Below are 82,939 nucleotides of genomic sequence, written 5' to 3'. Positions count from 1 at the left end.
GGGCGGCACCGCCGGCGCCGGCGCCGCGGAAGCCGCCGCGACCGGGGTCCGCACCGCGGGCGGGCCGGACGCGCCCGGAACACCGTGAGCGTCGCCTACCTGCTGAGCCTGCTCGTCTCGCTCGGCGCCATGGTGCTGCTCGACCGCAGGTTCCGGCTGTTCTTCTGGCTCGACGGCCGCAAGGCCGCCGCCGTGCTCGCCATCGGCGTGGCCTTCCTGCTGGCCTGGGACGCGGGCGGCATCACTGCGGGGATCTTCTACCGGGGCGAGACGGACCTGATGACCGGCATCCAGCTCGCGCCGGAGCTCCCGCTCGAGGAGCTCTTCTTCCTCACCTTCCTCTGCTATCTGACCATGAACGCCGTGCGCGGGGCCGAGCTGCTTCTCGAGCGCGGTGCGCGTCGAAAGCGGCGCACGTGACCTACCTGCTGCTCGACCTCGTCTTCGTCGTCGCTGCGGCCCTCGGAGCGGTCGTTGCCGGACTGCGGCGACGTCCTTCCCGGCGCAGGGTCGCGGCGATCGCGTGCGCAGTGCTCGCGGTGCTCGTGCTGAGCGCGATCTTCGACAACGTCATGATCGGCGTCGGGCTCGTCGCCTATGACCCCGCCCACACCTCTGGCCTCCGCCTCGGCCTGGCCCCGGTCGAGGATTTCGCCTACCCGCTCGCCACCGCCCTCCTGTTGCCGGCACTCTGGACGCTCCTGCCTGGGCGCCGGGCTCCGGGCGGACGGGCCGCCCCGGTCAGCCCCGGGTCGGACGACGGGTCGGTCGCCGGGACCGGAACCGTGCGAGAATCCAGTCAGGGAAGGGATCAGGGGCGGGATCACGGTCCCGCACAGGATCACGACAACAGCGCCAGCAGCCGATCGGCCACGCGCGGGGGGAACCGATGAGCAGCATCCGTACGACGACACTCTGGAAGACGCGGCAGGTGCTGCTGTCCTCGCGGCCCCTGAGCTGGATCAACACGGCCTACCCGTTCGCGGCCGGCTACATCGTGACGACCGGGCGCGTCGACGCGCTCCTCGTGGTCGGCACACTGTTCTTCCTGATCCCGTACAACCTGCTGATGTACGGCATCAACGACGTGTTCGACTACGAGTCCGACCTGCGCAACCCGCGGAAGGGCGGCGTCGAAGGCGCGATGCTCGACCCTGCCCTGCACCGCACGGTGCTGGTGTCCGGGATCGTGACGGCGGTGCCCGTGCTCGGCGCGATGCTCGTGCTGGCCGGCACCGGGCATCCGGTGTCGTGGGTCGTGCTCGCGGTGAGCCTCTTCGCCGTTGCCGCGTACTCGGTGCCCGGGCTGCGGTTCAAGGAGCGCCCTGTCGTCGACTCCGTGACGTCGAGCACGCACTTCGTCAGCCCGGCGGTCTACGGGCTCGCGGTCGCCGGGGCGCAGTGGACACCGGGCCTGGTGGCCCTGCTCGCCGCGTTCTTCCTCTGGGGTATGGCCAGCCACGCCTTCGGGGCCGTGCAGGACGTCGTGCCCGACCGGGAGGGCGGGATCGCCTCGATTGCGACCGCGCTCGGCGCCGGCCGGACGGTGCGGCTCGCGATCGGCTGCTGGGCTGCTGCCGGGCTGCTGATGCTCGCGACCGGGTGGCCCGGCCTTCTCGCCGCCGTGCTCGCGGTTCCGTACATTGTGGCCGCGTGGCCGTTCCGGTCGGTGAGCGACGCGCGCGCCGAGACCGCCAATGCCGGCTGGAAGCGCTTCCTCTGGCTGAACTTCGTGTCCGGGTTCTGCGTGACCATGCTGTTGATCGTGTCCTCGCTGCTCTGAGGCGGGTGCCGACGCGCGGATGTGGCGAGGCCGGCATCCGCACGCCCGCGCCTGGTCGTAGAGTCGAGGGATGGACCCCCTGACGACGGCACGCGTGGACAGCTGGGCGTGGGCCGTGCGGATGTTCAAGACCCGGTCGCTCGCGACGGCCGCGTGCCGGGCCGGTCACGTCAAGGTGAACGGCGAACGGGCGAAGTCGGCTCAGCCGGTGCACATCGGCGACGAGGTCCGGGTGCGGTCGAGCGGTTTCGACCGGGTGCTCGTGGTCTCGAAGATCGTGAACAAGCGCGTCGGCGCACTCGTCGCCGCCGAGTGCTTCGTGGACAAGACCCCGCCGCCCCCGCCGCGGGAGGAGGTCGCGCTCGTGCCCATGCGGGACCGCGGCGCCGGGCGTCCGACCAAGCGGGAACGCCGCGACATCGACAAGCTGCGCGCCACGGAGCGGCAGGGCCCCGAGGACTGGCCGGAGAACGACTGAGGCTCCCCCGGCATCCGCTCGCCCCGTCGAATCCGTCAGGGGGCGAGGTCGGGAAGGGTGTGGATTCCGAAGTGCTCGCGCAGGGCGAGCGCGGCGGCGAAGCATCCGTTCATGCCGTGCACGGCGGGACCTGGCGGCGTCGACGCCGAGCAGAGGTAGAGCCCGGGAACGGGCGTGCGCCAGGGGTGGGTGGACACCACCGGTCGCTTGACGAGCTGGCGCAGGGAGACGGCCCCGCCGAGGATGTCGCCGCCGATGAGGTTCGGATTCCCTGCGGCGAGCTCTGCGGGCGTGTGGCTCGCGGCGGCGAGGATCGTGTCGCGGAATCCGGGCGCGTAGCGTTCGATCGCGCGCACGATCGCGAGGGCCGGGTCGCCGTTCCAGCCGGCCGGAACGTGGGTGTACGCCCAGAGCACGGCCTTCCCGGCCGGCGCCCGCCTCGCGTCGAGCACACTCGGCTGGGCGAGCAGCACGAACGGATGCCGCGGCGAGCGTCCCCCGGACACCAGCCGTTCGGCACGTTCGACCTCGACCCGACTGCCGCCGAGGTGCACGGTCGGCGCGAGGGCGAGCCGCGGGTTCGTCCACGGCACCGGGCCGGACAGCGCGAAGTCGACCTTGGCGACCCCGGTGCCGTAGCGGTACCGGCGGAGCGCACGCCGGTAGCCGTCGGGAAGCGCCGGGCCCGCGAAACGGTCGAGGAAGACCGCCGAGGTGTCGAGCAGGGTCACCCTGGCCGGGTCGAGGTCGCCGGGCCCGCGCACCTCGGTGTTCAGCCGCAGCGTGCCGCCGTGGGCGAGCAGGTCGGCGACGAGAGCGTCGGCGATCGCCTGCGCTCCGCCGACGGGGTAGCCCCAGCCCTCGGCGTGCGCCTCCGCCGCGAGGAGCAGCCCGGCCCCAGCCTGCGCGAGTGCGGGCTGGCGGCCGGGAGCGTGTGCGGCCACGCCGGAGAGGAGGGCCGGCGCGGCCGGGCCGTGGAACAGCATCCGCCCGGCGGGGGTGCCGAGGGCGAGCACGCGGAGGCCGTAGTCGAGGGCGGCGCGCGGGTCATCCGGCCAGCGCAGCAGTTGGTGGCCGGTGAAGGAGACGAGGCCGTCGATCCGGTCGACGAGGGGCCTGAGCAGCCGGGTCCAGGCCGGGCCGTCGCGGCCGAGCTCCGCGGCGGTGCGGTCGAGGTCGCGGTAGGCGATGGCGGTGCGGTGCGCATCGAGCGGATGCGCATAGGACACCTCGGGGATCACGAACGGCACCCGCTCGCTGAGCCCGAAGGCGCGGAAGAACGGGGAGGCGAGCGCTGCGGGGTGCACCGCGGAGCCGAGGTCATGCCGGAAGCCGGGCAGGGTGAGCTCGCTCGTGCGGAGTCCGCCGCCTGCCGTTCCGGCGCGCTCACTGACGGTCACGGACAAGCCGGCCCGCGCGCAGACGACCGCGGCGGCGAGACCGTTCGGCCCGGCCCCGACCACGTTCACGTCAGGCACGGGGGCCACCCGGGAGCGCGACCGGGCGCACGTAGAAACCAGCAGGCGTGCGCACCCACCAGTCCCGGGTGGCGCTCCGCTCGGCGCGCGTCGCAAACCGATAGCGGAACAGCCGCGCGCGCACGTAGCGGGGCGGAGCGTCGGGGAACGGGTTGACCCGCAGCATCCGCAGGGTCGGCCGGTCGCCCTCGAGCAAGCGCACCAGGAACATCTCGAACCACCGGGTGTCGCGCACGCCGAGGGCGAGGAACCACATCAGCCAGTCGAGCCGCAGGTGATACGGGGCGAACTGGCGGGGCAGGCGGGCGGGGTCCCCCGGTTTGCCGTGGAATTCGTAGGCGCGCCAGGCCGTCTCATCGCCGGGGTCTTCGGCGGAACTGCCCTCGACGACGATCTCATAGCGCTCCTTCGTCACGGTGCCGAATGCCCCGTAGGCGTTCACGAGGTGATACCGGTTGAAGCTCGCGTTCATCAGCTGCCTGCGCGCGACCAGGTTGCGGGCCGGCCAGAAGCTCAGCACCACGAGCAGGAGGGTGACTGCGAGCACGAGCACGACGAACCACGGCGGGGCGCCGGGGAGGGCTGTCGAGGGCTCGCCCGCGGCGCCGGGGAGGAACGGGAAGACCGTCCGGAATGCGCGGTCGTCGACCGCGGCGAAGACGAGCACGATCGTGATCCAGTTCAGCCAGGCGAAGTTTCCGGTGACCACGAGCCACAGCTGGGTCAGGGCGAGCACGGCGGCGGCGACGGATGCGACGGGCTGGGGTGCGAAGAGGAAGAACGGCACCACGAGTTGCGCGACATGATTGCCGAGCACCTCGCCGCGGTGGAACCAGGCCGGCAGCCGGTGCACGAAGGTGCTCACGGGATTCGGCATCGGCTGCGTCTCGTGATGGTAGAACATCGCGGTCAGGTCCCACCATTCCGGGCCGCCGCGCATCTTGATCATTCCGGCGCCGAATTCCAGCCGGAAGACCAGCCAGCGCACGAAGAGAATGATCGTGAGCGGCGGGGCCACCTCGTTCGACCCGAGGAAGGCGACGACGAACCCGGCCTCGAGCAGCAGGCTCTCCCAGCCGAAGGAGTAGAAGGTCTGCCCCACGTTGACGATCGACAGGTACCCGGCCCAGAGCAGCAGGAAGGCGAGCATCGGAAGCCAGGGCGGGCCGAGTTGCGGCAGGCCGGCGACGAGGGTTGCGGCCAGCAGGACGCCGCCCCAGGCCAGCACCCGCAGCATCCGGTCGGAGTAACGCCAGTGGAAGAGGCTCGGCGCGTCGCGAAACCGCACGCGGGACACCCAGTCGCGCACCGGCAGCAGGCCGTGATCCCCAAGCAGCGCCGGGAACTGGTTGGCGGTGGACAGGAACGCCACGACGAAGATCGCGGCTACTCCGCGCTGCAGGACCTGCCGCGCTATCGAGTAGTCGCCGGCCTCGAAGAAGGCACCGAGGAGATCCATCGTGCAGTCACCCTAGCCCCGCCTGGCCCGGCAGGGCAGGGTCAGGAAGGGCAGGGTCAGGGAGGGCAGGGTCACGGTGCGCGGCGCAGGTGCTCGGCGGTGAGGGCGGCCATCTGCTCGTCGGAGAGCTCGTCGAGTTGCTTCGCCTCGTGCCGGTCGGTGCGGTTCCAGCGCAGGAACAGGATGATCAGCACCGGGATGTCCGCGACCTCCGCGATGAACCAGAGGAAGTCGCCGGACAGGTGCTGGTCCCAGAGCGGCGAGGGGAACCAGGCCGGGAACGACCCGACCAGGGCAGGGGCCCCGTCGAGCACCGTCTCGTTGAGGCGCAGCAGGATGCCGGGGATGGCATCCATCACGAGTTCGACGAAGGCGAGCATGAACTCGGCCGTGATGAAAAGGCTCGTGCGGACGAGGGCGTGGTCGGTGATCGGCAGCACCATCAGCAGTCCGACCAGCGGCACGAGCAGCGTCAGGCTCGCCTCCGCTGCGGGATTGCTCCGCAGCACGTAGGCGAGGGGGGTCAGGAAGACCAGGAAGGCGGCGATCGCGAAGAGCGGGGCGAAGACGGCGTTGCCGACGAGACGCACGAACCAGGACCCGAGCACGGCGTTGAACCCGCGCAGGACCCGACCCTGGAGCGCGGCCCGCGCCAGCTCGACGGGGCGGCCGAGGCTCAGCAGCGCCGGGACCACGAAGAGCAGGAGGGCGATCCGGGTCGTGAACGCCCAGCGCAGGTCGGGGCTCCAGGCTCCGAGGAACCCGAACGACACCCACGCCCAGGACCCGAGCCCGAGCAGGAAGAAGCCGAGGGTCGGGAGGAGCGGCCAGGCGGTCCCCCTGCGGCCGGCGGCACGGATACCCAGGAGATACAGCGCGGCGGCGACAAGGATGCCCGAACCCGCCACCGGATCGAACCGGGCGGTGCCGAGGAAGTCGAGGAAGGAAGGCGTGAGCGGCCGTTCTGGCTGATGCGTGCCGGGAAGTCCGGCGCCCGTCCCATTATGCGTCTCCCCCGCAGGAATGTGCTCCGCGAGTGGTTGACGTGGGGGACTAAACCGGTATAGGTTTGCCTAAACCGGTTCAGAAGACTCGAGCAGGTGCTATCGATGAGGAGGCGCGATGAGTGAGCCCAAGGTGACCATCGCTGATGTGGCCCGCGAGGCCGGCGTCAGCAAAGGCCTCGTCTCCTTCGCCCTCAACGACCGGCCCGGTGTCTCCGCCGAGAGCCGCGTCCGTATCCTCGAGATCGCCGAGCGACTCGGCTGGACCCCCTCCCTGCGAGCCAGGTCGCTGTCCACCCGGCGTTCCTTCGCGCTCGGCCTCGTGATCGCCCGCGACCCGGAGGTCCTCGGCTCCGACCCGTTCTTCCCGTCGTTCATCGCCGGCGTCGAGACCGTCCTCGCCCCGCAGGGCCTCGCCCTCGTGCTGAGCGTCGTGCCCGACGAGAAGACCGAAATGCGCACCTACCGGTCGCTCGTCTCCGACGGCCGCGTCGACGGGGTCTTCCTGAGCGACCTCCGGCATAACGACCCCCGCATCCCGCTGCTGCAGGAACTCGGCCTTCCCGCCGTCACCCTCGGCCGGCCGGACACCGAGAGCCCCTTCCCGTGCATCTCGGTCGACGACACCCCTGGCGTGGCCGAAACCGTGCGCTACCTCGTCTCCCTCGGCCACCGGCGCATCGCCCACGTCGCCGGCAGCCCTGCGCTCCTGCACGGCAGCCGCCGCCGGGCCGCCTTCGACACGGCCCTCAGGGAGGCCGGTCTCCCGGCCGGCCAGTCCATCGAGACCGACTTCTCCGTCGCAGCGGGGGCGGATGCCGCCCGCAGGCTCCTGACTCAGGACTCGCCGCCCACGGCGATCGTTTTCGCCAACGACCCGATGGCCATCGCCGGCCTCGGCGTCGCCCACGAACTCGGCCTGCGCGTACCGGACGACGTCTCGATCACGGGCTTCGACGACATCGACTTCACCCGGTACGTCTACCCGGCGCTCACCACGGTGCGCACCGCCCCGAGCGACTGGGGCCGGGCCGCCGGCCGGACCCTGCTCGACCTCATGGCGCTCGGCACGGCACCCGACGTCGATCTTCCGGCAGGCCGTCTCGTCATCCGCGGCTCCGCCGGTACCCCGCTGCGGCCCTAGCTGCCGCACTGTCCCCCACTCCTCACCTCCGATCCGCCACCGAACCCTTCGCACACCGCACCGACCCCGCGTCGGCTGCGGTCCTCCCGCACGCCCTTCCCCGCGTGCCGCACCACCCGAAACACACCCGAGGCAGAGCTGCCGCGGGGACTGAATGGAGAAACCATGCACAGCACAGCACGAACCCGGCGAGTCCTCGCCGCGACCGCGGCATCGGCCGCCGTCATCCTCGCCCTCGGCGCCTGCTCATCGGGCGGCGGCGCGGCGGGAGCGGCGACCACAGCCCACGGCCCCATCACGATCTGGTACTCGAACAACGCGACCGAGATCGCCTGGGGCAAGCAGATGGTGACCGCCTGGAACGCCGACCACCCGAACGAAACCGTCACCGCGCAGGAGATCCCGGCCGGCAAGAGCAGCGAGGAAGTGATCGGCGCCGCCATCACGGCGGGAAACGCACCATGCCTCGTGTACAACACTGCCCCGGTCGCAGTTCCCCAGTTCCAGAAGCAGGGCGGCCTCGTCGACCTGAGCAGCTTCTCCGACGGTGACTCCTACATCAAGGCCCGCTCGGGCGATACCGCGACCCAGTACGAGTCGACAGACGGCAAGTTCTACCAGATGCCGTGGAAGTCCAACCCTGTGATGATCTTCTACAACAAGGACATGTTCGCCAAGGCCGGGCTCGACCCGGAGAACCCGAAGCTCGCCACCTATGACGAGTTCCTGACCGCCTCCCGCGCCCTGGTCTCCAGTGGGGCCGCGGCGAACGCGATCTACCCGTCCCCGACGAGTGAGTTCTACCAGAGCTGGTTCGACTTCTACCCGCTGTACGCCGCCGAGACCGGGGGCAAGCAGCTCGTCGAAGACGGCAAGGCCACGTTCACCGGGGACGAGGGCGCCAAGGTCGCCGAGTTCTGGAAGACCATGTACACCGAGGGACTCGCGAACAAAGAGCTCTACCAGGGCGACTCGTTCGCCGACGGCAAGGCCGCGATGTCGATCGTGGGACCGTGGGCTGTTCCGGTGTACAAGGACAAGGTGAACTGGGGCGCCGTTCCGGTGCCGACGAGCGCCGGGACATCCGCTGACAAGACCTACACCTTCAGCGACGCCAAGAACGTCGGCATGTACACCGCGTGCAAGAACCAGGGCACCGCCTGGGACGTGCTGAAGTTCTCGACGAGCGAGGCGCAGGACGGCCAGCTCCTCAGCCTGACCGGCCAGATGCCGATCCGCTCCGACCTGACCACCACGTACCCGGACTACTTCGCCGCGAACCCGGCCTACGTCGCATTCGGCGACCAGGCCGCGCGCACCGTCGAGGTTCCGAACGTGTCGAACTCGGTCGAGGTGTGGCAGACGTTCCGGGACGCCTACTCCAAGTCGGTCATCTTCGGGCAGGGCGACATCGCCTCCACCCTGGGCGGCGCGGCAGACAAGATCAACACCCTGGTCTCGAGCAAGTAGCACCTCGTGACCGTCACCGAATCGCGGACCTCGTCCGCCGGGAGCCCCATCCGGGCTCCCGGCGGGCGGGCCACCCGGCGCCGCCCGTGGCTGGGCCGGAACCCGATCGGGCTCCTGCTCAGCGCCCCCTACCTCGTCTTCGTGATCGCCGTCTTCGCGTACCCGCTCGTCTTCGCGGTGTACATGGCCTTCCACGACTACTTCTTCGCCGCCCCCGGCGCCCAGGTCGACCGGCCGTTCGTGGGCCTCGACAACTTCCAGGAGGTGCTCTCCGACCCGGCCGTGATCCGCTCCTTCGGGAACGTCGGCATCTTCCTGCTGATCAACGTGCCGCTGACCGTCGTGCTCTCGCTCGTGCTCGCGACGGCACTCAACAAGGCCGTGCGCGGCCGCACCTTCCTGCGGGTCGCGTACTACGTGCCCTACGTCACCGCGAGCGTCGCGGTCGTCGGCGTCTGGCTCTTCCTCTTCAGCGGCGGCGGCCTCGTCAACCAGATCCTCGGCCCGCTCGCCCCCGACCCGTCCTGGCTGATCAGCCCGACCTGGGCGATGCCCACGATCGCCCTGTTCGTGACCTGGAAGCAGCTCGGCTTCTACATTCTGCTGTACCTCGCCGCGCTGCAGAGCGTGTCGACGGAGCTCTACGAGGCCGCTTCGACAGACGGCGCCGGTGCGATCCGCAAGTTCTTCTCCGTCACGATCCCCGGCGTGCGCCCGGCGACGGTGCTCGTGCTGCTGCTCTCCACAGTGACGGGAGCGAACCTCTTCACCGAGCCGTACCTCCTCACCGGCGGCGGCGGCCCGAACGGGGCATCGACCTCTCCCGTGCTGCTGATGTACCAGAAGGGTATCGAGCAGGGCAACCCGGACACCGCGTCCGCGATCGGAATCATCCTGGTGATCGGCGTGCTCATCATCGCCTTCATCCAGCGCAAGATCGCCGGAGGTGACGAATCATGAGCAAGCGCACACCAGACACGGGTACGGGCACAATCAGCACGCGCGCACCGGGAAGGCGCACGACCAGCGGCATGAGCCGCGGACAGAACATCCTCCGCGGCGTCGTGCTCACCATCGGAGCCGTGGCGTTCCTGTTCCCGTTCTACTACATGATCGTCGGCTCACTCCAGAAGTCGCCGGACACCTCCATCGCGGGAGCATTCCCGAACCCGGCCAACCTCACCCTCGAGAACTACGCGGACATCAACAGCCGCGTCAACCTGATGCAGACCCTGCTCAACTCCGGCATCTTCACCGGCGGTGTGATCGTCGGCACCCTCGTCTTCGGGGTCCTCGTCGGCTACGCGCTCGCCCAGCTGCAGTGGCGCGGCCGCGGGATCACCTTCGCGCTCGTTCTGCTCGTGCAGGTCGTTCCGTTCCAGCTGCTGATGATCCCGCTCTACGTGATGATCGCGAGGGACTACGGCCTTGCCGACAACTACCTCGGCATGATCCTGCCGTTCGCGATCAACTCGACGGCCGTGATCATCTTCCGGCAGTACTTCCTGCAGGTCCCCCGCGAGCTCTTCGACGCGGCCAGGATCGACGGTGCCGGCGAGGTCGTGCTGCTCTGGCGGATCGCCCTCCCGCTGGTGCGCCCCGCCCTGCTCACCGTCGTGCTGCTGACCTTCATCGGCCCGTGGAACGAATTCCTCTGGCCGTTCCTGGTCACCAAGCAGGCCTCGATGCAGCCGCTCGCTGTCGCCCTCGCCAACTACATCAGCACCGTCGCGGCCTCCGCGGCGAACCCCTTCGGAGCGGTCCTCGCCGGCGCCTGCGTGCTGGCCGGACCCGCCGTCATCCTCTTCATCCTCTTCCAACGACACTTCGTCTCGACCGACATCGGTTCAGGCGTGAAAGGCTAGTCATGCGCGAATCCACTGCAGCATCCCCCGTCCCTTCGTCCGCCCCCTCCCCGGCGAACGTGCCGCACGCCTCCGCCCCGAAACGGATGCCCGGCGCGGCATTCCCCTACCGCCTCACCCGGATGGGCGTCGTCATGACGCCGGAACCGGGCAACGCCCTCGAGGCTGAGGGCGTGCTCAACCCCGGCTCCGGGCACACGCCAGACGGCACCCTGTACCTGCTTCCCCGCCTCGTCGCGACCGGGAACGTCTCCAGGGTCGGACTCGCCCGCGTGATCATCACCGACGGCGTGCCGACGGGCGTCGAGCGCGAGGGCGTCGTCCTCGAGCCCGACCAGGGCTGGGAACGCGGCGCCCACAACGCCGGCGTCGAAGACCCGCGCGTCACCTTCGTCCCGCGGCTCGGCCTGCACGTGATGACCTATGTCGCATACGGCCCGCTCGGCCCGCGCACGGCCCTCGCGGTCTCCGCCGACCTCCGCAGCTGGCGCAGGCTCGGCCCGGTGCTCTTCGCCTTCGACGAAGCACTGGACATGGACCTGAACCTGTTCCACAACAAGGACACCGTCTTCTTCCCGGAGCCCGTCACTGGTCCGAACGGCGTGGAGTCCTTCGCGGTGCTGCACCGGCCGATGTGGGACCTCGGCGAGGTCAAGCCGGGTGAAGGCATCCGGGTGCCCGCCGGGGTCACCGACACCAGGCAGAGCATCTGGATCAGCTACGTGCCGGTCGCGGATGTGCTCGCCGACGTGACGAAGCTCGCGTTCTGGAGCGGCCACCGATTCCTCGCCGGGCCGGAGTTCGCGTTCGAAGAACTCAAGATCGGCGGCGGACCCGCCCCGCTGCGGGTGCCGGAGGGCTGGCTGCTCCTGCACCACGGCGTCACGGGCGTGATCGACGGCGCGTTCTCGCAGCAGCAGAAGGTGAACTACGCGGCGGGGGCCATGATCCTCGACGCGGACGACCCGACGATCATCCTGCAGCGCACGACCGAACCGCTCCTGAAGGCCGAGACGCCCGACGAGCTCAGCGGCATCGTGCCGAACGTGGTCTTCCCGACCGCGATCGAGGAGATCGAGGGCCAGACCTACGTCTTCTACGGCATGGCCGACTCGAAGATCGGCGTCGCCCGCCTGGACCGCACCACCCTGGACCCGACTGACGGATAGTTCCGGAACCCCCCGTTCGGAACATCCGCCCAGTTGCGGAAAGAGCACCTTCGTCGACTCGACGAAGGTGCTTTTTCCGTGGTTCAGGGCCGGATGCCGCGAACCGGGCTCCCGATGGACCTGCCCGGCCGCTCAGGTCGCGAGCTCGTCCAGGAGTCCGACGATGGCGACCAGGGCCGCGGACTCATCGCTTCCGTCGGCGAGGATCTCGATCTCTGCACCCCGCTCGACGCCGAGTGCGAGAATCGCGATGATGCTGCCGAGGCTCGCCGTCCGGGCGCCGTGCTTCAGGAAGAGGCTGCTCTGGAATCGGCCTGCCTCCCGGTGCAACCGGTGTGCGATCGCCGCGTGGATCCCCTGCGGGATGCACACCGTCGCCCTCTCTGTCCTCATGACCGTCTGGTCCTAGTCCTCGATGGTGATGACGCTGCCGACGCTCAGCTTCGGCGGCGTGGCGGTCTCCACGTAGACCGACCCGTGCATTTTCGCGTTCGTCGCCCCGTTGAAGACGACCGTGATGTGGCCGAGCCCGTCGAGGTTCTGCCTGGCGACCTCCCCGACGGCGGTGATCAGGTAGGACGCGTCGTCGAGGCGGAGCGACTGGCCGGCGACGATGGCGCCCGTCGACGCTGTGACGTCGACGATGTAGCAGTAGTCCTTGAGCGCGTCCGGCGCGCCCTGCCCGAACAGGATGAACATTCCCTCGTCGAGGAAGGAGTCCACGGCATCACCGATTTCCCCGACGACGGTGTGGTAGATGACTGGCATGACGACTTCTTTCGGTTGTGCGAACGGATGCTGTTTCGTGAGCCGGCGGGGCCCCGCCGGTGCGGGACCCCGCTGCGATGATTCCTAGACGTAGAGTCCGATGCTGGCCAGCCAGGCCAGGGCGACCCGCGGAGCCCCCGTGAAGAAGCGGGAGTACAACACGGACGGGACGCCGACCTCCACGGTTTCGGGTTCCGCTTCGGCCAGTCCGAGGCCGACCGGGATGAAGTCGCAGGCGTTCTGGGTGTTGATGGCGAAGAGCGCGGGGAGGGCGAGGCTCGGGGAAATGTTGCCCTTGCCGATCTCGACGCCGATCAGGGTGCCGATGACCTGCCCGATGACCCCGCCGGGTCCGAGCAACGGCGACAGGAACGGCAGCGAGCAGATGAAGCCGAGCAGGATCAGGCCCAGGCCGCTGCCGGCGAGGGGAGCGAGAAAGCCGGAGAACCAGTTTCCGAATCCTGAGCCCTGGATGATCCCGATCAGCATCGCGACGAAGGCCATGAAGGGAATGATCGTGTTGATCATGGTCTGCACCGAGTCGCGTGCGGCCTGGTAGAAAGTGTTGACCACCTTGCCCGCGCCGAGGCCGATCTTCTGCACGAACGACTGGTTCGGTCGCTGGGCGAGGGTTTCCGAGATCTTCTTGTCCGTCGAGTACGTATAGGTGCGCGCCGCGGGCTCAGCGCCCACTGGTGGCGCGGCTTCGTTTGTCGCCGAGAGGCTTCGCACCTGCGCCAGGCCGACCGCAGAGACGTAGATGTCTTCCTTGATGTACTGCATCAGGGGGCCGGAGCGTCCGGTCGGCATGATGTTGATCGTGGGAATCTGCTTCTTCGGGTAGATCCCGCAGCGCAGCGTCCCGCCGCAGTCGATGACGACCGCGCAGGTCTCATCGTCCGGCACCGAGGTCTTGAAACCGTTGACGGGGATGGCCCCGGTGAGTTCCGCGATCTTGTCGACGATGTCCGGCTTGGCCCCGCCGCCCGTGATGTAGACGAGCTTGTTCCTGGTGTCGGTGGGGGTGATCGTGAGCGGGCCGCCGAAACCGCCGCTGCCCTTGCTAATCACAACTCCGTGATACTGAACCATGATCCTGCTTCCTAACCCATCGCCATGGCGGCGTCTTGCATGCGGACCGTTTTACTGAGGGTGACGCCCTGCTGCTTCATCACGATCGTCGTGGTGAGGTCGGTGACCCAGCCGCTCAGGAAATTGAGCACGAGGCCGACGAGCAGGTAGCGGATCGCGAGCGGTCCGGCGTCCAGGCCGAGCTTCTGCACGCCCGCCGCGACGCCGAGCCAGATGAACAGTTCACCGGGGTTGATGTGCGGGAAGATGCCGTTGCTGGTGTGGCAGAAGAAGGCGGCACTCGCGAAATAGCTGGGCTTGTAGCGCTCGGGCATGAAGCGACCGAGCGAGTGCACCATCGGGTTCGCCAGAAGGAACGACCCGACGAAGGGAAGCACCATGTACCGCATCAGCGGGTTGCCGCCTGCCTTGCTGGCAAACCGGTTGACCCGGTCCTCTCCGATCAAACGGATCAGCGAGTTCATTGCGATGAGCAGTAGCAGCACCACCGGAACGATCGTCTGCATCCAGCTGATGAACGTGTCCGCGCCGGTTTGGAACAGCCCGATGAAAAGCTGTGCGCCCTGCACGAGGAATCCAAGAATATCCACAGCTCACTCCTTTCTTTTCGTGAAGAGGGATGTGACGCGGGTCGCCAGGTGCCCCAACGGGCTTTCCGGTTCCGCGACTGTCCCCCCTGCCATGATCGTGATGTAGTTCTCACGTGCGTTTTCGGTGGCCTTGCGAACGCTCTTCGGCAGGTGCCGGCAGTCGTTCGCGGAGGTCGACCGAATGTTCTTGCCCTCGAAGCCCGGGAGGTCCCGGAACTTCGAGAAGACGGTGACGCCGGAGATTCTCCGGCTGTCCAGGATGTCGCCGGCGTCGTCGACACAATGCATCACGATGGCACCGGAGGAGAATGCCCCCTTCTTGATGCCGATCGCGACCTTTCCCTTGCGCCGCAGCTCGCCGTACGCGGAGGTGAAGCTCTTCATCTGTACCCAGGCGAACGCCATCTGCAGTACGTAGGCGGCGGCAAGCGCCACCAGGATCGGCCAGAAATTCATCGCGGCTCTCCGTCCGGTTTGTGACTCAGGGATGGCGTTCTCGCCATGTGGAAGAAGAACTCTTCGTAGCTCGCGAGCTGCGAGATCAGGTCGAGTTCGGCGTGATCGCCGGCGAGGCGGATGACCTCGTCATAGATCCTGACGAGCAGGGTGTCGTCGTAGTCGGTCTTGGCCGGCAGGGCCAGCAGGAAGATGACCCGCTCCCCCGGCTCACCGCTCGCGCGGGGAACGACGCCCATCGCAAAGACGACCCGGTTACCGAGCGCGTTCCCCAGGTGCGGAAACCCCACGTAGTCGTCGAGCAGCATCGTCGATTGCGCCTCGCGCTCGTCGAGTCGGTCCTGGAATCCCGCGTCCACGACGCCCTCGGCGAGGAGCCGACCGACCATGAACGCGGTGTTCTCCCGATAGCTCTGCTCCGGTGGGAGGCGGAAGAAGCGGGTGCGGTCGAGGAGGGAGACCAGGATGCTGTCGGCACCGGCGGCGAGGGAAACGTCGACGTCCTTGTCGTAGCGGAGCCGGGTGAGCCTGCCGAGGATTTCCCGGTTGTCGAAGAATTCGCTGAGTTCGATGATGGGGGTGCTCGTCACGAGTTCCGACCAGGCCGTGGTCACGACGAGGTCGAAGCCGTCGAGGACGGCAGGGACGGCCGCGTCGAGTGCCAGGATCTGATACTCGGTCTTCCCGGACATGACCTTCTGGAGCTGGACCTGGATCAGCCGGGCCGGGACGATGCCGGAGGTCGTGACGATGGCGACGCGGTAACGCGGCTCCCGGTGGACCTGCTGTTCTTCGAGGAAGACCTGGAAGTAGGAGGCGATGAATCCGAGTTCGTCGTCGACGACTCTCAGGCTGGTCTCCTGTTCGATGACCCGCCGGGCGATCCTGGCCATCAGGAATGCGACCGGGTACTCGCGCTCGATGTCGCCGAGGGCGACGTCTTTCACGTACACCTGGTATTTCATCCGGTTCTGCATGAAGGTGATGTGGTGCACGAACTCCTTCAGGAGCGCGTTCGCCGGCACGTGGAGGTCCATCTCGGCGTCGATCCGGTCCAGGATCTTCTGGACGAGCACCTCGTTCTCGGTGCCGGAGGGAAACTGTTCGAGGGCGCGCGCGTCCGTGGGGGTGCGCATGCCGGCGATCGGGAGTGCGAGGAAGATCGATTCGCCGGACGGTATGGACATCTGGATCCTCCGGCCGACGGCGTTGACGACCCCGTCGGCGAGGGTGAACGCCGGCGTGGCCGTGAGTGCCAGGTATCGTCCGGGCAGTGCGGTCAGCCCGTGCTCGGTGAGCACGCGGTCGATCATCACGGTGAACCAGCGCGTGAGCGATTCGGTCGTCGCGCCGTCCAGATGGTAGTCCGCCGCGGCATCCTCGATGATCTCGACGAACTCGTCATCGAGGGGGTAGTCGGCGTAGACGGCTTCGAACATGTTCTCGAGCACGAAGAGCCTCACCTGCAGTTCGTCGCCGACCAGCTCGATCCCGACGTTGGGGATCCCGGTGATCCGCAGCGCGTACGGCGCCAGGTGTGCCTTGAGCCTGCCGAGATCTCCGGTGACCGTGCTCCTCCCGATACTCATCTCTTCGACGAGGTCGTCGATGAGGAGCGGACCGGTCTGCTGGACGAGCCGGCGGAAGATGTAGCCGTGCCGGTTGGACGGCAGGTTGAACGAATCGATCCGCTCGAAAAGCTCCTCGCGGATGCGGGAGAACCCGTCCCTGTCGATGATGAAGAGGCGATACCGGCCGCTGTCCAGTTCGATCGCCGCCGTGCCGGTGAGGGTGCGGTTGAGGTCTCTGATGTCGTTCATGATCGTCTTCGCGCCGACGCCGAAACGGCGGGCGAGAGAATCGTTCGACGCCGAGAGGCGGGTTTCCAGATACCGGATGATATGCGCCGGCCTGCTGAGTGTGCGACGGTTGTCCACGTTGACCTTCCGTCCAGGGGGAATTCAGCCCCTGGACTTTCCTCCGCTGATGTTGACGGTGGTGCCGGTGATGTAGGAGGCCCGGTCAGAGACCAGGTAGACAACGAGATTGGCGATATCGCTGAGTTTCCCGGGTCGTCCCAGCGGGATGACCTTCGAGTAGTCGGTCGTGAGTTGTTCGGGTTTGACGCCGCGCGTATAGGCGAGTGCCTCGTTGTAGGCCGGCGACGTCAGCCCGGTCGGTTCGTTGATGCCGGGGGCGACGCCCACGACCCGGATGTTCTGCGCACCCAGTTCTTTCGCCCACGACCTGGTGAAGCCGTTGAGTGCGCTCTTGGTGGCCGAGTAGCAGCTCTGGCCGGTCGATCCCTCCATCCCTGCCTCGGAGGTGATGTTCACGATCGTACCTCCGCCGTTCCTCAGCAGGGCCTTGGTCGCGGCCTGGGTCGCGAGGTAGGCGCCTTTGACGTTGACGCCGAACATCAGGTCGAAGTCGTGTTCGTTGAGCTCGTACTCCGGGCGTTCCTGCTTGCCGTCGACCAGCATCCGGGGCATGTTGATGCCCGCGTTGTTGACGAGCGCGTCGAGGTGGCCGAATTCAGCGACGACCGTTGCGACCATGTCGCTGACGCTCGCCGCGTTCGTCACGTCGCACGCGACGTTCAGGATTCCGGTCGCGGGGTCGATTCCGGTCGTGACGCTGAGGTCGCTCACGGCGACCTGCGCGCCCACCCGGACGAGTTCCGCGCTGATGTCCCTGCCGATTCCGGAGGCGCCGCCCGTGACGATGACGACTCTTCCTTCGAGTCCGAGCCAGGTGTTCGGCATGTGTGTCTCCCTTGATCGCGTATCTGCGGTGCTGCGTTCGTGGGTTGAACACTATGGCGGCCTGTGCCACAAATTAATACGGCCTTTTTCCGGCAGGAGGAAAGCCGCCGCCCGCCGGTCATCGGGGCGTCGCGATAGGTTCCGGTGCGCGGCGCCCAGTCGCGGAACACTCACGCTCGCCGTCACGACGAGCGGGCTTGTCCCGTGACTCAGGCGCGGATGCCGTGGCTACGGGGTCGGCAGCGGCGGGTGCGGGAGGGGTGACGCGGTCGGCGTCGGCATCAGCGTCTGCGTCTGCGTCTGCGTCTGCGTCGGGGTCGGTGTCGGCGTCGCTCCAGCGGGCGGGCGCAACAGGCCGAGGGCCGCCTTGAGGTGTGCCTCCGCTGCCTCGGCGTCCTCGTCGGAGAGGCTCCCGCTCCGGCTCGCGGACAGGTTCGCCTCGATGACCGCTCGGAGCACCTCGTCGCGCTGGATCTTGACACCGCGCGGGGCGTCGACACCGATGCGGATGCTGTCGCCGCGCACATCGAGGACGGTGATGACGATGTCATCGCCGATGAGGATTTTCTCCCCCGGCTTGCGCGTGAGAACCAGCATCATGCCAGCCTAGCGCGGGCATCGGGCGTGTCAGGGAGGCGGGCTGCTGGCGGTCCGAGCGTCGCGGATGCTGCCGGGGCGCCGTCGACCCAGCCGACCGGAATCCCGAGGTCGTCGACGGTTTCCGGGGAGGATGTCGTCGTCGACCCGACCACGGCGACCGCGTCGATCGGAATGATCGCCGCGACCAGCCCGACCCACTCGGCCGTGTCAGAGGGCTTCCGGCCGGCATCCACCACGACCCAGGTCTGGTCCGCGCCGACCATGAGCAGGTCACCGCCGAGGTACTCGCGGTCCCCCGGCGTCTCGCCGATGCCGAAGGCGAGGAAACACGTGCGCCCGCGGGCGACTCCCCCGGCGCGCGCCGCGAGGGCAGAGCGCCGGTCGTCGACGCGACGGGCCCCCTCCGACACCACGGAGCCGGCCACGAGCACCTCGGCGGCCCCGTCCATGGCGGCCATCATCCCGGCGACACGCAGGGTCTCCGCGGGCGCGCCGACGAGCACGACGAGGTCTCCGGGATGGGTGAAGGGTCGCGGCACGGCGGCCGTGCCCGCCCGTCCTGGCAACGGATGCCCGGCCAGGACCGAAAGGGTCGCCGGCCGTTGGCGTGTCCCCGCGTCACGCGGTGCGCCGGCGCCGGTCACGGCACCGGTCACGGAACCGGACGGCTCCGGCTCGCGCAGGGGAAGCACCCCGGACACCCGCTCAGGAACGGGCTCGGCCACCGTGAAGGTGAGTTCGTCCATCAGCTGGGCGAAGCCGGCGGACCCGGTCGAGAGCAGCGGGGTCTGGACCGAGGTTCGCGGCCTAGCGAGGGTTCCCGCATCGTCGGCCCCGTCGGCGTCCTCGAGCAGGGCGAGGATCCCGAGCCGCGCGGCGCGTCCGGGATGGGCGTCACCGATTCCGTCACCGTCACCGCCGCCCTGATCGTCGCGCTCGAGCGGCACCATCCGCACCGGCTGGGCGTGCGCGGCCCGGCGGCGCCGCTCGGGCACCTCGACCGTGACCTCGTAGTGGCGCCGGGCGAAGAAGCCGCGGATGCCGCCGACCGTGACCCGTTCGGCCGAGACGATGCGGGCATCCGCACCGTGTTCGGCGAGGATGCGTGCCTTCAGTTCCGGAAGCGTCGGACCGTCAAGCTGAAATCGTTTCGGTTCCACGGACCACCCCCACGGTCTCGATGGCGACGTTCGCGGAGGTGACCTCGAGGTAGGACAGCACCGGGAGCCCGCCGGTCTGCGCGGAGACGAGCCGGTGGATCGCCGGGCGGAGGGCAGGGGCGCAGACGAGCACGGCGGTCAGCCCGCTCGCCTCCACGGTGGCGAGCGAGGCCTTGAGCGAGCCCAGGATCGCGTCGATCCTTGCGGGTTCGAGCATGATCTGGGTGCCCTGCTCCGAGGCGCGCATGCCCTCGAGCAGGGACTGCTCAAGGCCTGGCTCGATCATGATCACGCGGAGCAGGCCTTCGTCGAGATACTGGGCGGCGAGAGCCGGGCCGAGGCCCTGCCTCGCGGCTTCGATCAGGCCCTCCGGGTCTGTCGATGCCTTCGCCCGGAGCGAGAGCGCCTCGTAGATCCGGGAGAGGTCGTTGATCGGGATCTGCTCCATCAGGAGGCCCTGGAGCACCCGTTGCACCTCGGCGAGCGACAGCATACCGGGGATCAGGTCGTCGACGGCGGCCGGGTTGACCTGCTTGACGCCGTCGGTCAGCACCCGCACGTCCTCCCGGGTGAGGAGACGCGCCGCGTTCCCGGTGACGATCGAGGACAGGTGGGTCACGAGCACGGACACCCGGTCGATGACGGTCGCTCCGGCCATCTCCGCGCTGTGCCGCATCTCGCTCGGCACCCACTTGCCGGCGAGGCCGAAGACCGGCTCGACGGTCGCGGTGCCCGGCAGGCCCTCGAGGTTGTCGCCGAGGGCGAGCACCTTGCCGGACGGCGCGAGCCCGCGGCCGGCCTCGACGCCGGCGATGCGGATGACGTAGGTCGCAGAGGGCAGTTCGACGCTGTCGCGGGTGCGGACCGGCGGAACGACGACGCCGAGGTCGATCGCGATCTTGCGGCGCAGGGCGCGCACCCGGGCGAGAAGGTCGTCCTGGGCTCCCGAGACGAGGTCGACGAGGTCGGAGGCGAGCAGGATCTCGAGGGCGTGCACCCGCATCGACTCGATCAGGTCCTCAGGGGTATCCGAGCGCACCGGCGCCCGTTCGGCCACGACGGCGGCCGCCTGCCTGGCCTGCTCGCGGGCTTCGCTCGCCTTGATCCGCTGGGAGACGAGCAGCAGGCTCGCCCCGGCGACGACGAACGGGAGGATCGGCATCCCGGGGATGAGCGCCATCAGCAGGGCCGCGCCGCCGGCGATCATGAGCGCGTTGCGGGACTGGGTGAGCTGCGCGGACGCGGTCGCCCCGATGTCGGACTCGGCGTTGGACCTGGTCACGATCATGCCGGTGGACACGGCCATCAGCAGGGCCGGGATCTGGGTGACGAGCCCGTCGCCGATGGTCAGGAGCGAGTACGTGCTCATCGCGTCGGTGATCGACATGCCGCGCTGGATCATCCCGATGCCGATGCCGCCGACGAGGTTGATGATGATGATGATGATCCCGGCGATCGCGTCACCCTTGACGAACTTCGACGCGCCGTCCATCGCGCCGTAGAAGTCGGCCTCCGCTGAGACTTCCGCCCGGCGTTCCCTGGCCTGGGTGTCGGTGATCAGGCCGGCGTTGAGGTCGGCGTCGATCGCCATCTGCTTGCCGGGCATGGCGTCGAGGGTGAACCGGGCGCCGACCTCTGCGACCCGCTCGGCTCCCTTGGTGACGACGACGAACTGGATCACGACGAGGATCAGGAAGATGACGGCGCCGATGATGATCGACCCGCCGACGGCGACCTGTCCGAACGAGGCGATCACCTGGCCCGCGTAGCCGTCGCCGAGCACCAGGCGGGTGGATGCGACGTTGAGGCCGAGCCGGAACAGCGTCGCAACGAGGAGGAGGGACGGGAAGACCGAGAAGTCGAGCGGCTTCTTGACGAACATGGTCGTGAGCAGCACCACGAGGCCGAGCAGGATGTTGACGATGATGAGCATGTCGAGGAGCACGGCGGGGACCGGGACGACGAGGAGCAGGATGATGCCGACGACGCCGATCGGGACGGCGAGCCTGGCGAGGGTGGTCTTCATCGGGAACCTCCGGTGGAGTGAGCGGCGGAGTGGGAGGCGGAGCGTGAGGATGAACCGGGAGCGGACGCCCCGGAGAACACGGGCGTCGCAGCGTGGGCGGCCGGGGTGAGGGTGTGCACGCCGGCGTCCTCGCCGTAGCCGGTCGTGTACCCGGAGCCGCGCGCCGAGCCGCGGGTCTTGAGCGCGAGCACGAACGCGAGCACCCGGGCGACGGCGTTGTAGAGCTCGACCGGGATCTCGTCGCCGAGCTTGCAGGCGCTGTGGAGTGCCCGGGCGAGCGGGATGTCGCGCACGATCGGCACCCCGTCGGTCGCCGCCTGCTCGCGGATGCGGAGCGCGATGACCCCTGCCCCCGTCGCGACGACCCTCGGTGCCGACTTGCCCGGCTCGTAGCGGAGGGCGACGGCGAAGTGGGTCGGGTTGACGAGCACGACGTCGGCGGTCGAGACGGACGCGATCATCCGGTTCCGGCTCATGGCGAGCTGCCGGGAGCGGCGTTGCGACTTGATCCGAGGATCGCCTTCCGAGCTCTTGTTCTCGTCGGTGACCTCTTTTTTGGTCATCCGGGTGCGTTTCCGGTTGCGGCGCATCACCACGAAGACGTCGGCGGCGGCGAGCACGAGGCCGGAGACGACGGCCGCCTGCACGAGCGATGCTGCGCCTCCCCCTGCCGCGTCGATCAGTGCGGCGACCGGGAGTCCGCCCGCGGTCATCAGGATCGGGGCGAGCCCCTGGATCACCAGGGTCAGCACGACGCCGACCGCCGCGGTCTTCAACAGTGCCTTGACACCCTGCCAGACAGCCTGGCCGCCGAAGGTGCGGCCGAGCCCGGTGACGAGATTGAACTGGTCGTACTTGCCCTCGAGTTTCTTGAGGTGCACGCCGCCCTGGGCTGCGGCACCGATGAGCACGACGGCGAACACGGTCGCGAGCATCGGGGTCAGGGTGCCGGCGAGCGAGGAGAACGCGTCGCCCATCAGCTGCTCGGCGAGTTCGGGGCTCGGATTCGCGACGATCGCGTGCAGTCCGTCGAGCTGGCTGGCGCCGGCCTGGGACCCGAGGCTGATCGTGACGGGGGCGAGGGCGGCGGCGGAGCCGATGCCGATCCACGCGGTGAGGTCCTGCGACTTGGAGAGCTGGCCCTTGGCGCGGACCTCCTTCATCCGCTTATCGGTGGCCTGCTCGGTCTTTTCGCCGGAGTTCGACATTTACTTCACCCCGAGCATGGTCGTCACGGCGGTGTCGGTGAGGGCGGACACGATGCGCGGAAGCGCGACGAAGGCGCTCGCGCCGAGGGTGAGGGTGATCAGGATCTTGAGCGGGAAGCCGAGGGCGAAGGCGTTGAGCGCGGGCGCGACCCGGGTGAGCAGGCCGAGGCCGGCATCCGCGAGGAAGAGCACGACGATGAGCGGTCCTGCGATCTGCACGGCGGAGAGCAGCAGCTGGCCGACTGCGTTCGTTACGGCCTGGACCGGGGCGGCGAGGTCCATGCCCCCGCCGATCGGGATGGCCGTGAAGCTCCGGGTCAGGCCGCCGATGATGAGCTGGTAGCCGCCGGACGCGAAAAGGAGCGCGATGGCGGTCATCTGGTAGAGCCGGGTGAACATGGCGCCGTTGACCATCGCCTGCGGGTCGAAGCCCTGGGCGAGCTGGAATCCGCCGAATTGGTCGATCAGGTTGCCGGCCGACTGCACGGCGGAGAACACGATCAGCACGAGGAAGCCGAGCATGCCGCCGACGACGATTTCGAGCAGGAGCGCGAGGATGAAGCCGCCGGTGTCCGGGGACACGTAGCCGGGGGTGACGACGGGCGAAACGGCGAGGGCGAGCCCGAGGGAGAGCATGCCCTTGATCCGGAGCGGGAACGCGTTGTAGGAGAACGGCGGGGCGATCACGAGGAAGGCGATGAGGCGCACCCCGGCGAGCATGACGGCCTCGATCCAGGTGAAGTCGAGGGTGATGTTCATCAGCCGCCGCCGATGAGTGTCGGGATCTTGTCGAAGAGCGCGGTCGTGAAGGAGACGATCTCGGAGATCATCCAGTGCCCGCAGATGAGCAGGGCGAGGCAGACGGCGATCGCCTTGGGTACGAAGGAGAGCGTCACCTCCTGGATCTGCGTGATCGACTGCAACAGGGAGATGGCGAAACCGACGACGAGGGCGGTGATCAGGATCGGCGCGGAGAGTTTGCCCGCGACGATGATCGCCTGCATGCCGATGTCGAGGATGGCGTTGGTGTCCATCAGCCACCCCGGTAACTGGTGATGAGGGTCGTGATGATCAGTCCCCAGCCGTCGACGAGCACGAACAGCAGGATCTTGAACGGGAGCGAGATCATCACCGGCGGCAGCATCATCATGCCCATCGACATCAGGGCGGCGGAGACGACGATGTCGATGACGAGGAACGGGATGAAGATGACGAAGCCGATGATGAAGGCTGCGCGCAGCTCGGAGATCATGAACGCCGGGATCAGGGTGAGCAGGGACACCGCGTCGCGGCTGACCGGGTTGGCCTGGTCCGCGGCCCTGGTCATCAGGGCGAGGTCTTCCTCGCGGGTGTGCGCGAGCATGAAGGTGCGCAGTGGAGCAGAGCCGATCGTGACCGCGTCGTCGAAGGAGAGCGTGCCGTTCAGGTAGGGCTGCAGGGCGTGGTTGTTGATGTCGGTGAGCACGGGCGCCATGATGAACAGCGACAGGAACAGGGCGAGACCCGCGAGCACCTGGTTCGGCGGGATCGACGGGAGCGCGAGGGCGTTCCTGGTCATCGCGAGCACCACGAAGATCTTGGTGAAGCTCGTCATCATGAGCAGGAGCGCCGGGGCGACCGAAAGCAGGGTGATGCCGATCAGGGTCACGATCGCCGAGGACGGTGAACCGTCCGGGCCGTTGATGTCGACGCTCAGGCCGTTGCCTGCCGCGGGCGTCGGGGTACTCGGCGCCACCGGGTCGACGGGGGCGACCGGGGCGATCGTCGCGGCGTGGCCTGCGCTCGTGGTGAGCAGCACGACGGCGAGGACTATGACGAGCACGAGCGCCGCCATCACGAGGAGCCTGGTGAAGCGCACCCGGTCAGCGCGGCGGAGTGCATCGGAGCGCGGGGCACGGAGCCCGGGCAGGCCGAGGCGCAGGGCGCGGGTGTTCACCGTCCCTGCCGGAGTGCCGCGGCAGTCTGCTGCCACGTCGCCGGCGAGAGGATCGATCCGGCCAGGCGGTTCGGCCGGGAGCTCGAGCCCGGTCCGGACTCGGCGCGCAGGGCTGACTCCGCGGCGCGGGTGCCCCGGTCGTGGCGGGGACGGAAGGTGAGCGGCGCAGGGAGCGTCTCGTCCTCGGCCGCAACGCTCGCGGCCGCCTTGTACGCGCCCGTTGCGGTCGTCGCGGCGATCCCCGCGGAGCGTCTCGTGTCCGTGTCCGTGTCCGCCGCGTGCAGCGTGGTGGCGAAGCTCTCCGCCGGGCTCAGCGCGTCGTGCAGCACGGTGACCGACTGTTCCGTGACTCCGAGCACAAACCTGCGGCCTTCCACGTCGACGACGACGACGGATGCCTTCTGGCCGAGGCCCTGCCGGCCCACGACCGACACGAGGCTGGCCTTGGGGCCACGGCGGGTGCCCTTCTGCATGCGGCGCTGCAGGACCCAGAGGAGGCCGACGACGACGGCGAGGGACAGCGCGACGCGGAGGGCGACGAGGAGGGTGTCCACCTAACTCAGGCTCTCGGCGACATCGAGGATCTGGGTGATCCGCACGGCGTAGTCCTGGTCGACGACGACGATCTCGCCGTGGGCGATCAGGCGGCCATTCAGCAGGATGTCTGCGGGGGCTCCCGCGGAGCGGTCGAGCTCGATCACGGCGCCGGGTTCGAGGGCGAGCACGTCGCGCACGGACATCCGGGTGCGGCCGATCTCGACGGTCAGGGCCATTTCGACGCTGTTGATCCGGCCGAGCTTTCCGACGACGGACCGGTTTCCGGTGCGCGGGATCCCGGAGATGGCGCCGTTCTCGCGGAGGCGGATCGCAAACCAGGCGCTCACGACGCCCTCGCTCGCGAGCTCGAAGACGCTCGTGTCGGCATCCGCGAACAGGGACGTGACGTCTTCGAGGCGGGACGCGCCGAGTACGCCGATGCCGAGGACCGTTGCGGCGCTGTCGAGGGCGGGGCGGAGCACGTCGAGGCTCGAGAAGGCGCCATTGCCCGCTGCGGCGTCGAGGGAGTGCGGGTCGGTGAGGACGATCGCGAGGTCGGCGCTCGTGACGCCGACGAAGGAGGCGACGACGCCGGCGCCGAGCCGGCCGGCGAGGGATTCGCCGGCGCACGGGGTCGCCTCCAGGCGGGTGGGCGTTGGCAGGACCGTGAGCAGGGCCTCGACGAGATTGCGGATGGCGGTCGTGGCAGGGCTCATGGGGACAGTTCCTCGGTGTCGGTGACGATGCAGGCCAGGCGGGAGCCGTTGGATCCGACGGCGGCCCTGGCCAGGGTGTGCCCGTCGACGACGAGGTCGAGCGGGCGGTGCCTGGAGTGCGGGACAGGCAGCAGGTCACCGACGGCGAGGCCGAGGATGACGCTCGGAAGCACCCGGATCGGGCTGAGCTGCAGGGACAGGTCGACGGGCACCCAGGCGAGCTGGGCGTTCAGCTTCTCCTGTTGTTCCTCGGCGGTGATGACCGGGATCGACTCCCCGAGTTGGGGAAGCAGGGTCTCGGCGGGCAACGCGAGGGTGGCGGTCGAAGTCGTCTCGCCGACCCGCATCGAGAACGTCGCGACGATGACGAGATCGCTCGTCGCCGCGGCCTGGGCGAACTGCGAGTTGTACTGGATGCCGCCGAACGAGATCGGCAGGACGAGGAGCGTCCCGAGGGAGTAGCGCAGGTCCTCGAGGGCGTCCTCCATCAGGCGACGCACGAGGGCGAGTTCGATCTGGGTGAAGGTGCGCTCGGGAAGTGGAGGGACCTCGCTGCCACCGAGCATGTGGCTCACCCAGGACAGGGCCGCCGCGGTCGGGAACTGGATGACGGCCTTGGCCGCGAGGCTGCCTACCGGGCAGAGCACCATCGCGGTCGACGACGGCAGCGAGCTCGCGTATTCGTCGTAGCTGCGCATCAGGACGTGCTCGCAGGTGACCTGGGACATCGCGCGAACCTTCGCGGTCAGCTGGGTGCCCCACTGGCGCGCGAAGGTCTCGAAGGCGAGCTCGAGGACACGCGAGTGCTCGCGCGCGAGGGTCGTCGGACGTCGGAAGTCGTACACCTCGACCGTGCGCTCGGGCGCTGCGGGCACGCCAATGCTCTTGTGTTCCTGGACCGTCACGACTGCAACTATCGGCCGGTGAATCCGAGCGGTAAGCAGTCCGCAGGGAATTCGTTCGAAATCCCGGGCGGGCTGCCCGCGGGGCGACCGCGGGATGCCTGACGGTGTCCGCTGCTTAGGGGGCGCCCGCCTGCCCGGCGAGGATCGAGGGGATCAGCGCGCGGACGGCATCCGGTTCGCTCGAGAGCAGGACAACGTCGACGCGGCGATTCTGGGCCATCGCGTCGAGGGTGTCCGCGGTCGTGACCGAACGGGTCGAACCGTAGCCGATCGCGGAGATCCGCTCCCCCGCGACACCGCCGACCTCGACGAACCTGCGCAGGACGCTCGTCGCCCTGGCCGAGGAGAGTTCCCAGTCGGTCGCATAATTCACGGTGACGCCGTGCCGGTCGGCGTGGCCTTCGACGGTGACCTCACGTTTGTCGCCGGCGAGGATCGGCGACATGGCGTCGATGACGGCCGTCGCCTTCGGGCTCAGGGTGGCGAGGTTGGGAGCGAAGAAGGCATCCGTTCCGACGAGCCCGATGGTCAGCCCTCGGGCGTCGATCGTGAACTGCACGATCGAGTCGATGCCCTGCGCGGTGACGGCTGCCTTCAGTGCCGCCTGCACCGAGGAGAGGTCGGCGATTTCCTGGGTCGCGATCTGGAGGTCGGTGAGGGCGGGAGTCGGTGCCGGGGTCGCTGTTGGCGATGGTGTCGCCGAGGCTGTCGCGGCCGACGTCGAGGTTGCGCCCGCCGTCCCGAGGTCCTTCGCGGCCGGGTCGCTGGCGTTGGCGTTCGCGGCCGACACGACGACCCCGGTGGCCGTGTCGATCTTGCCGACGTCGACGGCCCCGAAGCCTGTCGCGAGGGAATTCTTGAGCTGAAAGAACTTTTGCGAATCAACGGAGGACATCGCGAACAGCACGATGAACATGCACATCAGCACGGTGACCATGTCCATGTACGACGCCATCCAGCGCTCGTCGACGTGCTCGACGTGCTCCTCCTCGAGGCCGCGACCTCGACCTCGCCCGCGTCCTCCGCCGTGCCCGCCGCCGGCACTCATGCTGCCTCAGACAGCGGCTTGTCCGCCTTGTCCGCCTTGTCCGCCTTGGCGGCCTTTGCGGCCTTCTTGGCCGGCGCGTTCGGCACCATGGCCCGGAGGCGTTCGCCGAGGAGCCGCGGCTGGCTGCCGGCCTGGACGGCGAGAGCGCCTTCCATCAGGAGGGTCATCCGTTCGACCTCGAGGTCGGAGAGCCGCTTGAGGCGGTTCCCGATCGGAAGCCAGATGAAGTTCGCCGAGACGAGCCCCCACAACGTCGCGACGAATGCGGCGGCGATCATCGGCCCGAGGGTCGAGGGAGTGTCGAGGTTCTCGAGGACGTGGGTGAGGGAGATGACGGTGCCGATGATGCCGACAGTCGGGGCGTAGCCGCCGAGGGTCACGAAGAACTTCGAGGCGTTCCGGCTGAGCTTCGTCGCGGTCGAAAGCTCGTCCTCGAGCAGGATCCGCAGTTCGTCTCCGTCGGTGCCGTCCGCGATGTTCTGCAGCGCCGTGCGCAGGAACGGGTCGTCGATCGCGTCGGCCTCCTGCTCGAGCGCGAGGAGACCTGCGCTGCGGGCCTTCTCGGCGAGCACGACGATCTGGTCGATCACGTCCTGGGGTGGGGTGGTCTTGCCCTTGAACGCGCTGGGAAGCGCTTTGAATGCGTTGAGGGCGTCACTGATGGTTCCGCCGGCGATGCCGACCGCGATCGTGGCACCGAAGACGAGGATCATCGGAGCAGGCAACAGGATGGAGGCGATCGAGGATCCCTCGATCGTGATCATGGCGACCATGGAGCCGAAGGCGAGGGCGATCCCGATCAGGGTTGCCGGATCCATCAGAGCCTCCGCGGGCGCTGCCCGCTGCCCGGTTCGAGCTCGTCTTCGATCGCGTGCGGTCCCGTCGGAACCTCGAGCGATCGGGCCCCGGACCGATAGTCGCGGTCGTCGGTGAGGGAGGCGAGCGAGATCACATGGGCCCGGAATCGGGCGATCTTCTCGATGATCTCGTCGAGGGTCTCGATGACGATGAACTTCGCCCCGTCGACCATGACGAGGGTCGTGTCGGGGCTGGCGTGAATGCGTTCGATCAGGTCGGGGTTGATCGCAAATTGGCTGTCATTCAGCCGTGTCACAACGATCATGGGGCCCGTCCCTGGCTCACGACGGCCACACCGGCCGTCAGGCACCACTGTCGGTCGCTCCGCGCCGAAGGTTAGCTCGGGGTGTGGGCGGGCAGGCGGATGCCGCCGGCCGGGTCCGCGAAGGACCCGGCGCCGGTCGCGCCTGCGTCTGCCGGGACTACCGCTTGAGGTTCGTCAGCTCGGTCAGGACCTCGTCGGAGGTCGTGATGATGCGGGCGTTGGCCTGGAAGCCGCGCTGGGCGACGATGAGGTTCGTGAACTCCTGGGAGAGGTCGACGTTCGACATCTCGAGGGAACCGCTCGTGAGGGTGCCCATTCCGGCGGATCCGGCGGCACCGAGGACAGCGGTGCCCGAGTTCGTGGTCGACCGGTACTCGGACGATCCGGCTTTCTCGAGGCCACCGGGGTTGGTGAAGGTCGCGAGGGCGATCCGGCCGATCGACTGCTGCTTGCCGTTGCTGAACAGCCCGGTCAGGGTGCCGTCCTTGCCGAGGGTGAACGACGTGAGCGAACCTGCGGCGTGGCCGTCGGTGCTCGCGGCAGTCAACGAACTGAGGTTGGCGGCGCCCGTGATCGTGCCCAGGTCGACGGCGACAGTGACACCGTTGACGGTGACCGGCAGGCTGTTCGCAGTCGAGGTCAGTGACCCATCCGCGAAGGTGAGCATCGTGCTGCTCGTCGAGTTGGGAGAAGTGACGGTCCACTTGGCCGGGGCCGCTGCGCTGTACGTGAAGTTGAGTGAGACCTGACTCGCGGCGCCGGTCTTGTCATAGGCCGTGAATTCCCGGCTCAGGGTTGTACCGTCAGCCGCATCCGAAGGCAGGTTTCCGGTCACTGTGGCCGTTGCCGAAGCCAATGGCGGCTGAATTGTGGTGAGTGGCAGGGTGATGGTGCCCAGCGCTCCGCCCTGGTTGACCGTGCCCTTCGCGTCGGCGTTCCAACCCTGCACGAGCGCGCCGGACGGTGACACGAGGCGGCCCTGCGCGTCGAAGTCGAAGGCGCCCGCGCGGCTGAAGAGGGTTTCGCCGGCGAGCTGGGTCACGAAGAAACCGTCGCCGGAGATCATCATGTCGGTTGCGCGACCGGTCGACTGGGTGGAGCCCTGGGCGAAGTTGGTGGAGATGCCGGCGACCTGCACGCCGAGGCCGACCTGGGCCGGGTTGGTGCCGCCGACAACGGTCTGCGGGGAGCCCGCGCCGTGGGTCAGCTGGGACAGGGTGTCCTGGAACTGCGCCGAGGAAGACTTGAACGCCGTCGTGTTGACGTTGGCGATGTTGTTCGCGGTGACATCCAGCATGGTCTGGTGCGCGCGAAGGCCGGAGATTCCGGAATACAGGGAACGAAGCATGGGATGCTGCCTTTCGAAACGGTATGGGTGGAAAGCGTGTGGTGGAGTACGGCCGGGCGGGACGCGCCGGGCGTCAGGTCGTGGTGGTCGCGACGACCGGAGTGGTCGTGGTCGCCGGGGTCGTGACCCCGGAAATCGCGTCGAGCTTGACGCTCACTCCCCCGACCGTGACCTGCGGCACCGATCCGGCGTAGGACACGGCGGAGGCGACTCCCGTGACCGAGGTGCCGGCGGCATCCGTGTATGTCACGTTCTGCCCGACCAGGGAGGCGGCCGCGATGCGCATCTGGAGCGAGAAGCTCTCGTCGGAGGTCGTCGACAGGGCCGTGAGCTTCTCCATCATGGAGAGCTGCGTCGTCTGGCTGATCATCTGGTTGGAGTCCATCGGCGAACTCGGGTCCTGGTTCTTCAGCTGCGTGACGAGGAGCTTCATGAAGGCCTCGGAGTCGAGGCTCTGGCTCGGCGTGCGCGTGGTGGTCGACGCGCTGTACACGCCGGCGGTCGCGGTCGCGGCTCCCGTTGCTCCGGCTGCCGATGCGGCCACGATGGCTTCGATCGTCATGGATTCTCTCTTCTCGTGCTTCTCGTGGTTCTTGTGGTCGTGTTCTGGAACAGGTTCTGGGCGGTCATCCGTTGAGCTGTCATTCAGGCCAGCACATCGACAGAGGGGCGGTAGCCGAGGGGTTCGTCCCGGAAGGGCGGTCGGACCGCCGTGCCGGACTCCCGGGCGTCGCCCGGTTGGTCGGGTGCCCGCACGGATCCGGGATCCGGACTGGTCCTGGCCTCCTGCCGGCCGGGAGCGCCGAAGGTACCGGAGCCCGCAGCGCGGGAATCGTCGGGCTGGGAGTTCCCGGACAGGTCGAGCCGCGTGTCCGTGCCGCCCTGGGCGAGGTCGCGCCGCAGCTCCGGCAGGATCGCGCGCAGGGCATCCCGCCCGAGATCGGTCGGGGCGAACAGTTCCACCCGAATCGCACTGCCGCCGATGTGCGCCCGCACGATCACGGGACCCAGATTGTCGGGGTTCACGGTGATGGTCATCGCGTGCTCGCCGTTCGCGGCCCCGATCAGGCTCGCGAGGCCGCGGCCGACCTGGCCGGCGAACGGCAGGTCGGCGAGCTGCGCCGCTCCCGGTGTCGCGGCCGAGGCGCCGGCAGCGGATGCCGCGGCGACAGTCGAACTCGCAGCGACCGTGTGCGGGGCGGCCGGGAATGCGGTGCCCACGCTTGTCGGATCGGTGGGAGTCACGGGAGTCGCGGCAGAGGCGGAAGCAGTGCCTGCGGCCGTTGCCGTTGCCGATCGGAATGCGGCGCCAGAGTCGGCGACCGCTCCCCCGCGCGAGCCGCCTGCGCCGGCACTGTCTGAACCGGTATTGGCTGAACCACTGCTGTCAGAGCCGTTGCCGTTCGAGGCGTTGCTGACCGAATCGAGGCTGACCGACGCGGCGGCGCGCGAGTCGATGGGCGCCGTGGTCGGGAGGCTCGAGTTCGCGGCGCCGGGAGCGCCAGCGGTCCGGGTGGCTGCGGCGGATGCGCGGCCGGCCAGGTCTGTGAGGCCGGCGGCGGACCCTGCGGCCGCCGCTCCGGTCGGACCCGCCTGACCGTTCGTTGCGTCCGTCCCGTCGGTGGTTGCGCCGGGAGTCGGGGCCTGGACAGCAGGGGCGGTGACGCCGGCACCGCCGGTGGTCGTTCCGATCACGGCGGCGGCCGCCTGGTTCCCGAGGGCACCGACCGGTGACGAGGAATCGACCGGAGACCCGGCGGTCGTCGCGGTTGCTGTTGTCGAATTCGACGGTGAACCAGCCGCCTGTGCTGCGCCGACCGGAGCCTGCGCTTCCGCGGTGACGGCGCCGGGCAGTGCCCGGCCGAGCGTCGCGGAACCGGCTGCCGCGGAATCAGCGGACGTCGAACCGGAAGAGACCGAGCGTGAGGAAACCGGGCCGACAGCCGAGCTGCCGCCGGGCGCCGCGCCCGAAGTCGAGGCTGCTGTCGAGCCAGCTGTCGTGCCAGAGGTAGCGGCCGAGAGGGACGCCGAATCCGCCGTGAGCAGGTCACGCATGACGGTCGCCTGCGTGTCACTCGCACCCTGCTGGGCCGCTGCCGATCCGGGACCATCGGCCGCTCCGACTGCAGACTGACCCGAAGAGACCCCGGTGCTCATCGATCCCCGGCCGGACGACGGCACGGGTTCCGCCTGGGCATCCCGCTCGGTGCGGGCGCCGCGTGCCGCCCGGGCCGAGCGCACGTCCCTGGCGATCTGCACGGACCGGACCGCGCGCGCGTCCTGGGCGTCCCGTGCCGTGTCTCCGGATTTCTGTGTGGACTGCCCTGCGGAGTCCCGGGTGTCCTGCAGCGCAGACGTCCGGGCGGCGGATGTCCGGTCGACTGATGTCCGGGCGGCGGCCTGCGCCGAGGACCGTGCTGCGGAAGCGTCCATGCGCTCGCGAGCGGCGGCATCCGCGGCCGAGCGCGACAGGGCCGCCTGGGCCGCCCGTGCGGTCACGGCCTGCGCGTCGACGGAGGCACTCGCGGCCTCGCGACGCTGGGTCGTCCCGGCGTCCCTGGCCGTGTCGAGCGCGGAGGCGAAGCTGCCCGCACTCGTGTTCGCTCCGGAACCCGTGCCGTTCCCGGTCCGGGTCTCCGTCGCCGAGCGTGCGAGCAGGGCCTGGGCGTTGGCCCGGGCGAGGGAGGCGTGCGCGGACACCGCGCTTCCGAAGGAGGCGGCCATCAGGAGGCGCTCTTCATCATCGAGGCGAGGGCGGCGCTGAGCAGGTCGGCGGTGCCGGACGTCGCGGCGGCCTTCGCCGCGGTGAGAGCGGTCGCCGAGGCCGTCGAAGCCGTGCTGGACGTCGCGGGGGCGTCCGGGATCACGCGGCGGATGGTGTCGATGTCGGAGTCCTTCATGTAGGCCTCGACCTCGCAGACCGTGCGGCCTTCGTAGGGCGCGTGGATGACCTTGTGGTTTCCGGCGTAGATCAGGATGTGCTCTCCGCCGCCGGTCACGATCAGGTCGCCCGGCTTCGCGTCTGCGAGGGACGCGACCTCGGTGCCGATCTTCATCTGCCCGGAAACGAGGCGGGGAACGGATATGCCCATGTCGGCATAGACCTTCTGCACGAGCCCGGAGCAGTCCATGCCGCTCGAGCTCTTGCCGCCGAAGACGTAGGGAACGCCGAGGTACTTCTGCGCCGCGGTGACGATGTCGGTTCCGGTCACGCTGCCGGTCGCGACGCCCGCGCCGCTCGCCGCGGTCGTGGCCGAGCTGGCCGCCGCCGCGAGGGCGTCGGCGAAGGTCGCAGCGGTTCCGGTGCTGTCGGCCGTCGTGGTCGTCGTGGCTGTGGCAGCGGCCGCGGCCGTCGACGCCGACGCGGCGCTCAGTGCGTCGAATCGCGCGAGGGTGGCCTGGATCGTGCTGATCCGGCTCAGGGCGTCGACCATCGTCATCGGGTGCCTCCGGCCTTGCGGCGGTGCCACCCGGTCGACGCGATCTCGTCGAGCACGGTCTGCTCCGCCCGCAGGTCCTCCGCGGCGACGAACAGGCCGTGGCGGCCCTCGAGCTTTTCGAGCCCGACGGACTCGGCACGCTTCGCGGTGAAGGCGGCGTGCGCGGTCTCAGCGGTCTGCCGGTATTCCCGGCCGAGCGTATCGAGGTCGGCGAGCATGCTCTGCGCCGAGGTGCGCCCGGCCACGATCGCGGCGAGGGATGCGGTGCCGGTCGCCTCACTGGGCAGCACGGTCAGGGCTGCGGATGCCTCGGCGCGCCTGGCCTCGTTCGAGTTCAGCAGGGCGTTGGCCGCGGCCAGTTCCCCGGCGGCGGCGTCCTGCTGCAGGTGGCGCAGCCGGAGGAGTCCGGCGAGGGCGAAGTCGCGTTTCATCAGATGCCTCCGAACAGCCGGGTGAGCCGGGTGAGCTGGTCCCACGCGAGCGGGGCGGACGTCTGGTCGTCCATCCGCTGCTGCAGGAATTCGTTGATCGCGGCCTCGTTCTCCACGGCCGCGTCGACGAGCGGGTTCGTGCCCGGCTTGTACGCGCCGACGTCGAGGAGGTCCTGGGCGTTCCGCCGCGCGGCGAGCACCTTGCGGAGGTTTCCCGCGAGCCGGTTCTGTTCCGCGGTGTTAACCCGGGAGGCCACCCGGGAGATCGAGGCGAGGGCGTCGACGCTCGGGAAATGGCCGAGGACGGCGAGTTTGCGGTCGAGGACGACGTGTCCGTCGAGGATCGAGCGCGCGGCATCCGCGATGGGCTCGTTGTGGTCGTCGCCGTCGACGAGCACGGTGTAGATGCCCGTGATCGAGCCGGACTGGTCGGTGCCCGCGCGCTCGAGGAGGCGCGCCATCAGGGAGAACGTCGATGGCGGGTAGCCGCGGGTTGCCGGAGGTTCGCCGACGGAGAGACCGATCTCACGCTGGGCCATCGCGACGCGGGTGAGCGAGTCCATCATCAGCATGACGTCAGCGCCCTGGTCGCGGAAGGACTCGGCGATGCGGGTCGCGACGAAGGCGGCGCGCAGGCGCATCATGGCGGGTTCGTCCGAGGTCGACACCACGACGATCGACCGGGCGAGGCCCTCTGCACCGAGGTCGTCCTCGAGGAATTCGCGGACTTCGCGGCCTCGCTCCCCGACGAGGGCGATCACGGAGACCTTCGCGTCGGTGCCGCGCGCGATCATCGACAGGAGTGAGGACTTGCCGACCCCGGAGCCGGCGAAGAGGCCCATGCGCTGGCCGCGGCCGACGCTCGTGAGGGTGTCGAGCACGCGCACGCCGAGCTGCAGCGGCGTCGTGATCCGCGACCGCTGCATCGCGGAGGGGCTGTCGTGGTCGATCGAGACGTATTCCTCGACGACGAGGGGGCCCTTGCCGTCGATGGGGCGGCCCATCCCGTCGATGACACGGCCGAAGAGGCCGTTCCCGGTGGGCACGAGGTGCGGGGTCGCGTCGGACCGGACCGGTGCGCCGACCCGGATCCCGGTCATCCGGCCGAGCGGCATGCAGCGGATGCCGTCCTGCGTCGTCGCGACGACCTCCGCGTCGATCTCGGCGTCGTTCCCGATCGCGACAAGGTCGCCGATCGCCGAGTTGAGCCCGCGGACCTCGAGGCCCAGGCCGACGATGGACGAGACCACGCCGACCCGCTCGGGGCGGGCGACGCGGAGGGCGCGCGCGAGGGCAACGGGGCGCGGTTCCCAGGTGAGGGTCATCGGGTTCCCCCGAGGAGCGCGGCGCGGGCCCGCTCGAACGCGGTGGAGATCCGGGCGTCGAGGAAACCGTCCGCGAACTCGGAAACGGCGTCGCCGCGGGCGAGCGACGGGTCGGCCTGGAACGTCACGCCGGTCGCGGCGAGGACGGCCGGGTCGATCACGTCGAGGTCTGCGGGGTGCATGCGCACCACGTTCGGCCGGGTCGGCGACGCGGGGTCGAGTGCACGGCGCAGGGCCAGCCGTGCCGCACTCGGCCCGTCACTGATTTGGTAGCCGATCACGGCCTCCGCGAGGTCGAGCGCCGTGGCGAGCAGGGTGCCTTCGGCCTCGTGCAGGACGGGCTGGGTGCGCTCGTCGAGCGCGTGGCTCGCGGCGGTCAGGAGCCCGACCGTGCGGTCGAGCTGCGCCTGGACCTGCGACACCCGGGCGGCGTGGTCGGCCTCGAGGCGTGCGACCTGCGCCGCAATGTCGCTCGCGGCGGCCCGCATGCCCGCCGTGTATCCAGCAGCATGCCCCTGGACCCGGGCGGCCTCGACCGTGCTGTCGCCGGACACGGCACGCAGGGTCGGGAAGGAGATCGCGGAGAACGGCGGGTCGCCGGCGGTCTCGGCGGTCGCGCGGGCGACCGGAGTGGCCGCCTTTCCGGCTGCGGGCGCGGTTCCTGCGGTGGCTACGGACGCATCCACGAGCACGGGCTCTGCGTGACGGAACGGGATGGCGGGGCTAGACAACATAAGCGTCCTCGTCCGCACGGGTCACGGTGATGCTGCCCTGGGCCTCGAGGTCGCGGATGGCGCGCACGATCGTCGCACGTCCCTCCTCGACCTGGGAGACGCGGACGGGCCCGAGCGCGCGGATCTCGTCGTCGAGGATCTCCCGGTTGCGTTCGGAGAGGTTCTTGCGGATGATCTCAATGACGCCGTCGGTGGAGCCCTTCATCGCGATCGCGAGGATACCGGCGTCGATGCCACGGAGAACCTGCTGCACGTCGCGGTCCTCGAGGCGGACGATGTCGGCGAAGGTGAGCATCCGGGCGCGCACCTGTTCGGCCAGGACCGGGTCGCGGGCGTCGAGGGCTTCGAGGAGGGAGCGCTCGGTCGCGACATCCGCCCGGTTGATGATCTCGACGAGCGGCTGGATGCCGCCGACGACCTCGACGGAGTCCCGGGTGGCGGTGACGGCGCCGACGCGGGCCTTGAGCGAGTCGGTCACGACGCGGATGGCTTCGGGGGTCGCCGTTCCCATTCCGGCGATGCACTGGGCGACCTCGGCGGGCAGGGTGCCCTCGAGGCCGGCGATCACGGCGGAGGCGTGTTCGGGACGGAGGTGGGCGAGGACGAGGGCGATGGTCTGCGGCAGTTCACCGTCGAGGAGCGTGAGGATCTGGAGCGGTTCAGCGGTGTCGAGGAATTCGAAGGCTTTGCCGGCCATCGAGGAGGCCACCCGGCTCATGACGCCGGCGGCGCGTTCTGCGCCGAAGGATGCTTCGAGCAGGCCGACCGCGTAGGCGTGGCCTCCGCGAGGGGAGCGTGTGCCGCGCATGGTGAGGTCGTGGAATTCGAGGACCGTGGTCTCGGCGACCTCGGTGTCGACCCGGCGCAGCTGCACCATCTCGGCGGCGATGTCGGCGGCCTCGGCCTCGGTGAACTGCTTCATCACCTCGGACGCACGGTCGTGCTCCATGTTCATCAGCACGATGGCGACCTTCTGGGTTCCGGTCAGGGGGACCTGGGGGTCGATCATGCGGGCTGCCGGTCTTCCATGAGACCGCGGAGGTACTCTGCGGTCTTCTTCGGGTCGCGCTGGGCGAGGGCGTCGATCTCAACACGCATCCGCTCGGAAGCGGCCGGCGGGGTGAAGGCGGGAACACCGAAGGCGACGGTGGGGCTCGGGTCGATCATGATCGGCGCGATCGGGGTATTGAGGCCGAACGGAACCGCGGCGGGGGCGAGGGCCGGACGTACCTGGAGCATCTCGTCGACCTCGATCGATTCGCGGCTCTGGCGGCGGGAGCGGCGGGCGTAGAGCAGCATGCCGAGGATCAGAGTGATCAGGATTCCGGCGGTGATGATGCCGATGCGCACGATCTCCCCCATCCGGTCCGCCGAGGTCTGGGCGTCCTGCTGGGCGAGAGCCGCTGATGCGTCTGCGGCGGCCTGGCCGTTGAAGCTCACGACCTCGACGGTGACGGCGTCGCCGCGGGTCGAGTCGATGCCGGCGGCCGAGGAGACCAGGCTGGTCACGTCGGCGACGTTGACGCTGCCGATCGTGTCCTTGTTCACCGCGACCGAGATCGTCTGGCGGTTGACGGCACCGGCCGGGATCGTGCGGGTCTCGGTGACCTTGTTGACCGCGTTGTTCTTCGTGGTGTCCGCCGAGGTGAAGGAGCCGTCGGTGCTCGTTCCCGTCGGTGTCGTCGTCGTGGTCGTGGTGCCGAGCACCCCGGCCGCTCCCGAGGCGCCGGTGCCGGTGTACGTCTCGGTCTTGACGGCCTCGTTGAGTGCGGGAGCGTTCGTCGGTGAGGTGAAGGATTCCTCGACGCGGGAAGCCGACTGCGCGCTCATGTCTGCGGCGACGACGACGGTCGCATTACCGGCGCCGAGCACCTTGTCGAGCATGGCCTGGACCGAGCCGCGCACGCGCTGTTCGTAGTCCGTGGACTGCTCGGCGCCCGTCCCGGTGACGCCGGTGCCGACGGCGGAGAGCACGATGCCCTTGGAGTCGATCACGGCGACATCTGTCGGCTTCATGCCGTCGATCGAGGCGCTCGTGAGGTGCACGATGGCCTGGACCTGGTCGCTCGAGAGGGTCACGCCGGTCTGGGTGGCGACGAAGACGGATGCCGTCGGGTCCTGCTTCTCGGACACGAACACGGTGTCCTTGGGGATCGCGAGCCGAACAGAGGCGGTCTTGACGCCCTGCATGGCCTGGATCGTGTTGGCGAGCTCGCCCTCGAGGGCCCGCTTGTAGGTCACCGACTGCTGGAACTCGCTCGCGGTGACGCCCATCTTGTCGAGCAGCGAGTATCCCCCGGTGTCCGAGGTCGGCAGCCCGGCCGCGGCGGCCTTGAGTCGTTCGGCGTAGACATCCGCCTGCGGAACGAGGATCGTCGCGCCGCCGTCGCTGAGCTGATAGTCGACCTTGTCGGTCGCGAGCTGGTCGACGATCGCGCTCGCGTCGGCGCCGGCGAGCCCGGAGAACAGGGGCGTGTACGCGGGCTTCGTGGCCCACATCGTGAGCGCGGCGATGCCGAGTGCGAGCACCGCGACACCGATGATGGCGACCGTGCGCTGCGCGATGGTGAACTCACGGATGTTCTGTCCGAGTCGCTGGAAGAAGGAACTGATCTGGCGGGGCATCAGGCCTGCATCCTCATGATCTCGTTGAAGGCGTCGACGCCCTTGTTACGCACGGCGGCGACGAGCTCGAGGCTCACCTGTGCGCGGGTCGCGGCGATGGTGGCGCTCGCGATGTCGTTGAGGTTTCCGGTCACGGCGGCGACGGCCTGGGTGTTCGCGGTCGATTGCAGCTGCTGCAGGTTGTCGACGGCGCCGGCCATGGCAGTTCCGAAGCCCGAGCCGTCTGTGGCCGTGGTGGCCTGGCTGGATTGCGTCGCCTGCACACTCTGGGTGGCCTGGCTGGCCTGGAGCGCGAGCGCCCCGATGGATGCGATGGTCATCAGGCACGGCCGATCTGAAGTGCTGCTTCGTAGGTTGTCTTGGCGCGGTCGACAACGGCCGCGTTCGCCTGGTAACCGCGCTGGGCCATGATCAGGTCGCCCATCTGCTCGCCGAGGTCGATGTCGGGGTGGCGCACGTAGCCGGCGGCGTCGGCGAGCGGGTTGGTCGGGTCGGAGACGAGGATGCCGGCTGCCGAGCCCTGTGCGGTGCCCGCGACCTCGACGCCGTTCACACCCGCGCCGGCCTGAGCCACGATGTAGCGGGCCTGGAAGGCGTTGCCGCTCGTGGGCGTGACGGTGTTGACGTTCGCGATGTTGTCGGCGATCGCGTCGAGCCACTTGCGGTGCAGGGTGAGGCCGGAGCCGGCGATTCCGATCGCGTCGAGGCTCATCAGGCGGTCTTCATCGCGGCGCGCACGGCGCTGAACGGCATGTTGATTGCCTGGGCAGCGAACTGGTACCGGAGCACGGTCGAGGTGTTCGCGAGCGTCTCGGTGTCGAGGTTGACGTTGTTGCCGTTGACGTTGGTCGGTTCGAGGGAATCGGTGGTCGTGGCGGCCGTGCTTCCGCTGCCGTCGGCGACCGACTTGGCGAGGGCGGACTCGAACGCGACCTGCTTGGCGTGGTAGTTGGGGGTGTTGACGTTGGCGATATTGCTCGCGATGGTGCTCTGCCGCAGCGACAGTGCGGCCAGTGCGCTCGTGAGAGCGGTGGAGGTCACGGATTCAAGCACGGTTACCCGATTCGTCGTCAGATGTACTGAACGGCCGATCCGTGGCCTGGTGCGAGCAATCCGTGCTCGTCTCTAGCTATCGGCCTGGTTCCGGCCCACGTAAGGACTTTCTCTCCCGATTCGTCTGCTTGGCTCGAAAGGGGGGTGCAGCGGCCGTTTCGACCCTCTGACCGGCCGCTCCCGTCAGTCATCGTCACGGAGGATCTCGCTCGTGCTCCTGAGGCGGATGGGTCTCTGCTCGGGGTCGAGACCGGGTGGCGGAGTGAGCCAGTACCGGCCGGTGTCGTCCCGGGTAACGCGCCAGTGTTCGTTGTGAAGTCGCAGGTGGTCGCCGCGGCAGAGCAGGATGCCGTCGGCGACGTTGGTCTGGCCGGTGTCATCTTTCCAGTGCTCGATGTGGTGGGTTTCGGTCCAGGAGGGTGGTCGGTCGCAGCCGGGCCACAGGCAGCCGCCGTCACGCAGGGCGAGGGCCGCTCTTTGGGCCGGGCTGAAAGTGCGTTGTTCCCGGCCGAGGTCGACGCCGCTGCCGTGGTCGTCGAACGTGACATCGAGGAGCCCACTGTCGCACCGGTTCCGTTCGAGGGTTTCGGTGGAGACGGTGACCGCAGTGCCCTCGATCACGCCCGGCTCTAGAGTGGGCGCCTCAGTCGCGGATTCCGCCTCGGCATCGGTTGAGGCTTCTGTTGCTACGGTGCCGGTCGGCGCAATGCCCGTGGGTGTGTTGTTTCTGGGGCGGATGGTGACCATGCGGACGGCGGGGTTGCGGCCGCCGGCGATGCGTTTTGGATCGGCTTTCACGCCGAGTTTGGTCAGGGCGAGGAACGCATCCGCGGTGAGCTGCTCGGTGGTGCGCGGGTCGTCTTGGACCCGCTTCGCCCAGGCCGCCTGCTCCTTGTCCACGAACCGCACGCCGCCACGCCTCGGGCTGGTGATGGCGTCATAGGTACTCATCAGGTATTCGCCGTCTTCCGGGGCGAACAGTCCGACCATGCGCACCTGCCCCGTGTGGAGCCGCCAGAACCGCAGCGACCGGTCGTCGTAGACGGCCTTCTCCCGGGCGGCGATGCCAGCCTCATCGAGAACGTCCCGCACCCGCCGGGCCCGCTTGAACAGCTGGTCTGCGTTCACGGTTCGCGCTTCCGCGAGGAGCCGTGCGAGGGCGGCCGCGAGTTTCTCCGCCGTGATCGCCCTGTCCAGGTCGCCGAGGCCTTTGCGGAGCGAGTCTGCCTTCTCGACACTGAGCCAACCCTCGCTCAGGGCCTGGCCGATCGGTGCATGCCACGGCGGCACCGCGACCGGCGGCAGGTCCGGGGCCGTCCCGTTCAGCGGCGGCGGCCCGTCGGTCCCCTCCTGCCCATCGTGATCGTCGAGGGGCGGGGTGCCATCGATCAGTTTCTGAGCCTCGGCGGCTTCCCGTGCGGCCTTCTCAGCGGCGTCGGCCTCGGCGAGCAGCCGACCGACCGCGAAGAGTTTGCTCACGTCACCTTTGCTCGACCCGGACAAGTTCTGCAGCAGGTCTTCCGGGGAGCGGAACCCCTTCCGGGCCGCGAGGCCCTTCCCGCCGAGTTCCGGGCGGGACCTTCGAGCCAGGGTCGCCGCGAACCACACCGCCTGGGTGTCGAGTGCCCGCCGGGCTCCCGCGATCAATGCGTGCCCTTCGAGCACCGCCTCATCGCTGAGCGCGTCGACAGCGGCAGACGAACCGCCCAGCCCGGTGACGACATCCGCCATCGACCGCAACCCGCCGAGCACGCCGCCCTGCACCCAGTCACCCCGCCCCCGGTCGCCGTGCGGCTGATCGGGTGAAGCGGGCGACTCGGGAAGGTTGGTCATGCCCCCACGTTACGACCGACCACCGACATTCCTTGAGCATGGCTCATGTCCGTGGAAACTAACGCTGATCAGGCACCTGTTGAGGAGAAGCCTTACTGAAAGAGTCCGATCAGCCGGTGACGTCGAGATAGACGGACGCGTTGGCGCGCTGGGCGGTGAGGATGCTCCTCACGGCGGACAGGTGTGCTCCGGCGGAGCGCCGGGCATCCTCGATCTCGCGGATCAGCTCGAGCTGTCCGGCGATGAGCAGCCGGGCACGCTCCTCGAGCTGCACGGGAAGCTGACCCAGGTGCTCCGGCGCGCGCCACTGCACGCCGGTCGAGAACCGCTCCCCCTCGATCGCGAGCACCGCGTTGCGCGTGCCGCTGCCGAGGCTGCGCTCGAGCTCGTCGAGCACGCGCAGCCACTCCTCATACGATCCCGACGGCCTAGGCATAACCGAGCTCTCCTCCGACCCGGGCAGCCATCGGCTGCGCGGGAAGCTGCTCGGCGGCTTCGTGCCAGGTCTGACGCAGCGGCTCGAGCAGTCCGATGCACTCCACCGTGCGGTTGACGTCCCGGTGCACGTTGGCACTCATGAGTGCGTTCTGCACGTACACGTAGATCGCGAACAGGCCTTCGGCGCCGTCCCAGGCCTCGACATTGAGGGAGGACGACAGCTCAGAGACGATCGCCTGGGCGTGCAGCAGGTTCTCCGAGGCGACCTGCCAGTCCTGGTTGAGCTGCGCGGCCTGTGCGCGGTTGAGATCCAGGAGAAGACGGTCATACAGCATCGTCAGGAGCCGCGCCGGCGTGGCGGACAGGATCGATTCGCGGTTGAACTGTGCGCGGCGGGCCTGCGCGTTGCTCCCCATCATGCTCATAATTGCCATCATCATCCAGCGCTCGTAGTAGTAGTGGTCGGGATCGCAGCGACCTGGGCCGTGAGCCAGCTCGACTGCGCTTTGAGAGCGGCGAGGGAGACCTCGAGCGCCGTGTAGGTGGCCTGCAGGGTGGAGCGTCGCGTGGCGAGACTGATGTCCCATGCGTCGATCCGGGTGCTCATGTTCTTCACAGAGGACTGCTGTCCGGTGATCTCGCTCGTGAGCGCACCGGTGTACTTGTCCGAAACGGCCGTTGCCGCTGCGGCGACCCGGGTCGCGATCTCCTGCACGGCGGCCTTGACCGTCGTCGGGTCGGCTGCGAGGGCTGTCGCGAATTTTGCCGCGTCGAACTCCATCGTGCCTGTCTTGGTGATGCTGATGCCGTATTCCGACGGCGAGTGCCCGTTGATCGGGGCGGATGCCGCGGTGAGCAGCTTCTGGCTCACGTCACGAACCCCGCCGTCCCCGGTGAAGACACCGGGCGACATCACGGCGGCGCCAGAGGCGTTGGTGCTGTTCGTCACGACGGTCTGGGTGGAGATGAGGGCGAAGATGCCGTTGAGCGAGCTCACAAGGCCCGAGGCGAGGGAGCTGATCGCGGCATCGTCGCGAGCGACCTTGATCGTCGCGGCCGAGGTTGAGACCGCGGAGACCGTGATCGCGACTCCGGGCAGCAGGTCAGCGAAGGTGTTCGTCGACGAGGTGATCTTCTGCTCGGCCGTGGTGCCGGCCCAGAGAGTGAGACTCGCATCCTGCGCGGCGGTCGTGATGGCGGCGCCCGTCTGGGTGAGCACGTTCGTCGCGGTGTTGGCCGTGACCTCAGCCTTGGTGCCCTGGTAGATCGAGAATGCGCCAGCCAGTCCCGAGTCGCTGGCGGTGAACTGGAGGCGGTACTGCGCGGCCCCGCTCGCGTCCACGCCCGACGCGACCTTAGTCGCGGTGACGCCGGCACCAGCCGCATTGACCGCGGTGACGACATCGTCAAGGGACGTGGATGCCGGGGTGATTTCGGTGCTGACGCCGTTCACGACGACGGTGAGTGCCGCGGGGCTGGCCGGCCAAACGGTCAGGGCGGCGGAGACGCCGACCTGGGTCTTGGCGAGGGCGCCGACGACAACGTCGATCTGGCCCGCACTGGCCCCGGTCGAAATGGCCGTGGTCACGCTCGTGGAACTGCTCGTAGCGGCGTAGAGGTCGGTGGCCGCCGGCTTCGAAGCCGTGGTCGCGAGGGTCGCGAGGGCTGCGACCTGGCCGTTGAGGCCCTGGAGTGCGGTGATGAGCTTTTGAGAGGTGGCGACGGATGCCTTGAGGAGCGTCTGGGGACGAGCCTCGACGGTCATCAGGGAGTTGATCAGGGTCGTGGTGTCCAGGCCGCTGATGAGCCCGTCGATCGCGTTCGTCATGCCTCCACCTCCTTAGGTGTGAAACTCTGTGCTGCTGGTCGTGCTGCGGGTGGAACGTGGAATGGCCGGCGGCGTTCGAGGGATGAGGTCCAGTTCATCTCCCGCGCGCCGCCGGCCATAGTTCACCGGTCGGTTGCCCGACTGCCTGGGCTATCCGATTTACTGGAGGAGCTTGAGCACGCCCTGGTTGCCCTGGTTCGCCTGAGCGAGCATGGCGGTACCGGCCTGCACCAGGATGCTGGAGCGGGTGTACTTGACCATTTCAGCGGCCATGTCGGTGTCGCGGATGCGGGATCCGGCAGCGGTCAGGTTCTCGGTCGAGACGGCAAGCGTCTTGACGACGCTCTCGAACCGGTTCTGAACCGCACCGAGGTCGGCACGAGCGGTCGACACCTTGGTGAGCTGAGCGTCGACAACCTTGATTGCCGCCGCAGCGCCAGCAGCGGTGCTGAAGTCCAGGCCACCCGAAGCAGCAAGTCCACCGGCACCCGCGGTCAGCCCGGCGGAAGGGTTCGCGACGGCCACCGCTCCACCGTTCAATGCCTTGACGTTGAGCTTGCCTGCGGTGTCGACGGTAGCAATCAAGCTGCCGGAGAAGGATGTGTCCTTGTTGAGTGCATCGGCCACTTCCTGCGCAGTACCACCGCCGGTCGACAGCGCCGCCGTCGCGATCGTCGAGACCGACTTGTCCGGGTTCGTGACGACGAAGGACTGCACGGCGTCGTTGGTGCCGGCTGCGCCGACCGTGTAGGACGAACCAACGTTCGTCGCACCGATCGCAGTTGCGATGGTGTTGACGTTCGCACCCGTCAGGTCGACCTTGATCTGGCTGCTGGCATCGGAGTTGGCGCCGACCTGGAAGCTCAGTGCCTTGCTCGATCCGTCCAGCAGCTGGGTGCCGTTGAAGTTCGTCGAGTCACCGATACGCGTCAGTTCCTTGGTCAGCGCAGTGACCTCGGTCGTGATCGCGGTGCGGGAGTCCTTGTTGTTCGAGTCGTTACCGGCCTGGACGGCGAGGTCACGAACGCGCTGCAGAATCGACTGCACCTCGCTCAAGGAACCTTCAGCCGTCTGCACGACCGAGATGCCGTCCTGGGCGTTGCGGCTGGCGACCGTGAGGCCACCGACCTGGGACTTGAGTGCCTCGGAGACCGTGAGGCCGGCCGCGTCGTCCGATGCGCGGTTGATGCGAAGACCACTGGAAAGCTTCTCGAGCGACTTGGACATGTCGTTCTGTGTAGCGGTCAGGTTGCGGTAGGTGTTGTTCGCCGCGATGTTGGTGTTGATCTGCATACCCATGATGTATTCCTCCGTGAGTGGGTGTCGGTGCGTCTACCCATCCATGGGCTGACACTGAGATCTATCGGCCTTGGCCGATCGTGCGTTAGCCGTTGAGCGAGAAAGATTCCCGGGCCGGGTAAACGCCGTGGTCGCCGAAGGATCCCGCAGCGGTGGCGTACTTCGCTGCGGCGATCGCGGCGGTCCGCGAGGGCACCGGCAAGCTGATCGGCTGCGTGAGGGGAAGGTCGGTCGCGACGGCGGGCATCCGCTCTTGGACAATGCCGAGCATCGCGTGATCGGCGAGCCTGGCCAGGTAGGCGCTGCGGCGGGCCGGCGCCACGCGGGACTCCGGCACGTAGTCGGCTTCATCGTCGGCGTAGTGGGTGCCGAGGCCGTCGCGCAGCAGGCGGATGGCCTCCGCGCGCTGCTGGGACACGGCCGAGTGGGTGATGCCCAGGTCCGCGGCGATGTCCTTGACCGGGCGGTCGTCGAAGTAGACCTGCTCGATGATCTCGCGCATCTTGGGCGGGAGCGCGAGCACGGCCGCGCGCAGGTACGCGAGGCGCTCGGCGGAAAGCAGCGACTCCCCCGGCAGCACGGTGCTCGCCGGGATGTACTCGGCAGTGGTGTCGTCGAGGGCGATCACGGTGCGCTCGCTGTCGGCGAGGCCTGCAGCCGCGGTCTCACGGTCGACGCCGAGTGCGGCGGCGATCTCGTCGACGCTCGCGGCACGGCCGAGGGCGGCGGCGAGGGTTTCCTGAACGGCGCGGGTTTCCTTGATGCGTCGACGGGCGGTGCGGGTGGCCCAGTCGTTGGAGCGCATCTCGTCGGCGAATGCCCCGATGATGCGACGACGGGCGAATGCGCCGAAGGGAACCCCGAGGTCGGGGTTGAAAGCATCCGCGCTCGTGACGAGCGCGAGCGCGCCCGCAGACGCGAGATCATCGCGTGAGAGGTGACGAGCCTTGGCCCAGACCTCGGAAACCAGGTATCCGACGAGGGGCAGGTTGTCGGTGACCAACCGATTGCGCTCTGTGCGATTCACGTCGCAGCCCCCTTGTGTTTCACGAACGGATGTTGAGCGAGAGACCTCTGGCAGGGCCAGGATTACTTCGCTTCGTACCGGGTGAGCACTGGGACAAATTCACTGATCGGACAGGGGTTCGGGGCCCCTTTAACACAAAGTGTTTTGTCCGCGTGTCAAACATACAATCAGCCGCCCCTGAGACGGGCCGTGCGGCACCCCCACTCTGGGGGGGCTACTACCCCCCAACCGGGAAACGCTTACCTGCTCGGACACGCCCTGCCACCCCCACTTTTGGGAAAGCGTTGTCCTCATTTAGGTGGACATTCCCAGCCGCCACCTGCCAGTCTGGGCACACGGATCGCTTACGTGCGGCAAAACCCTGCCGATAGTGCCATCTGAAGCCAGAGTCGACGCGGTCGTGCGTCCCTCGGCCCGACCGGAATCGTGTGGAGGAAATCGTGGGCGCCAATGAACTCTCGGCCCTCCTGTGGCGCGAGCGGGAGCTCCTCGAACTGCTCGTCTTCAAGCTCGACGAAGAACAGCTCCTCCTGACGAACGGCAAGACCCGCTGGCTCCAGCAGGGCACCCGCGAGGTCGAGCAAGTGCTCGGCCACGTGCAGGAAGCCGGTCTCGCCCGCAGCGTCGAGGTTGCCGCCATGTCCGCAGAGTGGGGAACGAACGAAGACGCCACGCTCCGCGAACTCGTCGCCCACGCCCCCGTCGGTCCCTGGACCGAGATCATGACGGCGCACCTCAAGGCCCTCGGCGAGCTCGCCGCCCAGATCAAGGAACTCCGCGACGCCAACGAACACCTGCTCCGCTCGGCCGCACGCTCCAGCCAGGAGACGCTCGCCGATATCCGTGTGAACACGAACACCTACGACGCCCGCGGCACAGCGGATGCGTCCACCCCGCCCGCCCGCCTCTTCGACCAGTCGTTCTAACGGGAACCCCATGAGCACATTCGGCGGACTCAACACCGCATACACCGGCCTCGTCGCCGCCCGCCAGGGCCTCGACGTCGTCGGCCAGAACATCGCCAACGCCGGCACCGAGGGGTACACCCGCCAGCGCGTGACGACCTCGTCAGTGGATGCCGTGACGCGCGTCGGTCTCTTCTCCTCCGGAGTCGGCGCCGGCCAGGGCGTCTCGGTGACCGGCATCGCCCGCCTCGGCAGCGCGAGCCTCGACGCGCAGGTGCGCGCTTCGGCCGCGGCCGCGGGCTTCTCGGCGGTGCGCGCCAACTCGTTCTCCGCGGTGGAGGCCGCCACCAACGAGCCGGGCACGAGCGGGCTGTCTGCGACCCTCTCCAAGTTCTGGGCCGGCTGGCAGGACGTCTCCAACAGCGTCGGCGACGCGGCCCCGGCCGGCGTCGTGCTGAGCCAGGCCAACGCCGTGGCCGGCCAGATCGCGTCCAACTACCAGGCCGTCGCGACCGAGTGGTCCTCCCAGCGTTCGAGCGTCACTTCGATGGTCTCCGAGGTGAATGCCGCGGCCACGCAGGTCGCCGGACTCAACTCCCAGATCCGGATGACGGTCGCGGCGGGCGGCTCCGCCAACGAACTCCTCGACAAGCGCAGCGCGCTCACCACGACCATCGCCGCCCTCACCGGCGGCGTCGTCTCCGAACAGACCGACGGCACGGTCAGCATCTTCGTCGGCGGGAACGCCCTTGTCAGCGGCGATCAGGCCCAGAGCCTGACGGCCGTCGGAGCCACCTCGATGACGGGAACCGGAGCCAATACCGGAACGGCCGGCACCGTGCAGGTCGTCTGGACCAGGGATCTCGGCAAGACCCCGCCGACGGCCGTCTCGGTCGACGGCGGCGAACTCGCCGGAGCGCTCTCGCTGCTCGGCCCGGCGACCATCGACGCGAACGGCCAGGGAACCGGATCGACCCTCGCCGACGTCGCGGCCACCTACAACGCCTTCGCGACGTCACTCGCCACGAGCGTCAACGCCGTCTTCAACCCCACGTCGACTCCCGGCGGGAATTTCTTCACAGTCTCGACCACCGGGGCAGCTGCCCTCGGCCTGAGCGTCCTGCCGAAGACGGCAACCGACCTCTCGGCGGCGCTGACCGCAGCCGGGGCCGCGGTAACCGCCGCTGCAGCCGCAACCGGATCCACCACCGTGACCTCGGCCGGCACGATCGCCGACGCCGTCTCGCAGTTGGGCGCGGGCAAGGCCACCGCCATCGACCCCGCGACGAACCTCCCCTTCACCTCACCGAGCGCGGACTGGTCCAATGTCGTGACCCGCCTCGCGGTGACCACGAAGTCCGAGCTCCAGGGCGCGTCCCTGGCCGACATCACGTCGACCGCAGCGGTCAAGGCCCAGCTGTCCAACGCATCCGTCGACCTCGACGAGGAGAACGTGAGCCTTCTGATGTTCCAGCACGCGTACCAGGGCGCCGCCCGGGTCATGACCGCCGTCGACGAGATGCTCGACGTGCTCATCAACAAGACCGGATTGGTGGGCCGCTGACGATGATCTCCCGTGTCACCACCCAGACGCAGATTCGCGCCGCGCAGACCAGCCTGCAAAGCAACCTCGCGAGGCTCACCCAGCTGCAGGAGCAGGCCTCCTCGCTCACGACGCTGAAGAACCCCTCGGACGACCCGACGCGCGCCGCGGATTCGCTCGCGGTGCGCGCCCAGCAGACCGCGGTCGCCCAGTACACCCGCAACGTCGACAATGGCACCGGCTGGCTGACGACAGCGGATGCCGCGCTCTCCGCCACCACGAACATCATGAACCAGGTGCGCGACCTGACCGTGCAGGGCGGCAACGGCTCGCTCTCGCAGACCGCGAAGAGCGCCCTCGCCACGCAGCTGCAGGGGCTCAAGCAGGACCTGCTCACCCAGGCGAACACCCAGTACCTTGGTCGCAGCGTCTTCGCCGGAACCTCGGACGAGGCCGTGGCCTTCAAGACGACCGCGGCGATCCCGGCGAACGGGGCGACCCCGGCGATTCCGGCGACGGTGACCTACACGGGCACCTCTGGTTCGACCGTCGAGCGCCGCGTCGCCGCGGACTCGACCGTCCGCGTCGATTCCAACGGATCGAGGATCTACGGGCCCGACACGAATTCGGTATTCACTCTCATCGACAACATCAGCTACGCCCTCGACCCCACGACCGGAACCGCCGGGGCGACCCCGACGGCGACCGCGAGCGACTACCTCGCGACCGTCGACACCCGACTGACCACGGTCATCGCCGCGCAGTCGGACAACGGCGTACGACAGGCGCAGATCGAGAGCGCCGGCGCCGGCCTCGTCACCAAGGCCGGAACGCTCGAGGCCCAACGATCCGGGATCGAAGACGTGGACCTCGCCCAGGCCGCCCTTGATCTCAAACTCCAGGAGGTCAGCTACCAGGCTGCACTCTCCGTGACCGCGAAGGTATTGCAGCACACCCTGATGGACTTCCTCCAGTGAGCGCCTCCCTGACATTCGTCTCCCCACCGCCCGGCCTCGCGCCGCTGACCGAGTTCGATCTCACCGAGATCGCCGGAGCCGACGGCCTGTACACATTGCAGTCCGCCGAGGACCGGCATACCCGGCTCTTCGTGCTCGACGCCTCGATCTATCTGCCGGACTACTCCCCCGTCATCACCGACGAGCACGCCAGCTCCCTCGACCTTGCCGGCGCCGATGAGGCTCTCGTGCTCGTCGTGACCAACCCGCGCGAAGGCGGGACGACAGTCAACCTGATGGCGCCGATCGTCGTGAACTCGACGACCGGCCGCTGCGCCCAGATCATCCTCGAGGGACAGGACTGGTCCCTCCGCGCCGAGCTCGGCGCCGCGTCGGCGGCCTGAGCACACAGTACGGGCGTGCGCGCTCCGTCCTCAGGTGCGCGTTCCTGAACGGAGTCTCAGGGCATTTCCGCGACCAATGATGAGCGATTCCGGCCGAACGGGAATAGCGTGAGGTCCATCGGGGCATAGCCGCTCGGATTCACCCAACGGCTGGCGGATATCCCGAGCAATGGAGCCGTAATGCATCCGCTCATCAGCTATTTTGCAGCCCAGGACAGTCCGGGCATCTATCTCGGCTTTGGTGCCTTCCAGATCCAGCTCGGCAACCTCATCGTGATCCTCGTGATGATCCTGCTGTTCGTGCTGGCCCTCTTCCTGCCGTTCCCGAGCGGGAAGAAACGGCCATGAGCATCCGTGAGGAACGGAAGACCGAACCGGTCGAGGAGTACTACACCTGGACAGGGAAGGCCAGGGGCTGGCTGCTGAAGCACCTGCCCGCCGACAAGCTACTGCCGCAGGACCAACCGAGCTACGTCGCATCCTGGATCTACGTCTTCGGAATGGGCGCGATCGTCTCGCTCGTCTTCATCGTGGTCTCCGGCGTCGTGCTGAGCCTGAACGGCCCGGCCTGGTACCACGTCTCCGACTTCGGGCACTTCGTGAACAGCGTGCACCTCTGGAGCGTCGAGCTCTTCTTCATGACGATGGTCGTGCACCTCTGGGGCAAGTACTGGATGGCCGCCTGGCGCGGTGGGCGCACCCTCACCTGGATCACCGGGATGGGCGCCTTCCTCGTCTCGATCGTCGCGGCGTTCACCGGCTACCTGCTGCAGACCAACTTCGACTCCCAGTGGATCGCCTTCGAGGGCAAGGATGCGCTCAACGCCTCCGGCATCGGCGCGTGGTTCAACGTGGCCAACCTCGGCCAGATCTTCGGGTTCCACATCGTATTGCTTCCCCTCGCCGTCGGAGCCGTCGTCGCGCTGCACGTGATCCTGGTGCGGATGCACGGGGTCGTCCCCCCGATCGACGCGGCGGAAACCGACGCCCAGCTGAGCGGCACGGACCGGACGGAGGCGACCCGATGAGCGCCTCGACGATGTCCCGTTCCGACCGGGATGGCCTCGCCCGCCGTCCGTGGCGCGGAACCGTGCGCGAGTACGACCTCTTCAAGGAACTCACGGTCGCCCTCGTCGTCGTCGGGCTCGTGATCGTCGGTCTCTCGGCGATCGTCGGCTCGCCCGACGAACCGAGTGTCACCCTCAAGTCCTGGGCCCAGGCCGAGCCGGCCGACTTCGTGGCCACCGCGACAGCCGAGCTCGGCGGCACGAGCGAGACCGCCGGTTACGGCCCGCCGTACAACACCACCGCCGACGCGACCCAGACCATCGGGGCATTCGACCTGCAGAGCTTCTCCGGCGTGCAGCTGCCGATCGACACGGCCCAGGACCTCGTGATCACCCCGCTGACGACCCTCAACGCTCCGCCGAGCGCCGCTCTCGACGCGTGGAACGCCGGGAGCGACACCGAGAAGGCCGACTGGACCGCCGCATACACGGATGCCCTCACGAACGCCCCCGACGGCGACCCGGCCCAGGTCGCCACCGGCGACTACGGCCCGGTGCCGGTCCTGACGGATGCGCTCCTCACAATGGCGAGCCAGGGCGCCCTCGACGGCGTGCTGAACGCCCAGCAGTCGTTCTACAACGCCGACTACACCCGCACGATCCTGTTCCTCGGCGACGGCGCCTACTTCGGCGACCTCGCGACCGCGGCGCATCTCACCGGCGACCAGTGGGGCATGATGAACGAGACCGGGAACACCCCCGGTCAGTCCTGGCTATGGCTGTTCTCCTTCTGGTACCAGATCGAGCCGTTCGCCTCCGCCCCCAACGCCGACCTTCTCGTCGTGCTCCTGATGCTCGTGCTGAGCGTGCTGCTGACGCTCGTGCCCTTCATCCCTGGCCTGCGGGACATCCCGCGGTGGATTCCGATCCACCGCCTGATCTGGCGGGATTATTACAAGAAGCGGGCAGCGGGCCGGAGCTGAGCGGAGTGCGCCAACACTAGGCTGGGGACGAGATCGATCGTCGCCGAGGTGTCTGCGCGGCCGGTCGCATCCGTGCCTCACCGAAAGGCTTTCCGTGTCCCGCTACGACCTCAGCCTGCCCGAGCTCCGCGACTACCGGCCGGTCGTCGCTGAGCCGGACGACTTCGACGAGTTCTGGGAGGACACCCTCGCGGACGCCCGCCGTTTTCCCGACGAACCGCACTTGACCCGGGTCGACTCCCCGCTCAGCCAGGTCGAGGTCTACGACATGACCTTCAACGGTTTCGCGGGACAGCCCGTGCGCGCCTGGTTCCTGGTGCCGGCGGGCACGACCGGCCCGCTGCCGGCCGTCGTCGAGTACAACGGCTACGGCGGAGGCCGCGGACTCCCGCACGAGAACCTCGCGTGGGTGACGGCCGGCTATGCCTACCTGTTCATGGACACGCGGGGCCAGGGCAGCGTCTGGGGCTCCGGCGGCGAGACACCCGACCCGAACGGCACCGGGCCGTCCGCCCCCGGGTTCGTGACCCGCGGGATCGAGCGGCCGCACGACTACTACTACCGCCGGGTCTTCACGGATGCCGCGCGCGCGATCGACGCCGTGCGCACGATCGACCGGGTCGACCCGACCCGCGTTGCGGTGTGCGGCGGCAGCCAGGGCGGCGGCATCGCGCTCGCGGCCGCTGGCCTCAGCGAGGGGCTCATCGGGGTCATGCCCGAGGTGCCGTTCCTCTGCCACTTCGAGCGGGCCGTCGAGATCACCGACGGGGACCCGTACCAGGAGATCGTGCGGTACCTCTCGGTGCACCGCGACCTCGTCGAGCAGACCTTCACGACTCTTTCCTACTTCGACGGCGTGAACTTCGCCAAGCGCGCGACCGCTCCCGCCCTCTTCTCCGTCGCCCTGATGGACCCGGTCTGCCCGCCGTCGACGGTCTTCGCCACCCTCAACCACTACGCGGGCGAGGCGGACATCGAGGTCTACCCGTTCAACCAGCACGAGGGCGGATCCGGGCACCACTGGCTGCGGCAGGCCGCCTGGCTCGAGGAGCGCATCCTCTAAGCACGCGTCTGCTTGCCCTGTGGATAACTCGAGCGGGATGTCCCCAAGTGTTCTAACGTGACCGCATGCGGATCCGCGCGAGGTACCGACTGGCGACGACGACCCTGTGCGCCGCCGTGTCCGTAGCCGGTCTAATCGCCCTGTCCGGGTGCGCGTCGTCGCCGACGCCGATCGCGAGCCCGTCTGCGTCTCCGACAGCGGATGCAGCCGCTTTCGCCTCAGAGGCCGACGCCCTTGAGGCCGCGCGAAAGTCATTCACCGAGTACCAGGCGCTATCGACGCAGATCGGCCACGAGGGCGGGATGGCACCCGAGCGGATGTCCGCCGTCGCCACCGGAGGAGCGCTTGACGATGAGATTCAATCGTTTCACGGCCTAGCTGAAGGGGGGCTCCACGGTATTGGGGAACTGAAATTTGACTCCCTGAGATTGCAGAGCGCTGACTTGGCATCCGGGAAAGTCACAACGTACCTTTGCCTGGATACGTCGCAAGCCGATCTGGTAGACGCGTCGGGGGCTAGTCGGGTCTCAACAGACGTAGCCCGTCGCTATCCCCTTGAAGTTCGTTTCACTCTCGCTAGTCAGAGTCGACGGCTGCTTGTAGAGGAGTCGGTCACATGGTCCGGCACGAACTATTGCTGATCTCCGTCCTATTGCCCGCACTATTGGGCTTTGCAGGATTCGCCACCGAGAGGGATCCGTGTGGGGGTTGGAAGAACCTCGCGAGCCAGTGCTCAAACCCACCACCTGTCACTGGGGTCGTGAACGGCGGGGGCGTGGACTTGTCCACGGGATTCGACTCGGGGTCGGGACCCGGAGGCGCTGCTTCGGGAACGGCTGGCGGCACGGGTAGTGCAAGCGGGACGGGTGGCGCGGGCGCTCCGGGCTCGACCCCGACACCGACTGTGGGGCTGCCGTTCGTGCGGGACGGGTTCGCCGTCAACTGCCCGCTCTGCGACCCGAATCTCGTGGTCCGCATCAGTGATCTCGTCAATTTCCCGGCGGCAGCACCCGGCCAGGGCATGGAGCCCAACGGCTGGGCGATCACCGGGCTCCCGGCGAATTTCCTGGCCCAGGCATCCGTGCATGTGCGCACGGGCCTGTTGCTCGGGTTCGCCGCCGAGGTGCGTTTCACGCCGACACGGTTCCACTGGGACCTCGGCGACGGCGCGGCCATCGACTCCGCGACGGGTGGCGCGAGCTGGGCCGCCCTCGGCGTGCCGGAGTTCTCGAACACCGCCACCAGCCATATCTTCAGGGCCACTGGCCGTCACACCGTGGTGCTGTCGGTCGTGTACTCGGCGGAGTACCGCGCCGGCGGGCAGCCGTGGCGTCCGGTGCAGGGCACGCTCACGATCGCCGCGCCTCCGATCGCGGTCGTCGTCAGCACGGCCTCGACGGTCCTCGTCGGCCAGGACTGCACGGCCAACCCGTCCGGCCCCGGCTGCTGACAGCGAACTACTTGCGGCGCGCGAGCCGGATGGCGATGACGATGATGGCCACAGCGATAGCCGCCATCACCACGAAGCCGCCAACCAGAATCAACACGTGCCAGACCGTCAGGTTGTTCAACATTTCTCCCCCCAGAGGCCGGCTGTTGGACCGGCGATACCAGAAGGCTAGCCGACCCCGGAGTCGCGCGCACGCCCGTCTGCGAGGTCCGTCTCCGGGACTGGCCGTGCGGGGACTGCCCTCCGGGCACGGCAACACGGAATGATAGGGACTGTGCACCGACACCTCGCTGGTCGCACCGTAGTTTCGATTCGCCCCCACGACCAAGGACGCCCCGCGATGACCGACGTATCCCGCTCCCTCACCATTGATGCCGGCCAGACCGGCATCCGCGCCCTGCTCCGCTCGGCCGACGGACGCCACGACACGTTCGACTTCGCCGGTATCCGCACCGACCGGACTCTGATGCCCCAGCTCGCCGATGTCGTCAAGGCCGTCGCCGCGACCGAAAGCGGGCTCTCCGACGACCTCGGCATTCGTACCCTGAGCGCCGGCATCTCCGGTTTCACGCAGTCCGACGCCGACGCCGCCGAACTCCGCCACCTTACCCACGGGCTCGGCGTGCAGGACGTTTTCCTCGCCCACGACTCGGTGACCTCGTACCTGGGCGCCCTCGGCGACACCCCCGGTGCCGTGATCGCCGTCGGCACCGGCGTCGTCACTCTGGCGGTCGGTGTCGGCGCCGTCGCCCGGGTCGACGGCTGGGGGTACCTGATCGCGGATGCCGGCAGCGGCTATTGGCTCGGACGTGCCGCCCTCGACGCGGTCATGCGCGACTACGACGGGCGGGGCCCGGTGACAGCCCTCCGCGATGCCGTTCAAAAGGAATTCCCGAACCTCGAAACCCTCTACCTCGAGCTGCAGGCAGACCCCGCCCGGGTGAGCCGGATCGCGGCGTGGTCGCGCTCGGTCACCGCCCTCGCGGCAACGGATGCCGTCGCAGCGGCGATCTGCGACGCTGCGTCCGCAGAGCTCGCCCTGTCGGTGCGCACGGGACTCGAACGGGTCGGCCAGTCGGAGGTCGACGCACCCGTGATCGGAGGGCTCGGCGGCGTGCTGCGCTCACCCGAGATCGCGACCCGCTTCGAGCGCGACCTGCGCGCGGTCTGGCCGGCGGCGGACATCCGCTTTCCCACGGCCAACGGTCTCGACGGCGCCGCGCTCCTTCCGAACCTGGCCGCCGACAGCGCCGTCCTCAGCCTGGTCGCGCGCTCCCGCGCCTGACCCGCGCCCCTCCCGCCCCCTCCCGCCCCGTCCCGCCGCGCGCCGCTCGCACGGCGCGCCCCAGAGACTCCGCGAGAGCGCACTTTTGGCCCTTAAGACTCGGTCTTAAGGGCCAAAATCGTACTCTCGCGGGAGAGAATCAGCCGGGATACGGCGACCCGATCGTGCCGGGCGCGGCTAGGCGAGCGGGGCCGCGGGGGCAGCGGATGCCGCGGCGACCTGCATCAGGGCGGCCTCGAACGCTACCCAGGGCAGCATCGCGCACTTGACCCTGGCCGGGTACTTGGAGACCCCGGCGAAGGCCGCGGCGTCGCCGAGCACCTCTTCGTCGGGCTCGATCGTGCCGCGCGAGCGGAGCAGCTCGCGGAAGGTCGTGACGAGTGCCTCCGCCTCGGAGACGGTCAGTCCCGTCATCGTGTCCGCGAGCACGGATGCCGACGCCATCGAGATCGAGCAGCCGTCACCCCGCCAGACGAACTGTTCGATCACGGGAGCAGGGCCGGCGGCATCCGTCACCGCGGCATCCGCTGCGGCACCAGAGCCGGCGCGGACGCCGACGCGAACGGTGATCTCGTCGCCGCAGGTCGTGTTCACTTGGTGCGACTCGGCGAGCCGCAGGCCCGGCGCACCGTTGGCGTCGAACACGCCGAACGGCTCGGACGACGCGCCGTGCCGGTACTTGGCGTGGTCGAGGATGATCTGCTGGTACAGCTGCTGCAGTTCGCTCGAACTCATGGCTTCACTCCAAAGAAGGGGGCGACCTCGTGCATGGCGGCCAGGAACTGGTCGACCTCGTCGGTCGTCGTGTAGAGGTAGGTGCTGGCGCGCGTGGACGCCGTGATGCCGAGGCGGCGGTGCAGCGGCTGGGCGCAGTGGTGGCCGACCCGCACGGCGATGCCGGCCTCGTCGAGGAACTGGCCGACGTCGTGAGCATGCACCCCGGCGACGTCGAAGGCGGCGAGGCCGATGCGGTCGATGCCGGCGGCCGGGCCGAGTACCCGAACGCCGGGGATCTCGGCGAGCCCGGCCACGAGGCGCTGGCCGAGTTCGGCCTCACGGAGGGCGATCCGGTCCATGCCGGTTTCGGTCAGGTAGTCGACCGCGGCGGCGAGGGCGATCGCCTGCGAGATGCGCTGGGTGCCTGCCTCGAAGCGCTGCGGCGGCGCGAGGAACTCGGCGTGCTCCATATCGACGGTCGTGATCATCGAACCGCCGGTCAGGAACGGCGGCAGCCCTGCGAGCAGCTCCGCCTTGCCGAAGAGCGCTCCGATGCCGGTCGGGCCGAGCATCTTGTGCCCGGAGAAGACGGCGAAGTCCACGTCGAGCGCGGCAACGTCGACCGGCAGGTGCGGAACGGTCTGGCAGGCGTCGAGCAGCACGAGGGCGCCGAAGCGGTGGGCGAGCTCGACGAGCTCGGCCACGGGATTGATCGTGCCGACGACGTTGGACGCGTGGGTGAACGCGAGCAGGCGGGTGCGCGGGCCGACGATCGTTGCCGCGGCCGCGAGGTCGAGGGTGCCATCGTCGAGAACGGGGATGAAGCGCAGGGTCGCCCCGGTGCGCAGGGCGAGCTGCTGCCACGGGATCAGGTTGGCGTGGTGTTCCATCTCGGTCACGACGATCTCGTCGCCGGCCCCGACGCGGAACCGGGCGGCATCCGGGCCGCCGAGGCCGAGTGAGGCGTTGGAGATCGCGTACGCGACGAGGTTGACTCCCTCGGTCGCGTTCGAAGTCCAGACGAGTTCGTCGGGCTGCGCGCCGATGAAGGCGGCCACGGTCTCCCTGGCGCTCTCGAAGACCTCGGTCGCCGCGAACGCGAGGGTGTGAGCGCCGCGGTGCACGGCCGCGTTGCGTTGCTCGTAGTACTCCTGCTCGGCTTCCATCACGCTGATCGGGTTCTGCGAGGTGGCCCCGGAGTCCAGATAGTTGAGCGGATGCCCGTTGATGCGCTGCTCGAGGATCGGGAAGTCGTTGCGGATGCGGGCGACCTCGTCCTCGGTCAGCGCCACGGCGGCGGCACGACGGAACGATGGGGCGGAAAGCGTCATGCTCCTAGGTTAAGCCGTCTTCGCGGGATTCGGCCGTCCCAGGGGTGAGGCCGAAGGTCAGGGCGCGGGTGAATGCGGCGCGAGGGTTCGCGAAGACCTCGCGGGTGGGGCCGGCCTCGACGATCCGGCCGTCCTCGAGCACGATGACCCGGTCGGCGAGGGCGAGGGCGTCGAGCGGATCATGGGTGACCAGGATCACGGAACGGTCGGACAGCATCCGGTGCAGCAGCTGGCGTTGGGCCGGCACGGCTGCGACGTCGAGGGAGGTCATCGGCTCGTCGAGCAGCAGGAGGCGCGGCCGCGCGGCGAGGGCGCGCGCGACGGCGACCCGCTGCGCCTGGCCGCCCGAGAGGGCGCCGGGCTTGCGGTCGGCGAGGTCGGCGACGTCCGCGGCGACGAGCCATTCCTCGGCGAGCTCACGCGCCCTGGCGCGGGGGGCACCTGCGCTCCGCGGGCCGAAGGCGACGTTGTCGCGCACGGACAGGTGCGGGAACAGGAGCGGCTCCTGGGCGAGGAGCACGGTGCCGCGGGAGTGCGGCGGAGTCCAGGTGCCGGCGCGGGAGACGGTGCCGGTGCGTCCGCCGGGTGCAGCGGATGCCGAGGGCAGGTCGAAGAGGACGTGGCCGGCGAGGCTCGCGCGGCCGGAATCGGGTCGCAGCAGGCCCGCGCTGATCTGCACGACGGTCGACTTCCCTGCCCCGTTGGAGCCGAGGAGCGCGACGGTCTCCCCCGGCTGCACGCTGAACGCGACGTCGAGGTTCCGGTGTGCGAGGACCGCCTCGAACTCGAAGGTCACGAGAGCCCTCGCGGCCGGTGGGTCGCCACCATCACGACGACGGCGACCACGACGAGGACGAGCGCGAGCGCGACGGCGGCATCCGGATCCGTCTCGCGCTGCAGGTAGATCTCGAGCGGCAGCGTGCGGGTGACACCCTCGAGGCTGCCCGCGAAGGTCAGGGTCGCACCGAACTCGCCGAGCGCCCGTGCGAAGGCGAGCACGGCCCCCGAGACGAGCCCGGGCACGACGAGCGGCAGGGTCACCCGCCAGAACACGGTGTTCGGGGCGGCGCCGAGGGTCGCGGCGACGGCCTCGTATCGCGCGCCAGAGGCCCGCAGCGTCGCCTCGACGCTGAGCACGAGGAACGGGAGCGCGACGAACGCCTGCGCGAGCACGACGGCCGTCGTCGAGAACGCGATCTGGATTCCGAGCACCTCGAAGGTCTGGCCGAGCAGCCCGCGGCGGCCGAATGTCGAGAGCAAGGCGATGCCGCCGACGACGGGAGGCAGCACGAGCGGCAGCAGCACGAACGCCCGCACGAAGCGCTGGCCGCGGAACCGACTCCGGGCGAGCACGACCGCCATCGGCACCCCGAGCAGCAGGCAGAGCGCCGTGCTCGCCGTGGCCGTGCGGAGGCTGAGCAGCAGTGCCGCGATCGCGGACGGCGAGGTGACGAGCGCGCCGAAGTTCGCCCAGTCGACCCTGGCGGTCATCCCGACGATCGGCAGCACGATGAAGAGCGCGCCGACGGCAGCGACAGCAACGATCCAGCGCGGCACACCGAGCACCTCGGCATTCTCCCGCGCCGTGCCGCGCAGAGAGACCGCCGCCCCGCCGCTGGCCCGTGTCATGCGACGCTCACGGGGTGCCGAAGCCGGCGGCCGCGAGCACCTTCTGCCCGGTCGGTCCGGTCACGAAGTCCGCGAACAGGGTCCCGAGGTCGCGGTGCGGGCTCGTGGCGACGACGCCGATCGGATACGAGTTCACGGCCGAGCCGGATTCGGGAAACGGGATGCCGAGGACGCTCGTGCCCGCTCCGGCGACGTCCGTGACGTAGACGAGGCCGGCATCCGCTTCACCGGAGGAGACCTTGCCGAGCACGTCGGTGACGGCGTTCTCTTCGCTGACCGGGGTGAGGGTCACGCCGGTCGCCTTCTCGATCGTGGTGGTCGCGGTACCGCAGGGCACCTGGGCGGCGCAGATGACGACCTTGGTGGCGGGGTTCGCGAGGTCGGCGAAGCTCGTGACGCCGGCCGGGTTGCCCGGCGGTACGGCGATCTCGAGGGTGTTGGTCGCGAACACCGTCGGGGCGTCTGCGACGAGGCCGGCATCGGTGAGCTTGGCCATGTTCTTCGTGTCGGCAGAGGCGAAGACGTCGGCGGGGGCGCCCTCGGTGATCTGGGTGACGAGGTCGGCAGAACCGGCGAAGTTCAGCGCAACGGTCACGCCGGGGTTCGCGGCCTCGAACTCGCTCGCGAGCTCGGTGAAGGTCTTCTTCAGGGAGGCCGCAGCGAAGACGGTCAGGGTCTCCGGCGCACGGCTCGCGGCACCCGTCGACGCAGCGGATGCCGCGGCGGACGCGGACGCGCCGGCCCCGGCCGGGCCTGCACACGCCGTCGTCAGCGCGGCGACGGCCAGGACGGCAAGCGAGGCAAGAACGTAACGGCGAGCGGGGTGACGGTGAGCGGGGTGACGGCGAGTGCTCACGAATGCTCCTGGGGGATTTCGACGATCACGGTGGTGGCCTTCACGACGGCGACCGCGACGGACCCGGGCACGAGGCCGAGTTCCCGCACGGCCTCTGTGCTCATCAGGGAGACGACGCGGTGCGGCCCGCACTGCAGCTCGACCTGGGACATCACCGGGTCGCTCACGACGCGCGTGACGAGCCCGACGAACCGGTTGCGGGCCGAGCTCGCCGTGCCGGACGGGTCGGTCGGCACGGCGGCGTGTTCTGTGGCGAGGCGGGCGAGGTCGACGCCGTCGACGACCATGCGGCCGGCAGCATCCGTCGTGGCCGGCAGCACCTCGTTGTCGATCCAGCGACGCACGGTGTCGTCGCTCACGCCGAGGAACCCGGCGGCCTCGCGAATCCGTATTTGCGACATAAGCAGCACTATATTCCCTCATCTACGGATTCGCTGCCCGTTCTGCTTCGATCGGCTGTCCGTGCGGCACACTGGGGACATGACGACGAACACCCCGACGGATGCGACGCCGCGCGTCGCGCAGATCATCGTCGCGTCGACCCGCGCTGCGGCCGGCATCTATCCCGACCGCACCGGGCCGGTCATCGACGCCTGGCTCGTCGACAGGGGCTGGACCGTGGACGCGCTCCACGTCGTGCCGGACGGCGACCGTGTCGGCCAGGTCCTCGGCGCCGCGATCGCCGCGCACTGCGATCTCGTGATCACGACCGGCGGCACCGGCGTGAGCCCGCACGACGAGACGCCCGAGCAGACGCTGCCGCACCTCGACCGGCTCATCCCGGGACTCGCGGAGGAGCTCCGTCGCCGGGGCGCGGCATCCACCCCGCTCGCCCTGCTCTCCCGCGGATACGTCGGCGTCGCCCGCGGTCGCACCGTGGTCGTGAACCTGCCCGGCTCGACCGGCGGCGTGCGCGACGGTCTCGCCGTGCTCGACGACGTGCTTCCTCACCTCATCGACCAGCTCCGCGGTCGCGACCACTGACGAGCGCTGCACGACCCCGACGGCGCACCCCCGGATGGGGAGGGTACCGTGGACGAAACCGACCCGGAAATGCGGTTGACTGGATACTCGGCCCGGGACGACTGGAGCAGCAATGGACCTCACTACCGTTGTGACGATCACGCCCGCCCGCGAGCGCGCCGACCTGGGATTGCTCGGCGAAACGGTCGCTCCCCTCGCGGGCGGTTCCGAGCTGTTCGCCGATCCCCGGGTTCACCTCACCGGCCTCGTCGACCTGCAGTCGTTCGGCTGGCCCGCGCTGACCGTGACCCCTGAGGGCCTCGAGATCGCCGCGACGTGCACCCTTGCCCAGCTCGCCGCGCTCCCGACCCGGCCGGGCTGGACCGCGCATCCGCTGCTCTTCGAATGCTGCACCGCTCTCTACGGTTCATTCAAGGTCTGGAACGTCGCAACCGTCGGCGGCAACCTCGCTACCGCCCTCCCCGCCGGCCCGATGACGAGCCTCGCCGCGGCCCTCGACGCCGAGGTGCTCGTCTGGCGCCGCGACGGGAGCGACGAGCGCCTTCCCGCCGCCGGCTTCGTCACCGGCGACATGACCACCGTGTTGCGCACCGGGGACGTGCTGCGCTCCATCCACATCCCGGACGCGTCGCTGCGCGCCCGCACCGCGTTCCGCAAGATCGCACTCTCCCCCATCGGCCGCTCGGGCGCCGTCGTCATCGGCCGCCTCGACCGGGACGGCCGTTTCACCCTCACCGTCACGGCCGCGACCCTCCGGCCGGTGCGGCTGCGCTACGCAACCCTGCCGACCGCGTCCGCGCTCCGTGCCGGCGTCGACGGCATCGACGCCTGGTTCACGGATGCCCACGGCGCGGCCGACTGGCGCGCCGCGGTCAGCGCCGTGCTCGCCGAGGAGATCCGCCAGCAGCTCGAGGGCCCGGAAACCGTTCCAGCTGCGATATCGGCAGAGACTCCCGCGACCGGAAGCGAGGCCCGCCCGTGAGGTTCGAGATCAACGGCCAGTGGGTCGACGCCGCGGCAGCGCCCGGGCAGTGCCTGCGCACCTTCCTGCGCGAACTCGAGCACTTCGAGGTGAAGAAGGGCTGCGACACCGGCGACTGCGGCGCCTGTTCGGTGCTCGTCGACGGCACCCCGGTGCACTCCTGCATCTACCCGGCTTTCCGCGCCGAGGGCGCCGCGATCACGACCGCCGCCGGCCTCGGCACGCCGGGTGACCTCGCGCCCGTGCAGCAGCGCTTCGTCGACCACGCCGGCTTCCAGTGCGGCTTCTGCACCCCGGGCATGGTCGTGACCGCGTCCACGCTCACCGAGCACGACCTCGAGGACCTGCCGCGCCTGCTCAAGGGCAACATCTGCCGGTGCACGGGCTACCGGGCGATCGATGACGCCGTCCGCGGGCGGCACACCCCGGCCGACGGTTCGGCCCCGTGCACCCTTCCGCCCGACGGCCTCGGTCCCGTAGTCCGCACCGGCGCCCGCGCGACGCCCACGCCGGCCCGCGGCTACGTCGGCGCCTCCACGCACGCCCCGGCGAGCGAGCGGGTCGTGAGCGGACTCGAACCGTACACGCTCGACGTCGCGGTGCCCGGCCTGCTGCACGTGAGCGTGCTGCAGAGTCCGCACGCGCATGCCAGCATCCGTTCGATCGACACCGGGCGAGCCGCCGACCTGCCCGGAGTGCGTGCCGTGCTCACCCACTCCGACTCTCCCGCGACCCTGTTCTCGACGGCCCGGCACGAGGACCGCAACGACGACCCCGACGACACCCTCGTCTTCGACCGGGTGCTCCGGTTCCGCGGCCAGCGGGTCGCGGCCGTCGTCGCGGACACCGTCGCGATCGCCGAGGCCGCCTGTCGCCTGATCGACGTCGAGTACGACCTGCTCCCCGCCGTTTTCGACCCGGCCCTCGCCGCCGAGCCCGGCGCTCCCCTCGTGCACGGCGAGAAGGATGCCGCGGCGAGCCGCGTCGCCGACCCCTCCCGCAACCTCGTGGCCGAGCTGCACGGCGAGTACGGCGACCTCGAGGCCGGCCTCGGCGAGGCGACCCACCTGGTCACGGGCACCTGGCAGACCCAGCGGGTCGCCCACACCCACCTCGAGACCCACGGCACGATCGGCTGGCTCGAACACGCCGGCACCCCCGAGCAGCGGCTCGTGCTGCGGACGAGCTCCCAGGTGCCGTTCCTTGTCCAGCGGGAGATCTGCCGCGTCTTCGACCTCGACCCTGCTGCGGTCCGGGTCTTCACCGCCCGCGTCGGCGGCGGGTTCGGCGGCAAACAGGAGATCCTCACCGAGGACCTCGTCACCCTCGCGGTTCTCGCGACCGGGCGCCCGGTGCAGTACGAGTTCAGCCGCGCCGACGAGTTCCGGGTCGCACCCACCCGGCATCCGATGCGGGTCGGCGTCACCCTCGGCGCGACCGACGACGGCCGCCTCACCGCGCTCGCCCTCGACCTGCTGAGCGACACCGGCGCCTATGGCAACCACGGGCCCGGCGTCATGTACCACGGCAGCTCCGAGTCGGTGAGCCTGTACTCCGTGCCCAACAAGCGGGTGGATGCCCGCAGCGTCTACACGAACAACCTCCCGTCCGGCGCCTTCCGCGGTTACGGTCTCGGCCAGGTCATCTTCGGTGTCGAATCGGCGCTCGACGACCTCGCCCGCGACCTCGGCATGAGCCCCTTCGACCTGCGCCGGCTCAACTCGGTGCGTCCGGGCGACCCGCTCGTCGTCACCCACGTCGAGGGCGAGGACCTGATCTTCGGCAGCTACGGGCTCGACCAGTGCCTCGACCTCGCCGAGGCCGCCCTCGCCCGCGGCAATGGCACTCCCGTGCCCGACGGACCCGAGTGGCGGGTCGGCGAGGGCATGGCGACCGCGATGATCGCGACGATCCCGCCGCGCGGACACTTCGCCCAGGCATCCGTCACTCTGGGTAGCGACGGCCGCTACGCCGTGCGCGTCGGGACCGCCGAGTTCGGCAACGGCACCACGACCGTGCACACCCAGCTCGCCGCGACCGCGCTCGGCACGAGCCCCGACCGGATCGACATCCTGCAGTCCGACACCGACACGATCGGCTACGACACCGGCGCGTTCGGCTCGGCCGGCATCGTCGTCGCCGGCAAGGCCGTGCTGGGTGCGGCGACCGCACTCGCGGCCGTGCTCCGGCAGGCGGCGACGGATGCCCACCCCGGCGCCCCCGCCGACGCCTGGCTCCTCGAGCCCGACGGCCTCCGCTGCGGCAGCACCGTCGTTTCCCTCACCGACCTCGCCGCGCGCGCGGCGGCCGGCACCGTTCTCCGCGGCACGAGCTCCGAGGAGGGCGCCGTGCGTTCGGTCGCCTTCAACGTGCAGGCCTTCCGGGTCGCCGTGAGCACCCTCACCGGCGAGGTGCGGATCCTGCAGTCGATCCAGTCCGCGGATGCCGGCGTCGTGATGAACCCGGCGCAGTGCCGCGGCCAGATCGAGGGCGGTGTGGCCCAGGCGATCGGCACGGCGCTCTACGAAGAGGTCCAGCTCGACGGCGCGGGCACCGTGACGACGAGCGTGATGCGCAACTACCACGTGCCCCTGCTCGCGGACCTGCCCGTCACCGAGGTGTACTTCGCGGAGACGAGTGACGACCTCGGCCCCTATGGCGCCAAGTCGATGAGCGAGTCGCCGTACAACCCGGTCGCTCCTGCGCTCGCGAACGCGGTCCGTGACGCGATCGGCATCCGCCCGTACGAGCTGCCGATGTCCCGTGACCGCATCTGGCGCCTGATGCACCCCTGAGAGTCACCTTTCCGGTCGAGAGCGCCCGGTGCACGGGTACCCCTCGACCGGAAAGGTACCCCTCGCTACGCGCGGGCGGGGGCAGGCGATGCGAGCAGCAGGTGGTACGCGTCCGGGCCGTGTCCGACACGGAGATGCCGGGTCTGCACGAGGCCCGCGGCCTCGAGGGCGGAGGTGATCTCCTCGGTGGGACGCACCCGGAAGCCGTGCTCGACCACGGGCATCCGCTGCATCGCGGCCGGGTCGAAAACGCCCGCCACGAGACGGCCGCCGGGCCGGAGCACGCGCGCGAACTCGGCCGCCGCCCGGCCGAGGTCAGGCAGGAAGTAGAACGTGTTGAGGGTGATCACCCCGTCGAGGCTCGCATCCGCGAGCGGGAGGTACTCCATCGACGCCTCGAACAGCGACAGCCGACCGGCGGTGAGGTCGTCGCGGAACCTCCGATGCGCGGCATCGACCATCGTTTCCGACTGGTCGACTCCGGCGACGTGCCCGTCCGGTCCGACCGTGTCGAGCAGCAGCTCGATCCCGACACCGCCGCCGAAACCGACATCGGCGAGCCGGGCATCCGGCGTGGCCTCGAGTGCGTCCACGGCGGCGCGGATGATTCCCCGGTTGCGTCGGTTGAGCATCCGCCCCACCAGCCGCCCTCGCCACCCGCTCGGATGCCCGAGCTGGGCGGCCAGTGCTTTGAGCACCGGGGTCGGAGTCTTGAGACTGCCCATCGGCTTACGGTTCTGTGACGTCTCCATGCCAGGAACAGTAGTCCCGCGCCGATGCGCCCACTACGGCTGTCGCAACCGCCGAGCGCGGGGCTAGGCCCCGGTGCTGCTCTCCATGCCCATCCGGCGCAGCACGAGGTTCTCCACGAGCTGCGCGACGCCGTACAGCACGATCGACACAAGCGTGATCGCCACGACGGATGCCCACACCTCGTAGTTCTTCACCTGGGCGACGGCGATCACGATGCCGTGGCCGAGGCCCTGTCCGGTCGAGAGCCATTCGGCGAGGAGCGCGCCGGTGATCGCGCCGGGGATCGAGATCTTGACGGCCGCGAAGAACGACGGAAGCGAGCTCGGCAGCGCGACCTTGCGAAGCGCCGTGAAGGCGTTGCCGCCGTAGACGGCGATGACGTCGTTGATCTGCGGCGACGACGACCGCAGCCCGAACGCGATGTTCACGAGCGCGGGGAACAGCACCACGATTGCGCCCATCACGACGACAAGGCTCGGTCCGCGCCCGGTGATCAGGCTGATCACCGGCACGAGGGCGACGAGAGGCACCGATCGCAACAGCAGCGCGATCGGCATCAGCGCGCTCTCGATACCGCGGGAGAGCGTGAACGCGATCGCGAGCACGAGGGCAACGACGAGGCCGGCGACGAAGCCGAGGAAGGCATCCCCGAGGGTGACGGTGAGGTTGGTCAGGATCGTCGTGCGGTTGACGGCGGCGTTCGGAACGGTGAACAGCCAGTTCCAGACGTCGAGGGGTCCCTTGGCGATGAACGGGGACACCCCGAGAAGCAGGATCAGGCCCTGCCAGGCGACGAGGACGATGACGAGGGTGATCAGGCCGGTGAGCGCGGCGCGCCCGATGACGGCGCCGAGGCCGCGGGCGACCTTCGCTGCGCTCGGCGGGCGGGCCGCCGACATGGTCTCGAGGGCCATCAGGAGCTCCGTCCCGTCAGCCAGGGTGTCGCGAGCTTGCTGATCAGTCCGAAGAGGCTGTAGCCGAGGCCGGCGAGGAGACCGGCGACGAGCGCGAGCCCCCAGACCCTGTCGACGTTCGCCGCGGACCCGGCCGCGAGCATCGCGATGCCGAGGCCACGGTCGACGCCGCCGAGGTATTCGCCGAGGATCGCGCCGAGCAGCGCGGCGGGGGCCGCGATCTGCAGGGCGGAGAGCACGCTCGGCAGCCCGGCCATCAGCCGCACCTTGCGGAGCTGCATGAACCGTCCGCCGCCGTAGACGGTGACGAGGTCGAGACTCGCGGGGGTCGCGGCCTTGAGACCGACGAGGGAACCGACGACGGTCGTGAAGAACACGGACATGGCCGCGAGGAAGATCGCGGTGCCGGAAAGCTCACCGCCGCGCGGGGCTCCGATCACGATGTAGGCGATCGGGCCGATCGCGACGATCGGGATGCAGTACGTGATGACCGCGATCTGCAGCGCGACCTTCTCGATCCGGGGAACGACGAGCACGAGGCCGGCGAGGACGAGCGCGGCCGCATTGCCCCAGAGGAAGCCGACGATCGCCTCACCCACGGTGATCGACACGTGGGACAGGTAGAACGCCCACCCGTCCGAGACGAGCTGGGCGACGACGGCGCCCGGTGTCGGGATCGCCCCGCCGGGTACGGTGCCGATGCCGCGGAAGATCGTGGCGGCGCCGAGCCACCACAGGACGATGACGACGACGACGCCGATCAGCCCGGTCGCCCAGGCCGGGAGCGTGCGGAACGAGGCGAGACCGCGCATCAGTCCGTCTCCGCCACGGAGAGGGCGTCGGGGCTGAAGAGCAGTTCGGAGGCGCGGTCGTGCAGGGCGTGGAATTCGTGGGAGCGCATCATGTCCGGATGCCGCGGACGGGGCAGGTCGATGTCGATGACCTCCTTGATGCGGCCGGGTCGGGGGCTCATCACCGCGACCTGGTCCGAGAGGAAGATGGCCTCCGAGATGCCGTGCGTGACCATCATCGTGGTCGCGGGCTTCTCGGTCCAGATCCTGAGGAGTTCGATGTTGAGGCGCTGGCGGGTCATGTCGTCGAGGGCGCCGAAGGGTTCGTCGAGCAGCAGAACGGAGGGCTTCAGCACGAGCGACCGGGCGATGGACACCCGCTGCCGCATTCCGCCGGAGAGCTGCGCGGGTTTGGCGTGTTCGAAGGCCTTGAGGCCGACCAGGTTGATCAGTTCGGAGACGTAGTCCTCGTCGACGGGCATCCGTGCGACCTCGAAGGGAAGCTTGATGTTGCCGCGCACGCTGCGCCAGGGCAGCAGCGCAGCGTCCTGGAAGGCGATGCCGAGTTCGTGGCCGCTGCGCAGCTCGGCGGGCGTCTTGCCGTCGACCTTCGCGGTGCCGCTCGTGGGCTCCTCGAGGCCGGCGAGGATGCGCAGGATCGTGGACTTCCCGCAGCCGGACGGGCCGAGCAGCGACAGGAAACTGCCCTTGTCGGTGTGCAGGGTCGCGTCCTCGAGCGCGGAGACTTCCTTCCGGCCCACGGTGAAGACCTTGTGGAGCCCGGAAATGTGGAGGCCGGTGCCCAGAGCGTTGCTCTGGACACCGGCATCGGTCGTACTCACAGGGTGTGTTCCTTTACTGGGCGTCGTCGGCCGCTTTCGGGGCGGCCTCGTTTCGGTGTGCCTGCGTACTGCTGGTGGTGCTGTCGTGCTTGAAGAGGAACCGCCTACTTGGCGTAGTTGACCAGGTCGGGGTTCTCCGCGTAGACCTCGGACAGCAGGCTCATGTCGAAGAGCTTGTCGGCCGTGATGGTGACACCGGCGGCAGCGAGCGTCTTGATGCTCTCCTGCTGCAGCTTATCGCTGATGGTGAAGAGGCCGTTCTTGACGGTGTCGTCGCTGACGATGAGGTCGGTCGACTGGATCGTGGCCTGCTTCGTCTCCTTCTCGATCGTGAGGCCGAGGTCTGCCCCATACTTGTCGATCGTGAGCTTGGCGGAGGCGGCCGGGTCCTTGATGGCGGCGGCCCAGCCCTTGATCTCGGCGATCAGGAGGCCCTTGAGCTTCGCGCGGTCACCCGAGATCTCCTTGTCGGAGGCCGTGAAGGTCTCCGCGACGAACGGGAGCCCGTTGTCGGCGAGCGGCAGGTTGACCGGGCCGAGGCCCTTGAGGTCTGCGTCGATGCCCTCGTTGGTGAGGTAGGAGAACCAGCCGTCGACCTCGCCGTTGAAGAGCGGGGTCGGGTCGTACTCGACGGGGACGGTGGTCAGCGAGGCCGGGTCGATGTTGTTGACCTTGAGGAACGCGTCCCAGAGGCTCTGGTTGCTCGCCTGCACGCCGATCTTCTTGCCCTTGAGGTCGGCGAGGGTCTTGATGTTGCCCACCTTGGCGAGCGAGAGGATCGAGAACGGGTTCTTTTGGTACGTGGCGCCGATGATCTTGATCGGGGCGCCTTCGTTCGCGATGACGGTTCCGGTGGAGATCGCGTTGCCGATGCCGAGGTCGACCGTGCCGGAGATGACGCCCGCTTCAGCGGATGCCGGGCCGGCGATGAGGTCGACGGAATCGAAGCCGGCCTTGGTGAAGTCGCCGTTGGAGTCGGCGAGGAACTCACCCATGAACTCGGTGTTCTTGATCCAGGACAGCTGGATGCTCGCGGTGCCGAAGGACGCGGGCGCACCGGAAGCCGAGGCTGCCGGCGTGGAACTCGTCGCGCAGGAGGTGAGCGCGATGGTCACGGCTGCCGCAGCGGCAATTCCCTGCAGGATGCGACGGGCGGGACGCCCTGCCGGTGAACGGTGTGCTGTTAAACCTTGGGTCCGGGTCATGAAGCTGTTCCTCTCGATGATGCTCGTGGGGTGCCGTTGGGGGTGCCGTCAGGGAAAACGGCTGCTGTGTAATGCTGTGCGGCACACGTGCGGGTTCCCTGAATTTAGGCCCCGCAGATGACGCTGCGACCTCGACAGTGTTTCCGTCGTGTTGCAGCATGCTGGATACCCGTCGCGGGAGGAAAAGTGCATCTGCCGCGTGATACGGTCACGGCGTCCGCCCGAAAAGGAGCCCCGATGCCGTCCGTTACTGAGCCTACTGCCGCGTTTGTGTCCGGATTGCCCAAAGCGGAGCTGCATGTGCACCTCGAAGGCACCCTCGAACCCGACCTCAAACTCGCCCTCGCCACGCGCAACGGTGTCGATATCGGCCAGTCGACGGTCGAGGAGGTGCGCGCGAGCTATGCCTTCGACTCCCTCGCAAGCTTCCTCGCGGTGTACTACCCCGCGATGAACGTGCTGATCACCGAGCAGGACTTCTACGACCTCGCCACCGCGTACTTCCGTCGCGCCTCCGCAGACGGGGTCCGCCACGTCGAGGCCTTCTTCGACCCGCAGGCGCACACGACGCGCGGCGTGCCCTTCGAGACCGTGATCACCGGACTGCACCGTGCTGCAGCGGATGCGGCCGGTTACGGTCTCTCCGCCGAGCTGATCCTCTGTTTCCTGCGTGACGCATCCGCCGAGAGCGCCCACGAGACCCTGCTGGCCGCCCTGCCCTACCGCGACCTGATCGTCGGCGTCGGGCTCGACTCCGACGAGCGCGGCAATCCCCCGGCGAAGTTCGCCGAGGTCTTCCGGCTCGCCCGTGAGGCCGGCCTCAGGCTCACGATGCACTGCGACATCGACCAGGTCGGCAGCATCGAGAACATCCGCCAGGTGCTCGGCGAGGTCAGGGTCGACCGGATCGACCACGGCACGAACATCCTCGAGGACCCGGCGCTCGTCGCCCTCGTCCGGGAACGCCGGATCGGCCTGACCTGCTGCCCGGTCTCGAACAGTTTCGTGACCTCGGACATGAAGGCGCGGGAGATCGTCGAGCTGCTCCGCCTCGGCGTGCTCGTCACCCTCAACTCCGACGACCCCGCGTACTTCGGGGCTTATGTCGCCGACACCTATACGGCATTCGCCCGGCAGGCCGGCATCGGCAGGGACGAGCTCGTCCAGCTGGCCCGGAACTCCTTCGAGGCGAGCTGGTTGTCCGACGCCGACCGACAGGGGTACCTCTCCGAGATCGACGCCTTCCTCGCGGCGAACCCGGCCTAGCCGGGACCGGAGGCCGGTCCGGCCCGCGAAACCGGTCCCGCAGAACCCTGCCAGGGAGGCGCGGCGGGGCCCGTATTACGGACAACCGTCCGGCGTGTGACGATCGCGTTTCAAGAGTCCCGATTGGCACCCCGCGGTCCTCACCAGGGTGTTTGCTAGACCATCTGGCCAGCGTCACGGCCTGAGATTCCAGCAGGCAGGAGGACAGATGCGCGAACGAGTCGACCGGGTGATCCGGGCGGACGCCGTGCTCACGCCTGCCGGCTTCGTGCGCGGGGCGGTGACGATCACGGGCGGGATCGTCACCGCGATCCTGCCGATCGACGAACCTGTCGAGACCCGGCCGATCGCTGACTCCGGCCTGTCCGACGGGGCGGCCACGGACATCCGCCTGCCGAGCGGGCGCGTGCTTCTGCCCGGTCTCGTCGACACCCACGTGCACGTCAACGAGCCAGGTCGGACGGACTGGGAGGGCTTCGCGAGCGCCACCCGCGCCGCCGCGGCCGGCGGGGTCACGACGGTGATCGACATGCCGCTCAACAGCATCCCGCCGACGACGACGGTCAGCGGCCTCGACCTCAAGCGTGCGGCCGCCGGCCCGCAGGCGAGCGTCAACGTCGGCTTCTGGGGCGGGGCGGTCCCCGGCAACCTCGGCACCCTGCGCGAGCTGCACTCAGCCGGTGTATTCGGGTTCAAGGCCTTCCTCTCCCCCTCCGGCGTCGAGGAGTTCCCCGCGCTCTCCTCCGCGGAACTCCTCGCGGCCGCCGCCGAGATCTCCGCATTCGGCGGCCTGCTGCTCGTGCACGCCGAAGACCCCGCCGAACTCGACGCGGCCCCGCCGGCCACCGGGCGCTCCTACGCCGGCTTCCTCGCGAGCCGCCCGCCGCAGGCCGAAGCGAGCGCGATCGACCGCGTGATCGACGCGGTCCGCCGCACGGGCGTGAGCGCGCACATCCTGCACCTTTCGGCGGGCGCCGCGCTGCCGCGGCTGCGGGCGGCACGGGCAGAGGGACTGCCGATCACGGTCGAGACCTGCCCGCACTACCTGTCCTTCGCCGCGGAACAGATCCCGGACGGAGCGACGGCCTTCAAGTGCTGCCCGCCGATCCGGGACGCCGCCAACCGCGAGCTGCTCTGGGCCGGCCTGCTCGACGGCACGATCGACCTCGTCGCCTCCGACCACTCGCCAGCGACCCGGGAGCTCAAGCTCGGCCACGGCGGCGACTTCGGCCTCGCCTGGGGCGGGATCTCCGGCCTCGAGCTGAGCCTGCCCGCGGTCTGGACGGCCGCCGGCGCGGCCGGGATCGGCCTCGACCGGGTGATCGGCTGGATGTCGACCGCGACGGCGCGCTTCGCGGGGCTCACCGGCAAGGGGATCATCCGGCCGGGGGCGGATGCCGACCTCGTCTCCTTCGCGCCGGAGGAGTCGTTCACGGTCGACGTCGGCGCCCTGCAGCACAAGAACCCGGTGAGCGCGTTCGACGGCGCGACGCTCAGGGGACGGGTGCACGGCACCTGGCTCGCCGGCGCGCTCGTGCACGACACCGGGGCGGGTAACGGGATCACGTCGCCCGCGGCATCCGCCCGCCCGGAACACCCTCCCCGGGGCGCCCTGCTCCGCCGCCCGGCGCCCACGCGCCCGGCCCCCACGCGCCCGGCCCCCACGCCCTGAATCCCCACCCTTCCCCACCCACCAGAAGGAGCACCACCCGATGTCGATCATCCTCGGACCCAACCGGTACGGAAAAGCGGAAAACCGGGTTGTACGCATCTACCGCGACTCCCCCCGGCACGAGATCCACGACATCAGCGTCTCGACCGCGCTCCGCGGCGACTTCGCCAGGGCGCACCTCGCGGGCGACCAGCTGAACGTGCTGCCGACCGACACCCAGAAGCAGACCGCATACTCCTTCGCGAAAGAGAAGGGGCTGCTCTCGATCGAGAACTACGGCCTCGACCTCGCCGCCCACTTCGTCGACACGGTCGAGCCCGTGCACACCGCCAGGGTCGAGATCGAGGAGTTCGCCTGGCAACGGGTTCTCATCGACGGCAGTGAGCACGACCACACCTGGGTGCGGCGCGGCCAGGAGGTGCGCACGGCGGCGATCACGGTCGAGGGCAGGGGCGCTGACCGGCGCACCTGGGTGGTCGGCGGGCTCAAGGACCTCGTGATCCTCAAGTCGACGGGCTCCGAGTTCGCCGGCTTCATGCAGGATCCGTACACGCTCCTGCAGCCGACCTCCGACCGGGTGATGGCGACCTCGCTCACGGCCGGCTGGCGTTTTTCGACGACGGATGTCGATTGGGAGGCCACCTACGACGGCGTCAAGCAGGTGCTCGTCAGCCAGTTCGCGACCGTGCACTCCCTGGCCCTGCAGCAGACCCTCTACGAGATGGGCCGGGCCGTGCTCGAGGCCTTTCCCGTGGTCGCCGAGGTGCGCCTGTCCGCCCCGAACAAGCACCACTTCCTCTACGACCTCTCCCCCTTCGGCGTGGCCAACGACAACGAGGTGTACCACGCGGCCGACCGCCCGTACGGGCTGATCCAGGCGACCGTGCTGCACGACGACGCCGCGGACGCAGGACCCGCCTGGGACTCGTACACGGGGCTCGTCTAGGTGGTCATTTTCGTTGCGGGTCCGCCCGTACGATGGCTGTGATGAGCACCCCCGCGCCGGCGTCTGCGGCCTCCCCCGATCCGTCGGCCGTTCCCGCGCCGACCGCCCACGTCTATCGCGGTCACGTCTTCCACATCGCGGGATCCCCGGTGGTCGCCGACGCCCGGGAGCACCTCGTCTCCCTGCCCGACGGCGCCCTCGTCACAGGTGCGGACGGCAGAATCGCCTGGGTCGGGCCATTCGCCGCTCTTCCGGCCGCGTTCCGCGACCACCCGGTGACGGACAACCGCGGCGGGTTCATCCTGCCCGGCTTCGTCGACACCCACCTGCACTACCCGCAGACCTACTCGACCGACGCCTACGGCGGCGGCCAGCTGCTCGAGTGGCTCGACAACTGCGTGTTCCCCGCCGAGACCCGGCTGCGCGACCCCGAGTTCGCGGCGCGCATCGCCCGCGACTTCACCCGGCGACGGGTCGCGGCCGGCACAACGAGCGCCCTCGTCTTCGGGTCGGCGTTCCCGCACGCCCAGGATGCACTTTTCGCCGAGAGCCAGGCCGCCGGGCTCCGCCTGGTCAGCGGCCGCGGGGTGCAGACCGTCGGGTCGGGCCCTGCCGGCGCGCTCCTGACCGGCGAGGCCGAGGCCCTCGACCTGATCGGGGCCGAGATCGATCGCTGGCACGCCGTCGACACCGGCGACCCCGCGACGGCGCTGCTGCAGGTCGCGGTCGTGCCCCGGTTCAGCCTCTCGGTGACCCCGAAGACCCTCGCCGGCCTCGGCGAACTCTACGACGACGCGCGCGAGCGCGGCGTGTACTTCCACTCGCACCTCAACGAGAACAACCGGCCCGGCACCGGCGAGATCGACGCCGTGAAGGCGGTGTACGGGGTCGACACCTACCTCGACACCTACGACGGGCTGTTCCTGCCGGGGTCGAAGCGGGGCGGGTCGAGCCTGCTCGGTCGGCGCAGCATCCTCGCCCACGCCGTGCACTGCGAGGATGCCGAGCTCGCCAGGCTCGCCGAGACCGGCACCTCGGTGGCGCACTGCCCGACCTCACAGCAGTTCCTCGGTTCCGGGACGATGCCGTGGCTGCGTACGACCTCGTTCGGCGTGAACGTCGCGATCGGCTCGGACATCGGCGCCGGCGACGAGTGGCTGATCTCGCGGGTGCTCAACGACTGCTTCAAGGTACACCTGTCGGAGCCGGGCGACGCCGGTCTCTCGCTCGACCCCGCCGCGCTGCTCTTCACCGGCACCCTTGCCGGCGCCCGCGCCCTCGACATGGAGGCCAGGTTCGGCAACTTCGACGTGGGCAAGGACGCCGACTTCCTGCTCATCGCACCGGACCGCTGGGAGCCGCTTGCCACCGTCCTGAACCGTGGCATCCGGGCAGACGACGAGCGGATGGCCACGGACCAGACCCTCTTCGCCCTGCTGCTCGCGCTCCGCCAGCCCGCGATCACGGGAGTGTTCGTGCGTGGACGCCGCGTGCTCGCCCCCGAGTAGCGCGGCCCCGCCCCGCGGCACCGAGCTCCCGGCGCCGATCAGGGCTCGGGGTGCTCCTTCTCGAGGGCATTCGCGAGCGCGATCGAGAACGCGGCAATGAGCACGAGGAAACGAATGGTCGCCGTCCCGTCGTTGTGGCCGGTCGCGACCATCCCGATCACGTCGAGTCCGGACCAGGCCAGCGCCACCACTCCGACGCCTGCGAATGCCCGGCTCCCGAGTGCCCGGTCACGAGCGTCGCGGTATTCGAAGGTGCCGATCCGGTCCCTGTCCCGTGCGGTGGCCCGGCGGGCATAGCGGGCGACGCCGACCCAGAACACCGCGGCCCCGAGGAGGGCGAACGCGCCGGCCACGTTGCCCTGAAGCGCAGCGATGACGGCGCCGATCAGTATGGCGCATGCGATGAGGGTGTTGGCCGGTGAGACCGGCAGTCGTTCCCGGATCCTGGACACGAGCACCTCCTGAAACACTGAGCGGGCCGAACTTCGGCACGCATCACCGCACGTGCGAACGCGTGAGGACACCGACCCCGCCAGTCTCTCATCCGGCGGTCGTCCCGGATGACTGTGGCCGGTCAGGGGCGGGCAGACGCCTCGGTCAGCCGCTCGGGTCAGCTGCCTCGGTACGTCGAGTACGCGAAGGGGCTGAGCAACAGCGGCACGTGATAGTGCTCGGCCGGGTCGGTCAGGTCGATGGTCACCGAGACTTCCGGGTACAGGGTCGGCTGGCCGGTTCCGGCGAAGTAGCGCCCGGTGTCGAAGGTGAGGCGGTACCGACCGGCGGGGAGATCGACGGGACCGAGCATGGAGACCCGGCCGTCGGCATCCGTGCCGGCGTTCGCGAGCACGTGCCAGCCGGTCTCGAGCTTCCGCTCGAGCTCGACGGGAACCCCGGCTGCGGGCCGGCCGGACACGGCGTCGAGGACGTGGGTCGTGATGCGGCTTCGGGGAGTCGCGGTCGCGGCGGCGGTCGGGGCGGCGGAAGGGGTCGCCGGAGCGGTCGTGGTGCCGGCGGCCGCCGTCGCGGCGACGACGTCGGCGACCACGCTCGCGACGAGACCCTCGGAGTCCGGCGAGTCGGCGGCGCCGTTCCGGGCGGCCCGCTCGGCGGCGAGGCGTTCTGCGACGGTTCCGGCGAGCGTGGCCAGCCGGAGCAGGGCGATGTCGCGCAGTTCGGTGCCGACGATCTTCAACTCGGCGGCGTCGTCGAGCGCGAGGCGCCGGTGCAGTTCGGCGAGGATCTCGGTGCGCGACCGGCCGGCTGCGCGGATCAGGAAGACCCGGCCGAACCGCTCCTCGTACGCCCGGTTGCCCTCGGCGATGGCCGCGGCGAGGGTGGAGTCTGCGGCGTCGGCGGATGACTGCTCGCTGCGGGAGAACCGCGCGGCCTGCGAGTCTCCCCGCGGGGTCTCGCCGATCCGCGGGTGCGCGGACAGCGCTTCGTCGATCTCGCTGCGGCTGAGCGGTGTCGCGGCCGTGCGGGCGGCGGCGAGCAGGGCGGCTGCCGAATCGAACGGTGACTGCGACGCGACCTCGTCGACCCATCGGGGTACGGCCAGGCAGGTCAGGAGCGCCTCGCGAAGCTCAGGTGTCGACATCCTCTTCATGGCAGTTCTCCTCGTCCTGGTCCAGCCTAGAGTGCCCGTGGCGAGAGCGCATACGATGGCGGGCATGGTGAATGCAGACGCAGCGCGCGACCGGGCGGATGCCGGGAAAGCCCCGGTCGCGGGGCTTGTGCTGGCAGCGGGGGCCGGTTCCCGGTTCGGGCAACCGAAGGCGCTCGTGCGCGGGGCCGACGGTGTGCCGTGGCTCGTACGGACCGTCCGCGTGCTCCGCGCGGCGGGTTGTTCGCCCGTCATCGTCGTGCTCGGAGCCGAGGGTGCCGCGGCCGCCGCTCTGCTTACCGATGCGGGCCTGATCGACGCGGCGGCCCCTGCGGTTGCCGGTCCCGACCGTGCGACGGTCGTGGTGCATGCCGCCGACTGGGCAGAAGGGCTGTCGGCGTCGCTGCACGCGGGGATCGACACGGCCCTCGGTCTCGCCGGAGCCGTGGGCGCCGTTGCGGTCGTTCCCGTGGACGTCCCCGACCTCGACGCCGCGACGGTGGCGCGGGTGCTCGATGCTGACGCGGGCGTGACCCCGGATAGCCTGAGGCAGGCCGTTTTCGGCGGCCGGCCGGGGCATCCGGTGCTGATCGGGCGCGCGCACTGGGAACCGCTGCGGGCGCAGCTCACCGGCGACACCGGGGCGCGGCCCTATCTGCTCGCCCACGGCGTGCTCCCTGTCGAATGCGGCGACCTCACGACGGGCGCCGACGTCGACACGCTCCCCGGCGTTCCAGAGGCATGACGGCGGTGAGCTGACTACCGGGCCGGGTAGTCTGCGGCGAGGGCTCGGACGGCGGCCTCGAGGGCGTCAACGGCGAGGGCGACGTCGGCCGAGGTGACCGACTCGTCCGGGTGGTGACTGATGCCGCCGGCACAGCGCACGAAGAGCATGCCGACGTCGGTGATCGCGGCGATCGCCATCGCGTCGTGACCGGCGATCGAGGGCAGCTCGCGCGGGGCCGGCTCGGCCGGGGCCTCCGCGCCACCCTCGGTCGAGCGGATGCCCGCCGCAATCGCCGCACGCAACCGCGGCGAGCAGGCCACGGCGGCCGCCTCGTGAACCTGGTTGCTGTCGAGATGCAGGGCGCGTGTGGCGCAGATGTCGGTGAGGGCGGCCTCGACCAGGGTCCAGCCCCTGTCGCGGTCGGCGTCGTCCGGCGCACGCAGGTCGAGGCTGAACTCGACCTTCCCTGGGATGACGTTGACGGCGTCCGGAAACACCCTCAGGTGGCCGACGGTCGCGGTGAGACCCTCGGCGCGGGCGATGCGTTCGATCGTGGTGATGCACTCCGCGGCCCCGGCGAGGGCGTCGCGGCGGCGGGGCCACGGGGTCCCGGAGTGCCCGGCGGACCCGGTGACCGTCAACAGGAAGCGACGGGCCCCTGCGATCCCGGTCACGACGCCGAGGGCGCGGTTCTCCTCCTCGAGCACGGGCCCCTGCTCGATGTGGGCCTCGAGGTAGCCGACGAGTTCCTGTGGGGCGCGGGCGGCGTCGCCGACCTTGGCGGGGTCGAGCCCGAAGGCGGCGAATGCCTCGCGGAGGCTCGTGCCGCTCGCGTCGCGCAGGTCCCACCAGGACTCGAGCCAGGTGCCGGCGACGGCCCGGCTGCCGAGCAGGGTCGTGCCGAAGCGGGTGCCCTCCTCGTCGCCGAATGCGGCGATCTCGAGGGCGAACGGCAGCGGCCGGCCGGAGGCGGCGATCCGCCCGGCGACCGTGATGGCCACGAGCACGCCGAGGATGCCGTCGTAGCGGCCCGCCGCGCGCACGGTGTCGAGGTGGGAGCCGAGCATCAGGGCCGGAAGCCCGCGGGTGCGGCCGGAGAGCCGTGCGCACTGGTTGCCAGCGGCATCCTGCCAGGTCGTGAGTCCGGCAGCGGCCATCCAGCCGGCGACGCGGTAGTTGACGGCGGCGTGCTCCGCGGAGAGGTAGGTCCGCTCGATCCCGTCGGTGAGGGACGAGTGCCGGGCGAGTTCCTCGCACCGGGCGAGGATCACGGCCGCGTCGGCATCCGACACCGTCGGCACCGCCGCCGTCATGAGAGCACCGCAGCTGCGTCGGCGGCGGCCCCGGAGGCCCCGGCACCGGCACGGTCCGCGTCGGCGTACAGGTCCCAGGCCGCGCCGACTCCCCCGCCGCCCGTGACGGATGCCCCCGCGCGCCGGAGCACCTGTTCGAGCGCCGCAAGGGTGGTCAGCACGGTGTCCTTGCGGGCGTTGTAGCCCATCACGCCGATCCGCCAGACCTTGCCGTGCAGCGGACCGAAGGAGGTACCGATCTCGATGCCGAAGTCCTCGAGCAGGGAGCCGCGCACCGCGTCACCGTTGACGCCGTCCGGAATCTCGACCGCGACGACGTTGTTCATCCGGTGGGCCGGGTCGCCGAAGACGGAAAGCCCCAGCCCGTGCACTCCCGCGAGCATCGCCGAGCCGTGCAGCCGGTGCCGGGCGACGGCGTCCGCCAGCCCCTCCTCGACCAGGAGGCGCGCGCACTCCCGGGCGCCGTAGAGGGCGGTCGTCGCCTCGGTGTGGTGGTTGAGCCGACGGGGACCCCAGTAGTCGAAGAGCATCGCGAGATCGAAGTAGTTCGAGCGGATCCGGTTGGACAGCACCGCGTCCCCGGGTTCGCGGATCCCGGCCTCGATGCTCCGGCGGGATTCGATCACGTCGACGGCGCGGGCCGAGAACGTTGCCGGCGCAGAACCGGATGGCCCGGCGAGGCACTTCTGCAGGCCGGCGGTCACGGCGTCGAGGCCCCAGGCATCCGCTTCGAAGGTGTTGCCGCCGAGCGAGGCCGTCGCGTCGGTGTAGAAGAGCACGCCGTGCCTGGCGCAGATGTCGCCGAGCTCGTCGAGCGGCTGGGCGAGGGTCGTCGAGGTGTCGCCGTGCACGATCGCGAGCAGCGCCGGCCGGGTCTCGATGATCGCCTGCTCGATCGCGGCGGGCGTGAACACGGTGCCCCACGGCACCTCGCGCACGTGCACCTCGGCGCCGACGCGTTCGGCGATCTCGCGGAGGAGGTGCCCGAAGCGCCCGAAGATGGGCACGAGCACCCGGTCGCCCGGCTGGATCAGCGAGACGAGGGCGGCCTCGATCCCGGCGCGCGCGGTGCCGTCGATCACGAGGGTCTGTTCATTACCGGTGCGGAATACGTCGCGGTACAGGCCCATCGTTTCGGTCATGTAGCCCGTCATCGCCGGGTCGTACTGGCCGACGAGCTGCGCGGACATGGCGCGCAGCACCCGGGGATCCGCGTTGATCGGCCCCGGCCCCATCAGCAGGCGCTGCGGCGGGTTGATCGGAAGGCTCGGAACGGGTGTCGACTGCAGCGGATACGTCACATCATCAGCTTAGGCACGGAGCGTTTCCACGGTGTTACCCACGATCTCCGCCGTGCCGGTCCCGACATCCGGCGCGAGTCCGGCGGCCAGCCCCTGAGCGAGGCCTGCGGCATGGTCGAGCAGCGCGAGGTCGCTGTGCCGCGGCCCGAGGAGGCTGAGCCCGAGCGGCGCCCCTGCGACGGAGAGGCCGGGAAGGGACACGGCGGGGTATCCGCCGATCGCGGCGAGGCAGGTCAGTGAGAGTGTCGCGGTGCGGATCGCTTCGATCCTGGCCCCTGACGCGGTGCGGGCCGGCGCGGTCGACGAGGCGGAGGGCAGCAGCAGGATCCGGCCGTCGAGGGCCGCGTCGAGCCGTTCCCTGGCCTCGGCGAGGTCGATCCGGTGCCCGGCGGCTTCGTCCTCGTCGATGAGGGAGGCGAACGCGAAACGGGAGCGCACGTCGGGGCCGAGCGTCCCGGGGTGGGCGTCGACCCAGTCGCCGTGGGCCCGCCAGGCCTCGGCCGCCTGCACGGTGCGGAAGGTCTCGAACAGGTCGGCGAGCGGGTCGAGGGAGATGATCTCGACCGCGGACAGGTGTCCGCTCCTCTCGAGGCGGTCGACCGCGTCGACGAACGCGGCCTGGACGCCCTCGTCCGCGGCGAAGACGGTCTGGGCGCACACGGCGAACCGGGCGGGCACCGGCAGCTGCCGGTCGGTGTCGAGCGAGGCCGCTGCGGCGGTCCTGAGCACCTCCGGGCCCCTCGCGAGCCAGCCGACCGTGTCGAATGAGGGCGCGAGCGGCAGGACCCCGTCGCGGCTGACGGCGCCATGGCTCGTGCGCAGCCCCCAGAGCCCTTGGTACGAGGCCGGCACCCTGATCGACCCTGCGGTGTCGGTGGCGAGGGCGAGGTCGGCCTGGCCGAGAGCGACGGCGGCGGCCGGCCCGCTTGACGAACCGCCCGGAAGCCCGCCCGGAACGCGCGGATTCGGGGGCGTGCCCGAATGCACGTTGGCCCCGGCGATGCTGTACGCGAACTCGTCGGTCTGCGCGATGCCGATCACGCTGGCCCCTGCCCGGAGGAGTGCGGTCAGCGACGGCGCGCTCGCGGTCGCGGGTGTCGCGCTCTCGAGGTAGGCCGGGTTCCCCGCCCCGACCGCGAACCCGGCCACGTCGAAAAGGTCCTTGACCGCGACCCGAACGCCCGCGAGGGTCCCGCCGACCTCGCCGGCGACGAGCGGCGTGCCGGCCACCCGCCAGATGCTGCGGTCGATCGCGGGAGCGGACGCTGCGACCTGCGCGGTCTCGATCCGCCAGCCCGCGGCTGTCCGGCTCCACAGCTGGGTCACGAGCCCGGCCCCGCCGGCGAACGGCTCGTTCTCCGACACGATCAGGGCGTGGTCTGTCCCGATGGCGCGCACGTGCAGCGAGCGGATGCTGCGCCGCACGACACCGGGACGGCCGGCGCGGAACCCGGCGATCGCATCACTCCCGACGAGCAGGCCGGCGGCGTCGCCGCGGAGCGTGTGCGGTCCGGGCACGAAGAACCCGGCGAGGGCCCCGAGGTCATTGGCGGCGAGCGCGGCCTCGTAGTCCTCGAATGCGCTGAGCAGGCCGGCCGGCAGCTCGCCCGTGACCGAGGTCGGCACGAGGTGGGGTGCGAGGGTGCGCTCAGGCACCGAAGTCCGCCGTCCGGATACGGGCGTGCACGCCCGTGACACGGTCGACGACCTGGGAGATGTTGAAGTCGGTCGCCGCGCTCAGGTAGGCGTACGCGAGGGTCGGGTCCATGCCGTACCGCGCCCCGAGCAGGGCGATCGCGGCGCGCACACAGGCCCGCATCGCTTCGTCGAGGTCGGGGTCGAGGCCGGTCGGCACGAGGAACTCGCCCGTCTCGGCGAGCGGTCCGGTCAGTTCGCCGAAGAGTGCCGCCGCCTCGACCGCCGGAATGACGTCGAAGCGGATGCGCACCCGCAGGCTGGCCTCGAGTGCGGTCAGCGCCACCTCGCCATCGCCCTGGGCGAAGTGCGGGTCGCCGACGTAGGCGAGCGCGCCAGGGACCTGCACGGGCAGGTAGAGCGCGCTGCCGACGGTGAGCAGGCTGATGTCGAGGTTGCCGCCGTGCGCGCCCGGCGGGACGGAGTGCGGCCGGGTGTCTCCCGCGACGCCGACGCCCATGATGCCGAGGAACGGGTCGAGCGGGAAGCGCACGACCCGGTCGCCACCGGGAACGAGCGGGAGGGTGCCGAAGAGCGCCCCGGCTTCCGTCCCGAAGTCGGGATCGGTGTCGACCTCGGTGAACACGGAGACCGTCCCCGGTCCGTCGGGGTACTCGCCGGGGAGCGCCCCGCGACCGTGGCGACTCGAGATGACGCCGTACGGCACCCGGGGAGTCGCCTCGAGCAGGGTCATCCGGAGCAGGTCGCCCGGCAGCGCCCCGCGCACCTCGATCGGCCCGGTCACGACGTGCGGGCCGTCCGCCTCAGCATCCCGCGGGTAGTTGCTTGCGGCGAGCGCGACGGCATCCGCCAGCACATCGCCCGCTGCGATGCCGTGGCCGCCGAAGAAGGCGAGCGGGTCCCGACCCTGGTCCTCGAGCAGTCCCTCGTGGCTGAGAGTGTCGATCGTGACGGTGTCACCGGATCCGATCGAGAACACCGCGGCATCCGCTGCGCAGGGCAGGCGTCCCCACAGCACGGTCTGGGGGGTGGCCGGAAGGTAGTGCCCGGGCGCGATGCTCCCCATGCCGGGCTGCAATACGACGTGCGACATGGGAGCGCCTTCCAGGAACACGGAAACAAGAACGTGGTTCTTCACACTATTGGTGCCTCGCGATCGAGGCTATCTCCCGTTTGCGTGCCATTCGACCAGCCGGTACGTTTCAGGTCACTGTTGACACGATCGACATGAGTTTTACCTCCAGGAAACAATTGCAGCAGTCCCCGTCCCGAAGGATCACCCGTGCTCGAGAAGCTCCGCCGCCATCCCGCGAACCTCCACCTCGGCCTCATGCTCGCGCTGACGTTCTCCACCGGCCTGGCGGATGCCGTCGGGTACCTCGGGCTCGACA

Annotated in this window: 85 protein-coding genes and 2 pseudogenes (1 of these 87 running past the window's edge); 28 read left to right on the top strand and 59 right to left on the bottom strand. The window is 69.5% G+C overall.

Going from position 1 to position 82,939, the window contains the following annotated elements; genetic code table 11:
• The first annotated feature begins 84 nt into the window (after positions 1–84).
• From E3O50_RS03465 to E3O50_RS03450, 4 genes are all read left to right on the top strand, one after another.
• Complete coding sequence (locus tag E3O50_RS03465) at positions 85–420, top strand: lycopene cyclase domain-containing protein (protein WP_134448986.1); 336 nt, start codon at positions 85–87, stop codon at positions 418–420.
• Complete coding sequence (locus E3O50_RS03460) at positions 417–893, top strand: lycopene cyclase domain-containing protein (RefSeq protein WP_134560291.1); 477 nt, start codon at positions 417–419, stop codon at positions 891–893. Before E3O50_RS03465 ends, E3O50_RS03460 begins: the two co-directional genes overlap by 4 nt.
• Positions 890–1,783: a prenyltransferase gene (locus tag E3O50_RS03455; protein ID WP_134560289.1), complete on the top strand. Its 894-nt coding sequence runs from the start codon at positions 890–892 to the stop codon at positions 1,781–1,783. Before E3O50_RS03460 ends, E3O50_RS03455 begins: the two co-directional genes overlap by 4 nt.
• A gap of 70 nt (positions 1,784–1,853) precedes the next feature.
• The gene (locus E3O50_RS03450) at positions 1,854–2,261 is read left to right on the top strand and encodes an RNA-binding S4 domain-containing protein (protein ID WP_134448983.1); all 408 of its coding nucleotides are present in this window, start codon (positions 1,854–1,856) and stop codon (positions 2,259–2,261) included.
• A 35-nt stretch (positions 2,262–2,296) separates the two neighbouring features.
• On the opposite strand, the gene E3O50_RS03445 is transcribed toward E3O50_RS03450, so the two are convergent.
• From E3O50_RS03445 to E3O50_RS03435, 3 genes are all read right to left on the bottom strand, one after another.
• Positions 2,297–3,739, bottom strand: a complete 1,443-nt coding sequence (locus E3O50_RS03445; RefSeq protein ID WP_134560288.1) for an NAD(P)/FAD-dependent oxidoreductase — start codon at positions 3,737–3,739, stop codon at positions 2,297–2,299.
• Positions 3,732–5,198, bottom strand: a complete 1,467-nt coding sequence (locus E3O50_RS03440) for a lipase maturation factor family protein (RefSeq protein WP_134560286.1) — start codon at positions 5,196–5,198, stop codon at positions 3,732–3,734. The genes E3O50_RS03445 and E3O50_RS03440 overlap by 8 nt, the downstream gene beginning before the upstream one ends.
• Before the next feature lie 71 nt (positions 5,199–5,269).
• Positions 5,270–6,106: a cytochrome c oxidase assembly protein gene (locus E3O50_RS03435; RefSeq protein ID WP_241975467.1), complete on the bottom strand. Its 837-nt coding sequence runs from the start codon at positions 6,104–6,106 to the stop codon at positions 5,270–5,272.
• Positions 6,107–6,320: 214 nt separating this feature from the next.
• On the opposite strand from E3O50_RS03435, the gene E3O50_RS03430 reads away from it, so the two are divergent.
• The 5 genes from E3O50_RS03430 to E3O50_RS03410 all read left to right on the top strand — a co-directional run bounded on the left by E3O50_RS03430 (position 6,321) and on the right by E3O50_RS03410 (position 11,850).
• Positions 6,321–7,346, top strand: coding sequence for a LacI family DNA-binding transcriptional regulator (locus tag E3O50_RS03430; RefSeq protein ID WP_134560284.1), 1,026 nt, complete (start codon positions 6,321–6,323; stop codon positions 7,344–7,346).
• 165 nt (positions 7,347–7,511) lie between these two features.
• Positions 7,512–8,816 (top strand): extracellular solute-binding protein, encoded by a 1,305-nt coding sequence (locus E3O50_RS03425; protein WP_134560282.1) that lies wholly within the window; start codon positions 7,512–7,514, stop codon positions 8,814–8,816.
• Between the two features lie 48 nt (positions 8,817–8,864).
• Positions 8,865–9,776 (top strand): sugar ABC transporter permease, encoded by a 912-nt coding sequence (locus tag E3O50_RS03420; protein WP_241975471.1) that lies wholly within the window; start codon positions 8,865–8,867, stop codon positions 9,774–9,776.
• A gap of 71 nt (positions 9,777–9,847) precedes the next feature.
• On the top strand, positions 9,848–10,681 hold the full coding sequence (locus tag E3O50_RS03415; RefSeq protein ID WP_134449008.1) for a carbohydrate ABC transporter permease: 834 nt from the start codon (positions 9,848–9,850) through the stop codon (positions 10,679–10,681).
• 86 nt (positions 10,682–10,767) lie between these two features.
• The gene (locus E3O50_RS03410; protein ID WP_198413443.1) at positions 10,768–11,850 is read left to right on the top strand and encodes a glycosidase; all 1,083 of its coding nucleotides are present in this window, start codon (positions 10,768–10,770) and stop codon (positions 11,848–11,850) included.
• Positions 11,851–11,982: 132 nt separating this feature from the next.
• On the opposite strand, the gene E3O50_RS03405 is transcribed toward E3O50_RS03410, so the two are convergent.
• From E3O50_RS03405 to E3O50_RS03220, 38 genes are all read right to left on the bottom strand, one after another.
• A complete protein-coding gene (locus E3O50_RS03405; protein ID WP_134448978.1) occupies positions 11,983–12,243 on the bottom strand; it encodes an HPr family phosphocarrier protein in 261 nt (86 codons plus the stop codon).
• A gap of 12 nt (positions 12,244–12,255) precedes the next feature.
• Positions 12,256–12,618 carry a PTS glucitol/sorbitol transporter subunit IIA gene (locus tag E3O50_RS03400; RefSeq protein WP_134448977.1) on the bottom strand — a complete coding sequence of 121 codons (363 nt, stop codon included), beginning with the start codon at positions 12,616–12,618 and terminating at the stop codon, positions 12,256–12,258.
• 84 nt (positions 12,619–12,702) lie between these two features.
• Positions 12,703–13,689, bottom strand: a complete 987-nt coding sequence (locus tag E3O50_RS03395; RefSeq protein WP_277612964.1) for a glucitol/sorbitol-specific PTS transporter subunit IIBC — start codon at positions 13,687–13,689, stop codon at positions 12,703–12,705.
• 32 nt (positions 13,690–13,721) lie between these two features.
• On the bottom strand, positions 13,722–14,300 hold the full coding sequence (locus tag E3O50_RS03390; RefSeq protein ID WP_134448975.1) for a PTS glucitol/sorbitol transporter subunit IIC: 579 nt from the start codon (positions 14,298–14,300) through the stop codon (positions 13,722–13,724).
• A gap of 3 nt (positions 14,301–14,303) precedes the next feature.
• Positions 14,304–14,756, bottom strand: coding sequence for a transcriptional regulator GutM (locus tag E3O50_RS03385; RefSeq protein ID WP_134448974.1), 453 nt, complete (start codon positions 14,754–14,756; stop codon positions 14,304–14,306).
• A complete protein-coding gene (locus E3O50_RS03380) occupies positions 14,753–16,576 on the bottom strand; it encodes a PRD domain-containing protein (protein WP_134560280.1) in 1,824 nt (607 codons plus the stop codon). The genes E3O50_RS03385 and E3O50_RS03380 overlap by 4 nt, the downstream gene beginning before the upstream one ends.
• A 141-nt stretch (positions 16,577–16,717) precedes the next feature.
• Positions 16,718–17,521, bottom strand: coding sequence for a sorbitol-6-phosphate dehydrogenase subunit (locus E3O50_RS03375; protein WP_134448972.1), 804 nt, complete (start codon positions 17,519–17,521; stop codon positions 16,718–16,720).
• A gap of 228 nt (positions 17,522–17,749) precedes the next feature.
• Complete coding sequence (gene csrA, locus E3O50_RS03370) at positions 17,750–18,118, bottom strand: carbon storage regulator CsrA (RefSeq protein WP_134560278.1); 369 nt, start codon at positions 18,116–18,118, stop codon at positions 17,750–17,752.
• A complete protein-coding gene (locus tag E3O50_RS03365; protein ID WP_134448970.1) occupies positions 18,118–19,281 on the bottom strand; it encodes a hypothetical protein in 1,164 nt (387 codons plus the stop codon). The genes csrA and E3O50_RS03365 overlap by 1 nt, the downstream gene beginning before the upstream one ends.
• A complete protein-coding gene (locus tag E3O50_RS03360; RefSeq protein ID WP_134448969.1) occupies positions 19,256–21,307 on the bottom strand; it encodes a flagellar biosynthesis protein FlhA in 2,052 nt (683 codons plus the stop codon). Before E3O50_RS03360 ends, E3O50_RS03365 begins: the two co-directional genes overlap by 26 nt.
• On the bottom strand, positions 21,304–22,515 hold the full coding sequence (locus E3O50_RS03355; RefSeq protein ID WP_134560277.1) for an EscU/YscU/HrcU family type III secretion system export apparatus switch protein: 1,212 nt from the start codon (positions 22,513–22,515) through the stop codon (positions 21,304–21,306). Before E3O50_RS03355 ends, E3O50_RS03360 begins: the two co-directional genes overlap by 4 nt.
• Positions 22,516–23,274, bottom strand: a complete 759-nt coding sequence (locus tag E3O50_RS03350; RefSeq protein ID WP_134560275.1) for a flagellar biosynthetic protein FliR — start codon at positions 23,272–23,274, stop codon at positions 22,516–22,518.
• Positions 23,274–23,549: a flagellar biosynthesis protein FliQ gene (fliQ, locus tag E3O50_RS03345; protein ID WP_134448966.1), complete on the bottom strand. Its 276-nt coding sequence runs from the start codon at positions 23,547–23,549 to the stop codon at positions 23,274–23,276. Before fliQ ends, E3O50_RS03350 begins: the two co-directional genes overlap by 1 nt.
• Positions 23,549–24,349 carry a flagellar type III secretion system pore protein FliP gene (gene fliP, locus E3O50_RS03340; RefSeq protein ID WP_134560309.1) on the bottom strand — a complete coding sequence of 267 codons (801 nt, stop codon included), beginning with the start codon at positions 24,347–24,349 and terminating at the stop codon, positions 23,549–23,551. The genes fliQ and fliP overlap by 1 nt, the downstream gene beginning before the upstream one ends.
• Positions 24,350–24,447: 98 nt before the next feature.
• Positions 24,448–25,005, bottom strand: coding sequence for a flagellar biosynthetic protein FliO (fliO, locus tag E3O50_RS03335; protein WP_134560273.1), 558 nt, complete (start codon positions 25,003–25,005; stop codon positions 24,448–24,450).
• Entirely contained in the window at positions 25,006–25,704 is a 699-nt protein-coding gene (gene fliN, locus E3O50_RS03330) for a flagellar motor switch protein FliN (RefSeq protein WP_134448964.1), read from the bottom strand.
• Positions 25,701–26,609 (bottom strand): flagellar motor switch protein FliM, encoded by a 909-nt coding sequence (locus E3O50_RS03325; protein WP_241975466.1) that lies wholly within the window; start codon positions 26,607–26,609, stop codon positions 25,701–25,703. The genes fliN and E3O50_RS03325 overlap by 4 nt, the downstream gene beginning before the upstream one ends.
• 115 nt (positions 26,610–26,724) lie before the next feature.
• Entirely contained in the window at positions 26,725–27,657 is a 933-nt protein-coding gene (locus E3O50_RS03320; protein WP_134560271.1) for a flagellar motor protein MotB, read from the bottom strand.
• Positions 27,654–28,475, bottom strand: a complete 822-nt coding sequence (locus E3O50_RS03315) for a MotA/TolQ/ExbB proton channel family protein (protein ID WP_134560269.1) — start codon at positions 28,473–28,475, stop codon at positions 27,654–27,656. The genes E3O50_RS03320 and E3O50_RS03315 overlap by 4 nt, the downstream gene beginning before the upstream one ends.
• The gene (locus E3O50_RS03310) at positions 28,475–28,780 is read right to left on the bottom strand and encodes a flagellar FlbD family protein (protein WP_134448961.1); all 306 of its coding nucleotides are present in this window, start codon (positions 28,778–28,780) and stop codon (positions 28,475–28,477) included. Before E3O50_RS03310 ends, E3O50_RS03315 begins: the two co-directional genes overlap by 1 nt.
• A 157-nt stretch (positions 28,781–28,937) precedes the next feature.
• Complete coding sequence (locus E3O50_RS03305) at positions 28,938–30,128, bottom strand: flagellar hook protein FlgE (RefSeq protein WP_134448960.1); 1,191 nt, start codon at positions 30,126–30,128, stop codon at positions 28,938–28,940.
• Positions 30,129–30,201: 73 nt separating this feature from the next.
• The gene (locus E3O50_RS03300; protein WP_134448959.1) at positions 30,202–30,690 is read right to left on the bottom strand and encodes a flagellar hook capping FlgD N-terminal domain-containing protein; all 489 of its coding nucleotides are present in this window, start codon (positions 30,688–30,690) and stop codon (positions 30,202–30,204) included.
• Positions 30,691–30,773: 83 nt separating this feature from the next.
• Positions 30,774–32,852, bottom strand: a complete 2,079-nt coding sequence (locus E3O50_RS03295; RefSeq protein WP_134560267.1) for a flagellar hook-length control protein FliK — start codon at positions 32,850–32,852, stop codon at positions 30,774–30,776.
• Complete coding sequence (locus E3O50_RS03290) at positions 32,852–33,568, bottom strand: C40 family peptidase (RefSeq protein WP_134560265.1); 717 nt, start codon at positions 33,566–33,568, stop codon at positions 32,852–32,854. Before E3O50_RS03290 ends, E3O50_RS03295 begins: the two co-directional genes overlap by 1 nt.
• Positions 33,565–33,999 carry a hypothetical protein gene (locus E3O50_RS03285; RefSeq protein ID WP_134560263.1) on the bottom strand — a complete coding sequence of 145 codons (435 nt, stop codon included), beginning with the start codon at positions 33,997–33,999 and terminating at the stop codon, positions 33,565–33,567. The genes E3O50_RS03290 and E3O50_RS03285 overlap by 4 nt, the downstream gene beginning before the upstream one ends.
• A complete protein-coding gene (locus E3O50_RS03280) occupies positions 33,999–35,324 on the bottom strand; it encodes a FliI/YscN family ATPase (protein ID WP_134448955.1) in 1,326 nt (441 codons plus the stop codon). The genes E3O50_RS03285 and E3O50_RS03280 overlap by 1 nt, the downstream gene beginning before the upstream one ends.
• Entirely contained in the window at positions 35,321–36,058 is a 738-nt protein-coding gene (locus E3O50_RS03275; RefSeq protein WP_134448954.1) for a FliH/SctL family protein, read from the bottom strand. Before E3O50_RS03275 ends, E3O50_RS03280 begins: the two co-directional genes overlap by 4 nt.
• Complete coding sequence (gene fliG / locus E3O50_RS03270; RefSeq protein WP_134448953.1) at positions 36,048–37,067, bottom strand: flagellar motor switch protein FliG; 1,020 nt, start codon at positions 37,065–37,067, stop codon at positions 36,048–36,050. The genes E3O50_RS03275 and fliG overlap by 11 nt, the downstream gene beginning before the upstream one ends.
• A complete protein-coding gene (gene fliF / locus E3O50_RS03265; protein WP_134560261.1) occupies positions 37,064–38,683 on the bottom strand; it encodes a flagellar basal-body MS-ring/collar protein FliF in 1,620 nt (539 codons plus the stop codon). The genes fliG and fliF overlap by 4 nt, the downstream gene beginning before the upstream one ends.
• Positions 38,683–39,003, bottom strand: a complete 321-nt coding sequence (gene fliE / locus E3O50_RS03260; RefSeq protein ID WP_134448951.1) for a flagellar hook-basal body complex protein FliE — start codon at positions 39,001–39,003, stop codon at positions 38,683–38,685. The genes fliF and fliE overlap by 1 nt, the downstream gene beginning before the upstream one ends.
• Positions 39,003–39,395 (bottom strand): flagellar basal body rod C-terminal domain-containing protein, encoded by a 393-nt coding sequence (locus E3O50_RS03255; protein ID WP_134448950.1) that lies wholly within the window; start codon positions 39,393–39,395, stop codon positions 39,003–39,005. Before E3O50_RS03255 ends, fliE begins: the two co-directional genes overlap by 1 nt.
• Positions 39,395–39,736, bottom strand: a complete 342-nt coding sequence (locus E3O50_RS03250) for a flagellar basal body protein (RefSeq protein ID WP_134448949.1) — start codon at positions 39,734–39,736, stop codon at positions 39,395–39,397. Before E3O50_RS03250 ends, E3O50_RS03255 begins: the two co-directional genes overlap by 1 nt.
• 183 nt (positions 39,737–39,919) lie before the next feature.
• The gene (locus E3O50_RS03245) at positions 39,920–41,569 is read right to left on the bottom strand and encodes an HNH endonuclease signature motif containing protein (RefSeq protein WP_134560259.1); all 1,650 of its coding nucleotides are present in this window, start codon (positions 41,567–41,569) and stop codon (positions 39,920–39,922) included.
• Between the two features lie 109 nt (positions 41,570–41,678).
• The gene (locus E3O50_RS03240; RefSeq protein ID WP_134560257.1) at positions 41,679–42,005 is read right to left on the bottom strand and encodes a hypothetical protein; all 327 of its coding nucleotides are present in this window, start codon (positions 42,003–42,005) and stop codon (positions 41,679–41,681) included.
• Positions 41,998–42,447, bottom strand: a complete 450-nt coding sequence (gene fliS, locus E3O50_RS03235; RefSeq protein WP_322135983.1) for a flagellar export chaperone FliS — start codon at positions 42,445–42,447, stop codon at positions 41,998–42,000. Before fliS ends, E3O50_RS03240 begins: the two co-directional genes overlap by 8 nt.
• Positions 42,444–43,835 (bottom strand): flagellar filament capping protein FliD, encoded by a 1,392-nt coding sequence (gene fliD, locus E3O50_RS03230; RefSeq protein ID WP_134560255.1) that lies wholly within the window; start codon positions 43,833–43,835, stop codon positions 42,444–42,446. Before fliD ends, fliS begins: the two co-directional genes overlap by 4 nt.
• A 159-nt stretch (positions 43,836–43,994) precedes the next feature.
• Positions 43,995–45,134: a flagellin gene (locus tag E3O50_RS03225; RefSeq protein ID WP_134448945.1), complete on the bottom strand. Its 1,140-nt coding sequence runs from the start codon at positions 45,132–45,134 to the stop codon at positions 43,995–43,997.
• An 85-nt stretch (positions 45,135–45,219) separates the two neighbouring features.
• A complete protein-coding gene (locus E3O50_RS03220; protein ID WP_134560253.1) occupies positions 45,220–46,161 on the bottom strand; it encodes a sigma-70 family RNA polymerase sigma factor in 942 nt (313 codons plus the stop codon).
• Between the two features lie 440 nt (positions 46,162–46,601).
• Between E3O50_RS03220 and E3O50_RS03215 the strand changes: the two genes are divergently transcribed.
• From E3O50_RS03215 to E3O50_RS03175, 10 genes are all read left to right on the top strand, one after another.
• Complete coding sequence (locus E3O50_RS03215; RefSeq protein WP_134448943.1) at positions 46,602–47,087, top strand: flagellar protein FlgN; 486 nt, start codon at positions 46,602–46,604, stop codon at positions 47,085–47,087.
• A 10-nt stretch (positions 47,088–47,097) separates the two neighbouring features.
• Positions 47,098–48,630, top strand: coding sequence for a flagellar hook-associated protein FlgK (flgK, locus tag E3O50_RS03210; RefSeq protein ID WP_134448942.1), 1,533 nt, complete (start codon positions 47,098–47,100; stop codon positions 48,628–48,630).
• Between the two features lie 2 nt (positions 48,631–48,632).
• Complete coding sequence (gene flgL, locus E3O50_RS03205) at positions 48,633–49,586, top strand: flagellar hook-associated protein FlgL (protein ID WP_134560251.1); 954 nt, start codon at positions 48,633–48,635, stop codon at positions 49,584–49,586.
• Positions 49,583–49,969 (top strand): flagellar assembly protein FliW, encoded by a 387-nt coding sequence (locus E3O50_RS03200; RefSeq protein ID WP_134448940.1) that lies wholly within the window; start codon positions 49,583–49,585, stop codon positions 49,967–49,969. The genes flgL and E3O50_RS03200 overlap by 4 nt, the downstream gene beginning before the upstream one ends.
• Positions 49,970–50,149: 180 nt before the next feature.
• On the top strand, positions 50,150–50,317 hold the full coding sequence (locus E3O50_RS19045) for a hypothetical protein (RefSeq protein ID WP_166787363.1): 168 nt from the start codon (positions 50,150–50,152) through the stop codon (positions 50,315–50,317).
• Positions 50,314–50,997, top strand: coding sequence for a cytochrome b N-terminal domain-containing protein (locus E3O50_RS03195; RefSeq protein ID WP_134448939.1), 684 nt, complete (start codon positions 50,314–50,316; stop codon positions 50,995–50,997). Before E3O50_RS19045 ends, E3O50_RS03195 begins: the two co-directional genes overlap by 4 nt.
• Positions 50,994–51,959: a hypothetical protein gene (locus E3O50_RS03190; RefSeq protein WP_241975465.1), complete on the top strand. Its 966-nt coding sequence runs from the start codon at positions 50,994–50,996 to the stop codon at positions 51,957–51,959. Before E3O50_RS03195 ends, E3O50_RS03190 begins: the two co-directional genes overlap by 4 nt.
• A gap of 94 nt (positions 51,960–52,053) precedes the next feature.
• Entirely contained in the window at positions 52,054–53,022 is a 969-nt protein-coding gene (locus tag E3O50_RS03185; RefSeq protein ID WP_134560249.1) for an acetylxylan esterase, read from the top strand.
• A 904-nt stretch (positions 53,023–53,926) separates the two neighbouring features.
• Positions 53,927–54,472 (top strand): hypothetical protein, encoded by a 546-nt coding sequence (locus tag E3O50_RS03180; RefSeq protein WP_134560247.1) that lies wholly within the window; start codon positions 53,927–53,929, stop codon positions 54,470–54,472.
• A 340-nt stretch (positions 54,473–54,812) separates the two neighbouring features.
• Positions 54,813–55,757 carry a BadF/BadG/BcrA/BcrD ATPase family protein gene (locus tag E3O50_RS03175; protein WP_166790694.1) on the top strand — a complete coding sequence of 315 codons (945 nt, stop codon included), beginning with the start codon at positions 54,813–54,815 and terminating at the stop codon, positions 55,755–55,757.
• 177 nt (positions 55,758–55,934) lie between these two features.
• On the opposite strand, the gene sufU is transcribed toward E3O50_RS03175, so the two are convergent.
• The 6 genes and pseudogenes from sufU to E3O50_RS03145 all read right to left on the bottom strand — a co-directional run bounded on the left by sufU (position 55,935) and on the right by E3O50_RS03145 (position 60,691).
• Entirely contained in the window at positions 55,935–56,492 is a 558-nt protein-coding gene (gene sufU, locus E3O50_RS03170; protein ID WP_134560243.1) for a Fe-S cluster assembly sulfur transfer protein SufU, read from the bottom strand.
• Positions 56,489–57,805, bottom strand: a complete 1,317-nt coding sequence (locus tag E3O50_RS03165; protein ID WP_134560241.1) for a SufS family cysteine desulfurase — start codon at positions 57,803–57,805, stop codon at positions 56,489–56,491. The genes sufU and E3O50_RS03165 overlap by 4 nt, the downstream gene beginning before the upstream one ends.
• A 70-nt stretch (positions 57,806–57,875) precedes the next feature.
• Positions 57,876–58,601: pseudogene (locus E3O50_RS03160) on the bottom strand (ATP-binding cassette domain-containing protein); the annotation flags it as partial.
• Complete coding sequence (locus E3O50_RS03155) at positions 58,598–59,434, bottom strand: ABC transporter permease (protein WP_134560237.1); 837 nt, start codon at positions 59,432–59,434, stop codon at positions 58,598–58,600. The gene E3O50_RS03155 and the pseudogene E3O50_RS03160, both read right to left, overlap by 4 nt.
• 7 nt (positions 59,435–59,441) lie before the next feature.
• Complete coding sequence (modA, locus tag E3O50_RS03150; protein WP_134560302.1) at positions 59,442–60,221, bottom strand: molybdate ABC transporter substrate-binding protein; 780 nt, start codon at positions 60,219–60,221, stop codon at positions 59,442–59,444.
• 65 nt (positions 60,222–60,286) lie between these two features.
• Entirely contained in the window at positions 60,287–60,691 is a 405-nt protein-coding gene (locus E3O50_RS03145) for a TOBE domain-containing protein (protein WP_134448930.1), read from the bottom strand.
• A 79-nt stretch (positions 60,692–60,770) separates the two neighbouring features.
• Between E3O50_RS03145 and E3O50_RS03140 the strand changes: the two genes are divergently transcribed.
• The 3 genes from E3O50_RS03140 to E3O50_RS03135 all read left to right on the top strand — a co-directional run bounded on the left by E3O50_RS03140 (position 60,771) and on the right by E3O50_RS03135 (position 65,051).
• Entirely contained in the window at positions 60,771–61,274 is a 504-nt protein-coding gene (locus E3O50_RS03140; RefSeq protein ID WP_134560235.1) for a MogA/MoaB family molybdenum cofactor biosynthesis protein, read from the top strand.
• A 112-nt stretch (positions 61,275–61,386) separates the two neighbouring features.
• The gene (locus E3O50_RS19040; protein WP_166790693.1) at positions 61,387–62,256 is read left to right on the top strand and encodes an FAD binding domain-containing protein; all 870 of its coding nucleotides are present in this window, start codon (positions 61,387–61,389) and stop codon (positions 62,254–62,256) included.
• Complete coding sequence (locus E3O50_RS03135; protein WP_166790692.1) at positions 62,253–65,051, top strand: molybdopterin cofactor-binding domain-containing protein; 2,799 nt, start codon at positions 62,253–62,255, stop codon at positions 65,049–65,051. Before E3O50_RS19040 ends, E3O50_RS03135 begins: the two co-directional genes overlap by 4 nt.
• A gap of 65 nt (positions 65,052–65,116) precedes the next feature.
• Here E3O50_RS03135 and E3O50_RS03130 read toward each other — a convergent pair whose 3' ends face one another.
• From E3O50_RS03130 to E3O50_RS03110, 5 genes are all read right to left on the bottom strand, one after another.
• Positions 65,117–65,803 carry a methyltransferase domain-containing protein gene (locus tag E3O50_RS03130; protein ID WP_241975464.1) on the bottom strand — a complete coding sequence of 229 codons (687 nt, stop codon included), beginning with the start codon at positions 65,801–65,803 and terminating at the stop codon, positions 65,117–65,119.
• 63 nt (positions 65,804–65,866) lie between these two features.
• Entirely contained in the window at positions 65,867–66,718 is an 852-nt protein-coding gene (locus E3O50_RS03125) for an ABC transporter permease subunit (RefSeq protein ID WP_241975463.1), read from the bottom strand.
• Positions 66,718–67,530, bottom strand: coding sequence for an ABC transporter permease subunit (locus E3O50_RS03120; protein WP_134448927.1), 813 nt, complete (start codon positions 67,528–67,530; stop codon positions 66,718–66,720). The genes E3O50_RS03125 and E3O50_RS03120 overlap by 1 nt, the downstream gene beginning before the upstream one ends.
• Positions 67,530–68,351, bottom strand: coding sequence for an ABC transporter ATP-binding protein (locus tag E3O50_RS03115; protein WP_134448926.1), 822 nt, complete (start codon positions 68,349–68,351; stop codon positions 67,530–67,532). Before E3O50_RS03115 ends, E3O50_RS03120 begins: the two co-directional genes overlap by 1 nt.
• Positions 68,352–68,455: 104 nt before the next feature.
• Positions 68,456–69,556 (bottom strand): ABC transporter substrate-binding protein, encoded by a 1,101-nt coding sequence (locus E3O50_RS03110; RefSeq protein WP_134560231.1) that lies wholly within the window; start codon positions 69,554–69,556, stop codon positions 68,456–68,458.
• A 237-nt stretch (positions 69,557–69,793) separates the two neighbouring features.
• On the opposite strand from E3O50_RS03110, the gene add reads away from it, so the two are divergent.
• The 4 genes from add to E3O50_RS03090 all read left to right on the top strand — a co-directional run bounded on the left by add (position 69,794) and on the right by E3O50_RS03090 (position 74,948).
• Entirely contained in the window at positions 69,794–70,822 is a 1,029-nt protein-coding gene (gene add / locus E3O50_RS03105) for an adenosine deaminase (protein WP_134560229.1), read from the top strand.
• Between the two features lie 208 nt (positions 70,823–71,030).
• Positions 71,031–72,494, top strand: a complete 1,464-nt coding sequence (gene allB, locus E3O50_RS03100; RefSeq protein WP_134560227.1) for an allantoinase AllB — start codon at positions 71,031–71,033, stop codon at positions 72,492–72,494.
• A 40-nt stretch (positions 72,495–72,534) separates the two neighbouring features.
• Positions 72,535–73,440 carry a factor-independent urate hydroxylase gene (gene pucL / locus E3O50_RS03095; RefSeq protein WP_134560225.1) on the top strand — a complete coding sequence of 302 codons (906 nt, stop codon included), beginning with the start codon at positions 72,535–72,537 and terminating at the stop codon, positions 73,438–73,440.
• Between the two features lie 41 nt (positions 73,441–73,481).
• Positions 73,482–74,948: an amidohydrolase family protein gene (locus E3O50_RS03090; RefSeq protein ID WP_134560223.1), complete on the top strand. Its 1,467-nt coding sequence runs from the start codon at positions 73,482–73,484 to the stop codon at positions 74,946–74,948.
• A gap of 38 nt (positions 74,949–74,986) precedes the next feature.
• Here the strand turns inward: E3O50_RS03090 and E3O50_RS03085 are convergent, their stop codons facing one another.
• The 3 genes and pseudogenes from E3O50_RS03085 to uraD all read right to left on the bottom strand — a co-directional run.
• Positions 74,987–75,400 (bottom strand): hypothetical protein, encoded by a 414-nt coding sequence (locus tag E3O50_RS03085; protein ID WP_134448920.1) that lies wholly within the window; start codon positions 75,398–75,400, stop codon positions 74,987–74,989.
• A 158-nt stretch (positions 75,401–75,558) separates the two neighbouring features.
• Positions 75,559–75,885, bottom strand: a complete 327-nt coding sequence (uraH, locus tag E3O50_RS03080) for a hydroxyisourate hydrolase (protein ID WP_134448999.1) — start codon at positions 75,883–75,885, stop codon at positions 75,559–75,561.
• 201 nt (positions 75,886–76,086) lie between these two features.
• Positions 76,087–76,545 (bottom strand): annotated as a pseudogene (uraD, locus tag E3O50_RS03075) (2-oxo-4-hydroxy-4-carboxy-5-ureidoimidazoline decarboxylase); the annotation flags it as partial.
• A 73-nt stretch (positions 76,546–76,618) separates the two neighbouring features.
• Between uraD and E3O50_RS03070 the strand changes: the two are divergent.
• Positions 76,619–77,296, top strand: coding sequence for an NTP transferase domain-containing protein (locus tag E3O50_RS03070; protein ID WP_241975462.1), 678 nt, complete (start codon positions 76,619–76,621; stop codon positions 77,294–77,296).
• Between the two features lie 14 nt (positions 77,297–77,310).
• Here E3O50_RS03070 and E3O50_RS03065 read toward each other — a convergent pair whose 3' ends face one another.
• From E3O50_RS03065 to E3O50_RS03050, 4 genes are all read right to left on the bottom strand, one after another.
• Positions 77,311–78,591: an allantoate amidohydrolase gene (locus E3O50_RS03065; protein ID WP_134560221.1), complete on the bottom strand. Its 1,281-nt coding sequence runs from the start codon at positions 78,589–78,591 to the stop codon at positions 77,311–77,313.
• Positions 78,588–79,826, bottom strand: a complete 1,239-nt coding sequence (locus E3O50_RS03060) for an alanine--glyoxylate aminotransferase family protein (RefSeq protein WP_134560297.1) — start codon at positions 79,824–79,826, stop codon at positions 78,588–78,590. The genes E3O50_RS03065 and E3O50_RS03060 overlap by 4 nt, the downstream gene beginning before the upstream one ends.
• Before the next feature lie 75 nt (positions 79,827–79,901).
• A complete protein-coding gene (locus E3O50_RS03055; RefSeq protein WP_241975461.1) occupies positions 79,902–81,548 on the bottom strand; it encodes an AtzH-like domain-containing protein in 1,647 nt (548 codons plus the stop codon).
• Positions 81,541–82,641, bottom strand: coding sequence for an acetamidase/formamidase family protein (locus E3O50_RS03050; protein ID WP_134560219.1), 1,101 nt, complete (start codon positions 82,639–82,641; stop codon positions 81,541–81,543). The genes E3O50_RS03055 and E3O50_RS03050 overlap by 8 nt, the downstream gene beginning before the upstream one ends.
• A 189-nt stretch (positions 82,642–82,830) precedes the next feature.
• Between E3O50_RS03050 and E3O50_RS03045 the strand changes: the two genes are divergently transcribed.
• Positions 82,831–82,939, top strand: the 5' end (the start) of a protein-coding gene (locus E3O50_RS03045) for a YoaK family protein (RefSeq protein WP_241975460.1). It continues 599 nt past the right edge of the window; only the first 109 of its 708 coding nucleotides appear in the window; it begins with the start codon at positions 82,831–82,833; the stop codon falls past the right edge of the window.

Source organism: Cryobacterium sp. MDB1-18-1 (genome assembly GCF_004402735.1).
Lineage (GTDB): Bacteria > Actinomycetota > Actinomycetes > Actinomycetales > Microbacteriaceae > Cryobacterium > Cryobacterium glucosi.
The sequence above is the reverse complement of the archived record's forward strand: the minus strand, read 5'-3'. Positions and strand labels throughout refer to the sequence as shown.

Excerpts from the sequence above, each read along its gene's own strand:
- E3O50_RS03455 (WP_134560289.1), top strand. The coding sequence starts at position 890 with ATGAGCAGCATCCGTACGACGACACTCTGGAAGACGCGGCAGGTGCTG.
- E3O50_RS03450 (WP_134448983.1), top strand. The coding sequence starts at position 1,854 with ATGGACCCCCTGACGACGGCACGCGTGGACAGCTGGGCGTGGGCCGTG.
- E3O50_RS03440 (WP_134560286.1), bottom strand. The coding sequence starts at position 5,198 with ATGGATCTCCTCGGTGCCTTCTTCGAGGCCGGCGACTACTCGATAGCG.
- E3O50_RS03430 (WP_134560284.1), top strand. The coding sequence starts at position 6,321 with ATGAGTGAGCCCAAGGTGACCATCGCTGATGTGGCCCGCGAGGCCGGC.
- E3O50_RS03425 (WP_134560282.1), top strand. The coding sequence starts at position 7,512 with ATGCACAGCACAGCACGAACCCGGCGAGTCCTCGCCGCGACCGCGGCA.
- E3O50_RS03415 (WP_134449008.1), top strand. The coding sequence starts at position 9,848 with ATGAGCCGCGGACAGAACATCCTCCGCGGCGTCGTGCTCACCATCGGA.
- E3O50_RS03410 (WP_198413443.1), top strand. The coding sequence starts at position 10,768 with ATGCCCGGCGCGGCATTCCCCTACCGCCTCACCCGGATGGGCGTCGTC.
- E3O50_RS03405 (WP_134448978.1), bottom strand. The coding sequence starts at position 12,243 with ATGAGGACAGAGAGGGCGACGGTGTGCATCCCGCAGGGGATCCACGCG.
- E3O50_RS03400 (WP_134448977.1), bottom strand. The coding sequence starts at position 12,618 with ATGCCAGTCATCTACCACACCGTCGTCGGGGAAATCGGTGATGCCGTG.
- E3O50_RS03385 (WP_134448974.1), bottom strand. The coding sequence starts at position 14,756 with ATGAATTTCTGGCCGATCCTGGTGGCGCTTGCCGCCGCCTACGTACTG.
- E3O50_RS03380 (WP_134560280.1), bottom strand. The coding sequence starts at position 16,576 with ATGAACGACATCAGAGACCTCAACCGCACCCTCACCGGCACGGCGGCG.
- E3O50_RS03375 (WP_134448972.1), bottom strand. The coding sequence starts at position 17,521 with ATGCCGAACACCTGGCTCGGACTCGAAGGAAGAGTCGTCATCGTCACG.
- csrA (WP_134560278.1), bottom strand. The coding sequence starts at position 18,118 with ATGCTGGTTCTCACGCGCAAGCCGGGGGAGAAAATCCTCATCGGCGAT.
- E3O50_RS03360 (WP_134448969.1), bottom strand. The coding sequence starts at position 21,307 with ATGAAGACCACCCTCGCCAGGCTCGCCGTCCCGATCGGCGTCGTCGGC.
- E3O50_RS03355 (WP_134560277.1), bottom strand. The coding sequence starts at position 22,515 with ATGTCGAACTCCGGCGAAAAGACCGAGCAGGCCACCGATAAGCGGATG.
- E3O50_RS03350 (WP_134560275.1), bottom strand. The coding sequence starts at position 23,274 with ATGAACATCACCCTCGACTTCACCTGGATCGAGGCCGTCATGCTCGCC.
- fliQ (WP_134448966.1), bottom strand. The coding sequence starts at position 23,549 with ATGGACACCAACGCCATCCTCGACATCGGCATGCAGGCGATCATCGTC.
- fliP (WP_134560309.1), bottom strand. The coding sequence starts at position 24,349 with ATGGCGGCGCTCGTGCTCGTCATAGTCCTCGCCGTCGTGCTGCTCACC.
- fliN (WP_134448964.1), bottom strand. The coding sequence starts at position 25,704 with ATGAGCCCTGCCACGACCGCCATCCGCAATCTCGTCGAGGCCCTGCTC.
- E3O50_RS03320 (WP_134560271.1), bottom strand. The coding sequence starts at position 27,657 with ATGAGTGCCGGCGGCGGGCACGGCGGAGGACGCGGGCGAGGTCGAGGT.
- E3O50_RS03315 (WP_134560269.1), bottom strand. The coding sequence starts at position 28,475 with ATGGATCCGGCAACCCTGATCGGGATCGCCCTCGCCTTCGGCTCCATG.
- E3O50_RS03310 (WP_134448961.1), bottom strand. The coding sequence starts at position 28,780 with ATGATCGTTGTGACACGGCTGAATGACAGCCAATTTGCGATCAACCCC.
- E3O50_RS03305 (WP_134448960.1), bottom strand. The coding sequence starts at position 30,128 with ATGCTTCGTTCCCTGTATTCCGGAATCTCCGGCCTTCGCGCGCACCAG.
- E3O50_RS03300 (WP_134448959.1), bottom strand. The coding sequence starts at position 30,690 with ATGACGATCGAAGCCATCGTGGCCGCATCGGCAGCCGGAGCAACGGGA.
- E3O50_RS03295 (WP_134560267.1), bottom strand. The coding sequence starts at position 32,852 with ATGGCCGCCTCCTTCGGAAGCGCGGTGTCCGCGCACGCCTCCCTCGCC.
- E3O50_RS03290 (WP_134560265.1), bottom strand. The coding sequence starts at position 33,568 with ATGACGATGGTCGACGCCCTGAGCCGGATCAGCACGATCCAGGCCACC.
- E3O50_RS03285 (WP_134560263.1), bottom strand. The coding sequence starts at position 33,999 with ATGAAACGCGACTTCGCCCTCGCCGGACTCCTCCGGCTGCGCCACCTG.
- E3O50_RS03280 (WP_134448955.1), bottom strand. The coding sequence starts at position 35,324 with ATGACCCTCACCTGGGAACCGCGCCCCGTTGCCCTCGCGCGCGCCCTC.
- E3O50_RS03275 (WP_134448954.1), bottom strand. The coding sequence starts at position 36,058 with ATGTTGTCTAGCCCCGCCATCCCGTTCCGTCACGCAGAGCCCGTGCTC.
- fliG (WP_134448953.1), bottom strand. The coding sequence starts at position 37,067 with ATGATCGACCCCCAGGTCCCCCTGACCGGAACCCAGAAGGTCGCCATC.
- fliF (WP_134560261.1), bottom strand. The coding sequence starts at position 38,683 with ATGCCCCGCCAGATCAGTTCCTTCTTCCAGCGACTCGGACAGAACATC.
- fliE (WP_134448951.1), bottom strand. The coding sequence starts at position 39,003 with ATGACCATCGCATCCATCGGGGCGCTCGCGCTCCAGGCCAGCCAGGCC.
- E3O50_RS03255 (WP_134448950.1), bottom strand. The coding sequence starts at position 39,395 with ATGAGCCTCGACGCGATCGGAATCGCCGGCTCCGGCCTCACCCTGCAC.
- E3O50_RS03245 (WP_134560259.1), bottom strand. The coding sequence starts at position 41,569 with ATGACCAACCTTCCCGAGTCGCCCGCTTCACCCGATCAGCCGCACGGC.
- E3O50_RS03240 (WP_134560257.1), bottom strand. The coding sequence starts at position 42,005 with ATGCCTAGGCCGTCGGGATCGTATGAGGAGTGGCTGCGCGTGCTCGAC.
- fliS (WP_322135983.1), bottom strand. The coding sequence starts at position 42,447 with ATGATGATGGCAATTATGAGCATGATGGGGAGCAACGCGCAGGCCCGC.
- fliD (WP_134560255.1), bottom strand. The coding sequence starts at position 43,835 with ATGACGAACGCGATCGACGGGCTCATCAGCGGCCTGGACACCACGACC.
- E3O50_RS03225 (WP_134448945.1), bottom strand. The coding sequence starts at position 45,134 with ATGGGTATGCAGATCAACACCAACATCGCGGCGAACAACACCTACCGC.
- flgK (WP_134448942.1), top strand. The coding sequence starts at position 47,098 with ATGAGCACATTCGGCGGACTCAACACCGCATACACCGGCCTCGTCGCC.
- flgL (WP_134560251.1), top strand. The coding sequence starts at position 48,633 with ATGATCTCCCGTGTCACCACCCAGACGCAGATTCGCGCCGCGCAGACC.
- E3O50_RS19045 (WP_166787363.1), top strand. The coding sequence starts at position 50,150 with ATGCATCCGCTCATCAGCTATTTTGCAGCCCAGGACAGTCCGGGCATC.
- E3O50_RS03195 (WP_134448939.1), top strand. The coding sequence starts at position 50,314 with ATGAGCATCCGTGAGGAACGGAAGACCGAACCGGTCGAGGAGTACTAC.
- E3O50_RS03190 (WP_241975465.1), top strand. The coding sequence starts at position 50,994 with ATGAGCGCCTCGACGATGTCCCGTTCCGACCGGGATGGCCTCGCCCGC.
- E3O50_RS03175 (WP_166790694.1), top strand. The coding sequence starts at position 54,813 with ATGACCGACGTATCCCGCTCCCTCACCATTGATGCCGGCCAGACCGGC.
- sufU (WP_134560243.1), bottom strand. The coding sequence starts at position 56,492 with ATGAGTTCGAGCGAACTGCAGCAGCTGTACCAGCAGATCATCCTCGAC.
- E3O50_RS03165 (WP_134560241.1), bottom strand. The coding sequence starts at position 57,805 with ATGACGCTTTCCGCCCCATCGTTCCGTCGTGCCGCCGCCGTGGCGCTG.
- E3O50_RS03155 (WP_134560237.1), bottom strand. The coding sequence starts at position 59,434 with ATGACACGGGCCAGCGGCGGGGCGGCGGTCTCTCTGCGCGGCACGGCG.
- E3O50_RS03145 (WP_134448930.1), bottom strand. The coding sequence starts at position 60,691 with ATGTCGCAAATACGGATTCGCGAGGCCGCCGGGTTCCTCGGCGTGAGC.
- E3O50_RS03140 (WP_134560235.1), top strand. The coding sequence starts at position 60,771 with ATGACGACGAACACCCCGACGGATGCGACGCCGCGCGTCGCGCAGATC.
- E3O50_RS19040 (WP_166790693.1), top strand. The coding sequence starts at position 61,387 with ATGGACCTCACTACCGTTGTGACGATCACGCCCGCCCGCGAGCGCGCC.
- E3O50_RS03130 (WP_241975464.1), bottom strand. The coding sequence starts at position 65,803 with ATGGAGACGTCACAGAACCGTAAGCCGATGGGCAGTCTCAAGACTCCG.
- E3O50_RS03125 (WP_241975463.1), bottom strand. The coding sequence starts at position 66,718 with ATGGCCCTCGAGACCATGTCGGCGGCCCGCCCGCCGAGCGCAGCGAAG.
- E3O50_RS03120 (WP_134448927.1), bottom strand. The coding sequence starts at position 67,530 with ATGCGCGGTCTCGCCTCGTTCCGCACGCTCCCGGCCTGGGCGACCGGG.
- E3O50_RS03110 (WP_134560231.1), bottom strand. The coding sequence starts at position 69,556 with ATGACCCGGACCCAAGGTTTAACAGCACACCGTTCACCGGCAGGGCGT.
- add (WP_134560229.1), top strand. The coding sequence starts at position 69,794 with ATGCCGTCCGTTACTGAGCCTACTGCCGCGTTTGTGTCCGGATTGCCC.
- allB (WP_134560227.1), top strand. The coding sequence starts at position 71,031 with ATGCGCGAACGAGTCGACCGGGTGATCCGGGCGGACGCCGTGCTCACG.
- pucL (WP_134560225.1), top strand. The coding sequence starts at position 72,535 with ATGTCGATCATCCTCGGACCCAACCGGTACGGAAAAGCGGAAAACCGG.
- E3O50_RS03090 (WP_134560223.1), top strand. The coding sequence starts at position 73,482 with ATGAGCACCCCCGCGCCGGCGTCTGCGGCCTCCCCCGATCCGTCGGCC.
- E3O50_RS03070 (WP_241975462.1), top strand. The coding sequence starts at position 76,619 with ATGGTGAATGCAGACGCAGCGCGCGACCGGGCGGATGCCGGGAAAGCC.
- E3O50_RS03065 (WP_134560221.1), bottom strand. The coding sequence starts at position 78,591 with ATGACGGCGGCGGTGCCGACGGTGTCGGATGCCGACGCGGCCGTGATC.
- E3O50_RS03060 (WP_134560297.1), bottom strand. The coding sequence starts at position 79,826 with ATGGGGCCGGGGCCGATCAACGCGGATCCCCGGGTGCTGCGCGCCATG.
- E3O50_RS03050 (WP_134560219.1), bottom strand. The coding sequence starts at position 82,641 with ATGTCGCACGTCGTATTGCAGCCCGGCATGGGGAGCATCGCGCCCGGG.